Source organism: Streptococcus pluranimalium, assembly GCF_002953735.1.
GTDB classification, from domain to species: Bacteria; Bacillota; Bacilli; order Lactobacillales; family Streptococcaceae; genus Streptococcus; species Streptococcus pluranimalium.
Window position 1 is genome coordinate 130,001 of record NZ_CP025536.1, and the last position, 115,343, is coordinate 245,343.

The window sequence follows — 115,343 nt, forward strand, 5'->3', positions numbered from 1 at the left end:
CCGTAGGTATGTGGGAGAGTCGCCATAAGCGTATAGGTGGTCTTTCAGGCGGTCAAAAACAACGTGTAGTTATTGCGAGAATGTTTGCTTCTGATCCAGATATCTTTGTTTTGGATGAGCCAACTACAGGGATGGATGCTAGCACACTGAATAATTTTTATAGACTAATGCATCACAGTGCTAAGAAACATGGAAAAGCGGTTTTAATGATAACCCATGATCCTGAAGAAGTCGCTGAATATGCTGATAGGAATATTCACTTAGTGAGAGATCAATCTTCTCCGTGGCGCTGTTTTAATATTCATGAGGAGGAATAAAAATGACTGTTATTTCAGAAATGCTTTCTTATGAATTTATGCAACGTGCTGTTCTAGCTATTGTTGCAATGAGTTTATTTGCTCCTCTTTTGGGTCTGTTTTTGATGTTGCGGCGTCAAAGTTTAATGAGTGATACGCTGAGCCATGTTTCCTTAGCGGGTGTTGCATTTGGTATCTTGTTGGGGGTTTCAACCACATGGATGACGATTGTTGTAGTAATTTTTGCTTCGATGCTTTTAGAATATTTAAGAGTAGTTTATAAGCATTATATGGAGATTTCTACAGCGATACTTATGTCCCTAGGTTTGGCTATCTCGTTATTGATTACGAGTAAATCGGACAATAGTTCTGGGGTTAATCTAGAACAATACTTGTTCGGATCAATTATTACGATTAATCAAGAACAGGTCATTGCTCTGTTTTTCATTGCTAGTCTTGTGTTAGTCTTATCTGCCTTTTTTATTCGCCCCATGTATATGTTGACTTTTGATGAAGACACTGCTTTGGTTGATGGCTTACCTGTTAGGTTAATGTCATTAGTGTTCAATATCATTACAGGTGTTGCTATTGCTTTAATGATCCCGGCTGCGGGGGCGTTATTGGTTTCCACTATTATGGTTTTACCAGCAAGTATTGGTATACGAGTTGGTAAATCCTTTAAGGCAGTTATTATCAGTTCGATTATCATTGGATTTATCGGTATGCTTTTAGGAGTTATATTATCTTATATCTGGGAGACACCAGCGAGTGCGACGATTACAGTTATTTTTATTGCTATTTTTCTGAGCGTTAGTTTGTTGACAGCTTTGACTCGAAAAATAGCTTCATGAGTATGAAACGCTGGCTATGAAATATTACTCTATGTCATATTATTTGATCATTCTAGAGTATTTAAACGCTAGGTATCAAGACAGTGTTTTGTGATTAATGAAGCGATTAAGTATAAAATCCCCTTCTCCAATTTGGAGAAGGGGATTGATTGTTTTTAGTAGGTAAGTACGAAATATTTCTTTTTACCACGACGGATGACAGTTAATTCTTGATCAATTTTATCATTATCAGATAAAGTGTATGTTAAATCCTGCATACGATCACCATTGATGTAAATAGCTCCGTTTTGAACATCTTCACGTGCTTGACGTTTTGATGGTGAGATTCCTGACTTCACAAGGATTTCAACAATATTTAGGTCGTCTTCAGCATCAACCGAATAGTTAGGAACATTGCTTAGTCCTTGTTTTAATTCTGATGCAGATAGGTTTTTGATATTTCCTGCGAAGAGTTGTTCAGTGATATTGAGCGCTTGGCGGTAAGCTTCTTCACCGTGGACGAGGGTAACAACTTCTTTGGCTAATATTTTTTGGGCCAGTCGTTCATGACGTGCGGCATCAAATTGTTTTTCAATAGCAGCAATCTCATCTAGTGATAGGAAGGTGAAAATTTTTAAGAATCGAACAGCATCGTCATCCATAACATTAAGCCAGAATTGATACATTTCGTATGGTGAAGTTTTATCAGCGTCAAGCCACACAGCATTGCCTTCTGATTTACCAAATTTTTTACCTGTAGCGTCTGTAATAAGGGGCACTGTGAGAACATGTCCAGTTTTATCGGCTTTACGGCGGAGCAACTCAGTTCCAGCTGTCATATTACCCCATTGGTCTGAACCACCGATTTGAAGTGTGACGTTGTGTTTTTGGTTTAACTCATAAAAGTCGTAACCTTGCATGATTTGATAAGCGAATTCTGTATAAGAGATACCAGTTTCAATCCGTTTTTTAACAGATTCTTTGCTCATCATATAGTTAACGGTAAAGTATTTTCCAACATCTCGAAGGAAATCAATGAAACTAACAGAGCCGAACCAGTCATAGTTATTAACCATCTCAGCTTTATTATTTCCGCTTTCAAAATCAAGGAAGTGAGAAAGTTGTCCTTGGATTTTGTCAACCCAACCATCAACAGTATCTTTGGTTTGTAAGCTACGTTCAGCATCTTTGAAAGATGGGTCTCCGATGAGTCCTGTAGCACCACCAACAAGGGCGTACGGTTTGTGTCCAGCTAATTGGAGGCGTCTTGATGTAAGGATAGCAACCAAGTGACCAAGATGCAATGAATCAGCTGTTGGATCATAACCAGTGTAGTAAGAAACTGGTCCTTCTGTGAGGGATTTGACAAGAGCTTCTTCATCAGTCGTTTGGAAGACTAAGCCTCTTTCTTTTAACTCTTCAAAAATGTTCATGTAAGCCTCCAAAATAAGTTTTATACTATCCTTAATTATATCAGAAATACTTTGCCCCATGCAAGCTATATAGAAGTTTGGTATAATGTTTGATGAGGTATTTTATGTCTAATTTTAAGAAAAAATCACGTTCTTGGTTACAAAAGGGAAAGCAGAGTCTTTCCTTAAGGGGACCGAGACATAAAACAAATCGTTCTACTAAGAAAACGTCAGATCGTGGCTGGTTTATGACAGATGGTTTGTCTATTTTGTTACGTATTACGAAACTATTATCTAATTTTATTTATATTATCGTTTTGCTTTTTGTCATGTTAGGTATTGGTCTTGGTTTTGGGTATTTAGCAAGTCAAATTGATGGTGTTAAAGTACCCAATAAATCGGAGCTTATCAAAAAAGTTGAGACGGGTTCACTGATTTCTCGGTTATCCTATTCTGACGGTTCTTTAATTTCAGATGTTGATACGGACCTTTTACGTACACCCGTGCCTAGTGAGTCTATTTCTGAAAATTTAAAAAATGCTATTGTTTCAACTGAAGACGAGAATTTTAAGACGCATAATGGTGTTGTTCCCAAGGCTGTTTTTAGAGCTCTAATGTCGTCTCTTTTAGGTATTGGTGAGTCTAGTGGGGGTTCTACCTTGACGCAACAACTTCTGAAGCAGCAAATTTTAGGAGATGATCCGACATTTAAGCGTAAAGCTAAAGAAATTATCTATGCTCTTTCTTTAGAAAAAGATATGGATAAAGATGCTATTTTAACATCTTATTTGAATGTATCACCATTTGGACGAAATAATAAGGGACAAAATATCGCTGGCGTCGAAGAAGCAGCTCAAGGGATTTTTGGTAAATCTGCTGCAGAGTTAACTGTTCCACAGGCTGCTTTTATAGCGGGCTTGCCACAAAGTCCAATTGTGTATTCTCCTTATAATGGAGATGGCCGTTTGAAGTCAGATGAAGATTTATCATTTGGATTAACGCGGGCGAGCAATGTTCTTTATAACATGTACCGTGAAGGTTATCTAACTGAAGCGGAGTATAAGTCTTATAAATCTTATGATTTGAAACAAGATTTTATAGCTTCTGATACAGTAGAAGCTTCGAAGCATGATTATCTTTATTACTCGGTGATGCAGGAAGCTAAGGGAATCATGTACGATTATTTAGTAAAAAAAGATGGTGTATCTACTCAAGATTTGAAAAATGATGTGACTAAGGCGGCTTATGAAGAACGTGCTTTGGAGGAACTTCAAACAGGGGGATATCAAGTCACCACTACTATTAATAAACCTATTTATGATGCCATGCAAAATGCTGTTAACCAGTATGGATCTATTTTAGATGATGGTACTGGTCGTACTGAAGTTGGGAATGTTTTGATTGATAATAGGACAGGAGGTGTTCTTGGTTTTATAGGTGGTAGGGATTATAAAACTAATCAAAATAACCATGCTTTTGATACATTGAGATCACCAGGTTCTGCGATTAAACCTTTACTTGCCTATGGTCCTGCTATTGATCAAGGTTTAATGGGGAGTGCAAGTATATTATCTAATTACCCAACGACTTATTCTAGTGGTCAAAAAATTATGCACGTGGATGATGAAGGGACAGCTATGGTGACGCTTCAAGAAGCGCTCAATACTTCTTGGAATATTCCTGCCTTTTGGACTTATAAATTATTACAAAATAAAGGGGTAGACGTTGAAGCTTACATGACCAAGATGGGTATCTCAATTGATAACTATGATATCGAGAGCTTGCCACTCGGAGGTGGCATTGGCATGTCGGTGGAACAGATGGCAAATGGCTATCAAATGATTGCTAATAATGGAGCTTATATTCGTGCCCATTTAGTTGATAAAATTGTAAATCATGAAGGTGAGGTTGTTTATCAGCATAAAGCAGAGCCTGTTCAGGTCTTCTCTAAAGCAACGGCAACAATTTTACAAGAATTACTTCGAGGACCAATTGATTCAGGGATAACGACTCAGTTTAAGAATCGCTTGCAGTCCTTGAATGGGGGTCTAGCTAATGCAGACTGGATTGGTAAAACCGGAACCACTAATGACTATTCAGATGTTTGGTTGGCACTTGCGACACCTAAAGTATCTCTAGCTTCATGGGCTGGACATGATAATAATGATTCTTTAGCTAAAATGACTGGTTATGATAATCATTCAAATTACTTAGCTAATTTGGTTAATGCGATTAATCAAGCGGATCCAAGTGTTTTTGGTAATGGTCAAAAGTTCTCGTTGGATCCAAGTGTTATCAAATCTACTGTCAATAAACAAACAGGTTTGAAACCTGGAACAGCTTCGGAAAATGATCGTCGTTATACGATTAGTGGTAATACGACAACTAGCTACTGGGCTAAAAATGGTGCTGGCAACATGACTTATCGCTTTGGTATTGGTGGTACGGATAGTGATTACCAAAAAGCTTGGAATAGTATTATTGGTGGTGGTAGTCAGTCAACGATCATAAGAAGAAATAACCGTCGATAGACTTGATTTTTAAGAGAAATAGTGTTATAATATGAATATCTATTTGACGTTTAATCACGGTTGAAATATTGTCCAACCGTGGCATAAAGCAGTTAAATCATACTTTAAGGAGTCCGATTTAGCTGCTCTTTTTGTGCCTATTTTCGGTATTTTTATGATATGTAACAAACATTTAAAGATTCTGAAAATTGATTGACATCAAGAATGTTAAAGAAGTTATTTTACATAATCATGTTAAATTAACTTCCTCATTAAACTCGAACGATTTTCGTTCATAACTCATTTAATAAAGGAGTAAGACTTGGCAGGACATGACGTTCAATACGGGAAACATCGTACCCGTCGTAGTTTTTCAAGAATCAAAGAAGTTCTTGATTTACCTAACTTAATTGAAATTCAAACAGATTCATTCCAAGATTTCTTGGATAACAGCTTGCGTGAAGTATTTGAGGATGTACTTCCAATTTCAAACTTCACAGATACTATGGAGTTGGAATTTGTTGGCTATGAATTAAAAGAACCTAAGTACACACTTGAAGAAGCGCGTGCACATGATGCTCACTATTCTGTCCCTTTGTTTGTGACTTTCCGTTTGATCAACAAAGAGACTGGTGAAATTAAAACCCAAGAAGTCTTCTTTGGAGACCTTCCTTACATGACAGAAATGGGTACTTTCATCATCAATGGTGCTGAACGTATCATCGTTTCTCAATTGGTTCGCTCACCAGGTGTTTATTTCAATGACAAGGTTGATAAAAACGGTAAAGTTGGTTACGGTTCAACTGTAATCCCTAACCGTGGTGCATGGCTTGAGCTTGAGACAGATGCTAAAGATATCGCTCATACCCGTATCGACCGTACCCGTAAGATTCCATTCACAACTCTTGTTCGTGCTCTCGGTTTCTCTGGTGATGATGAAATCATTGATATTTTTGGTGATGGCGAATTAGTTCGTAACACTATCGAAAAAGATATCCATAAAAATCCAAATGATTCACGTACTGACGAAGCTCTTAAAGAAATCTATGAGCGTCTTCGTCCGGGTGAGCCTAAGACTGCTGATTCATCACGTAGCTTGTTGACAGCACGTTTCTTCGACCCACGTCGTTATGACTTGGCTGCTGTTGGTCGTTACAAAATCAACAAAAAACTTAACGTGAAGACACGTCTTCTTGGACAAACCATTGCTGAAAACTTGATTGACAGTGAAACAGGTGAAATCCTTGTTGAAGCTGGTACAGTTATGACTCGTGAAATCATTGACTCCATTGCTGAGCATTTGGACGGTGATTTGAACAAGTTTGTTTACACACCAAATGATTATGCGGTTGTCACAGAGCCAGTTGTGCTTCAAAAATTCAAAGTGGTTGCACCTACTGATCCAGATCGTACAGTTACAATCGTTGGTAATGCTAACCCAGATGACAAGGTTCGTGCTTTGACACCGGCAGATATCTTGGCTGAAATGTCATACTTCCTTAATCTTGCAGAAGGTCTTGGAAAAGTGGATGATATTGACCACTTGGGTAACCGTCGTATTCGTGCGGTTGGTGAGCTTCTTGCTAACCAATTCCGTATTGGTCTTGCACGTATGGAACGTAATGTTCGTGAGCGTATGTCCGTACAAGACAACGATGTGTTAACGCCACAACAAATCATCAATATTCGTCCAGTAACAGCTGCGATTAAAGAATTCTTTGGTTCATCACAGTTGTCACAGTTCATGGACCAACATAATCCACTTTCTGAGCTATCTCACAAACGCCGTTTGTCAGCCCTTGGACCTGGTGGTTTGACACGTGACCGTGCTGGCTATGAAGTACGTGACGTGCACTATACTCACTACGGTCGTATGTGCCCCATTGAGACACCTGAAGGACCAAATATCGGTTTGATCAATAACTTGTCTTCATACGGACACCTGAATAAGTATGGCTTTATTCAAACGCCTTACCGTAAGGTTGATCGTACGACTGGTCAAGTCACAAATGAAATCGTTTGGTTGACTGCGGATGAAGAAGATGAGTACACAGTAGCTCAGGCTAACTCAAAACTTAATGAAGACGGTACTTTTGCGGAAGAAATCGTCATGGGTCGTCATCAAGGTGTCAACCAAGAATACCCAGCTCATCTAGCTGATTTCATGGATGTTTCACCTAAGCAAGTAGTTGCCGTTGCGACAGCATGTATTCCATTCTTGGAAAACGATGACTCCAACCGTGCTCTCATGGGTGCCAACATGCAACGTCAGGCTGTGCCATTGATTGATCCTAAAGCACCTTATGTTGGTACTGGTATGGAATATCAAGCAGCCCACGACTCAGGAGCAGCGATTATTGCTCAACATGATGGTAAAGTTGTCTTCTCAGATGCTGAAAAAGTGGAAGTTCGTCGTGAAGATGGTTCGCTTGATGTTTATCATGTGACAAAATTCCGTCGTTCAAACTCAGGAACTGCTTACAACCAACGCACACTTGTTAAAGTTGGTGACATGGTTGAAAAAGGTGATTTCATCGCAGATGGTCCATCTATGGAAAATGGTGAAATGGCCCTTGGTCAAAACCCAGTTGTTGCTTACATGACATGGGAAGGTTACAACTTTGAGGATGCCGTTATCATGTCTGAACGTCTTGTGAAAGAGGATGTTTACACATCTGTTCACTTAGAAGAATTCGAATCAGAAACACGTGATACCAAGTTAGGTCCTGAAGAAATCACACGCGAAATTCCAAACGTTGGTGAAGAGGCGCTCAAAGACCTCGACGAAATGGGTATTATCCGTATTGGTGCTGAGGTTAAAGAAGGTGATATTCTTGTTGGTAAAGTAACACCTAAGGGTGAAAAAGATCTTTCTGCAGAAGAACGTCTCTTGCACGCTATCTTTGGAGATAAATCACGTGAAGTTCGTGATACATCTCTTCGTGTTCCTCATGGTGGTGACGGTATCGTTCGTGATGTGAAAATCTTTACACGTGCTAACGGTGATGAATTGCAATCAGGTGTAAACATGCTTGTTCGTGTTTATATCGCACAAAAACGTAAGATTAAAGTTGGAGATAAAATGGCCGGTCGTCACGGTAACAAGGGTGTCGTTTCACGTATTGTACCAGTAGAAGACATGCCGTATCTTCCAGATGGAACACCTGTTGATATCATGCTTAACCCTCTTGGGGTGCCATCTCGTATGAATATCGGTCAGGTTATGGAACTTCACTTAGGTATGGCTGCTCGTAACTTGGGTATCCACATCGCAACGCCAGTGTTTGATGGAGCTACTTCAGAAGATCTCTGGGCTACTGTTGAAGAAGCTGGTATGGATAGCGATGCTAAGACTGTCCTTTATGATGGTCGTACTGGTGAACCATTTGATAACCGTGTGTCAGTTGGTGTCATGTATATGATCAAACTTCACCACATGGTTGATGATAAACTTCATGCACGTTCAGTTGGACCTTACTCACTTGTTACCCAACAACCGCTGGGTGGTAAAGCACAATTCGGTGGACAACGTTTCGGTGAGATGGAGGTTTGGGCCCTTGAAGCTTACGGTGCGTCAAATGTCCTTCAAGAAATCTTGACTTATAAGTCAGATGATGTGACTGGTCGTTTGAAAGCTTATGAAGCTATCACCAAAGGTAAACCAATTCCAAAACCAGGTGTGCCAGAATCATTCCGAGTTCTTGTTAAAGAATTGCAATCTCTTGGTCTTGACATGCGTGTCCTTGATGATGAAGATAGAGAAGTTGAACTTCGTGATCTTGATGAAGGTGAAGATGATGACGTGATGCACGTTGATGATCTTGAAAAAGCACGTGAAAAACAAGCTAAGGAATCAGCAGAATTAGCACAAGCTGCGGCTGAAGATAAATAATAAAAGATGACATAAAAGTTAGTTTTGTATGGTAAAACTAACAAGCTGTTACAAGGTCAGGTAGTGGATTTCCATTACCTTTGACTGCGTAATATTGATAATGAAGAAAGGTACTATTAGTGGTTGACGTAAATCGTTTTAAAAGTATGCAAATCACATTAGCCTCACCTAGTAAGGTCCGTTCATGGTCTTACGGTGAAGTTAAAAAACCTGAAACAATCAACTATCGTACATTAAAACCAGAACGTGAAGGACTGTTTGATGAAGTTATCTTTGGTCCAACAAAAGACTGGGAATGTGCGTGTGGTAAATACAAGCGTATCCGTTATAAAGGTATCGTCTGTGACCGTTGTGGTGTTGAAGTAACGCGTGCTAAAGTTCGTCGTGAACGTATGGGTCATATCGAATTGAAAGCTCCTGTATCACATATCTGGTACTTTAAAGGAATCCCATCTCGTATGGGTCTTGCCCTTGATATGAGTCCTCGAGCTCTTGAAGAAGTTATTTACTTCGCAGCCTACGTGGTTATTGACCCTATGGATACACCACTTGAAGCAAAATCTCTCTTGACAGAGCGCGAATACCGCGAAAAACTTCAAGAGTACGGTTATGGTTCATTTGTGGCAAAAATGGGTGCGGAAGCAATCCAAGATCTTCTTAAACGTGTGGACTTGGAAGCTGAAATCGCAGAACTTAAAGAAGAGCTCAAAACAGCTTCTGGTCAAAAACGTGTGAAAGCTGTACGTCGTTTGGACGTTCTTGATGCCTTCTACAAGTCTGGGAATAAACCTGAATGGATGGTTCTTAACATCCTTCCAGTTATTCCACCAGATCTCCGTCCGATGGTTCAATTGGATGGTGGTCGTTTTGCGGCATCTGATCTTAATGATCTTTACCGTCGTGTTATCAACCGTAACAACCGTTTAGCACGTCTTTTGGAACTCAACGCTCCAGGGATCATTGTTCAAAATGAAAAACGTATGCTCCAAGAAGCCGTTGATGCTTTGATTGACAACGGTCGTCGTGGCCGTCCAATCACAGGTCCTGGTGGGCGTCCATTGAAATCTTTGAGCCACATGCTTAAAGGTAAACAAGGTCGTTTCCGTCAAAACTTGCTTGGTAAACGTGTAGACTTCTCTGGTCGTTCCGTTATCGCTGTTGGTCCTACGCTAAAAATGTACCAATGTGGTGTGCCACGTGAAATGGCTATTGAGCTCTTTAAACCTTTCGTGATGCGTGAAATTGTTGCTCGCGAATACGCTGGTAACGTTAAAGCTGCTAAACGTATGGTTGAACGTGGAGATGAACGTATTTGGGATATTCTTGAAGAAGTGATCAAGGAACATCCAGTTCTTCTTAACCGCGCACCTACCCTTCACCGTTTGGGTATCCAAGCCTTTGAACCAGTGCTTATCGATGGTAAGGCACTTCGTCTTCACCCACTTGTGTGTGAAGCCTACAATGCCGACTTTGATGGTGACCAAATGGCCATCCACGTGCCTCTTTCTGAGGAAGCACAAGCAGAAGCACGTCTTCTCATGCTTGCGGCTGAGCACATCCTTAACCCTAAAGATGGTAAACCTGTTGTTACGCCATCTCAGGATATGGTTTTGGGTAACTACTATCTGACCATGGAAGATGCTGGTCGCGAGGGTGAAGGTATGATTTTCAAAGATCGTGATGAAGCTGTTATGGCTTATCAAAATGGCTATGTTCATTTGCATTCACGTGTAGGTATCGCTGTTGACAGCATGCCAAATAAACCTTGGAAAGAAAATCAACTTCACAAGATTATGGTAACTACTGTTGGTAAAATTCTCTTTAACGATGTGATTCCAACTGAAATTCCATATCTCCAAGAACCAAACAATGCTAACTTGACGGATGGAACACCAGATAAATACTTCTTAGAGCCTGGTCAAGACATTCAACCAGTCATTGATTCACTTGAAATCAATGCGCCATTCAAGAAGAAAAATCTTGGTAACATCATCGCAGAAACTTTCAAACGCCTTCGTACGACTGAAACATCAGCCTTCCTTGACCGTTTGAAAGACCTTGGTTACTACCATTCAACACTTGCTGGTTTGACTGTTGGTATTGCGGATATTCCTGTTATTGATAACAAAGCTGAAATCATTGATGCTGCTCACCAACGTGTTGAGGATATTAACAAGGCCTTCCGTCGTGGTCTCATGACTGAGGATGATCGTTATGTTGCTGTTACAACAACATGGCGTGAAGCTAAAGAAGCCCTTGAAAAACGCTTGATCGAAACACAAGATCCTAAGAACCCTATCGTTATGATGATGGACTCAGGAGCTCGTGGTAACATCTCTAACTTCTCTCAACTTGCCGGTATGCGTGGTTTGATGGCTGCTCCTAATGGACGCATCATGGAACTTCCGATCTTGTCTAACTTCCGTGAAGGTTTGACCGTTTTGGAAATGTTCTTCTCAACTCACGGTGCGCGTAAAGGTATGACCGATACGGCCCTTAAGACAGCCGACTCAGGTTACCTTACTCGTCGTTTGGTTGACGTTGCCCAAGATGTTATCATCCGTGAAGATGACTGTGGAACAGACCGTGGTTTGACGATTACAGCTATCACAGATGGTAAAGAAGTTACTGAAACACTTGAAGAGCGTCTTCAAGGTCGTTACACGAAGAAATCAGTTAAAAACCCAATTACAGGTGAAACAATCATCGGTCCTAACAAGCTTATCACTGAAGATAAAGCAGCTGAAATTGTGAACGCTGGTGTCGAAGAAGTAACAATCCGTTCCGTATTTACATGTAATACGCGTCATGGTGTTTGTCGTCACTGTTACGGTATCAACTTGGCAACTGGTGATGCGGTTGAAGTTGGTGAAGCGGTTGGTACAATCGCTGCGCAATCTATCGGGGAACCTGGTACTCAGCTTACCATGCGTACCTTCCACACCGGTGGTGTAGCCTCAAATACCGATATCACTCAAGGTCTTCCTCGTATCCAAGAGATCTTTGAAGCACGTAACCCTAAAGGGGAAGCTGTAATTACAGAGGTTAAAGGTACCGTTATTGAAATCGAAGAAGATGCTTCGACACGTACTAAAAAAGTTTACGTTCAAGGTAAGACTGGTATGGGCGAGTATGTGGTACCATTTACAGCTCGTATGAAAGTTGAAGTGGGCGACGAAATTGCTCGTGGTGCGGCACTTACTGAAGGGTCAATCCAACCTAAACGCCTCCTTGAAGTTCGTGATACACTTTCTGTAGAAACTTACCTTCTTGCGGAAGTTCAAAAAGTTTACCGTAGCCAAGGGGTAGAAATCGGAGACAAACACGTTGAGGTAATGGTTCGTCAAATGCTTCGTAAAGTTCGTGTCATGGATCCAGGTGATACAGATCTTCTTCCAGGAACATTGATGGATATTGCTGATTTCACAGATGCAAACAAGGATATTGTTATCTCTGGTGGTATTCCTGCGACATCTCGTCCAGTTCTTATGGGGATCACAAAAGCCTCTCTTGAAACGAACTCATTCTTGTCTGCGGCTTCCTTCCAGGAAACAACTCGTGTCCTTACAGATGCGGCTATCCGTGGTAAGAAAGACCATCTTCTTGGACTTAAAGAAAATGTTATTATCGGTAAGATCATTCCAGCTGGTACTGGTATGGCCCGCTACCGTAACATTGAGCCACAATCAGTTAATGAAGTGGAAGTTATCGAAGAAGTCCCAGTTTCAGAAGAAGCAATTATTACAGAATAATCTATCAAAATCGAAAGTTTCGGCTTTCGATTTTTTTGTTATAAAAGCGAAAAGAATCTGATATCGTTGATAGTTAACCAGATAAGGTTCGTATTTGTGTAGTATTATTCAAGCAAATTATTATCACATTAAGCTATAATCATATATAATAGACCACACCAAGAGATTTTGGAGAATCGTTTGGAATCTTTATATTTGATGGTATAATCAAACTGTAATAGAAAGGAAAAGGGTAACGTTATTATCGGGAATGTTCTCTTATAGTCGTTTGAAAAAGAAATAAGATGTTGTTTCAAATTGTTATAGAGCTATCTTAGTTTTTATTCAAGCGAAGGATAAGATAATTTTCATAAAGAACTGAAGACCCAGTACATGCTATGACTTATCAAGTGATCAAAATGTATGGCGACTTTGAACCTTGGTGGTTCTTAGAGGATTGGAAAAACGATATCACTGCTATTAGAGAGTTCCAATCTTATGAGGATGGCTTAGCTTATTACCAAGAAGAATGGCAATCGTTACAGGAACAATTTCCAAAGGTTAATAGTAAGTCGAACCTTATGTCTGCCTTTTGGCGTACAGATGATAAGCGCTGGTGTGAAGAGTGTGACGAGGATTTACAGCAATATCACTCCTTACTCATGTTAGGGAATTGGCAAGAGCTTCCTGAAGACTTACAGGATTTGAACTTTGACCATCGCAATGCAGAAGGGGTCCATCCCACTTGTTCAATCAAACAACATAACACTTTATCTTAAGATAAGGTGTTTTTTGTTGCTATTTTGAGAAATGATTACGAATAAATAGGTGAGGAGGTTTTATGGTTCAAGATTTAGCAAAGGAACTGATTGTTCAGGCAGTCGAATATGAAGCTCAAGATATTTATATTATTCCTAGAAAGAATGATTACGATGTTTTTATGCGTATTAATGATGAGAGGAGATTTATTGAAACTCATGGCTTTGATCGGATGGCTAGTCTTATTAGTCACTTTAAATTTGTGGCAGGAATGACTGTCGGGGAAAAGCGCCGAAGTCAACTAGGATCTTGTGATTATGATATTGGTAGTGCTAAGCTAGTTTCTTTACGCCTCTCAACTGTTGGAGATTACCGAGGGCATGAGAGTTTGGTGATTCGCTTGCTGCATGATGGGCGTCAGGACTTACGCTATTGGTTCAATGGTATACGTAATATCATGGCAGAATTTAGTTCCAGAGGTCTATATCTTTTTTCGGGACCGACTGGGAGCGGCAAAACGACTCTCATGTATCAATTGTTAAAGGAAACATGTAAAGATAAACAGATTATTTCTATTGAAGATCCGGTTGAAATTAAGGATGATAGCATTTTACAATTACAGCTTAATGAAGATATTGGTATGACTTACGATAGTCTGATTAAGTTGTCGTTGAGACATCGTCCAGATGTATTGGTTATTGGTGAAATTCGGGATACGCAAACAGCGCAAGCGGCTATTCGAGCTAGTTTGACTGGTGCTACAGTCTTTGCAACCATTCATGCTAAGAGTATTCCAGGGGTTTATTACCGCATGATAGAATTGGGTGTTTCTAAAGATGATCTAAAAAATAGTCTGGCAGGAGTTTGTTATCAACGTTTGATAGGAGGAGGTGGATTGATAGATGTGGCAAAAGATAAGTTCCAGGATCACTCACCAAGCCAGTGGAACCAATACTTGGTTGAGCTTTTTGAAGCAGGATATATCACTGAGGAGCAGGTTAAAACCGAGAGTATTAGCTATTCAGAAGCAGGTTAAAATCATAAAACTCTTTAATACTCTTTTGTCCTCGGGCTTTAATCTACCTGAAACGGTTGATTTCCTGAAGCGTAGTCAACTGATACCAGATAAACAGGTTCAAATCATGTATGAAACCTTGTTAGCTGGTTTTGGGTTACCGGTTTTGATGAAAAATTTGGGTTTTTCAGATACAGTTGTCACGCAGCTATCTTTGGCAGAAACACATGGTAACAGTCAAAAGACTTTGTCTAAAATTGAAAATTATTTAAGACAGGTTAGTTCGGTTAAGAAAAAGCTGGTTGAAGTGGGATCTTACCCTATTGTGTTATTAGTTTTTTTGGTTTTAATCATGCTGGGGCTAAAACATTATCTCTTACCTCAGCTAGCTGAAGGTAACACAGCGACAGCCATTTTAGAATATTTTCCTCAGTTCTTTTTAGGTGGGCTGTTCTTAAGTGCAATCCTTATCTTTTTAGCTGTTAGGATGGCACCAAAGGTGGAAGCACTGAGGCTTTATCGGTTTTTGAGTAGTCTTCCTTTTTTGGGCAGTCTTATCCAAGTTTATTTGACGGCTTATTATGCACGTGAATGGGGAAATCTTTTGGGACAGGGGGTTGAGATGACAAGGGTTGTGTCGCTCATGCAGGAACAGGAATCGCGACTGTTTGTAAGTATTGGTCGAGATATGCAGGCGGCACTTTTAGCTGGTCAATCCTTTCATGCTAAGGTTTTAGAGTATCCATTCTTCTTGAAAGAGTTAAGTCTGATTATTGAGTATGGTAATGCCAAAGGGCATCTTGGTCAAGAGTTAGAAGTTTTCTCTGAAGAGCTTTGGGAACAGTTTTTTTATCGTGTGAATAGGGCTATGCAGTTAGTTCAGCCCCTTATTTTTGTCATGGTTGCCTTGATGATTGTTATGATCTACGCAGCTATGCTTCTACCAATGTATCAATCTATGGAGGTTATGTAAGTGACATATTATTGGAAACAAATTAAACGAAAAAGTGTAAAAGGGTTCACTCTTCTAGAAATGCTCTTCGTGCTTCTTATCATCAGTGTGCTTATGCTTTTGTTTGTGCCTAATTTGAGCAAGCAAAAGGCGGCTGTTGATGAAAAAGGAAAGGCAGCAGTGGTGAAGGTTGTCGAGAGTCAGATGGAGTTGTATGAAATGAAAGAAGATGCCAAACCATCTATTCAACAATTAGTGGATGGTGGTTATATTACGCAAAAGCAAGCTGATACTTATGCAGAAGCTAAGAAGTAAGCATGTTGAGGGTTTTACGTTAATCGAAGCTCTCTTAACTTTATCTGTAATGACTTTTTTGACCTTAGCGACTAGCGGTTCTATCAAAACTATTTTTAATCAGGTGCAAAATCAGCTTTTTTTCGTTACCTTTGAGCAGGTTTATCGAGAAACGCAGCGTTTAAGTGCTAGCAGGGAAAAGGAAACTGTGCTGCGAATTACAGATCGTTATCTGGAGAATCCTTTGGGGCGCTATCCGGTACCAGATACGGTGGTCTTAGAAAAAGAACAGCAACTGGTTTTTAATCAATCTGGTGGTAATTCTTCTTTGGCTAAAATCGTTTTTAAAGCATCTGGGGAGCGTATAACTTATCAACTATATTTAGGGAGTGGTCAATATCAAAAGAAAAAGGATTAGAGCTTATATCTTATGGGAGAGTCTCTTAGCGACAGCAATTTTAGCCAGTTTAACGAGCCTTCTGTTGGGACAGCTAACCCATCATCAAAGGCAATTAAGGGAGTTGAATGAGCAAGCGCATATCCTAACACTAGCGGTTATGGCAGTGCAAACGCAGCAAAGCCATTTAAAGAAGAATGGTTATGAGGTCAGTATTAATCAATCGGGAGCTGAAACCACTATTAAATCTAATGAGAAGGAGATTTTTCGTGTTAAAGCATTATCACCTTAAGGCATTCACCTTGATGGAGTGTTTGCTGGCATTACTGGTTCTATCGGGCTCCATACAGGTATACCAAGCCATGACTAAGGTGACTTCAACTCATGTTCGAGAACTCAGCCAACCTAAAGATCAGGACTGGTTGCTCTTTTGCCAGCAATTTCGCTCAGAATTAGCAGGTTCTCAGTTGGTTAAAGTTTCTGATGATAGATTAGTCATCTTAAAAAATACCCAAACCTTGGCTTTTGGTAAATCGAAAAAAGAGGATTTTCGTAAAACGAGCGGCGATGGTCGCGGCTTTCAACCTATGATTTATAGTATAGAGTCAGCTCATTTTAGGCGGTTTAATCAGACCATCAGTGTTCAACTCATTTTTAAAGATGGAAGGGTGCGTGAGTTTCTCTATGCTTTTGAAAAAGAGACTTAAAGCAGGTGTGCTCTTATACGCACTCTTGATGGCAGCAGTCCTATCCTTGCTTTTGAATGTCTATACCCAACGTCTAAAGGCAGCTTATCGTATTCAAGAAGCGCAATTGGTATCTAGCCAGGCATACCTTTTGGCAGAGTTAGCCAAGCCTTTAGCTAAAGAAGTTTCTGGGGAAATCCTCTTTGATAAGGGGAGGGTAGTTTACCAGTTTCGTGGGGATACTTTAGAGATGATTGTGACTACTAATCAGCAAGAATTCACCTATCAATTTCTCAAAGAAGCTCCGCCATTGCCAAAAGACAAAGCAGAAAAGATAGGGGCTAAAAAGGAAGAAAAAATATCTCAAACAAGTTCTGATACGGGCTCTGAGCCTTTATAATGTCACCGAAATTTGGTATCATAGTCAAGTATCGGAGGACCTATGAATTTTGAAAAAATCGAATCAGCCTATCAGTTGATTTTAGAAAATACCCAGCTTATTGAAAATGACATTAAGACCAATATTTACGATGCTTTGATTGAGCAAAATGCCTTTTATTTGGGTGCTGAAAATGCTCCTACAAAAGTGGCTGAAAATAATCAAGCCTTGAAAGATTTGCAACTGAGTAAAGAAGAATGGCGTCGTGCCTATCAGTTCGTTTTTATCAAGGCTAGTCAGACGGAGAAACTTCAAGCCAATCATCAGTTTACACCAGATACGATTGGCTTCTTGGTACTTTATCTTTTGGAAAATTTGACCAGTCAAGAGCATTTGGATGTGATTGAAATCGGTAGTGGTACTGGTAATTTGGCGCAAACCCTTCTCAATAATAGTAATCGTGATTTAGACTATCTCGGTTTGGAGTTGGATGATTTATTGATTGATTTATCAGCTTCGATCGCTGAAGTGATGGGAGCAAATGTTAGCTTCGTTCAAGAAGATGCAGTGCGTCCACAGATTTTGAAAGAGAGTGACGTCATCATCAGTGATTTACCAGTTGGTTATTATCCGAATGACGCTATCGCTAAACGTTATCAAGTAGCTGCTACTGATGAGCATACTTATGCGCATCATCTCTTGATGGAGCAATCCTTGAAGTATTTGAAAAAAGATGGTCTAGCGATTCTTTTGGCACCGACTAATCTCTTAACTAGTGGGCAAAGTGATCTCTTGAAAAAATGGTTGGCAGGTTATGCAGATATCTTGGCAGTGATTACCTTACCAGAAACTTTATTTGGTAATCCGGCTAATGCTAAATCTCTGTTTGTCTTGCAAAAGCAGGCTAAAACTAAGCCGGAGACTTTTGTTTATCATTTGTCAGATATTCAAAATCCGGAAATTTTACAGGATTTTATGGAAAATTTGAAAATCTGGAAAGATGATAATGCCATTTAGGAAAAATTTTTGCTATAATGGTTAGTGTATTACAGTAAACGATTTCAGAAGAGGTGACTTATGTCTAAAACAATTGCAATTAACGCTGGTAGCTCAAGTCTTAAATGGCAGCTTTATAAGATGCCTGAAGAAGAAGTTCTTGCTGCTGGTATTATTGAACGTATTGGTTTGAAAGATTCTATTTCTACCGTTAAGTTTGATGGTAAAAAAGAAGAAGAAGTGCGTGACATCGTAGATCATGTTGAAGCAGTTAAAATCCTTCTTAGCAATTTGACTAGTTTTGGTATTATCGAATCATTTGATGAGATTACCGGTGTTGGACACCGTGTTGTAGCTGGTGGTGAAATCTTCAAAGAGTCAACACTTATTGATGATAAGGTTTTGGCTCAAATCGAAGAATTATCAGCTCTAGCACCCCTTCACAATCCAGCTAATGTAGCTGGTATCCGTGCTTTCAAAGAAATTTTGCCAGATATCACATCTGTAGCAGTCTTTGATACAGCTTTCCACTCAACCATGCAAGAGCCTACTTACTTGTACCCAATTCCACGTAAGTATTATACTGATTTACAAGTACGTAAATATGGAGCACACGGGACAAGTCACCAATACGTAGCTCAAGAAGCTGCTAAACAAGTTGGTCGTCCACTTGATGAGTTGAAAATCATCACTGCTCATATCGGTAATGGTGTTTCGATCACAGCTAACTATCATGGTCAATCAGTTGATACCTCAATGGGCTTCACCCCACTTGCTGGTCCAATGATGGGAACACGCTCAGGAGATATTGACCCAGCAATCATTCCATATTTAGTTGAACATGCGGATGATTTGGAAGATGCTGCAGCTGTTGTTAATATGCTTAATAAACAGTCTGGTCTTGCTGGTGTATCAGATATTTCAAGTGATATGCGTGATATTGAAACTGGACTTCAAAACCAAGATAAAGGGGCCATTCTTGCCTATAATATGTTCATCGACCGTATTAAAAAATTCATCGGTCAGTACATGGCTGTCTTAAATGGGGTTGATGTTATCGTCTTCACAGCTGGTATGGGTGAAAATGCTAACCTCATGCGTCAAGATGTACTTGCTGGTTTGACGTGGTTTGGTATCGAAGTTGATCCAGAGAAAAATGTCTTTGGTTACTTTGGTGATATCACAACACCAGAATCAAAAGTTAAAGTCTTGGTTATCCCAACAGATGAAGAATTGATGATTGCGCGCGATGTTGAACGCTTGAAAAAATAAGTCTTCATAACAACATCATAACTCAGTGATTTCGGTCACTGAGTTTTTTTGATAATTTTGTATAGTTCACTTGACATAAAATGTAAAGTGAACTATACTATAAATGTAAAGCAAACTATACAAAAAGTCATCTTAATAAAGAAAAGTATGAGAATATTCTCAATGAAGTAAAGAACCGATATAGTTATGAAAAACTAGCCTTTGAGAATCTATTATCTGCCTAATCTTGACTACTGATAACCTTAACAAGTGAATTTGTTAAGGATAGTAGGGTTTTACTAGCTATATCTTTGTTAGTGAGTATGACTTACTTGTTAAAAGTTTCTTGTCTATTTTGCAGCTTGACATATGGATGATAATGACTATTCATTGAGAAAGGATTGGGATGAAAACGAGGATTCAGGAATTACGAAAGGAACGACGGTTGAGGCAGGCGGACCTGGCTGATGCTATGGATGTAACACGTCAGACCATTATTTCATTAGAAAAAGGTCGTTATAATGCATCACTAGAACTAGCTCACAAATTAGCCAAGTATTTCGGCTTAAGTATTGAAGACGTTTTTATTTTTGAAGAAGAGTAGTAGGAGACATTTATGTTGTTGAAAATGATAAAAAATACGAAAAAAAAGAAGACAAAGGATGCCTATGCTAAGTTGCTAAGAAAACAGATGGTGATCGGTTGTATTGGCGGTATTGCCTTATTGGTGTTATTACCTATCCTTGAGATGTCAGCATATCAGCAGGGAATGTTGGTTGGAATAGTTTTTGCCTTGTTTATCTTCGCTGGATCAAGTTACATGACTCAAAAAGATCCAAAGAAGTTACATCAAGCTTATGTAGTGGCTTATGATGAACGAAATCAGTTAATTAATAACTTGACGACGACTTGGACTTTAGTCTTTTTGATGATTTTAATGAGTGTTTTATTGCTTTTAGACGGTTTCTTTGGCATTGTTCTACCAAATCGTTTCTTATTAATAGCATTTATGTATTTCTGTCTAATCAGTCTTGTTGGAATGAAGGCCCTATTGAATCGTTTTTTATGATAAAATAGTTCTAGTTTACAATTAGGAGTTATCATGAAACAATTTTTTAAAACCTTATGTTTGATGGTGGTCATTGTAGCGCCTATTACGGAAGAAATCATCTTTAGAGGATTTGCAACTAAGTACCTCTTTCCCCAAAAAGAGTGGTTAGGGTTGATTGTAGGATCCTTACTTTTTGCCTTAGCTCATCAACCAACTAATTTTGGTAGTGCTATTGCTTATGGTCTTATGTCTGGTGCCCTTGCTTATGTTTATTGGCGAACTAAGGAAATCAAATACAATATTGCCTTTCATGCCTTTAATAATTTAATCGTATTTATGGCTATGCTTTTTATCCCAATGTAAAAGACGCTGAGATGAGTTCTCAACGTCTTTTTCTGTACGGATTGCTACAGCTTCTTAGCTCTATCGATGGTAGTGTCAATGGCTGATACAACACTGTGGGTGAGGCCAGTTTTTTCCAAATCCATAAGACCGGCAATGGTTGTGCCACCTGGACTACAAATCTTGTCAATCAAGTCATGAGGGCTATCCTCTGATGCCAGAAGATTTTGAGCACTAGATATGACGGTTTGCGTCACGATATCAAGGGCCTGTGTCTTGGTCAGACCATTTTTGACACCAGCTTTAGCCATGGCTTCAATAAAGAGATATGTATAGGCAGGGCTGGAACCAGCAAGGGCTGTGAAGGTATCGAAATCCTTCTCAGCTAGCTCAAAAGTCGTACCAAAACTATCTGTTATCTCATGTGCTAGGACTTTTAAATCATCGCTAACGTCTTGATTAAAACAAATACCCGTAGTGCTTTGGAGAATCTGGGCATTCATGTTAGGCATGATACGGATGAGAGGAAGTCCAGAGTCAGTGAGTTCTTCTAGCTTGTCTAAGCTGACGCCAGCTGCCATAGACATAACAGGCTTGGTAAACGTTAATTCTGCTAAGACATCGTCAAATAACTGAGGCTTGATGCCTAAGATGACCAAATCAACCTCATTGATTAAATCCTGGTGAGATGAAGCGGCCGTCAATCCTAGATTGTTAGCAATTTCTTTTGAACGAGCGAGGGATGAGCCTGAGACGAGAATTTCATGCTCGGTTTGCTTAAGTCCGGTGATAATAGCAGTTGCCATTTTACCAACGCCGATAAAACCAATTTTCATCCTTTATGTTACTGAGCTTTAACTTCAGCTCAGTCCTTTCTAGTATTTCTTAATCAAGTCAACGGTTGAACGGTCGAGACGCTTCACAATAGCTTGTAGGAAGTTTTGCGCTTCGATAAAGTCATCCATAGCGTAGAGTGTTTGATGCGAGTGAATGTAACGGGCACAAACACCAATAGTTGTTGAAGGAATGCCCTCGTTTTTGAGGTGAGCAGCGCCAGCATCGGTACCACCTGCGGATGGGTAATATTGGTATTTGATACCAGCTTCTTCAGCGGTAGTCAATAGGAAATCACGCATGTTTGGTAACATGATATGACCTGGGTCATAGAAACGAATTAAGGTACCATCCCCAAGTTTTCCAGGATTGCCATAAATATCACCTGCAGGCGAACAGTCGACAGCGAAGAAGAGTTCTGGGTCGAATTTGGTGGTAGAGACGTGCGCACCGCGAAGACCAACTTCTTCTTGAACGTTTGCACCAGCGATTAAGGTATGTCCTAGTGTCTCGTCTTTCACAGCTTGGAGCATTTCAGGCACCATGAGAATACTGTAACGGTTATCCCAGGCTTTACTGATAACATGTTTTTGATTAGCTGTTAGAACCGCTTCAGACTCAGGGATGATAACAGAACCTGGGAAGACACCAAAGCTTTCAGCTTCTGACTTGCTGGTAAAACCTGCGTCAAAGACAATATCTTCTGTTTTGGGAAGGGAGGAGCCATTACTGCCCCGTAGGAAGTGAGGAGGGACTGAGCCTGAAATAACGGGGTAGATACGACCATCTGGCGTGTGTAAACTAAAGCGTTGTGAGCTGACAACGAGAGGATTCCAGCCGCCAAGTTCAACCACACGGAGAGTACCATCTTCCTTGATTTCTTTAACCATGAAGCCAACTTCATCCATGTGACCTGCCACCATAATACGTGGGGCATTGCTATCCTCATGATGGCGAATGCCAAAAATACCACCCAGTCCGTCGGTTTGAACGTCATCAACGAGTGGTGTGATTTTTTCACGAAGATAGTCGCGAACAGGTTGTTCAAAACCTGACGTTCCTTTGAGTTCGGTTACTTCTTTGATTTTATTAAATAAATCCGTCATATTAGTCTCCTCGTCTATATAAGTCTTATTAGCATTTTACCACTTTTAATCCGAAATGAAAAAGGAAGGAAGAGATAAGTTGTCTGTGCTTATTTTGGCACAAAAAAAGTCTGAGACACATGATCTCAGACTTTTGTCGTTTAATTAAAGTTTAACGATGTTGGTTGCTTGAGGGCCACGTTGACCTTCTTCAACATCAAATGCAACTTTTTGTCCATCTTCAAGTGATTTAAAACCATCGGCTTGAATTTGTGAAAAGTGTGCGAAAACGTCTTGACCTTCTTCAGTTGAGATAAAACCAAAACCTTTTTCAGCGTTAAACCATTTTACAGTACCTTGTGCCATAATGAGTTACTTCCTTCCTTTTATGATGCGTAAATAAAAGGAGATGAAAATGTGAAACATGATAACTCTGACATTTAATTACTTACCCATCATAACCTTTATCAGTAGGAAAGTCAATGCTAAACATCATTATTCTAAAAATAATGCTAAAAACTGCCTTGGTGCCGTTTTCTTATGGTAAAATAGTGCTTATGAAGAATAAAAAATTAAGCCTTTTGGGTGGTGCCTTGCTTGGTTTAGGGCTCACTGCATTTGCCGCTAAGCTGGCTTATCAAATCGGTGAAGCACAGAAAGAACGTCGTATGGCAGATATTCGTGCTTATTTTAGCCAGTTTGGTGACATTCAAGTTGTTTATATTAATGATTTTGAAGACGAGCATGGTAGCAGTGGTGGCGTTGTTTTGACGGATGGTCGTCAATTTGACTTCACTTATGATAAGGGTGACATCATTGTTCAGGAGGTTGTAGTATGATTAAGGCATCTTCTTATGAGAACATTGCTGAACAGATTGATTCTGGTGAAAAGACTGTTTTTCTCTTTACAGCTGATTGGTGTGGGGACTGTCAATATCTCTATCCCTTGTTAGAAGCGATTGAAGCGGAAAATAATGAGTTTAGGTTTATGCAGGTTGACCGTGATGATTTTATGGATTTAGCGCTAAAATGGGATATTTTTGGGATTCCAAGTTTAGTTGTGCTTGAAAATGGTCAGGAAATCGGTCGATTTGTGGATAAGAATCGTAAAACCAAAGAAGAGATTAATGCATTTTTGAAAGGATTATAAGATAGAATGATTTATTCGTATAACAAAGAACATGTCGGTGATGTGCTCATGGTTATTGTTAAGGAAGATAAGGGACAAAAGGTTGCTGTTGAGCGTCGTGGCAAGGTTGCGCGTGTTTTCCTTGAGGAATCTGGTGACACTGTTGCTTGGAATATTTTTGAAGCGTCTAGCTTGGTTACCCTTGACGGACGCGGTCAGGTCTTTTTGACTGAGGAGCAGGTAGCTGTTTTGAACGCTGAGTTGGCTAAGGAAGGATTTTCAGAGGAACTTGTCGCAGACAATGCGCCTAAGTTTGTGGTTGGGCAAATCCTTGAGATGGTCGCTCATCCTGATAGTGACCACTTAAATATCTGTCAGGTTCAAGTTGGCGATGATAAGACGGTGCAAATCGTGGCTGGTGCACCAAATGCGGCGGTTGGTCTCAAAACGATTGTGGCTCTTCCGGGTGCTATGATGCCGAGTGGTACTCTTATTTTCCCTGGTAAATTGCGTGGCGAAGATAGCTTTGGCATGATGTGTAGCCCACGTGAGTTGGCTCTGCCAAATGCTCCTCAAGTCCGTGGTATCATTGAACTAGATGACAGTGCTGTGGTCGGTGAAGCGCTCGATATTGAGAAGCATTGGAAAAGATAGAAAACACTAGTTAATTTAGATACTAAATAATATAGTAAACTTGTTCTATTGTATAGGCAAGTTTATTTTTTTTGCAAAAAATGATAATTCGTGAAGAAAAATAAAAAAATATGAAAAAATATATTTACAAACCCTTTTATAAATGGTAATATTTGATTATAAGTTAAAACAAATGAAAATAGGTGGAAAAATATGAAGTTAGCAACAAGAATAAATTCGTATCTACGAATTCCAAATTATGATTTGGAAAAAACATTTCGAAATTTTGAAGTGGCTGGATTGAACTACGTAGATTTAAATTATCCTGAACATACTGATAAAATGTCAGTTTCTGAGATGGCAACTCTTTTAAACAAATATCATCTAAAACTAAATGGTGTAGCTCTAAGATTTAGACAAGAATTTATTAATGGTGAATTAGGGAACAGCAATCCTGAGATAGCTAACAAAGCATTACAATTATGTAAAGATGCTGCAGATTATTGTAGAGAGATTGGAGGGAAAGTTGTAACGATTTGGTTAGGTTTTGATGGTTTTGATTATAGTTTTCAAATTAATTATCGAAAGGTATGGGATCAGTTAGTTTTAGCGTATCAAACGATATGCGATTATGCTCCCGATTTACTCATTAGTATAGAATATAAACCTTACGAAGAACGCTCGTATGCTTTTGTAGATAGTATGGGGGTTACCGGTATGTTATTATCTGAAGTTAATCGGAAAAATCTTGGTGTGACTTTGGACTATTGTCATATGTTAATGAAACATGAAAATCCTTCTTTTGCAGCGGATATATTCGGAAGTCGAGGTCAGTTATATGGTATTCATGCTAATGATGGCTATGGTGTTGCAGATGATGGACTAATGATAGGATCGGCTTCTCCGTTTAAAACGTTAGAATTGCTTTATTACCTGAAAAAAAATAAATATGATGGTGTGATATACTTTGATACCTTTCCTGTGATTGAACCTGCGGTTGCAGAAGCTAAGCATAATGTCCAAATGATTACCTATTTGGATAAGCTGATTGATAATTTAGGCTTAGATTATATTCAATCTATTATTGATAGTAATGATGCTATAAAAGCTAATAATTTAATGTTGGAATTTTTGAAAGGGAAAAATGAAGGTGAATAATTATGGCAGATCACAAATTAACCGCTAAAGGTATTTTAGATAATGTAGGTGGACCTGAAAATATTACTAATATGACACATTGTGCCACTCGTTTGCGTTTGAATTTGAAAGATATCTCAAAAGCAAAAGATGAGAATGTAAAGGCAGTGCCAGGGGTTGTTAATGTTATTAATAAAGCTGGTCAATATCAAGTGTTGATTGGAACAGAGGTTCCACATGTATATGATGAATTTGAAACGTTAGTAAAAGGTAGTGGTAAAGATAATTTGGAGACAAAAAGCTCTCCCAATGGAAATCTTATTAGCAATATTTTTTCTGCAATTTCTGCGATTTTTGCACCTTTATTACCTGCTTTAGCTGGTTCTGGAGTTTTGAGAGGACTTCTAATTTTAGCTGTTCAATTAGGTATAATCACTGAAGGAAGTGGTACCTATAGTATTCTGATGGCAGCTTCGATGGCAGTATTTTATTTCTTACCTGTGTTATTGGCTTTTTCTTCGGCTCGAAGATTTGGGGCTAGCCCTTATATATCTGCTTTGATTGGAGCTGCTCTTTTACATCCTGATTTCCTTGGACTTTTAGGGGATACGGGAAATGGTGCAATGACTTCTTTTTTTGGAATTCCTGTAGTTCTCATGAATTATAATTCAACTGTGGTTCCTATAATTTTGTCTATTTGGGCTTATTCATTCTTATATAAATGGTTAGATAAACATATCCCCGAAACATTGAAGTTAGTAATTTTACCGCTTATTTCTTTAATTATTATGGTACCCTTAACAGTTATTGTAATCGGTCCTATTGGTGTTTACAGCGGTGAAGCAATTGCTAATGTTGTAAACTGGTTGATTGAGCGTAGTGGAGCACTAACAGGGATTCTTATCGGAGGTGGTTGGAGTGTTCTTGTTAGCTTTGGTATTCATTGGGCAGTTAATCCAATTATGATTAATAATATTTCTCAAAATGGCTTTGACTATATTGTTCCTTTGACCTTTGCATGTAATTTTGCAGTTATTGGAGTAGCTTTTGGAGTTTGGCTAAAAGCTAAAAATAAAACGTTGAAAAATTTTGCGATGGCAGGTGTTGTTACAATTGCACTATCAGCTATTATTGAACCAACTTTGTTTGGATTGTTGGTGAAAAATAAGAAATTGTTCTTGTCACAAATCATTGCTGGAGCAGTTGGAGGGGCTTACCTTGGATTTACAAAAGTTGTCACTAATGCTTTTGTATTCGGTAGTGTTACGACATTTCCTGCTTTCATTGTTGACAATGCTAATGTTATAAATGGAGTTATTGGCTTAGGTATTTCTGCATTAGTTGGTGGAATTTTAGGATTTATCTTTACAGAAAAGGATGATGAGTTAGCATAAATAGAACATAATTGAAGGGAATAGATTTTTTTAGTATTATGGTATCAAAAGAAAAATAGATGAAGGTGTAGCATGATACCATATGAAAGACAACAAAAAATATTAGGACTATTAAAAGATACGGAATTAATCAAATTTGAAGAGATTGAGGAAGTTTTTCCTAGTGTGTCTGCATCTACATTACGTCGAGATCTTAAAGAACTTCAAAAGAATAATAAAATTGAGTATTTATCCGGAGGAGCAGTAAAGTTAGTTTCTGCAGTAGGAGAAATTCCTATTGCTACGCGAAATCATTTATACAGTGCCCAAAAAGAAAAAATTGCAAATATAGCTGTTAATTACATCCAAGATGGAGATATTATTTATTTGGATTCGGGATCAACTTGCTCAGCACTTTTTAAAAAAATTGTTGATAAAAGGATTACAATATATACTACAAATACAGATATTTTTGGTATTACTGGTGATATTTCTGCTGAAATTATTACTCTTGGTGGGCAATATAATCCTATTAATTCATCTGTTAGCGGCCCTTTAACAGAGATTAATTTGAAAAATATTTATTTTAATAAAGCCTTTCTTGGTGTTAATGGTATAGATGAAAAGTACGGGGTAACAACTCCGACACTCGCTGAAGCAAATAAAAAGAGTATAGTGCGAGAGCATTCAGACAATACTTATCTTCTTTGCGATAGTACAAAATTTCATAACCTTTCAAATGTAAAAGTTTTTAATTTAAAAGATGTTGTGGTTATTTCAGATAAAAATGATGAGACATTAGGGAAAATAGTAACTTTGATTTCAAAAGAGTAATTCAGACTAAAGGATTTAAGTAGTTCTAGTTAAACTAGGACTACTTATTTTAATTTGGAGGAAATATGAAGAAAATTTTAGCGCCAAGTATGATGTGTGCAAATTTTGGGAATTTAGAAAAAGAAATAAAAAAATTAGATTCTGCAGGAGTTGATATGTATCATTGTGATATTATGGATGGTTCTTTTGTACCTAACATGACAATGGGAATTAATGATATAAAGATTGTACGGAAATATACAGATAAACTAGTTGATTGCCATCTAATGATTGAAAACCCTGCTGAAAAAGTTGATTGGTTTATTGATGCTGGAGCAGATCTTATTTATATCCATCCGGAAAGTGAGCGTTATATTGTAAAAACGTTAGGTCATATAAAAGAAAGAGGGAAACTAACCGGGCTAGCGATTAATCCTGATACAAGTATTGAAACGATCCATGAGATGTTGGAATTAGTTGACTATGTGTTAGTAATGACTGTCAATCCCGGATTCGCTGGTCAACAATTTATTGATTTTACAAAAAAGAAAATTATAAAACTTGTAGAGCTCAAAAGACATTTTGGATATAAAATAATGATAGATGGGTCTTGTAGTCCATCAATAATTGAAGAACTTAGCAGACTTGGTGCGGATGGATTTATTTTGGGCACAAGTGCGCTTTTCGATAAGGATAAGTCGTATGATACTATAATAGAGGAGTTAAGAGCATTATGAAAATAGGTATTGGAAATGACCACGTTGCTGTGGACTATAAAAAAGAAATTAAACTCTATATTGAAGAAAAATATGGATATGAAGTAATCAATTTTGGAACTAATAGTTTCGAACGTTTCAATTATCCAGAATCTGGTAAGGCAGTCGCTGAGGCAGTGGTAAGTGGAAAAGTGGATAAAGGAATACTAATTTGCGGAACTGGAGTGGGAATTGGTATATCTGCTAATAAGGTTCCTGGAGTTCGTTGCGTCATCTGTAGTGAGCCTTATTCGGCGAGGTTATCAAGAGAGCATAACAATACCAACGTGCTTTCATTTGGTTCTCGTGTAATAGGGATAGAACTTGCTAAAATGATAGTAGACGAATGGTTAAGTTCTGAGTACGAAGGAGGTCGACACCAAGTTCGATTAGATATGATTGATGAAATAGAAGAGCAGAATAAACTTGTCGATTAATAGAAATGCTTTCAATTATATGGGTAGAATTTTTAGTTTTACAAAAGTGAAAAAACTGAGTCTTTCTCCTAACTTTTTCGAATAAATAGTTAGGAGGAAATCTTATGTATAATAAAACGATTTTAATTGGCCGCTTGGTGGCTACGCCTGAGATGGTGAAGACGCCTAATGATAAGTCTGTGGCACGTGTGACGGTTGCTGTCAATCGCCGCTTTAAGTCTAAGGATGGCGAGCGTGAAGCAGATTTTGTCAATGTAGTCTTTTGGGGACGTTTGGCAGAAACGCTAGCCTCTTACGGAACCAAGGGTAGTTTGATTTCATTGGATGGAGAGTTGCGAACGCGCTCATATGAAAAAGACGGGCAAAAACACTATATGACAGAAGTCTTAGGACAATCCTTCCAATTGCTAGAAAGTCGTGCCCAACGTGCCATGCGTGAGAATAACGTAGCAGCAGACTTAGCGGATCTAGTGCTGGAAGAAGATCTGCCTTTCTAATGTCTTAGTGGCTTCCATAACCTTATTTCTTAACTCGGAAGCAATGATCGCATGTTCATGCGGTCTTTTTTTTATGACAATAAATCCCACTTTTTATGAATGAGTTGAGGATAATATTAAATGATAAATGTCACAAGTTTTTGTGACATTTGCAAATTGATTTTAAATAGCAACTTGATAAACTCATATATGTAAGCGCGCACAAAAGATAAAAGAAACTTAGCTTCGTGATATATTACATAAACAACAAGGAGAAAGATAATGGCGATCAAGGAAGAAACAACATGCAAGAATTGGTTTATGAAGAAAAGTGGAAAAAATTGGATTTATGGTTGCACGACCCTAGTTGCAACAACTCTTGTGTTAGCGGCTCCTTCTGTTTTAGCGGAGGAAACTATTGATGACGCGACGCAGATGACTGAGCAGACAAATACAGAATCAGATATAAATTCAGCTGAACCAAATCCTCTAGTAGCTGAGGTGAGTCCTACTTCACTTATAAACAGTAGCGATGGAGAAGCAGTTGCACTAGATGAGACACCAGCATCGTCTACTCCATCGGTTTCAGGAGATACGCCAGACCTAGTAATAGATAGTCCTAGTGAGTTACAGACTAATCCAACTAAGACTTCCATCGCAAATAATAATAGCGAATATTCAACTGCATCAGATGACTCTATTACTGAGACACCAGCATCGTCTTCATTTGATGTTCCGAAGTTGGATCAAGAAACGAGTCTTGACAATTCGGAGTCGTGGATAACTGTATCAAATATAGAAACACCTCTCGAAATAAGCACTCGTTCTGTATCAAATCCTCTAGAAACAGGTTATCAAACCAACCTGGAAAATCTAACACCTGTTAGTGGTATATGGGAAGAAAGATCAGATGGCTTATATAGTAATGCTGTTGGGAAGGGTGATAATTTCTTACAGACGACCTCATTTGGGAAAAATTTTACATTTGAGACTGATGTAACTTTTTTGCAAAATGTAGGGGCAGCTTCTCTAATTTTCCGATCTAATAATGATATGGAACATTTGAGCAACTATACAGTCAACCTAGATGCGAATAGTCATAAAGCTGAACTATGGCGGTGGGGCGAAACGAATTTAACAGATGAGAAGGAAGTACCGTCAGCACCGGATAATAAATATCATCTAAAAGTTACAGCAGTGAATGGTTGGTTGTCATACTATGTTAATGGTGTTTTGGTTGCTAATTTAGGTGATCACATTTTACAATATGATGATAGAGGACAAAATACCTATATTCCTTCTGGTTATTTTGGGTTGCTCAATTGGAACGGTGAAATGATTTTTCAAAACACCTATTACACTGAGTTAGATGATACAGATGTTCCTCTAATTTTAGATATAGCGGTGACCTCGGAAAGTGGGGAGGTGGAGAAAAAAGGTCAGTTTTTCCCGGAAGAGCCTACTCATATTCAATATGCTAGCAATGAAGCTGATACTATCAACTTAAACTTCACTCTTAAAAATAATAATCAGATCAAAATTATTGATGCTATGGGCAAAGTTTATAGCCCTCAAGATGCTATACCAATTGAGGTAGGTAGAAATGACTTGATAATTGAAAGTACCGTTATTGGCGCATCTGGCGAACCAGTTACCTTAATCTATAGATTGAACGTTCACCGTAGACAGGTTGATGGGATCTATTATAATGAACCATACCGCGATCAATACCATTATTCAATCAAGGATGGTTGGGGCAATGATTTGAATGGTTTGGTTTACTATAAAGGTACCTACCATATGTTCCACCAATTTTATGATGATAATAATTGGGGACCAATGCACTGGGCCCATATGACAAGTAAGGATTTAATCACTTGGGAAGAGCAGCCGATTGCCTTATACCCAGATGCCAATGGGACAATGTTCTCGGGCTGTATTGTTGTAGATGATAAAAACACCTCTGGTTTGTTTGATAGTCCAGAAGGAGGTCTTGTCGCAATAATCACTGTAAATGGCGAGGGACAGCGTATCAAATTAGCTTATAGTAATGATGAAGGTAAAACTTGGAATAAAGTAGATAAGATAGCGGTTGATTGGTCTGAGGATCCTTTAGATAACAGAGATTTCCGTGATCCAAAAGTCTTTCGATGGGAAGATAAATGGTTTATGGTTATTGCTGGTGGACCATTACGTATTTACTCATCTGATAATTTAAGAGATTGGACTGTGGAAAGCACTTATACTGATCTTCACACTGAGTGTCCAGATCTTTATCCTTTGCAAGCTGACGATGGTAGTTTGAAGTGGGTTTTATCACGTGGTGGACGATACTACAAGGTAGGTAACTTCACTCCAGTAGATGGGAAATGGACTTTTGTTCCTGATGTTGAGTATCAAGACCGCGATGAGGTTATGAACTTCGGTAAGGACTCCTATGCTGCGATGACCTATTATATCCAAAGTTTTGGAACCTCTGACAATCCTACTATTCCAGAGCTAATCGAAGGCAACTGGATGAATACTTGGGATTATTGTCGTATTGTTGGAACAACTTTAGACCAAGAATTTAACGGCACCTATAACCTCAATTTGAAACTAGGTTTAGTCAAAGATGGAGATGTATATCGTTTGACGCAAACTCCAATTGATGCTTATACTTCTCTTCGTAACATAGATCAGGCTTTGCATTTCGAAAATGTTGAAGTTAGTGAAACTAACACTTTGCTTGATGGTTTTGAAAGTGACAGTTATGAAATTGTCTCAACTTTTAGTCCGAAAGAAGGAACGAAAAAAGTTGGATTTGATGTTCGTGTTGGTGATGGTGAATTAACTAGAATTGTCTATGATCTTGAAACGGAAATATTATCGATTGATCGTAGTCAATCTGGGGTTATTTTAAATAGTAGCTTTGCAGAAGTTAATCAGCAAGCTGTTAGGAAAAATGCCGATGGTAGTATTGATCTTCATCTCTTTGTTGACCGAGCAAGTGTAGAAGTTTTTGCTAAAGGTAATACCGTTGCTGGAGCTAATCAAATTTTCCCCGCTCCGGATAGTCTAGCGGCTAAAGTATTTGTTGAAGGTGAGAGTACTAATGCAGATATTGCTATTTACCCACTGAAAACCATTTGGAAAGATAAAGTCACTCCTACAGAACCTGTGGCTATAAGTTCTACAACTCCAGAATATAATCGCATAAATGTAGGCGATCAACTTGATTTATCAGCATATTTAGTTCCGTTTACTAAGGGAGGAGAATTGGTATGGAAGCTAGATAATGCAGATATTGCGTCCTTAGATGTAAATGGTAACAGGGCTCAGTTGACAAGTCTTGCTAAAGGAAAAGTTACAATTACCGTTAGCTCCAAAGAAAATCCTGACTTGGTTAAAAAAATAGTAGTTGATAATCTTGAAAACAACTTCAATACAAATTTTAAAGACTTGAGAGCTTTGTCTGGAGATTGGTTGGTTGACGATGAAACATTATTTGTTGAAAATCGAGGCTCCAACGATATCTATATGTCAGGAGAAAAAGTCACTAGTCCTACCTATGCTTTGTCAGCAGATATTAAGTTTGAACGTGGATTAGTTAATCTTTTCTTTGCTTCAGAGAAGGTTGATCCAGCTCAAGCTTACTCTATCCAGCTTGGAAGCGATAATAAAATTAGACTTTTCCGATTCTATGGAGATACTATAGCAGAGAGTTCTATTCCAGTAATTCTTAATGATAATACCTATCATCGTGTAACAGTGATGAAAGGTGAGGCCAGTGTAGAAGTTATTATAGATGGTGTGTCTTATCTAAACTATCAATTTGATGATGTAGAGCCATACTTTACAGATGCTTATGTTGGAATAGGCATTTGGGATGGTGCAATGGAAGTACAGAATTTATGGCTTACGCTCCCAGAAAAAAGTTCGCCAGAGATTGTTACACCAGATAAGGTAGAAGTAGACATTCCAGAAGGAGAGAACACTGATGAAGAAGAATCAAGGATAATCTCTGTAGTTGATAGTAATCGAGCAAATTCAGCGTCATCATCTAATTTGACAATAGGAAAATTGAAAATTAGAAACCTCAGCACAGCAAAGGAGAATAATCTATTAGCTTCGGAAAGAAGTTTGCCAAAATCGACTCACGAAACTAAGTTACCTGAGACATCGTCTAAAAATAATAATTTATTGATAGCTCTAGGACTTTCTTTACTTGGTCTTGTAGGATTTGATATTCGTAAAAAGAAAAATCTCTAAGACATGCGTTATATGATATGGCACATAGTGGGAGTACAAGTCTCACAGTGTCTTATCTTTTTAATGATGAAAGCGATTGCTTTGTTTATGTTATAATAGGCTCAGTGATTAGAAATTGAGGAGGTTCTGCATGGTTAGTGTTATTTTTAGTGATGTTGATGGCACCTTAATTAACGATGACTTAGAGGTGACGCCTCGGACGCGAAAGGTTTTGTCGGTAGCGGTAGATGAGGGAATTCTATTTGTGCCTGTTTCGGCTAGAATGCCTGAGGCGATTAAACCGATTATTGCGGATTTTTTGCCCAAAACACCAATTATTTCTTACAATGGAGCTTTTATTCAAGATGAAAATGGTCATAAAATCAACTCCTCGCCGATGCCTGTGGCAGTTGGAGTAGCGATTTGCCGTTATTTAGAAAACAAGCATCCAAAGGTTGCATGGAATGTATACAGTGGTGAGGAGTGGCTATCTCAAAATCGGGAAAATAAATGGATCAAACGTGAGGAAGAAGTGGTAGCTATCGCTTCACAAGAGGCTGATATCACAAAGATCTCAGAACTGTCTGAGATTCATAAGTTACTATTGATGGGTGATCCTGAGGAGATTTTAACTGTGGAAGCAATTTTAAAAGAAGCTTATCCAGAACTATCTATTGCCAAGTCTTACCCCTATTATTTAGAAATCATGGCTTCAGGAATCCAAAAGGGGAGTGCGATTCTGCGGTTGCTTGATTATTATGGAATTGATGTGACAGAGACCCTTGCTTTTGGTGATAACTACAATGATCTGGACATGCTAGAAACTGTTGGCCAAGGCTATGTGATGGCTAATGGCCCTGAAGCAGTTCGCCAAAAAATAGGCAAGGTAACCTCGGATAATAATAGCGATGGGATTGCAGAGGTCCTAGAGGAGTTACTGTTTTCACAAAAATAGGCTTTTGACGGAGTGATAAAAATGATATAATCGTCACAAATGCTATCGTAGGACAATGATCGGAGAAGTATGCACTCAATTAAAACGATTTTAGGGTTTTTGTTAACCTTGATGGTTCTGGTTTTAACCACGGTTGTTTATGTGAATCAAAAAATAGATAAGGTCATGGATAGTCGTTTGAAAGTGGGGACAACTTATATGACCATGAATAATCCCTTTTATCAGATTATCAATGCTGAAATTGAAAAAGTGATTACTGAAAAAGGGGGAACCGTCTATACGCGAGATCCTGCTTTGAATAGTCAAAAGCAAGTAGAACAAATCCAATACTTCATCGATCATAGTATGGATGTGATCATCTTAAATCCAGTTAAAAGCGATGATCCAGCGACACATCGGATGGTGAAAAAGGCAGAGAAATCTGGGATAAAGGTCATTGTCGTAGACAGTCAACTTTCTAGTAGTGTTAAGACAACGTCAACCATTGTTTCGGATAATTACCAAGCTGGTGTGCTCCTTGCAGAGAATCTTCTGTCCAAGCGTGACAATGCTAAGATCCTTTTATTGGAGCATCGTGATGCCGTTTCAGGAAATCAGCGCATTCAAGGTTTTGTTGATAGGATTTCTAAGGATGCTCATTACCATATTGTTGGACGAGAAGAGAGTCTTGGTCAAACAGAGGTAGCTATGCCAGCTGTGGAGAGTTTTTTGAACGACTCTCAGTCCTTTGACGTGGTCATGGCTCTCAATGATCTGGCAGCGATTGGAGCTGTAGCGGCTTTGGATAAACATGATGTTAAAGAGTCGGTTTTAGTCTATGGTGTTGATGGGTCTCCTGATATGAAAAGTCTGTTAGATACCACTGATTCGGTGGCAGCAACGGTGGCTCAGTCTCCGATCACTATGGGTCATCAAGCAGCTCGCCTATCTCTTAGAGCTGCTAAAGGAAAAGCTGTCCCTTCTAAGGTGGTGGTACCGGTGGAGTTGATTACCAAAAATAACATAGATCGTTATGATCTCAAGGGGTGGCAATAGTGAAACGATTGAAATTAGTACAGTTTAGTAAATATCTGCTTATGGGGATTAATTTTTTAGCTGTTATTTTCTATGCCTCTGTTTACCTTTTTTCGACACAGTTAATCAGCAACAGCGGTGATAGTCATGCACTTCTCGAGAAGTTGACGGCGGTACCCTACAAGCCGAGTTTCATTTTTATCAGCTCTGTGAGCTTCTTTTTTACCTTAATGGGAGTGATTTGCTATCGTGATTATTTGAAATCTCAAAAATTGAGTGAATTTTGGGACAAGTGGGTTGTTTTTGAGTTACTGACTGCCATTGGATTATTAATCAGTTTACACTTTTCTTATAATGGTTTTCTCCTGTTGGTTTTTGCGGATGTCTTCTATCATTCCAAAGACCTCTATACCTTGCTTGATAAACGCTATTGGCTGGTCTTTCTTTTTCTTAGTTTTGGTCTGCTTTTGCTGACGGATGTCAATGTCATTTCATCAATTATGCCTTTGCCAGCGGTTGATACTTACCTTAGTTTTTTGCCTTTTTACTGGCGTATTTCGCTGATTGTTATCAAAAACTTACTGAATTCTCTGAATTTGATTGTTTTTATTGTGTCATTGATTTCTTATATCATGTATGCCATCACGGAAAAACACCACCTCGAAGAAGAGGTACGCATGGTGTCTCAAGTCAATGCAGAATTAAATAGCTATATTGCTTTGACGGAGAAAATTACAGAAGATAGAGAACGAAAGCGTATCTCGAGGGAAATCCATGATACTTTAGGTCATGCCTTAACGGGGATTTCTGCTGGGATAGATGCTGTCCGTGTCTTAGTTGATATTAATCCTCAAAAGGCTAAGGAGCAACTAGGGAGTGTTTCTGAAGTTGTGCGAGCAGGCATTGTTGATGTTAGACGGTCCTTGAACAAGCTCCGACCGGATGCTCTAGAAGGCAGAACCTTGAAAGATGCTCTTTGCAAAATTATCAAGGAATACCAAGAGATTTCGCAGATTACGATTCATTTTTCCTATGAATGGGAGACCATTGATCTCAGTGTTGCAGCTGAGGATGTGATTTTCCGGATCGTACAAGAGTCCATAACGAATTCGGTCCGTCATGGTCATGCTAGTCAGGTAGATATTCACTTGTATGAAGCAGGTGACTACATGATGACCATACAAGATAACGGTGTCGGTGCAGAAGAGATCACTTTTGGTTATGGCCTTATGCAAATGCGAGAACGTCTAGCCATTATTGGTGGTTCAGCAAACTTTAATGGTGAACATGGATTTACTACCCAAATTCATCTCCCCAAAGGATAAAACAAGGAGCAGTTAGATGATAAATGTAATGATAGCAGATGATCAAGAATTGATTCGAGAGTCCCTGACCATCGTTTTGTCAGCACATGATGATATTAATGTTTTAGCCTCTGTCGAAGATGGTTTTTCAGTTTTATCGGCTCTGGAAAAGGCTGTTCCGGACGTGATGTTGATGGATATTCGGATGCCTAAAATGGATGGTGTGGTCTGTACCAAAGAGATTAAGCAACGTTACCCTCAGGTCAAGATCATCATATTAACGACATTTGATGATGATGAGTTTATTTTTTCGGCATTGAAATATGGTGCCTCGGGCTATCTTTTGAAAGGTGTTTCGATGGACGAACTCTACCATGCCATTCAGACAGTTTATAATGGCGGTGCTATGATTAATCCGGATATTGCTACCAAAGTCTTTAAAGCTTTCTCGCAAATTCCTCAACAAGAAACTACCATTACAGTTGACGAGACAGAGATTTCTCATTTGTCCAAAGCAGAGTGGCGAATCATCCAACAGGTGGGTTTTGGTTTGTCTAATAAGGAAATTTCCCAAAAGTTATTTTTATCTGAAGGAACGGTGAGAAATTACCTGTCTAATGTCTTGTCAAAATTAAATCTAAGAGATCGCACACAGCTTGCGATTTGGTCAGTTCAGACGGGCGTGACGACAAAAGATTTTGGTAGAGATGATGGTTAAGAAAAAATCTTTTAAGCTTGTTTTGTTTGTCGTTTTGGTCACTCTTTTTTCTGCAGTGCTTTTTTGGCTCAATCGTCCCAAAGAGATCAAACTTTATTTAGGTATTCACGAGGGGTCTAGTTGGGGTGTCCCACAGGGACAAGACAATCGTGTCTTGGATGACATTATTGACCGTTTTGAGAAAAAACATCCTGGGGTTGATGTTGTCTATGAGAGCGGCATTCGTCAGTCTGATTATTCGGATTGGTTAGCTGAAAAGATGGCCAAAGGAGAGGAGCCAGATCTTTTTATGGTTCCAGATAAGGATTTTAACTTACTGGCTTCTCTTGGCTCCTTAAAAAACTTGGAGCCATTTGTTAGCAAGGGCTTTGACGACGATCGGTTTTATAAGGTGTCCTATCAAGCGGGTAATTATCATGGTGATCAGTATGCTCTTCCTTTTGAGAGCAACCCCATCATGATGTGTATTAATAAGGATCTGTTAGAAAAGTCGGGGTTTAGTATTCCAGAGTCCGATTGGAGTGTAACGGATTTCTACAAGATGGCCAAGGCAGTAACCAAAGATGTCGATGGTGATGGGCAATTAGATCAGTTTGGTCTTGTCGACTATGAGTGGCAAAATGCTATGGCTGCCTATGGGGATCCGATTTTTAATGCTAATGGAGATCAGGTACATCTCAATACCACTGCTACTAAGAACGCCATGACTCTGATGATGAATTTGACTTCCTTATCTGGCAATTATGAGGTATCAGCTCAGGATTTTGACCAAGGAAAGGTTGTCTTTAGACCCATGACCTTAGCGGAATATCGGACCTATAAACCTTATCCTTACCATATCGCCAAATACACAACCTTCGAGTGGACTTGTGTCCCAATGCCAAGTGGAAGAGCAGAATCAAAGGCGACGCAAGTTGAGACATCACTATTTGCCATATCGGCTCGTACTAAAAAAACGGCATTGGCCTGGGAATTGTTGCGATTATTGACTTATGATAATGACTCTCAGCAAGCATTGGTCAAACAGTCTCAAGGAGCTTCTGTTTTAAAAACAGTTATGATTTCACAAGAAACGCAACAATTACTACAGGAAGATACTTTTGGAAGTGATTCTTTAACGGCTCCGATGCTGGATCACACCTTACGAGATGGCTTTAATTTGCCCAAATTTAAACAGTTTAATGCCGTTTATGAGGAAACCGACTACTTAATTAACCAATCTCTTAAAAATGGCACGATCGAAACAGATCTTGCAATGATTGAAAAGAAACTAGCACAGAGTCTGCGATGAAATAGCAGATCTTCCTAATGCTTGAGACCATATGGTTTCAAGCATTTTTTGTCTCTAGCCAGATCTTGTATCTTAGGACATATGGTAAGGATTGTCATGATATTAAGAGACAGGATAGTAAGCCTTTGTTGTGATTTTTGACAGCAGTCTCTTGCGATATGACAAATGTCATTTTTTCTGATGACATCTTTCCATATATAAATATGACATCTAGCAATTAAAAAACGCTTCCAAAATAACTAGAATAAAGGTAACAAAAGGAGAAAAAATATGAAGTATTTAGTGCTTGTCAGTCATGGTGGCTTTGCAGAAGGGTTAAAAAGTTCCTTAGCCATGTTTGCTGAAGATAAGATGGATCAGGTCATTGCAGTAGGACTCAGAAATGGTTCTTCAGTTGATGAGTTTGCCCTCGAGGTACGATCGGCTCTTGAGTCTCTTACCCTCGAAGATAGTGTTGTAGTCCTAGCAGATATCGTAGGTGGTAGCCCATTAACAACGATTTTGGGTATCTTAGATGAAAAAGGTTTGTTACTAACAGCGACTGTTTTGGGAGGGATGAACCTTCCTATGGCGGTGACATCGGTTGTTATGAAAGATGCCCTTGAAGGAGATGCTTTTGTAGCAGCAGTACTGCCGGAAGCATCTGCAGCCTTACAAGAGTTCAAAGTTGCTACAACTACCGATAACGACGAGGATGATGATATTTAATTGTTGCTCCCTTATGAGTTAATGCTAAAAAATACTAAGTTATCTCAGACTTATCAGGTCTATTTTTGGAAATAAAAGAAAAAGAGGAAAATATTATGTCAGTTTCATTTGTGCGTATTGATGACCGTATGATTCACGGGCAAACGGTGACCCGTTGGGCGAAAGAGTATCCATGCGATGGATTGATTGCCGTTAATGATGCCGCAGCAGCAAACAAAGTTCTTACCCAAGCTTATAAAGGAGCTTCTGATAAGAAAACTTTTGTATGGACTGTTGATGCTTTTGGACAAAAATCGCAAAAAGTTTTGGATTCAGATACCCGCTATTTTGTGATTACCAAAAATCCTTTGGACATGAAAAAAATCTTGGTTGACCAAGGCTTTGTTCCAGGAGATGTTAAAGAAATTATCGTTGGTCCAGCCAATGATCGCCCAGGAGCTATTAAACTCGGCAATAACCAGTCTATTACACCTGAAGAAGCTGCGGCTATTGAAGAAATTGAAAAAGCTGGTTATCGTGTTAAATTCCAACTTTTACCAGATGTATCGATTGGCTACTGGTCAGATTTTAGAAGTAAATTCGGTTATTAATCATTTTTAAAAAGGAGATAAATGATGACAATATCATGGTTTCAAGCTGCCTTACTTGGTCTATTTGCTAGTTTAGCATCTATGCCAGGGATGGGTGGTTCAAGTATTGGTAACTATACTCTTGGTCGTCCCTTGGTCGGAGGACTTGTCTGTGGTCTCATTTTAGGAGACATAAAATTAGGGATTGTCTGTGGGGTTGCCATGCAATTGGTTTATATCGCTTTGGTAACACCTGGTGGGACAGTATCTGCTGACGTTCGTGCGGTGTCTTACATTGGTATCCCGCTTGCCATGGTTGCCATTACGGCGCAAGGAATTTCTGCTAGTTCAGGTGAAGCTGCTGACCTTGCCAAATCAATGGGAACTCTTGTAGGTACAATTGGTACCGTACTTTTCTATGGTACAGCAACGATGAACTTGGCTTGGCAACACATTGGTTGGAAGGCCGTTGAAGAGGGAAACTTCAAAAAACTTTACATGGTTGACTGGGGTCTTCCTTGGATTTCACACTTCCTTTTCTCATTCTTGCCAACACTTATCATGTGTAAATTAGGGGCGTCAGCTGTAACAGCTCTCCAAACAGCCCTCCCTATGGATGGTATTGCAATGAAAACCCTCTTTACAGTTGGTGCTCTCCTGCCATGTGTGGGGATTGCTATCTTATTGAAACAATTGGTTGAAAAAGTCACTGACTTTATTCCATTCTTTGTTGGATTTACTTTGGCTGCATCATTAGGTTTGAACTTGGTAGCCAGTGCGGTTATTTCCCTTATCTTTGCCCTCTTGTTCTATGAAATTGATATGGCAAAATTGAAGGCAAACTCTCGTCTCGTTGCAGCCGTAGCAGAGCTGGAAGATGATGAAGAAGAGGAGGATATTTAAGATGGCAGATATGAAGAAAATTTCCCAAAAGACTTTGACTAAGTCCTTCCATCATTGGTATTATGGACATTTAACTTGCTTTTCTCAAGAGCACATGCAAACCTTTGGTTACCTAACATCAATGCTTCCAATTATTGAAGAACTCTATGATGATAAGGAATCTCAAAAGAATGCCATGCAAACCTACACAGCTTTCTTTAATACAGAACCACAACTTGGTACGGTTGTTGTCGGTGTGACTGCTGGTCTGGAAGAAGCACGTGCCAATGGAGAACCTGTTGACGATGAAGCTATCAACGGGATGCGTGCCGGTCTTATGGGACCAGTTGCAGGTATCGGGGATTCATTGATTGTCGGAACCTTGATTCCAGTTCTATTAGGAATTGCGCTTGGTCTTTCAACAGGTGGCTCTCCAGCAGGTGCGATTTTCTATATCGTTGTTTGGAATTTACTAGCTTACTTTGGTATGCGTTTTGCCTACTTCAAAGGTTATGAGCTTGGGGATAAGGCTGTAGAATTCCTAGTAGGTCCTCAAGGGATTGCCATTCGTAAAGCTATCGGAATTGTCGGTGGTATGGTTATCGGAGCGGTTGCCGCAACATGGGTATCTGTCAAAACATCTTTCAGCTTAGGAAGTGCTAAGAAACCTTATTTAGTCTTGCAAGATCAGTTGGATGCTGTGTATCCAGGATTATTGACAGCTATCTTTATCGTTTTCTGCTGGTGGTTAATGGCTAAGAAAAATATGTCACCTATCAAGGTTATGCTTCTCCTAGTGGTTATTGCTTTTGTCGGTGTACTTGTTGGATTCTTTGATCCAGGTCTTTCTTACTAGTTATAAGGAGTAGTGCTTTAATGATGACTCAAAACATGATTAAAGGTTATGAGACAGAAATTGCCTACCAAAAACATATGATTGAAAATTTAGGACGATGGTTCTCCCTATTCTTTATTGTATCAAGTGTTGGAGTGGTTTTATTTGACATCTTTCATCAGGTTAATCTTTGGCTGACAATATTTGGTCTTGTTTTACTTATTATCGGTAGCTTAGGTATGATACTATTTGGTTATGGTATTTATCGAGGTAAGAAAAATGTCTCGAAAGTTATTGAAGATTTTGAATGCAAACTAGGACAATCACGCTAGTTTATCAAACGCTAAAAACATTTTTGTTTTTAGCGTTTTTTACTTTGATGATTGCTGACCAAGTGTTATAATAAATATTGTGATTAGCACTCGGTGATAAAGAGTGCTAAAAAGATTTTTATCAATAGTATGGAGGCGTATTTATGTTAAAACCTTTAGGTGATCGCGTGGTCGTAACCTTTGAAGAAGTAGAAGAAAAATCAGTAGGTGGATTCGTTTTAGCTGGTGCTTCTCATGAAGCGACACAAACAGCTACTGTGGTATCTGTCGGACAAGGTATCCGTACCATTACTGGTGATTTAGTAACGCCAAGTGTTGCTGTTGGCGATAAGGTCTTGGTTGAAAATGGTTCAGGAATTGACGTCAAAGATGGAGACCAAAAAGTGTCTATTATCCGTGAATCAGATATTGTAGCGATTGTAGAATAAAGGAATAGAAAGGAGATAGGGCTAGCTCGTGCTAAGTTTAACTGAATACGGGCTACGGACGGCTGCAAAAAGATGAACCTTGTTTAGACGCTCGCGTCGTCAACAGGTTCCCTATTTTGCTATTGTCCGCTTAACGCCCTTTATATCTTAATTATGGCAAAAGACATTAAATTTTCATCAGATGCTCGCGAGAGTATGGTTCGCGGTGTTGATATTTTAGCAGATACAGTCAAGGTAACGCTTGGTCCTAAAGGACGTAATGTTGTCCTTGAAAAAGCTTTTGGGTCACCACTTATTACTAATGATGGTGTGACCATTGCAAAAGAAATTGAATTAGAAGACCATTTTGAAAACATGGGTGCTAAATTGGTTTCTGAAGTCGCTTCAAAAACCAATGATATTGCCGGAGATGGTACAACTACAGCGACTGTTTTGACACAGGCAATTGTCCGTGAAGGGCTTAAAAATGTCACAGCTGGTGCCAACCCAATTGGTATTCGTCGTGGGATTGAATCAGCAGTCGCCGCTGCAGTTGCGGATCTTAAAGACATTTCACAGCCTGTTTCAGGAAAAGAAGCTATCGCTCAAGTTGCTGCGGTGTCATCACGTTCTGAAAAAGTTGGAGAGTACATCTCTGAAGCTATGGAGCGCGTAGGTAACGATGGTGTTATCACTATTGAAGAGTCTCGTGGTATGGAAACAGAACTCGAAGTCGTTGAAGGGATGCAGTTTGATCGTGGTTACTTGTCACAATACATGGTAACTGACAACGAGAAAATGGTAGCTGACCTTGAAAATCCATTTGTCTTGATTACAGATAAGAAGATTTCAAACATCCAAGACATCCTACCACTCCTTGAAGAAGTTCTCAAAACAACACGTCCACTACTCATCATTGCTGATGATGTTGATGGCGAAGCCCTCCCAACGCTTGTGCTTAACAAGATTCGTGGTACCTTCAATGTTGTCGCTGTCAAAGCACCTGGTTTTGGTGACCGTCGTAAAGCCATGTTAGAAGACATCGCTGTCTTGACTGGTGGTACGGTGATTACAGAAGACCTTGGTCTTGAATTGAAGGATGCAACAATGGCTGCGCTTGGACAAGCGGCTAAAATCACTGTTGATAAAGACAGCACTGTTATCGTTGAAGGTGCTGGCGAAGCTCAAGCTATTGCTAATCGTGTTAACCTGATTAAGTCACAATTGGAGACAACAACATCAGACTTTGACCGTGAAAAATTGCAAGAACGCCTTGCTAAATTAGCTGGTGGTGTCGCTGTGATTAAAGTTGGTGCAGCTACTGAAACAGAGCTCAAAGAAATGAAACTTCGCATTGAAGATGCCCTCAATGCGACACGTGCAGCCGTTGAAGAAGGTATTGTTGCCGGTGGTGGAACAGCTCTTGTTAATGTCATTGAAAAAGTAGCCGCTCTTGAACTCGAAGGTGATGCTGCAACGGGCCGTAACATCGTCCTTCGTGCGCTTGAAGAACCCGTTCGTCAAATTGCTTATAACGCTGGTTACGAAGGTTCTGTTATCATTGATAAATTGAAAAACAGCCCAGTCGGAACAGGCTTTAATGCAGCGACTGGTGAATGGGTAGATATGATTGAAACAGGTATTATCGACCCTGTGAAAGTAACCCGTTCAGCCCTTCAAAATGCAGCTTCCGTAGCAAGCCTCATATTGACAACAGAAGCCGTTGTGGCTAACAAACCAGAACCAGAAACACCAGCTATGCCAGCAGGCATGGACCCAATGGGTGGGATGATGTAATCTAAAAATGACCTTGAATGATTTGATTCAAGGTCATTTTTGTCATCAAGTATTACTTGTTATCTAACTGGTTTGTCATCTATGAAAATAGGGGTTAGATACTTTTTGAATAAGATTTCAAATCAGAACTGTGGTACAATTCTAATCGAAAGGAGTTTTATATGAAGAAAAAGGTTTGGTTTGGGATTGTTTTTTTATCTGCCCTCAGCTTAGCAGCTTGCTCATCAGGGCAGGAGTCTTCGAAAGAGAAGGATGCGCCAAAAGCTTCGTCGTCTAAGACGGTTAAAAAAGCTAAGTCATCATCTTCATCGAAGAGTTCAAGTACATCCAGCAAGGAGAAAACAGAATCTACAGTTTCTGAAACAGAGAGTTCCTCAACAGATATGACGCCTCTAGAAGATGTCTTGACGGAAAAAGGGCAGTTGTCAGGGGTTTCCGAATGGGAAGGGTTTAAAGCTATTGTGTTAGATAATGCTTTGCATGTTTCGGTGACAGGCGAAGATGGCACTACTAAAGAAGTTAAAACAGGCAAAGAGAACGAAAACCCAACACCTTATGCACAGATAGTTGAAAAATTGGGAGAGCCTACGGCTGATGTGGGAAATGGAATGGTGGTTTGGCAGACAGAAAATGCAGGGATTATGCTGATGCTAAGTGGCGATTTTGCTCGCTCTAAGACATTTGAGTTCAAAAAAGGGGAGACTATTTCAGAAACGGCTGTTAATGCTGTTCGTGAGGGTAGTACACCTAAGGAAGTGATTGACAGATTAGGAATGCCTTCAACGATTTCTTACCAGATGAACTCAACGGGTCTTACTTGGAAGGATGATAAGGGGCAATCCAATATCGTTCAGTTTGCGGACAATAAGGTCGTTTCAGTCATGGACGGCAAAAGCAGTGCCAATTTATCAAAAGCCATTACTGGCAACTAGGCAAGAAAGCACTAAAGGGACTAGGGTGGAAGCTTTAGTCTCTTTTTGTTTTCTTTTTGGACCATCCTTCTCAACTGCGATCATCAGACTTGAAGTCGCTTTCTTATTTCCCAAACTTGTGCTATAATCATGAAAAGCTTTAGGAGGGTCAAATTATGTCAGTATTAAAACCAGGCAGTCATCTACGTATTCTTAGTCCGTCAGCTTCCATTGAGCACATTGGTGGCTTTGAAGCCAACTTAGCTGCTAAGGAGACTTTAGAAGCATTAGGCTTTTTCTTATCATTTTCAGAGCATTACTTGGAGCATGATATGCTTGATTCGGCTTCCATTGAGAGTCGCGTAGCCGATTTACATGCCGCTTTTGCAGATGACTCGGTCGATGGGATTCTAGCCACGATTGGTGGTTTTAATTCGAATGAACTCTTGCCTTATTTAGACTATGATTTAATCGCTAAAAATCCCAAGCCTATCTGTGGTTATTCAGATACCACGGCTATTTTAAATGCTATTTATGCCAAAACAGGCCTTCAAACCTACATGGGACCGTCTTATTCTAGTTTTAAAATGGTTGAAGGGCAAGTTTATCAAAGTGAGTCTTGGTTAAAGGCTCTTGGACATACAGCTTATGATTTGGAACCTAGTTCTGAGTGGTCTAGTGACCCTTGGTATGACCCTAGTCAACCTCGTCATTTCATGCCAACAGAGTGGAAATCATATAACTCAGGTAAAGCTAGTGGAACGTTAATCGGTGGTAATTTGTCAACCTTTGGGCTCTTAAGAGGCACTCCCTATGCACCGAAACCGGAGTCTTATGTCCTCTTTTTAGAAGAAGCCGAAGAAGATGATTATTTCGAATTTGATCGCAACCTAGCAGCTATTTTGCAGGCTTATCCTCATCCGAAAGCTCTTGTTTTAGGCCGTTTTCCTAAAGAGTGTCAGATGACACCAGAGCTCTTGCTTTACATTTTAGATAAGCACCCAATTTTAAAAGACATCCCTGTGATTTACGATACTGATTTTGCTCATACCCAACCCTTATTTACCATCACCATCGGTGCTCAAGTGACGGTTGACGTGGATACATTATCAATCCATATTCAAGAATAAAAAACAAAGTTTAGAAAAAATCATCTGAACTCAAAAAGCATCGTATTAAGTGTTTGAACTACTTGATACGATGCTTTTTTGTACAAATATTTAAAGGATTTTTCTTCAAATAATGTCGTTCCTAGTCTAACGGTGAAGATACGAGTTGAAAAGATTTGGTAAACGATTTTAATCGAGAGATGCAGGTTATGAAGCAAATGTTAAGTCTTTTGATGAATAAAGCAAAATGTGTTGTTGAAGTTGTTAGCATCGTTAATACTCATTGAAAATCATAATCTAACGTTGTTCAAGTTTGCTGTTATGAACTTCAAGTTCTATCTGTGGCTCCTTTCCTAGCCAGATTTTGATTTTCTTCGAGTATAGATTTTCTAGTTATAAAAAAAGCTAGACCTGCCAATGCAAGTCTAGCTAGGAGATTATGAAAAAGTTTTAGGAGATAAATAGAGTATACAAATCTTTCCTAAACTAAACCTTAACAGACGGAAGTTTTTTTTAGAATAATTGATTAATAGTCTTCTCTCATCAGCTAAGTTGATGTGTTCGTTTCATAAAATCTTGTTGATCTGACGTTTGACCAACCCTTCTTTTCCTTTGTTTGAGGTGAAAGCAAAGAGATGAAAAAGCTCATCTATTTAGCCTCGTACCAGGTCTGTCCGTAAGATTCTTCTGCCAGAAGTGGTACCGTCATCTCAACGGCAGCTTCCATAACCTCTTTGACGAGTTTTTGGATAGCAGGTATCTCATCTTCTGGCACCTCTAGGACGATTTCATCGTGCACTTGAAGGAGCATTTTGGTTTTGAAGTTTCCGTCTATCAAAGCTTTATCAAGGTTAATCATGGCAATTTTGAGAATGTCCGCAGCACTTCCTTGGATAGGTGAGTTGATAGCGGTACGCTCTGCGAAATGACGCACGTTGAAGTTGCGAGAATTGATATCTGGCAATTCGCGGCGGCGTTTGAAGAGCGTCTCTACATAGCCTTTATCCTTGGCTTCACGAACGACCGTTTCCATGTAATTTTTGATACCTGGATAGCGTTCAAAATAAGTCTCAATGTATTCTTTAGCTAGTTTGCGTGGAATGCCCAAGTTGTTAGAAAGACCGAAGTCAGAGATACCATAAACGATACCGAAGTTAACTGCCTTGGCATTGCGACGGTCATTGCTGGTCACATCTTCTGGCTTCTCAATGCCAAAGACACGCATAGCCGTTGAGGTATGGATATCCGCACCGTGTTTAAAGGCGTCAATCAAGTGTTCATCACCTGAGATGTGGGCGAGAACGCGGAGCTCGATTTGAGAGTAGTCAGAGCTTAGGAGAACAGCTTTGTCAGTTGATGGTGTGAAGGCCTTGCGGATTAGACGACCTTGCTCCAGACGGATTGGGATATTTTGAAGGTTAGGGTCTGTTGATGAGAGGCGCCCAGTTTGCGTCAAGTCTTGGACATAGCGCGTGTGGATTTTACCATCGTCACGGATGTATTCTTGTAAGCCAATCAAATAAGTGGATTGGAGTTTAGTGATTTGGCGGTATTCTAAAATCTTAGACACAATTGGTGAAATAGGAGCTAGACGCTCCAACACGTCAACGGCTGTTGAATAGCCAGTTTTGGTTTTCTTGGTGTATTCCAAAGGTAATCCCATGGTTTCAAAAAGAAGAACACCTAATTGTTTTGGTGAGTTGATGTTAAACTCTTGCCCAGCAATCTCATAGATTTCCTGGGTGAGTTTATCAATAGACACCTGATTTTCCAGTGCCATTTCTGCTAGGGTACCACCATTGACTTTGATACCGGCAATTTCCATTTTTGCCAAAACATTTGCCAGCGGTTGCTCCATATCAAAGAGAAGGTCGATTTGGTCATTTTCTTCGAGTTTGGCAAGCATTGGTTCCTTACTTTCGATGAGAACTTGAACTTTTTTAGCTAAATGCCCTAGAAGCACCTCTTTTTCAGGGACAGCGCGTTTGGCCCCTTTACCATAAACAACCTCATCATTTTCCAAAGGCAGGGCTGTGTACAATCGAGCGATGGTTGAGAGTTGGTTGTCCTCAACGGTTGATAGGAGGTACTTGGCTAAGCGACTGTCGAAACGAGGCGCTGGGATATCAATGCCGTGATGAGATAGTAAGACCTTGACGCGTTTAAAGTCAAAGGTTTGCATAGGTTTAGCTAGCGCTTCTTGAAAAGCTGGTTCTTGTAGCAAGTCAAGATTTGTGGAAGCGTAGATGGTTTCCTTGGTTCCCCAAGCAAAACCGATAATCTCTTCAACATGATAGTTGTCATTGAGCATTTCAAAGTAGAAGAAGTCTTGGTCGCTGAAGTGTTTGTCAGTTACGGTGCTAACTTCTTCAAATGGAGTATCAAAGGTAGGCGTTTCAGCTTGGCCAACTAAAGCGTTTTTGAACTGGGTGAAGCCCATCTCATCGTAAAATTTAGCTAGCTCTTCAACCTTTGGCCCCATATAAACAGTATCTGACAAGTCGATAGTGATAGGTGCCTTGGTGTTGATCGTAGCCAGCGTTTTAGAAAGGAAAGCTAGCTCTTTGTCCTTAATGAGATTTTCCTTCATCTTAGACTGCTTCATGCCATCGATATTGTTGTAAATCCCTTCGAGACTGCCATGCTCCAAAAGCAGTTTGAGTCCAGTTTTCTCACCAATTTTCGTGACTCCGGGGATGTTATCAGATTTATCTCCCATGAGAGCTTTGAGATCGATAAATTGTTCAGGTGTGATCCCCATTTTTTCCATGAGGTAGGCTGGGGTAAATTCTTCGAACTCAGCGACCCCTTTTTTTGAAATTTCAACAACCGTATTTTGGTCGGTCAGTTGAATCAAGTCCTTATCGCCAGAAACAATGGTAACGTCGAAGTCATCCAGTTCAGCCATTTTATCGAGTGTTCCGATGATGTCGTCGGCTTCATAATTGTCCAAATCATAGAAAGGGACACCTCTAGCTGCTAGCATGTCGCGGATGTATGGAAATTGCTCACGGAACTCATCAGGAGTCTTGGCACGACCGGCCTTGTAGTCGGCGTACATCTCCGTACGGAAAGTAGTTTTGCCCGCATCAAAAGCTACTAAAATGTGAGTCGGTTGAACACGCTCCATCAGGTGGTCTAGCATGAGGTGGAAGCCGTAAATCGCATTAGTGTGGAGACCACTAGCATTTTTAAAGCGGTCAATCTGGTTATAGAGGGCGAAGAAAGCCCTAAAAGCAACGGAAGAACCGTCGATTAAAAGAAGTTTATTTTTCGCATTTGTCATGCTTCTATTATAGCAGAAAAGAACTGATAGAAATGAAAAAAGCACCTAAGTGGTGCTCCTTTACCTATTCGGAAGGAGATCATTGGGAGTGTACAAGCTCCCAGAGTATCGGTAAGAGTTTTAAAAGTCCCAATTGGCTTGTAGGAGTTGGCAAAGAAATTAAAGTCAACTTTAAGTAGTTAATGTAAAAAGCAATTTTTGCCCACCAACTTGTCAGTATTTATCCGAATTTAACCGAACGGAAAATCAAAAAAGCCCGTTAAATCGGGCTTTTCATTCGGTTAATTCCTGTCAAATCAGGTATTGAAAGGCGGTAGACGGATTTGAACCGACGATCAAGCTTTTGCAGAGCCGTGCCTTACCACTTGGCTATACCGCCATAACAGATTATATTCTACCTTAAAACTCTTTTTGAGTCAAGCATAGAATTAGTTGCATTTTCATATGAATTTTGCTATCATATACTAGTTGCTTAGGCAATAAATACTCATTCTGGCTCCATTGTGAGGCTGTTGCCCTCGTGGTGGTCTTGCAAGTTGACGGCTGGAAGAGGAAAAAACATAAAGGAGAAACTACTCATGGCAGTAATTTCAATGAAACAACTTCTTGAGGCTGGTGTTCACTTTGGTCACCAAACTCGTCGCTGGAACCCTAAAATGGCTAAGTATATCTTTACTGAGCGTAACGGTATCCACGTTATCGACCTTCAACAAACTGTAAAATTGGCTGACCAAGCTTACGACTTTATTCGTGACGCAGCAGCAAACGATGCAGTTATCTTGTTTGTTGGTACTAAAAAGCAAGCAGCTGAAGCAGTAGCAGAAGAAGCTACTCGTGCTGGTCAATACTACATCAACCACCGTTGGTTGGGTGGAACTCTTACAAACTGGGATACTATCCAAAAACGTATCGCACGTTTGAAAGAAATCAAAGCTATGGAAGAAAATGGGACTTTTGAAGTTCTTCCTAAGAAAGAAGTTGCATTGTTGAACAAACAACGTGCACGTCTTGAAAAATTCTTGGGTGGTATCGAAGACATGCCTCGTATTCCAGATGTTATGTACATCGTTGACCCACATAAAGAACAAATCGCTGTTAAAGAAGCTAAAAAACTTGGTATTCCAGTTGTAGCTATGGTTGATACAAACGCTGATCCAGATGAGATCGATGTTATCATCCCAGCAAATGACGATGCTATTCGCGCCGTTAAATTGATTACTTCTAAATTGGCTGATGCGGTTATCGAAGGTAACCAAGGCGAAGATGCTGGTGCTGACTTCCAAGAAGAAGCAAGTGCAGAATCAATCGAAGAAATCGTTGAAGTTGTAGAAGGTAAATAAGTTACTAAGAGCATTAAAAGGTGATAGAAGTTTAGGAGATTGGCAACAAATCTTGATTTGTTAGGAAGATCATCTAAATTCCCAAGTCTTTAGCTCGTGTACAATTAGTCCGTGTACCATTCAGCTCTACAGTTGAATAAAAGTACAAATCTAAAACTTGAACCAACCCAAGAGGGCAGAGCGTTCCTGCTCTGTCCTCTTGTTTTATAAAATAAAAGAGGAGATTTACTCATGGCAGAAATTACTGCAAAACTCGTTAAAGAATTGCGTGAAAAATCTGGTGCTGGTGTTATGGACGCTAAAAAAGCACTTGTTGAAACTGATGGCGATATCGACAAAGCGATTGAATTGCTTCGTGAAAAAGGTATGGCTAAAGCAGCTAAAAAAGCTGACCGTGTAGCTGCTGAAGGTTTGACTGGTGTTTATGTTGACGGTAACGTTGCAGCTGTTGTTGAAGTTAACGCTGAAACTGACTTTGTTGCTAAAAACGCTCAATTCGTTGAGTTGGTTAACGAAACTGCAAAAGCACTTGCAGCAGCTAAACCAGCTAACAACGAAGAAGCTGTTAAAGTTAAATTGGCTTCAGGTGAAACACTTGAAGAAGCATACGTTAACGCAACTGCTACAATCGGAGAGAAAATCTCATTCCGTCGTTTCGCAGTTATCGAAAAATCTGATGACCAAGCATTCGGAGCATACCAACACAACGGTGGACGTATCGGTGTTATCTCAGTTATCGAAGGTGGCGACGAAGCACTTGCTAAACAAGTTTCAATGCACATCGCTGCAATGAACCCATCAGTTCTTTCATACACTGAGCTTGATGAGCAATTTGTCAAAGATGAATTGGCACAATTGAACCACGTTATCGATCAAGACAACGAATCACGTGCTATGGTTAACAAACCAGCTCTCCCACACCTTGCGTATGGATCAAAATCTCAGTTGACTGATGAAGTGATTGCAAAAGCTGAGGAAGAAATCAAAGCTGAACTTGCAGCTGAAGGTAAACCAGAAAAAATCTGGGACAAAATCATCCCAGGTAAAATGGACCGCTTCATGCTTGACAACACTAAAGTTGACCAACAGTACACACTTCTTGCACAAGTTTACATCATGGACGACAGCAAAACTGTTGAGCAATACCTAGAATCAGTAAATGCTAAAGTTGTTGCATTTGCTCGTTTCGAAGTTGGTGAAGGTATCGAAAAAGCTTCAAACGACTTTGAAAATGAAGTTGCAGCTACAATGGCAGCGGCTCTTGGTAAATAATTGATTAGTTGTTAATCTCAGACACCTCTGTTTCTCTTTTAGGGAAACGGAGGTGTTTTTATGTTAGTTGAAAACGATAGAACGTCACTCATTTTTGTGTTTTAGTAAAAAGCGTAAAGGTTTCAGTTTAAAATAACGCTAAATTTTGCTATAATGATAGTCAGTTATAGTCAAAGTGAGAAAGGGAGTCTTTAATGCCATCAAAAAATACTTCGGACCAGATTGAAGAGTATATCAAACAGTTACTGGGGCAGTCAGGTATGACCGAAATCAAGCGATCCCATCTTGCTGAGTCTTTTCAAGTTGTGCCCAGTCAAATTAATTATGTCATAAAGACACGCTTTACTGAGAGTAGAGGTTACTTGGTTGAGAGTAAACGTGGCGGAGGTGGCTATATCCGCATTGCAAAGGTTAAGTTCTCGGATAATCATCAGCTACTTGGCTCTCTAATGGCAACGATTGGTGAGCGGGTGAGTCAGCAGGTGTTTGATGATCTGATTCAGCTTTTATTTGAAGAGCATGTTATTACAGAGCGAGAAGGTAATATACTTTTATCGATGACGTCTGATGCTGTGTTAGGACAAGAAGCTCCTTTTATCAGAACTCGCATGTTAAAAAAACTCCTCCATCGTTTAGATAGGAAAAAGGAATCATAATGGTTAAGTATTCACAAAAAATGCAGGATGTTTTTGGCCTGTCTCAAATTATTGCTACACGATTTTCTTGTCAGCTCTTAGAAAGTTGGCATCTTTTACTTGGATTGATTTCTAGTGATGAAACAATTGCAGGGCTGACTTTCCGAGAATTCGATAGCGAAACTGGTGAGAATGATTATTTTGCAGCAGCTATTTTAGCGTCAGAAAAGACTTTTGATGATAGTATCAATCACTTTGATTTTCATGAACAATCAGTTGCAACGGCTGATATGTTGGCTTTTGCGGAGCAAATTAGTCTTATTACTGGAGATGATGAAGTCGGTACGGAGCATGTTCTCATGGCTATGCTTTTAAGTCCTGACAGGATGCCTATCCGTGTCCTTGAGTTAGCTGGTTTCAAACTAAAAAATGATGGCGAAGGCGCTTCAATTTTTAGTATTCGCCAAGGTTTAGAGAAGCATGCTGGTTTTACGAAAGACCAAGTCAAGGCCATTCATGAATTGAAAAAACCAAAACGTCCTAAAGCGAATAATTTTACAGATATGATGAAACCACCGTCAACTGCAGGTGAGTTATCGGATTTTACTCGCGATTTGACAGCCATGGCGGAAGCTGGAGCACTCGAAGCAGTTGTTGGTCGTGACAAAGAAGTCTCTCGCATGGTACAGGTGCTTAGCCGTAAAACCAAGAATAACCCAGTCTTAGTTGGTGATGCTGGTGTTGGTAAAACTGCCCTAGCTTATGGATTAGCACAACGTATTGCGAGCGGTGAGATTCCTTATGAGTTACGCGACATGCGCGTTCTTGAATTGGACATGATGAGTGTAGTTGCGGGAACGCGTTTCCGTGGTGACTTTGAAGAGCGTATGAACCAAATTATTGATGATATCGAAGCCGATGGTCATATCATTCTTTTTGTGGATGAGATGCATACTATTATGGGTTCTGGTAGTGGTATTGATAGCACACTTGATGCGGCTAATATCCTAAAGCCTGCTCTTTCTCGTGGAACCCTCCACATGGTTGGGGCTACAACACAAGAAGAGTACCAAAAACATATTGAAAAAGATGCTGCTCTATCGCGTCGTTTTGCTAAAATTGTTATTGAAGAGCCATCAGTTGCAGATGCTTTTGAGATTTTGAAAGGATTACGTCCGAGTTATGAAGCCTATCATCATGTGTCACTATCAGATGAAGCTTTGATGACAGCGGTTAAGTCTGCTCACCGTTATATGACTAGTAAAAACCTGCCTGATTCTGCCATTGATTTGATGGATGAAGCCAGTGCCACGGTTCAGACCATGGTTAAAAAAGAAGCGCAAGTAGAGTTATCTCCTATTGATGAAGCCCTTTTAGATGGTGATTTTAAAGCTGTCTCTCGTTTGCTCAAGAAGGAAGAGAAGGTTGCTCTTCCAAAAGTTATCAAGGTAACCGAAGAGCACATCATGTCTACCCTCAGTCGTCTAACAGGAATTCCTGTGGAAAAAATGACACAGGCTGACAATCAGAAGTATCTCAATTTGGAAAAAGAGTTGCATAAGCGTGTGATTGGGCAAGATACGGCGATTTCGGCGATTAGTCGGGCCATTCGTCGTAACCAGTCGGGTATTAGGACTGGTAAACGTCCTATCGGATCTTTCATGTTCTTGGGGCCAACTGGAGTTGGTAAGACGGAGTTGGCTAAGGCTTTGGCGGAAGTCCTTTTTGATGATGAATCAGCCCTCATTCGTTTTGACATGTCTGAGTATATGGAAAAATTTGCCGCCTCACGTCTTAACGGTGCTCCTCCGGGTTATGTCGGCTACGATGAAGGGGGAGAATTAACAGAGAAAGTTCGTCAGAAACCTTATTCTGTCCTCTTATTTGATGAGGTTGAAAAGGCACATCCAGATATTTTCAATGTTCTTTTGCAAGTGCTGGATGATGGAATGTTGACGGATAGTCGTGGACGCAAAGTGGATTTTTCAAATACGATTATCATCATGACGTCAAATCTTGGTGCTACAGCTCTTCGTGATGATAAGACTGTTGGCTTTGGCGTTCAGGATCTCTCACATGACCATGATGCTATGGAAAAACGTATTTTGGAAGAGCTTAAAAAAGCTTATCGTCCTGAATTTATCAACCGTATTGATGAGAAGGTTGTCTTCCACAGCTTGACACAAGACCATATGAGAGAAGTCGTTAAGATTATGGTTCAACCGTTAATCAAGCAGCTAGCTGAGAAAGGTATTGTCTTAAAATTCCAACCATCAGCCCTTAAACACTTGGCTGAAGATGGTTACGATATCGAAATGGGAGCTCGCCCACTTCGTCGCACCATTCAAACCCAAGTCGAAGACCACCTAGCAGAATTAGTTCTTTCAGGACAATTAGCCACAGGCAATACCCTCAAGATAGGTGTCAAACAAGGTAAGCTTAAGTTTGATGTGGTTTGATGCTGAATTTTGACTTTTCATCAACTGTAATGGGTGTTATAACACCTAGGAGTTCTTATGAGATTGACTAGCTATTGAGCTAGCTTTCATAAGAACTTTTTATTTGCTTTATTCGCCAAGTAACTGGGTGTCTGTTTTTTATCTCCTTTTTAAAAACAAGCCTCGTTTGCTGACTGATTTTTGCTATAATGAGGAAAAGAGGTGACGAGAAAGGACAAAGTAAATGGCATATATTTTGGTTGTCGAGGATGATAGAATAATCAATCAAATTGTGACAGAGTTTTTGAAGGAACAAGGGCATCAGGTTAATGCTCAATTTGATGGGCAAAAAGCTCTTGATGTTTTTGAAGAGGAGAAAGGAATAGACCTCATCATTTTGGATATCATGATCCCTTCGGTCAATGGGTTGGACGTATTGAAAACAATTCGTCAACACTCGGATGTTCCTATTATGATGTTAACAGCTATGGACGATGAATATACTCAGTTGGTCAGTTTTAATCATCTTATTAATGATTACGTTGTAAAACCCTTTTCGCCGCTAATTCTCACAAAACGGGTGGAGAATATTTTACGTCAAAGCAAAGGAAGTAAAGAAGTTAAAACATCTACACAACTTGAAGTGGGAGAGCTTACTATAGATCTTGATAATGCCACTGCTTATTTTGAGGAGAAGGAGATTCCGTTAACAAAGACCGAGTATGACATTTTAGAAATTTTGGTAAAACGTTGCGGTAAGCTTGTGACACGTGACTATTTAATGGATACTATTTGGGGCTATAGTGAGTTGGACAGCCGTGTATTGGATAATCATATTAAAAATCTTAGAAAGAAAATACCAAGTTTAGCATTATTAACAGTTATTGGTAGGGGGTATAAAATTGAGAGGAAGTGAGATGGGACTCACACGGAAACATTTCCTTAGTTTTATGGCTACAATCAGCATAGTAGTTATTTTTTTCTTGATGATTTCCTACTTTACGTTGCCAATTTATTATAATCAATCTAGAAAAGAAGTTTTAAGACAAGAGTTCAATGCGGTATTAAAACAGTTAGATGGTATGCCTGAAAAAAAGATGGTGACGGCTCTTAGAAAATACGAAGCGCAACATCAGGGGTTATTCTTTTCCTTGAGTAATAAGAAGGGAAGACTCATTTATCCTGAACAGGATCGATTGGATGATTATGATATTGAATCGGAAAGCTTCTCAGATTCGAAGCATGCAGAAGCAGGATATTGGACGGAGACTGTTAAAACTGATGTTAAAGACTATTTAATAGTAACAGGTCAATATATCTTCCCTTCCCTGACGAGTATTAGTCAGACCTTGTTAACGCTCTATCCTTTTATTATTTTATTGTTTATGTTTCTTGTATTTGGGGCGGCTTTCTTATATAGTCGCTGGTCGACCAGAAGAATCAGGCAATTGTCACAAGAAACGCGAGCCCTACGTCAGTTAGATCAAAATCTGACTTGTACTGTGACTGGTCAAGATGAGATTTCTCTATTAGCACAAGACATCAATGCCTTATATGAAAGTTTATTGATTAGTATCAAGGACTTGAAACGAGAGAATGAATTGGCACTAGAGCGTGAAAAAGAGAAGATGAACTTTTTGAGAATGACGTCTCATGAATTAAAAACACCTATCACGAGCATGATAGGTATTGTAGATGGTATGATTTATCAAGTAGGTGACTTTAAGAACCGCGATAAGTATCTGCTAGAATGTCGTACTATTTTGCAAGAACAATCTCATCTTGTTCACTCTATTTTGGAAGCTTCAAAATTGGATTTATTGTTAAATCCCAATCAAGATGAATTTTCTGTTCGAGAAATGCTTGATAGTTTGATGGCGAGTTATGAGACAAGCATGGCACTAGAAGATAGGGAACTAGTTTATGATGTAGAGGATTTCATGATTCAAGCACATCGCTTTTATTTAGAAAGAGCGATTAGAAATATTATAGATAATGCTTTACATTATACAAAGCCAAAGGGAATCATTTCCATTTGCACTCAAAATAATCAGATTAAAATTAGTAATCAAGTGGATCAGCTTATAGATGAGGAGCAATTAGACCATCTTTTTGAGCCATTCTATCGTCCGGATTTCAGTCGAAGTCGCCATGACGGTGGAACAGGACTTGGTTTATATATTGTTGATCACATTCTATCAAAGCATAACATCAACTACTCCCTAAAACCTCGTGGAGATTATATGGTTTTTACATTGAATTTTAATCAATGTGATTAGGAAATTATTTGCATAAGAAGCTGCTTTTACTCTATTTTTGGAGAAAAAGTAGCTTTTTTGATAGGAAATAAATACAAGGCTAAAAATAGTTAAAAAACAGATAGTCAATAGAAGACACATAACTAGATATTTTATAATAAGGGTAAATACTGTTATTAAGAAAAGAGGTTTTTATGACACAGAAATTAAAATGCTTAAAATGGTGGGATATTGTCATCCTAACCCTTATCTTCTTTGGACAAGCTATCTATTCTTCGACAGTCATGTTTTTCCAAAATAATGGACAAGTGATTCCTGAGTTAACGGAAACAACTGGTAGCCAAAATGTATATATGATGATAGTGCAAGGTCTTACTTTAGTTGTAGCTGCGGCTTACTTGATTTGGCGTAAGTTTGATTTTAAGCAATGGCAATTTAAATTTTCGCCTAAGGCAACATTGACAGGAATCGGGATGTTTTTCTTACTGGCTATTATGGTGGATATCTTTGTTATCTTTTTTGATCCACATAGTGTAGGGAAGATTTTTGGATCTTCATGGCAATTTTTAGATGGGATTAAGTTCTTTCTTTCACAGTTTACCAATCTTCCTTTGGTGGCTTACGCCCTTTTAAATGGCTTTTACGAAGAAATATACTTTATTGGTTTATGTACTGCAGTTGAGGCGAAGCACCGTACCTGGATTTTCCTCTTCTCTATACTGATTCGTATATCATTCCATACCTACCAAGGCTTAGTAAGTGCCTTATCTATTGGTATCGTACTAGGTATATTCTACTATATCTGGTATCGCAAAAAGAGCCGCAATCTTTATCCAATTATGTTATCTCACTCAATCGCTGATGTTGTTGGTTTAACTATCTTACAGTATATTGTTGTAACAGGTATCTAGAACGAGAAGGAGTATTGTAATGAAGCGTTATTTCTTATTATTAACTCTTTGTTTACTAAGTTTATGGAGAGTAGTGAAAGAGCTATTAATTTTATTGACCTTATCGCAAGAAAGTCAACAATGGCTATCATTTGTTTTGGCGATTATCATTTTGTTGATAGTCTATGTGATACCTATCAGTATGTTGGTTATATGGTTCTTCGGTGAAAAAGGTCAGACATGGAAAGAGTATTGTTGTGCACTTGTCTTTGGGGCTCTTATTATTGGTCAACCTGCGGGATGGTTGAATACAAAGCTTTCAGATATGTCATTAGCTGCCTTTTCTCGTGTATCTGGACTAGAAGAATGGCTCCCTAGCATGATTCCACCACTTGTTGAGGAATCTTTAAAAATGCTACTAGCAATATTATTGCTATATCTTTTACGTATTAAGACAATCAGGCAAGCTCTCTCTGTTGGAGCAGGTGTTGGACTCGGATTTCAATTATCTGAAGATTATACCTATATTTTGGGAGCGTTGGTGGAAAATCAAGTAAGCCCTATTCAAGAAGCCTTGGGTCGTTTAAGTAGCTCATTTGCTAGTCACTGGCTACTTACGACCTTAATGATAGGAGCCTGGTTTTTACTTGTTAAGATAGGTGTGACACAGTTCACTGTAAAATGCTATTTAATATTGCCGTTTTTACTTCATGTGATTTGGAATACTTCGGTAGTTGATGGTAGTTTGCTACTTAAGGGACTTCTTACGATTATTAGTCTGGGATTACTATTTTACTTCTACCAAACCATTGAGCGTATAGAAAAACATCAATCATTGGCAATGCTAGATTGAGAAGCGCAGTTGAGAGATCTTGATTTTAGGATGGATGACATACCATCGGAGCCAATATCGATTTTAGGTTGGGATGAAAGTCCCAATCTTTTTGACCTTATTCCAGATCAGCAAGTAAGATATAATAGTTGGGAGTTTTCCTCTCTTTTGTTTTGATGTTCTTAGTCTTCTTTAATGACTTTATAGGTACTGCAAGTCTATCTTAGTTTATGAAGATTGGCTTTTTTGTTTCTATGAAGTGAAATTGTAGAGTCTCTATAGCCTTCTAAAATGACTAGTTTAGGTTATAATAGTTTTATCTTTTGAAAGGTTTTTGGGTCTTATGCACAAAAAAGTTTCCATTCCCGAGTTATTTTTTGACTTGGTTTATGTTTATGCGATTGGACGATCGATGACTTTGATCCATCATCTACAAGACGGTTTTATCCCTCTGGGTGATTTTATTATTTTCACCTTGTCATTTTTATTTTTAATCAATATCTGGGTTTATCAGACAGTCTTTCTCAATCGCTACGGTACTGAAAGTATTAAAAATCATGCGTTTTTGTTTCTTGATATGGGGCTCTTGTTGCTTCTATCCAATAGTTTTAGTTTAGAATGGCAGGGTCAATTTACTCCTTTTGTTATTTTAGTACTCTTACTGACAGCCAGTTTATTTAGCCAATATTTTCTAGCATTAAAAGAGCATAAAAGTCCAGAACATCAAGAGCTGATCAAAAATTATTTGCTGATTTTAGGTGTTCGTTTTGCTCTTGTTTTGCTCAGTTTATTCATGTCCTTAACGTTTGGTATCTATTTTTACTTGGCTGGTTTTTTGGCGGGGTTGATGTTGCCTCTTTTTTTCCAAAAGGATACAAGTAGAGTTCCCATTAGTTTTGCCCATTTGGTCGAGAGATTGACGCTTTTAGTGATCATTACTTTTGGTGAAATGATTATGGGTGGTATTGCTAAATATTTTACGCTTGTGACTTTTTCTTTTCAATCTATTCTTTTTTTCATCATTGTTTTATCACTCTTTTGGTTTTATTATGAAGAGTTTTATGTGGATATTAATCATGACAATCCTCATACGACAGGAATGCGTATGATTTACCTCCACTATGTTATTTTTCTCAGTTTGACAATGGTGACAGCAGCACTGAGTTTCTTGACAGAACCAGATGTTAATAATCTGTTTGTAGTGATTTTCTTATTTGTTGCTCTTGGGATGTATTATTTTAGTATCGTCCTACATAATACTTATAACAAGGCTAGCCGTCATCTAAGTGATCGTTTTTTAAAGCGTATCCTATTAATTTATTTGCTGTCATTGGCTGGTTCGTTAATCTTCTCGGGACAACATTTGTTGGTAACCTTTATCGTAACTGGTTTAACAGCTAGTTTAGCTTATTTATTTCATCAGATGGGCAACTAAAAAACCTTCTTTATCTTAGCGATTGAAGCTAGGACAAAGAAGGTTTTTTGTTAACGAATGGTATTGAATAGGTCTTGGACTTCTTGGAAGGTTTCGGCGCGTGATACAGCGCTACGAACCTTCGCAGCACCAGCTGTTCCTCGTAGGTAGTGAGGAGCAAGACCACGGAATTCACGAACAGCAATCATTTCACCTTTAAGGTTCACTAAGCGTTTGAGATGTTCTTCGGCAATGTCTAATTTCTTAGCGAATGGTAGTTCCGGTAGTTCTTCTCCAGTTTCAAAGAAGTGATTGATTTGAGTGAAGATGTGTGGGTTGCTCATAGCAGCACGACCTACCATAACGGCATCAACGCCAATTTCTTCAATCATGAATTTGGCATCGTGAACGGTTTTGACATCACCATTTCCGATAAATGGAATTTTAGTGATGGCTTTTGAAACACGTGCCAAGGTTTCATGGTCACAGTGGCCGCGGTACATTTGTTCACGAGTACGACCGTGCATGGCAAGAGCAGAAACACCAGCTGATTCAGCAGCAAGGGCATTTTCCACAGCTAATGAGCTATCAGCCCAACCAGTACGCATTTTGACAGTCAAAGGAATATCTAAAACAGAGGTCACTTCACTAACGATGTGGTAAATCTTATCTGGGTCTTTGAGCCATTTGGCACCGGCTTCGTTTTTGACAACCTTGTTAACAGGACATCCCATGTTAATGTCAACGATATCAGCTTTGGTATTGGTTTGGATGAAGTCAGCCGCCCGTTTGAGGCCTTCAGCATCACCACCAAAGAGCTGGATAGACATTGGGTGTTCATTTTCGTCAATGTGGAGCATGTGGAGTGTTTTTTCGTTGTTGTAGAGTAATCCTTTTTCAGAAATCATCTCCATGACAACAAGCCCTGCACCGAATTCTTTAGCGATAGTACGAAAGGCTGAGTTAGTTACCCCTGCCATAGGTGCTAGGACAGTGCGGTGTGGGATTTCGACATTCCCAATCATGAATGATGAATTAAGCTTTGTCACGGATAATAGCCTCCAAATCGTTTTGATTAAATTGGTATTTTGTGCCGCAGAATTGACAAACGATTTCGGCACCTTGGTCTTTGTCTTTCATGTCCTCTAAATCAGCCATTGGTAATGTGGCGAGGGCTGATTCGAAACGATGGCGTGAGCAGTCGCAGTTGAAACCGATGGTTTCTTCTGATAGACGTTTATAAGGCTCATCGCCATAAATAGCTGATAGCAGAGCATCAATGTGGTCTTCTGACTCTAAGAGCGTTGAGATGGCTGGCATGTTTTGGATACGCTTCTCGTAGCGGCTGATTTCTTCCTCAGACGCACCTGGAAGGACCTGTAGCATGAAACCTCCAGCTACTTTAACCTGGTCGTTCTCATCTAGGAGGACATTGAGACCAACAGCAGAAGGTGTTTGCTCGCTTTCTGTTAGGTAGAAGGCGAGGTCTTCACCGATTTCTCCCGAAACGATAGGGGTTGTTGACGTGTAGGGATTGCCAGTACCATAATCAACGATGACAACAAATTGCCCAGCGCCCATGAAAGGTCCAACGAGGACTTCTCCAGTTGCTGTTTTCTTGATGTCAACGCCGGTATTTTGGATGTAGCCTTTGACGTTTCCTTTGGTATCTGCAACGGAAATAATGTGACCAAAAGAGCTGTTACCAATGACTTTGACAGTGACTTTGCTGTCTCCTTTTTGGTTGGCAGCGAGGATTTGGTTGGCAATGAGGGTACGGCCGAGGGCAACGGTTGATGATGATAGGGTGTCGTGATTGACTTGTGCTTGTTTAACAGTCTCAGTGCTGTCGAGGACATAAGCCCTGAAGGCACCTGACTCTGAAATTGATTTGATTAATTTATCCATAAACCCTATTTTACCATATTTATCAGTGATTTAGGGCAAGAGAAAACTCCTCGTTTGAGGAGTTGGATTATTAGATTAAGTGGCTTTCTATTAATCTTTTTGACTTGTTTCTTCAGCTTCCACGTCTTTTTGGACTTCCTTGCCTTCGTTTAGGAGGGCTTGAACAATTTTTTGGTCACGGAGTTTGACGGAATCGTTGATGGTTTCAGCTGATTTGACGATGGCTGTTTCTAGTTGAGCACGTTGTTTACGTCCGTTGTCGATAGCAACGATGATGCCGTTATTTTGTTCAACAAGACTTTCAGCGAGTGCCGTAACAGATTCGATAGACATGGTTGGGCTTTGGGCAGAGCGCTCAAGAGCTGGAATAGCTTCTTTACTTGTTTGTGCTAACATTTCAAGAGCGGCGTTGTTAGCATTAACGATAGCATCTGCTGTTGCACCGGATTTGACAGACTGTTGCAGCATTCCTAATTGAGCGATTGATAGCTTCATGGTTGGGATTGTGTTGCGACGGAGCATGCCGAGTTTTTGGCGCATATCTGATGACACTTTGACGAGATTACGCATCTGTGGCGTGGTCGTCCAAGCCACGTAGAGGCGGCTCATGTACTCGGTATGTTGTTGTTCCAAGGTGTTGATGACTTCGGTCATGCGGGCTAATTCTTCGGATTTAGCGTGGAATTCTGGGTCAGCATTATCCAAGAGTGCCACTTGTTTTTGTAGTTCTCCGGCGCGTTTTGCCCCTTCATTTTGTGTGGCTTCGAGGAAGGCAATGACACCGACCAAGTTTTCGATGGATTCGGTGTTGTCTTCAATCAGCATTTCTGCGGATACGATATTTCGCGCCAAGGTTTCTTCGTGTTTGACGACGGTAGCAGCCATACTATCCATTTTTTGTTCGATATTTTTAGAGTCGAAGTAGAATTCTTGTAAGCTGGATTTGCTTTTGTTGAAGATTTTTTCGATAAAGTTTGGCTTTTTCTCCAACTCTGCTGGTTTGACATCCTTGTACTTAGAAATGAAGCCGTTTAGTTCACGGTTGGTTGCAGCTAGTAGATCATCGACTTGTGGAATTTCTAGTTTTTTCTGTTCGGAGAGGATGTGATTAACAGTTTTGTTAACTTCCTCAACAGCTGAAGTACCAAAATCCAAGAGATAATTCTGGTCATCGACAAAGGCATCAACAAGGGCAGGAGCTTTGGCTTCGATAGCTGATTTTTGCTCTGGCGATAATTTCTCTAAAAAGGCAATTTGCCCAGTTGAACTTTCAGGTTCAGAAGCGATGATTTCAGTGGTTTTGTCTGTTTTAGCGACAGCACTATTTGCAATTTTATCAATATCAAAATTAAATTCAGCCATGTAAGTATCCTTTTCTTTCTAATTTATATTTTGTCACGCATCATGCGCAGACTGACGTCAAAATCTTTGAGCCCCGATTCGTTGAGTTGACGAAGGGTTTCATCAAGTTCTAAGTCAAATTGCTCAAGAGCTATCTTAGCTTCAGACAATCGTTCTTCCGCATTGTAATACTCTTTTGGAGCTTCTTTGATTTTAAGATAGCCAGTGAGAATATCCTCGAAACGCCTCATATTGTTTTCGTGAAGGGCAGTCAGTTCAGCCTGATTATCAGCTTCCTTGATTTTTTCCGTAATAGCTCGATGATCACGCTGGATGTTATGGTAGATAGTAGTCAATTCTGGTGCTCGTTTAAGCAGTCTGGTTTCTTCCTCACTAGCGGGTTCTAAGTCAGTAGCGATATGAAGACGTTCCAACTGTAGGTTGACATCTGCCTTAACATCATTAGCTTTTTTAGTGACGCGACGATAGATTTTGAGGTCCATATCGTCTTTTAAAGCCTCTGATTCGGTCGTGATTTGGTCCAATTTCGGTAATAACTGGCGGGCTACAATGCTGTACTGTGTGTAATCTTGGTCGGCCAAGTAATTGTCCAAGAGCTTTACCTGACGGTCAGCCTGTTGGATAGTATCCTTTAAATCTTGTAATCGTAGGGTTGTATTTCGTCTTTGAAGAGCCGTTGGACGATTGGTTGCATAGTAAGTACCTAGTCCAGAGATGGCAATTAAGACGATGAGGATGACAATAAATTCCATGCACTACCAATCGCTTTCTAATCTTTTGAATGTAATAATATTGTACTCTAAAGGGGAATTGAAAACAATTTTTTAGCGATAAGTTATTAAGATTTATGCCAAAATAGGTTGTTTTCCTAATGAGATGATGCTACGAGTGATAAAAGGTAGCACACAATTGCTAGAAGAAAAAAATAGCGTTTAACTGTTGCTTAAGTCTAGCATAGAAGAATTAACTTCGTTAAATTGGGGAAAGTTGTCTTTACATCATCTTCTTAAAGTAATAATAAGAGATCAGTCTTTATCTTTTAACAAAGAAGTTTTCTTGTCACTGCAGAGTTACGTTTGAGACAGTAAGGGTATTATCTCACTTTTTGTTGTAAACGATATGGGCAAAGAATAAATTATCCTGACATTACTGTTGCCAAAGGTTGTTAATTTATCATAAGCGTGAATGGATTTTGGCTAAAAACATTCGGAATTTGAATTAATTTGAATAGCGAATGGTGAAGAGGTTATAGAAATCACCCGATTTTTATTGTTTTCTGGAAAAAGTTTTCGGTTTTTGCTATAATAAAGTGTAAGATAAACTTGCAGGTGAGATTCCTGCCAATAGTTTTTCAGAAAAGGAGCAGGGTTTCGCTCAGCTATTGGGCGCAGCCCGAATCAAAAATATGACATCTGTAGTTGTTGTTGGTACCCAATGGGGTGACGAAGGTAAAGGTAAAATCACGGATTTCTTGTCAGCTGATGCGGAAGTCATCGCTCGCTATCAAGGCGGTGACAATGCTGGTCACACAATCGTGATTGATGGTAAGAAGTTCAAACTTCACTTGATTCCATCAGGGATTTTCTTCAAAGAAAAAATCTCAGTAATCGGTAATGGTGTGGTGGTCAATCCAAAATCTTTGGTTAAAGAATTGAACTATCTCCATGAAGAAGGTGTAACGACTGATAACCTTCGGATCTCAGACCGTGCCCACGTTATCCTCCCATACCACATCAAGCTTGATCAGCTTCAAGAAGATGCTAAAGGAGACAACAAAATCGGGACAACGATTAAAGGGATTGGTCCAGCTTACATGGATAAGGCTGCGCGTGTTGGTATTCGTATTGCGGACCTTTTGGACAAAGAAATCTTTGCAGAGCGCCTTAAAACCAACTTGGCTGAGAAAAACCGCCTCTTTGAAAAAATGTATGAATCAGACCCATTGGCTTTTGATAATATTTTCGAAGAATACTACCAGTATGGTCAAGAAATTAAACAATATGTGACCGATACATCTGTTATCCTCAACGATGCTTTGGATGGTGGTAAACGTGTTCTTTTTGAAGGTGCACAAGGGGTTATGCTTGATATCGATCAAGGAACTTACCCATTTGTAACCTCATCAAACCCAGTTGCTGGTGGTGTGACTATCGGTTCAGGGGTTGGACCATCAAAAATCAATAAAGTCGTTGGTGTATGTAAAGCCTACACTAGTCGTGTTGGTGATGGACCATTCCCAACAGAATTATTCGATGAAGTTGGCGATCGTATCCGTGAAGTTGGTAAAGAATATGGAACAACAACTGGTCGCCCACGTCGTGTGGGATGGTTTGACTCTGTTGTCATGCGCCACAGCCGTCGTGTATCAGGCATTACCAACCTTTCCCTTAACTCAATCGACGTGCTTTCAGGTCTTGATACCGTCAAAATCTGTGTAGCCTATGACCTTGATGGCGAACGTATTGATTACTACCCAGCAAGTCTTGAGCAACTCAAACGTTGTAAACCAATCTATGAAGAACTTCCAGGTTGGTCTGAAGACATCACAGGTGTTCGTAGCCTAGAAGACCTTCCAGAAAATGCTCGTAACTATGTTCGCCGTATCGGTGAGTTGGTGGGTGTTCGTATTTCTACTTTCTCAGTAGGACCAGGACGCGAACAGACTAACATCTTGGAATCTGTTTGGGCGAATATTTAGGCTTTAGTCGCTTTGATTCTTCGTCGTCTACGGCTTACCTAACTTAAGTTATGCTTTCGCCTTGTCTCCTCACCTGAAAGCTCCTAAAGAATTAAATAATATTAGGGCTTTGGTTAATCTAAAACCTCCGTAGTCACACCCCCGTCAGGGCGACTAGAACGGTGAGTATCAGCGTTCAGACGACCAGAATAAATATAAGAACCTAATCAAAATAAGCTAATGAAATGTCATCAAACATTAAGGCTGGTTTTCTAGTCTTATCAAAAAAGTAAGTTTCCCTTTGTGGGGCTAGTGCGGTTTCTTAGGGGACTTGCTTTTTTGTGTTGTTTGATAAAAAATAAGGAATAGACAATTGAAAAAGGAAAAAATAATGAAAAAATCACTAATGACCGTAGGTGCGCTTTTGAGCGCGACTCTTCTGCTGGCTGCTTGTGGCAATCGTTCAGAGCGTTCTGAAAAAGATGTTAAAAATGACTTGAAAGTTGCAATGGTAACTAATGTAACTGGTATTGATGATAAATCATTCAACCAGTCAGCTTGGGAAGGTCTAACAGCCTGGGGTAAAGACAATGGACTTAAAAAAGGAAAAGGCTATGATTACTTCCAATCAGCTAGTGAGTCAGAATTTGCTACAAACTTTGACACAGCTGTAAGTAACGGTTATGGTTTGATTTTCGGAATTGGCTTCCCACTGCATGATTCCCTTGAAAAGGCAGCGTCAAGTAACCCAGATACCAACTTTGTCATCGTTGATGATGTCATCAAAGACCAAAAAAATGTTGCAAGTATCACCTTTGCGGATGATCAAGCAGCTTACTTAGCAGGAGTTGCTGCAGCTAAAACGACAAAGTCTAAAACAGTAGGATTTGTTGGAGGTATGGAAGGAGAAGTGGTTTCGCGTTTTGAAAATGGCTTCAAAGCAGGCGTAAAATCAATTGATGATAGCATCAAGGTGAAAGTTGATTACGCAGGGTCATTTGCCGATGCAGCTAAAGGAAAAACGATTGCTGCTGCCCAATACGCAGGTGGGGCAGATGTGATTTATCATGCGGCTGGTGCAACTGGTGCAGGTGTCTTCAGTGAAGCTAAAGACTTTAACGAACGCCAAAATGAAGCCGATAAAGTTTGGGTTATCGGTGTTGATAGCGACCAAAGCGCTGAAGGAAAATACACTTCTAAAGATGGCAAATCATCGAATTTTGTGTTGGCCTCAAGCATCAAAGAAGTTGGTAAAGGTCTTCAAATGGTAACAAAGGAAACACAAGATGGGAAATTCCCGGGTGGTAAAGTTAGAACCTTCGGCTTGAAAGAAGACGGTGTCTCACTAGTAACAGACAACCTCTCTGACGATGCTAAAAAAGCTGTCGAAGCTGCTAAAAAAGCCATTGTGGATGGTACAGTAACGGTTACTAAATAGGATGGAGTGCCGCAATAGACTATCAATTATTTTCTAATGTATAGAGAAGTTTAGGAATATAAAATCAAGATCATATCAACAAGTTTTAACCAAGACTTGTGGGTATGATCTTTTTAGTTAATTACAGCTTACGGCATTAAGGAAAAGTATAAAAGATGCGGACTTTTCTGGGTATATAGTGGACTTCATTGTCGTTTTGAATGAATTGTGATAGGACTTGCTACTAGATCCAGAAGAGTTTTGTCTTACGATGCTTTGTGAAATAGGTCTGACTGAGTATGACTGCTAGTGTAGTCTCATAAGCATTTTCCTTATTTAAGAGGAGCTTTCGGTTAAGCTGGCATTCGCTTTGTTTAAGCGTTATACTCAATGAAAATCTAAATCTGAAACCACTTAAGTACAAGGTGTAAATCTGGACGATTTACTAGGATAAGGAGACTCGAACCATGATTCTATATTCAGATTTTGCATTAAAATCAGTAGTAATTCACTTGAATCATCAGTCGATAATATATTTGGTATTATCTTTTTACTTGACAGATATTATTTATATATTATATACTATAAGTGGTTATAACAAGTTGAAATAGAAAGATGTTAAAAATTGATGTCAAATAAAAAACCTCTTTATCTAAAAATGGTGGATACTTTAGAGTTGACGATTCGTGATTCAATGGTCGCACATGAACGTTTACCCTCTGAAAGGGAATTGAGTGAGGATTTTGGTGTCAGTCGTATAACGGTTAGGCAAGCCCTAAAAGAACTAGAAGCTAGAGGCTTGATTTATAAGCTTCAAGGTAAAGGAACGTTTGTGTCAAGTATTGAACAAGTGAAAACGGATCTTGCTTCAACCTATAGTTTTACTGAGCAGATGAAGAAATTAGGTAAAACACCAAAGACACGGATTCTTTCTTTTGAAAAAGTCACTGTGACACCTTACTTAGCTTCTTATTTGAATATGGAAGTAGGAAGTGATGTATTTGAGTTAGAACGCTTACGTCTAGCTGATGGTTTTCCAATGATGTTTGAAAGAACTTATATCCCAGTTTCACCTTTTGAGAATTTGGAAAAAGATTTACTTGCAAAGAAACCATTATATGATATCTTCACCCAAGATTTTGAACAAAAAATTCGTATTGCGGAAGAAGAGTTTGCAGCAAGTATTGCATTGGATTATGAGGCTGACCTTTTAAACATTAAAAAAGGCTCTGCTGTCTTACATGTGACACGGCACACTTATAATGACAAAAATGTATTAATCGAATTTACGTTTAGTATTGCCCGTGCAGACCAATTTCGTTATCGCATTACACATTACCCATCTTAAACGATGATGTACTAGTAACTTTATTATAGGAGGAGGTTGTATATGTTTCAATTATCAACTGAAGAACTTACCAAGCTTGGTGCAGAAATTACAACACGTGAAATCAAGCAACAGCCAAAACTTTGGCTAGAGGCTTTGTCAACTTATCAATCACAGAAAGATAAGATTGATTGTTTTCTTGCTGATATCATAGCCTCGGCTAATGGTAAAGCTGTAAAAGTAATGTTTACAGGTGCAGGTACTTCTGAATATGTAGGCAATAGCATTGCAAGTTATCTACAAACAAATGGTGATAGGGAACATTTCTTATTTTCGAGTGTTGCAACTACTGATATTGTAGCTGCGCCGCATTATTATTTTTATCCGGAAGATACGGTCTTGTTGGTTTCATTTGCAAGAAGTGGTAATAGTCCTGAAAGTTTGGCTGCGGTTGAGTTGGCGAATCAATTGATTGATAATATCTACCACCTAACCATTACTTGTGCGCCAGAAGGAGAATTGGCCAAAGCAGCTCATTCTCAGGATAATAATTTTTTATTACTGCAACCACAAGGATCGAATGATGCTGGTTTTGCTATGACAGGAAGCTTCTCATGCATGATGCTTTCAGCCTTATTAGTATTTGATAGAAGTATTGATGAGAATCAGAAAAAAAACTATGTTGATACGGCAGCATCTCTAGCTGAGAGTGTTATCAATCGTGAACAAGAGCTACAAGAATTGGTTGATTTAGACTTTGATCGTCTTGTTTATATTGGGTCAGGAAGCTTATCAGGTTTGACTAGAGAGGCTCAATTAAAAATTTTAGAATTAACTGCAGGTAAAATTGTAACCGTTTTCGACTCATCGATGGGATTCAGACACGGGCCCAAATCCTTTGTAAATGATAAGACGATTGTGATTGGTTTCGTTAATAACCATACTTATGTACGCCAGTATGATTTAGATATTTTGGAAGAAGTAGAAGCGGATAAAATTGCCATCAAAACCTTGGCTTTAGCTCAGGATGGTGCTACAGCTTTTTCTGGACAAACATTTGGCTTTGCTTCTGATGTATTGTTACCGGATGCCTATTTAGCTTTGCCGTATATTTTTGTGGCTCAAACGATTGCTTTATTATCCTCAATTAAGGTAAATAATCTTCCTGATACACCGTCTGCAAGTGGAACAGTTAACCGTGTTGTTAAAGGTGTAACCATTCACGATTACAAAGCTTAGGAGAAGTTATGCTAATGTTAACCAAAAACAAACGTCGCTACATGACACAACTAAGCCAAAATGGTGTGATTTCAGCCCTAGCCTTTGACCAACGCGGGGCGCTCAAACGCATGATGGCGCAACATCAGACAGAAGAACCAACGGTTGAGCAAATCGAAGAACTCAAAAGCCTTGTTTCAGAAGAGCTCACCAAGTACGCATCATCTATCTTGCTTGACCCTGAATACGGTCTACCAGCGACCAAGGTTCGCCATGAAGAGGCAGGCTTGCTGCTAGCCTATGAAAAAACAGGTTATGATGCGACCACTACTAGCCGCTTGCCAGACTGTCTTGATGTTTGGTCAGCTAAGCGTATCAAAGAATCAGGTGCAGATGCCGTGAAGTTCCTTCTTTACTACGATGTCGATGGCGATGAAGCTGTCAATGACCAAAAGAAAGCTTACATTGAGCGCATTGGTTCAGAATGTCGAGCAGAAGATATTCCCTTTTACCTTGAAATTTTGACTTATGATGAAAGCATTTCAGATAATAACAGCCCAGAGTTTGCGAAAGTGAAAGCTCACAAGGTCAATGAAGCCATGAAGGTCTTTTCAGATGAACGCTTTGGTGTGGATGTGCTTAAGGTAGAAGTTCCTGTCAATATGAACTTTGTGGAAGGCTTTACAGATGGCGACGTTCTCTTTACCAAGGAAGAAGCTGCGCAAGCCTTTAAAGATCAAGAAGCCTCAAGTGACTTACCATACATTTATTTGAGTGCAGGTGTTTCAGCGAAACTTTTCCAAGAGACCTTGCAGTTTGCAGCAGCATCAGGCGCTAAGTTTAACGGAGTGCTTTGTGGCCGTGCGACGTGGGCGGGCGCAGTACCTGTTTATATCAAAGAGGGCGCAGATGCAGCACGCGAATGGTTGCGTACAGAAGGTTTTAAGAATATTGATGACCTAAACAAGGTGCTTGCGGATACCGCGAGCTCTTGGGAAGAAAAGGTGAAATAATCTTTCTAATTAGGAAAACAAAAAGAGTCTGGGACAAAAAGATTTCTCAGCTATAAAAATAGAGATTCACTTTTGGTGAGTCTCTATTTTTTAGTTTCATGCAACTTTCTTATTAAACTTGAGGAGGTTATTGGCCATGAGGACCAATCCCATATCAATTTTGACTTTCCGTTTTCCTCTCAGGTTACAACGTTTATAACCCAAACAAGCCTTTATCTGACCAAAAACAGGTTCCACATCAATCTTGCGTTTCGCAAAGATGTGACTGCCTTCATCAGATAAAAGCGATTGTCTTTCTTTTTCTTTTAACTCCAGGTACCTCTTGTTGATATAGAGACATTTTTGAGGAGCTAGCTCTGGTTCTTCTGCTTGATAAATGGTTATTTCTTGTTTAAAACCTGTCTCCGTCTTTCGAACTTGTTTCTTCGTGAAATGATAAATCCAGTCGTCAGGATGTATATAAGTATCCGTTTTGGCATCATAAGACCAATTCTTCAGATTTTTATCAGAGTGGTGATAACTTCTTTTTTGTTCCTTATCAAAGAGGCCGTATTTAATCAGGTGATCAACTCCCATCTCATCTAAGCTCAGAAGATTCTCTTCACTTCCATATCCTGCATCAGCGACAATCCTTTTCAGCTCATGAGGGTAGGAATCTAAAAAAGGGAGTAAGGTTCTCGTATCTGTTGGATTTGGAAAAACATCGTAGTGAAGAACAAATTGATTTTCGGTAGCGATTTGGAGGTTGTAACCGGGTTTGAGTTGACCTTTTTTCATGTGGTCCTCTTTCATTCTCATGAAAGTGGCATCGGTATCTGTTTTTGAAAAGCTGTTTCGCCCTTCAAATGTCATCTGATAGTTCTCATATTTCTCTGTCCGTACCGCAAAATCATTTTTCACTTTCTTTAGGACTTTCTTAAGTTGACGTCGCTTAGTTTTACGGTTGTCTGGTCCTTTGACTGGGCTTTCCTCAATATTCTGACTCAAATGAGAAAGTTCTTCTTCTAGTACTTGAGCGAAATTCATTAACTGTTCTGAAGTAATATCTTCCTGTTCATCTCGCTCAATGGCTTGATGAATAAGAGGCCATATTTCTTCTTGAAAATAGACTTGCATCTTTTCTTGGAGAGTGACAGAAAATTTATCAACAGCTTTCTTCCAAACGAAGCTATACTTGTTGGCATTGGCTTCAATCTTAGTACCATCAATATAAAGGCAATCTAATGTCACCAATTTTTCCAATTTTAATTGGACACTAAGATCAATAAAGAGTTGCCTTATGAGTTCTTCTATCCCATCAGAGACACGAAAGCGATTAATGGTACGGTAACTGACAACTAGCTGCCCTGTCAAATAGTGCATACCTAGATTTTCTACCATCAATTTTTCAATCTTTCGACCAGAGAAGACCCCTTGAGTGTAGGCAAAAAGAAGGGCAGATAGAAGTAACTTGGGATGATAAGAAGGTCGACCAAAGTCATGATAAAAGGTTTGAAAGTGATATTCTTCTAGTGAGTTAACCACTTTTTCAATAGTAAAGACAATATGATCTGGTGGTAAGACACAAGCAATTTCTAATGGTAAAGTTGTTTGATTTGTGTTATAGTGAATATGCATGAGATAGCCTTTCTAAAGTGTTTTTTTGTCAATTCTATTTTATCAAGACTATCGCAAGCATGCAAAAAGCAACGACAAAAATCGTTGCTTTTTTTATGGAGTCAACTGACTTTTGTCCCAGACTCTAGTCATTTGAGGATATTTTGAATTTGAAATACTCCCAATGCTTATAAGTTTCTATGTACTCTAAAATACGGTTACTTTCACGATTTTTAGTAGTTCTAAGCTGCAGTACACTAGGTTCAAAGTCATTTAGTTGTAAGGCTTTTTTAATTTTAGTAGGAATATTCAAACAAATTTCGTTGGTTTCTTCAAAAGCTTGATCTGTCATAATGATATGAAAATCTTCTTCAAAACGATTGTAAATAGATTGAAATTCTTGTAAATCAGCATTGGGATTTTTGATAAAATCATGTGGTAAATAAGTTTGGTGGTAAATAAAGGGCTTCTCTTCTGCAGTTCTTAATCTTGTAATTTGATAGTAATACTCAGTTTTATGAAGATTTAACTTTTCGAGATAATAAGGGTTATTGCCCTTAGTGATGGACAAAACTTGAACGTTTTCTTGATTTGGGCAGAATAGCTCTATGTCAGAAAATTTAACAAGAACTTCGCGTCTTGAGCGTGCAACAAAGGTTCCAATCCCTTGCTTGCGCTCTACTAAACCCTCCTTTTTTAGTTCATCCAGAGCTCGGATAGCAGTGATCGAGCTAACCTGAAAAGAATTTGCAATTTCAGATTGGGTATGAAATCTATCGCCTTCAGAGAAATCTCCTGATAGAATTTGCTTTTTTAAAATTTCTTTTAGCTGTAGGTATTTCGGTTCTTTTTGTTTTTTCATGATTCTCCGCTTTCTTTTTAATGTTATTATAGCAAAAAAAAATTAAAAAATATTGGCACGAACTACTTGATATAACAAGATATAAATGTTAATATAATGATATAAAGTAAGCGTTTACAAATAAATAAAAGGAGAATTTATGAAACGATTTGTTGTCAAAGATGACTTCTATTTAGACAATAATCCTTTTAAAATTTTATCAGGTGCCATTCATTATTTCCGTATTCCCCCTGATAACTGGTATCACTCCTTATATAATCTTAAAGCACTTGGGTTTAATACTGTAGAGACCTATGTTCCTTGGAATATGCACGAATCAAAAGAAGGTGAGTTTGACTTTACAGGAATTCTAGATTTAGAAAAATTTCTGGCGATAGCTCAGGATTTAGACTTGTATGCTATTGTTAGACCTAGTCCATATATTTGTGCAGAATGGGAGTTTGGAGGTTTACCTGCGTGGTTATTAGCAAAAGACGTGAGAGTTCGCTCCAGTGACCCCAAATTTTTAAATTATGTGGAACGTTATTATAAGGTTCTTCTTCCAAAATTGGCAAAACATCAATTGGATCAAGGTGGTAATATTCTCATGTTTCAGATTGAGAATGAATATGGTTCTTATGGAGAAGATAAGACCTATCTAAGATGTTTGAAAAAGTTAATGGAAGATCAAGGCCTAACGGCTCCTTTCTTTACCTCAGATGGAGCATGGCAAGCGACATTAAAGGCGGGAAGCTTGATTGACGATGGGGTTCTCGTAACAGGTAATTTTGGCTCAAAGGGTAAGATTAATTTTGCTAATATGAAAGCCTTCTTTAAACAGCATAATAAAGAGTGGCCCCTCATGTGTATGGAGTTTTGGGATGGTTGGTTTAATCGTTGGAAAGAGCCGATTATACGTAGAGAACCGGAAGAATTAGCTGATTCAGTAATGGAAGTTCTCAAAGAGGGAAGTATTAATCTCTACATGTTTCACGGGGGAACCAATTTTGGTTTTATGAACGGAACCTCAGCTCGTCGCAACAAAGACCTGCCGCAAGTAACTTCTTATGACTATGATGCGATTTTAGACGAGGCAGGTAACCCCAGTCCGAAGTTCTATGCGCTACAAAGAAGACTTAAAGAGGCCTACCCCGATTTAGATTATAGGGAACCACTTATAAAAGAGACTATGGCAATAGACCAGATTCCATTGGTAGCTAAGGTAGCATTAAAAGATACCATTCATAACTTATCAAGAGCTTCACGTGATTTTTACCCAAAAAGTATGGAGGCCTTAAGTCAGCCAACAGGTTATATCCTATATCGAACACAGTTGCCAAAAGATAAGGAAGAAGAAAGGCTGCGAGTCATTGATGCTAGGGATCGTATTCAAGTTTTTGTGGATGATGAAAAAGTGGCTACTCAATATCAAGAAGAAATTGGTGGCGATATCATGGTTAAGCAAAAAACAAATCTTAGTCAGGTGGATATCTTGGTTGAGAATATGGGACGTGTGACTTACGGGCACAAACTGGAAGCACCGACGCAAAGCAAGGGATTGGGTCGTGGATTGATGGCTGATCTTCACTTTGTAGGAGAGTGGGAGCAGTATCCTTTGCCACTAGATAATATCTCAGATATTGTCTACGCTTCAGAGTTTGAATGGCAAGAAGGATTACCAGCCTTTTATAGATTTGAATATGATTGCCCAAATCCTAAAGATACTTATTTAAACTTGTCTCATTTTGGTAAGGGAGTAGCCTTTATCAATGGCTATCATCTAGGTCGTTTTTGGCAGGTGGGACCCACCCTCTCTCTCTATCTGCCAGCTAGTTTCATGAAAAAAGGAAGGAATGTAATTACGATTTTTGAAACAGAAGGTATTTATCAAACACAGTTAGCACTCACTCATAAACCATTATATAAGGAAATAGAAGGAGAAAAATTATGACAATTGTTGCAGCACGTATTGACGGACGCCTCATTCATGGGCAAGTAGCTAATCTTTGGACGACTAAACTCAATATCAGTCGTATCATGGTTGTTGATAATGACATTGTGAATAATGATTTAGAAAAAACAGGATTAAAGTTAGCAACACCAGCTGGTGTTAAACTCTCTATCTTGACTGAAGAAAAAGCAGCTACTAACATTTTGGCAGGTCGTTATGATTCACAAAGACTTTTGATTGTTGCACGCAGACCGGATCGTTTCTTATCTCTGATTGAGAAAGGCGTGACGATACCAGAATTGAATGTAGGGAATATGTCGCAAAGTTCTGAAACACGCTCTGTGACACGTTCTGTTAACGTTGTGGATGAGGATATTGTAGCATTTGATGCTATTCAAGGGCATGGCACTAAAATCATCCATCAAATGGTGCCGAATGATAGTGCTCAAGATTTTATGAGTTTGTTAAACAAAGTTCGTTAGTTTCTAAAAAAATGTAACCGCTAACACCTCTTTTGGTTTTAGCAAATATTGCATGCTGTAGAGAGTCGTGAGAGAATGATTTCTCTGACTTTCTTTCTTATTTATATTTTATTAGGAGGTTTCATCATGATTGAATGGTGGCAAATTCTACTACTTACTCTCTATTCAGCTTATCAAATTCTTGATGAGTTGACGATTAACTCATCGGCAGGCTCACCTGTATTTGCTGGCTTTATGTCAGGTTTAATTATGGGAGACTTAGCAACTGGACTTTTGATAGGTGGTAGTCTTCAATTAATGGTACTCGGTGTTGGAACGTTTGGTGGTGCATCACGTATTGATGCGACATCAGGTGCAGTACTTGCGACAGCTTTTTCAGTTGGTCAAGGTATTAAACCGGAATTGGCTGTTTCAACAATCGCCGTACCGGTAGCAGCACTCTTAGTTTACACTGATATTCTAGGACGCTTCTCAACCACTTACTTTGCACATCGCATCGATAAGCATGTTGAGAACTTTAACTACAAAGCTATTGAACGTAATTATCTTTTAGGGGCAGTACCGTGGGCTCTTTCTCGTGCACTTCCTGTCTTTCTAGCTCTTGTCCTTGGTGGTGGTGCTGTTGAAGCAATGGTAAATACAATTGCGGATTATCAATGGATCGCTGACGGTTTGACCCTTGCTGGTAAAATGCTTCCAGGTCTAGGATTTGCTATTTTACTACATTACTTACCAGTTAAGAAAAACTTGCACTATTTAGCTCTTGGTTTCGGTTTGACAGCAATGCTGACTACTCTATATGGAAACTTACAAACAGTTTCAACGACTTTGGGTGGTATTATCGGTGAATCAGGACTAAAGGAAACCGTTTTTGACGCAGCACCATTTAAAGGTCTTCCAATGATTGGTATTGCTATTATTGGTGCAGCTCTTGCGACGCTACATTATAAGAATGGGCAGAATGTGACAGTAGTGGAACAGACAACAGTGTTATCAGAAAGTGGGGAAATTGAAGATGACGAAATCTAATTATAAATTAACCAAAGCAGATTTTAATCAAATTAATAAGCGTAGTCTCTTTACTTTCCAATGGGGTTGGAATTATGAACGTATGCAAGGTTCAGGCTATCTTTACCTCATTTTGCCTCAGCTTCGAAAAATTTATGGAGATGGAACGCCAGAATTGAAAGAAATGATGAAAACTCATGTTCAATTCTTTAATACATCAAACTTTTTCCATACGATTATTACAGGTATTGATTTAGCTTTAGAAGAGAACGAAGGTGTCGCTTCTAAAGATGCTGTCAATGGGGTGAAAACGGGTTTGATGGGGCCATTTGCTCCTATTGGTGACTCACTGTTTGCTTCACTCGTGCCATCAATCATGGGATCCATTGCAGCATCACTAGCAACAAATGCTAACGCTATTGGTGTCTTCCTATGGGTAGCTGTGAATATTGCAATCATGATTTTCCGTTGGAAACAATTGGAGTTTGCTTATAAAGAAGGTACCAAATTGGTAACAACGATGCGCGATAAACTAGGTGCACTAGTGGATGCGGCTTCTGTTATGGGGGTTTTCATGGTTGGTGCCTTGATTGCAACAATGATTAATTTTAAATTCATTGCTGAACCACATATCGGAGATAAGGTCATCAATATTCAAGATCTGTTTGATCAAATCTTCCCTCGTTTGGTACCAGCACTGTTTACAGGTTTGGTTTTCTGGCTACTAGGTCGCAAAGGGATGAGTTCTACAAAAGCTATTTTGATTATCATCATTTTTGCACTTTTGATGTCATATTTCAAAATTTTAGGCGTTTAATGTTAGTAGGAGGAAAAATTGGTAAAATCATTAATACTACTAAGTCATGGTCATTTCAGCGAAGAATTGAAAAAAAGTACAGAAATGATTATGGGACCACAAGATACCATTCATACCGTCGGTTTGCTACCTGAAGAAGGGGCACAAGATTTTGAAGAAAAATTAAGGGATACCATCAAAGATTTAGATGATTATGTGGTATTAGCCGACTTGATGGGTGGAACACCTTGTAATGTCGCTGGTAAGCTGCTGATGCAAGATTATCAGTTTGACTTGTATGCTGGTATGAATATGCCTATGATTATTGGCTTTATCAATAGCAGTCTAACAGATGAACCTATTGATTTAAAACAGTTTGGAGCGGAGAATATTCATAAAGTGAATGACCTTTTAAATAGTTTTGATGACGAAGACGAGTAAAATAGAAGTATTTTCTTTCACCCCTCTCAACTAGTCTTTCTAATCATTGCAAAAGGCCTAAAAATATCAGAAAAGCCCATCACGCAAAATGAAAATCAGGTGATGGGTTTTTCCTTTTTTTATCATTCGGAGTTCATAAGTGATATCGTTTCAACTGTTTTTCAAAGCTATCGGATGTCGCTTTGACGGTGATTTTTTCCAAGGTTAGGGGATGAGTGAAGCTAAGTTGGTGGGCATGAAGCATGAGGCGTCCTTGAGGTTTGGAATGGTAGAGAGGATCGCCTTGAATAGGGTGACCGTTATAACTGAGGTGGACACGGATTTGATGGGTTCGTCCTGTATCGAGTTGACAGTTAATAAGGCTTGTTTTGCTGAAAGCCTTTAGGGCCTGAATGTGTGTGATTGCTTTCTGGCCGTTTCGTGGATCGACCACACGTTTACGACGATCATGTCGATGGCGTCCGATAGGTTGACGGTAGGTCAGTTTTTTATCTGAAAAATGCCCATCAACCAAGGCCCAGTATTGGCGCTTGATGTCTTTGTTCTCCAAGAGTCGATTGAGAATAGGCAGGATAAAAGGATTCTTAGCGAAAAGCACAGCGCCACTAGTTTCCATATCGAGACGGTGAACGACATAGCAAGTCTGCCCCACAAAGGCGGAGACATGATTTAAAAGAGCAATCTCAGTGGGTTCGTTACCGTGCGTCTTCATACCCTCGGGCTTGTCGACAATGATGATGTGTTCATCCTGATAGAGGCAGTCCACAAACTCGGCTCGTCCCCAAGGGATCTCTTTTTTGGGGTAATCCTCCTCATCGAAAGTGAGTTCAACAGTGTCTCCCAAGGCCACTTTACTTTGCCAGTTAATCAGCTCCTTGTTGACACGAACGTGCTTTTTGGTCCGCAGGAAGTGCCTTATCTTACGCGGGATTAAAAAATGGTCTTCTAAAAGTTCCTTAACCGTGGTTTCGGTATAAGGGTTTTGAATGGTTACCGTAAAAGTCATAGGATTATTATAACATCTTGTCTGCTAATCCTTAACTGAAACTTACTTGTAAGCTTGGTAACAGTTTTTTTAGGAAAATCTCTATGGAAAATTGATATAATAGGCTTATGACAATATTTGAAAAATGGAAAACGAGCCTAAAAAGTCTTCTGTCAACGGATAAAGAGGTTGATGAGCATGATTCAGATGTTTATGATTTGGATGATCTTGGAAATTATTCAGATAGTCGAAATGTTGATGAGACGCAGATTTATCAAGGTTTTGCAGAGAATGGCTCTAAGGAAAATAAAGAAAAATCACGACGATTTGATCGGTCAAGTCGTCATAAGGAAAGGAGTCACCATGGGCAGGGGCATAAGTTAAGCCTCTTGGATCGACTAGTCAAAAAGTACCCCAAGTTAGCTATTTTGCGCAAGATTATCCCAGCGAGGGATTCTTGGATTAGACGTTTTTGGCGCCGATACCACATTGGTAAAATTCTCCTCCTGATAGGGGCGATTTTTAGTTTAGTTATTGGTTCTTACCTTTTTTACTTGGCTAAGACAGCAGATGTGGAAGATTTACAGTCAGCTTTGAAGGCAACAACACTGATCTATGATAAGAATGAAGAGCAGGTTGGTAGTCTATCTGGACAAAAGGGGACATATGTAGAGTTAGATGCTATCAGTGATAACCTTAAAAAAGCTGTTATTGCTACAGAAGATAGAAGCTTCTATAAAAATAATGGTATCAACTTTTCTCGTTTCGCCTTAGCCCTGGTAACGATGGGGAAATTCGGGGGTGGCTCAACCATTACTCAGCAGTTGGCTAAGAATGCTTATTTATCGCAAGAGCAGACAATTACTCGTAAGGCTAAGGAGTTCTTCTTAGCGCTAGAATTAACCAAACAATATAGCAAGGACGAGATTCTCACCATGTATCTTAACAATGCTTATTTTGGCAATAGTGTTTGGGGAATTGAAGACGCTAGTCGTAAATACTTTGGCGTTAGTGCCGCAGAGTTGACCTTGGAGCAATCAGCTACTTTAGCAGGGATGCTCAAGGGACCTGAAATATATAATCCAATTTATTCCCTTGAAAATGCGACGAACCGCCGCAATACAATTCTGAGTGTCATGGTGAATGCCAAGGCGATTAGTCAAGCTGAAGCTGATCAAGCAGCTAGTGTCGATATTTCCAGTGAACTTGTAGATAATTATAATGGCACTTCAGATACTTATCAGTACCCTTCTTATTTTGATGCCGTCATTCAGGAAGCCATTCAAAAATATGGTCTCACCGAAGATGATATTGTTAATAAAGGTTATAAGATTTACACGGAATTAGACCAAAACTATCAAGTAGGGATGCAATACGTTTATGACGAGCCCTCTTATTTCCCTGTTGCTGAGGATGGCGAATCATCTCAGAGTGCAAGCGTAGCCATGGATCCTAAGACGGGAGCGGTCAGAGGTTTGGTCGGTCGTGTGTCTAGTACGAGTCAATCTTTTAGAAGTTTTAACTACGCGACGCAATCTAAGCGTAGTCCAGGATCTGCTATAAAACCGCTTGTCGTCTATGCTCCAGCAGTTGCTAATGGTTATTCGATTAATAAATCTTTACCAAATACACCGATTGATTATGATGGCTATAGACCAGAAAATTTTGGTGGATATGAATCTGAAGATGTGCCGATGTACCAAGCCTTGGCTAATTCTTATAACGTCCCAGCTGTTTATCTCTTAGATAAAATGGGGGTTTCAAAGGCATTTAGCTACGGTAAGAAATTCGGTCTCAATATGTCAGGAGCTAATCGTGAGTTGGGTGTTGCTCTTGGTGGTAGTGTCACCTCGAATCCTCTTGAAATGGCTCAAGCTTATTCGACTTTTGCTAACGACGGTGTCATGCCTAAGGCTCACTTGATTACCCGAATTGAAACAGCCAGTGGTAAAATCATTAAGCAGTTTAAAGAATCCAATCAGCGTGTTCTTAGTCAGAGCGTCAGCAAAAAAATGACCAGCATGATGTTAGGAACTTTCTCTAATGGTTCAGCGGTTAATGCTAATGCTTACGGCTACACGATGGCTGGTAAGACTGGAACGACAGAGACAGAGTTTAACCCGGATTTAACTAGTGACCAGTGGGTAATTGGCTATACGCCTGATGTTGTGTTAAGTCAATGGATAGGGTTTGACAAAACTGATGAGAATCATTATCTTAGCGACGCGAGTTCGGGTACGGCATCGACTATTTTTAGTGCAGTGGCTAGTAATGTTTTACCTTATACGGAAGGGTCGGTATTTGATGTCGAAAACGCTTATGTTTCAGATGGCTTAGTGCCAACCTATACAGCCAATCCTGAAGAAGCTAAAGAAAGCTCAGCCCCGAGTGTTTCAAATATTTTCGATAATCTCAAAAGAGGTGCTGAATCTGCTAAAAATACCTTTGATAAAGCTGTCAAAGATGCTAATCTTGAAGATAAGGCTCGACAAGCATGGAATACTATTGAAGGTTGGTTAAACTAACTTGCCACAATTCTTAAAATATGGTAAAGTAAAGGTTACGGAGGCGTTATGGCACAGAAAAAAGCAAGCCTAGCGTGTGGAGAGTGTGGAAGTCGTAACTACTCTATTGGAGTTTCTAGTAATCCTAAACCTACACGACTAGAAGTTAATAAATTTTGTAAACATTGTCAAAAGTATGCAATACATAAAGAAACAAGATAGGAGTTGAAACAGTGAAATTTATCCCGGGTCTTTTTAGAGTTTTGAAAGATACAACATGGCCAGATCGTAAACAACGTTGGAAAGATTTTCTCGCTGTTATAGAATACACTGTCTTCTTTACAATCATTATCTTCTTATTTGATAAGTTGGTTTCAACAGGTATTGTATCAGTGTTGGACATCTTTTAAGAAAAATAAGTTGGGAAACCAGCTTATTTTTTTGTTTTCCTAGTCAAATAATGAGCAAGTATGATATAATGAAGACATCAATTTAGCCCATATAGGCTTTTTATTATGCCATTTTAGGGCACAAGGCTTGAAGGCTCGGCTATAAGACTTCTTGTACAAGTTGGTAACTGTCTAGAGTCTCTTATTTGAAGATAAGCAATCATCATCTATCAAATAATTAAAAAAGGAGAAATTCATGTTAGATTCATTTGATAAGGGCTGGTTTGTACTACAAACTTACTCAGGTTATGAAAACAAGGTTAAAGAAAACCTTTTACAACGTGCACAAACTTACAACATGCTTGACAACATTCTACGTGTCGAAATCCCAACACAAACGGTTAATGTTGAAAAAAATGGTAAGACCAAAGAAATCGAAGAAAACCGTTTCCCTGGTTATGTCTTGGTGGAAATGGTTATGACTGACGAAGCATGGTTCGTCGTACGTAATACACCAAACGTTACTGGTTTCGTTGGATCACACGGTAACCGTTCAAAACCAACTCCACTTTTAGAGGAAGAAATCCGCGCTATCCTCGTTTCTATGGGACAAACCGTTGACGTCTTTGATACCAACATCAAGGCTGGCGATGTGGTTCAAATCATCGACGGTGCTTTCATGGGTCAAGAAGGCCGTGTTATTGAAATTGATGGTAACAAGGTTAAACTCATGATTAACATGTTCGGTACTGAAACTCAGGCTGACCTTGAACTTTACCAAATTGCGGAGTTGGCATAAATAAGAAAGTCATAAGACCAAGGACTCTGCAGATTTGCGGAGTCTTTTTGCTTAGTAAAGGAGATATAATGGATCATTTTAAAGCGATGTACTTAGAAGAAACTAAGGGGCAACTGGAGTTTGCTGCCAAAATGATTACCTTAGCTGACCTTAGTAAAGGCGATGTTGTTATCAAGGTAGCTTACACTTCCCTCAACTATAAGGATATGTTAGCGGTTCAACCTAAAGGCGGCGTGATTCGTAACTATCCCATGGTTCCAGGGATTGACTTAGCTGGGACGGTGGTTTCCTCAGAAAGTAATGACTTTGTCAAAGGTCAAGAGGTCCTTGTAACAGGTTACGAGATGGGCATGTCTCACACCGGTGGTTTTTCTCAGTATGCTCGTGTGCCTAAAGACTGGGTGGTCCCATTACCGGAAGGCCTATCCCTCAAGGATGTGATGATATACGGGACAGCTGGATTAACGGCTATGTTATCAATTTTGGCTTTGGAAAATGCTGGTCTCTCTGAGAGAAAAGAAGCGCGTGTTTTGGTCACAGGAGCTAGTGGCGGTGTGGGATCAGTTGCCCTAGCGCTCTTAAAAGAGCGCGGCTACCGCAATGTGACAGCCTTGATTCGCAAAGACTACCAAGAGGCTGTTGTCAAAGACTTGGGAGCAGATCAAGTTATTCGACCAGAAGCCATTTTTATCAAAGAAAACCCACTCCTTTTGAAAGAGCAGTACGATTATGTCTTAGATACGGTTGGTGGTGATGTGGCTAGTCACCTCATCCCACAAGTCGCTTATGATGGGGTAATCTCCCTTTGTGGCAACGCAGCAGGAATTGGCTTAAGCACAAATGTGCTACCATTTATTCTCAGAGGTGTTAACCTTTTAGGGATTGATTCTGTCCAAATCAGCCAAGACAAACGATTAGAAGCTTGGACAGCCTTAGCTGATGCAAAAGCTATTCTAGCAAAACTCAAAACCAATACCATCAGCCTAGGAGATATTCCAGAAACTCTCCAAGCCCTCAAAGAAGGTCGCCATGTGGGGAGGACAGTGGTAGAGGTTGATTATCCATAATTCATTTTCTTGTTATATCCTTTCCCTATACGCTCCTTTCAAAAATAACTATATTACCAATCTTTGTAATCATGTTACTATAGTTAGAACAACTATTTTTGTGTTTTCATGAAAATTGAAAACTAAATGTAAGGAGATCTTATGAAGAATCATCGTTTTGAACACGAAGGGCAGTACAAGCGAGAGATGACTAGTCGTCACTTGCAGATGCTTTCAATCGGAGGTGTGATTGGAACAGGACTCTTTTTGAGTTCGGGTTACACGATTGCACAAGCAGGACCATTTGGAGCCATTTTTTCCTACCTTTTTGGTGGCATTATGGTCTACTTAGTCATGTTTTCTTTAGGAGAATTATCCGTAGCCATGCCAGTCACTGGGTCATTTCATACCTATGCAACTAGATTTATTAGCCCTGGAACAGGCTTTATGGTAGCTTGGATGTATTGGCTGTGCTGGGTTGTTGCCCTAGCCTCGCAGTTTGTAGGTGCAGCTTTGTTAACTCAGCGTTGGTTTCCTGATGTGCCAGTCTGGATCTTTGCAACTATTTTTGCAGTTCTTGTCTTTGGTTTAAATATGTTAAGTGTCGGCTGGTTTGCTAAGGCAGAGACTTATTTTTCGAGTATCAAAGCTTATGCTATTTTAATTTTTATCATTCTAGGTTTGCTAGCTGTTTTTGGGATTTTACCATTTGAAGGGGCGACCTCAGCACCACTCTTTGCCAATATCAGCAAAGATGGCTATCTACCAAATGGTGTTGTTGGCTTGATTTCAGTTATGTTGTCAGTTAACTATGCTTTTTCTGGGGTTGAAATGATTGGTATCGCTGCTGGTGAAACCGATAATCCTAAAGAAGCTGTTCCTCGAGCCATCAAATCAACGATTGGGATGCTAGTTGCCTTCTTTGTCTTGACCATGATTGTCTTGGCTTCTTTATTGCCCATGTCTGAAGCAGGTGTGACAGAAGCGCCATTTGTGTTAGTTTTGGACAAGATTGGCATTCCTTATGCAGCTGATATCATGAATGTTATTATCCTGTCAGCCATTTTATCGGCATCAACGTCAGGTCTCTATGCTTCAAGTCGCATGCTGTGGTCTTTGGCTAATGAAGGCATGATTAATAAAAATGTAGTGCGTATCAATAAGCATGGTGTGCCTATGAGAGCCATGTGGTTGTCCATGATTGGTGTTATTATCGCTCTGGTCGCTAGTATTTATGCGGCAGATACCATTTTCCTAGCACTTGTATCGATTGCTGGTTTTGCTGTTGTCATCACTTGGTTATCGATTCCATTAGCACAAATCAATTTCCGCAAAGGCTTCTTGAAAGAGCACGATCTTTCAGAATTGACCTATAAGACACCTTATTCACCGCTTTTGCCTTGGATTACAATTGTCCTTTTGCTCGTGTCAGTCGTTGGTATTGCTTGGGATCCGTCACAGCGAGCTGGTCTATACTTTGGTGTTCCCTTTATGATTCTTTGTTACGGGTATCACCGTTGGAAATTTAAGAAATGGTAGGAAAACTTATGGGAAAATTTAAACAATTGTTAGAGCAAGAAAGACCAGCCATTTTACACGGTGCTCTTGGAACAGAATTAGAAGCTAGAGGTTATGATATTAGTGGTAACTTGTGGTCTGCAAAATTCTTATTAGATGGTTCAGAAGTTATTCAAACCATACATAGGGACTATGTCTTAGCAGGGGCAGATATTGTGACCACGTCAACGTATCAAGCCAGTATTGCCAGTTTAGTTGATGTTGGTTTATCGGTTGATGAGGCAAAAGAGCTCATTATAAAAAGTGTGTCTTTAGCAAAAGATGCTAGAGAAGAAGCTTGGATAGAACTTTCACAAAGTGAGAAGCAAGGGCGTCACTATCCGCTTATTTCAGGTGACGTTGGTCCTTACGCAGCTTATCTAGCAGATGGCTCGGAGTATACCGGTGAGTATGGGGAAGTTACCAAAGAGGCTTTAAAGGATTTTCATCGTCCGCGAATCGCACTCTTTGTCGCAGAAGAAGTGGACCTCTTGGCACTGGAAACCATGCCTAATAAACTGGAAATCAAAGCCTTAGCAGAATTATTAAGTGAAGAGTTTCCACAGGTAGAGGCTTACTTGAGTATAACCTCGCAGGATGGGAAGTTTTTGTCTGATGGAACACCATTAGAAGAAGTAGTGGAAATACTTGCAATTTGTCCGCAAATTTTAGCTGTTGGTGTGAATTGTAGCTCTCCAAGTGTATCTGAAAAAATTTTAGAGAGCTTGTCAGACCTGACAGAACTACCGCTTCTGGCTTATCCTAATTCTGGAGAAATTTATGATGGAAAAACCCAAACATGGCATCATGGTGAAGACGGAGTATTATCTGTTCCAGACTGTCAAGCTAAATGGAAAAACCAATTCCCACAATTGAAACTGGTCGGAGGTTGCTGCCGAACTAGACCAATGGATATCGCTCGTATCAAAAAACAGATTGGAAAAATATAATCTTTGAAGAGGCTAGACATTTCTAGCCTCTTTGATATTTCTTGTTTAGGTTCGAGACGATGTAGGCTATGAATGTTGTAAGGATAGCACTTTTATAGCCTATTTATCTGGGATTTAAAGGATCAAACTCAGACAAGAAAGATGGCAGAAATGATGTTCTACAAGGCCTCAATTAGCCTTTTTTTTTGGTGTGTGATTTATCATTATGAAGAAAATAGTTTCAAAAAAGAACTGACAATTTAATGTTTTGGTTTATTTTTGAAACTATTTTCTATTTTCGAGAAACTATTGAAATAAAACAATGTAAGCGCTATACTGAAATCATAGGAGCTCATATGACAGATTTAACTAAAAAAATAGGACCACTTATTGAATCGTACTTAGACTCAATGACAAGTACGGAAAAAGATATTGCTCATTTTTTTATGGATGAGCCTCAAGAGATAGACTTATCAGCGGTAGCGATTTGTCAAAAACTACACGTTTCAAAGGCTAGTTTGACTAGATTTGCTAAAAAATGTGGTTTTGCAGGTTATCGAGAATTTAGTTATTTTTACCAAAAATCTCTGGCTGAAGAGGACGAGCAGAAGCAGTATTTGCTCAGAAAAGAAGTTACCAAACGTGTTATGGCTGATTATGATCAGTTACTACAGAAGACTTATTCGATTTTGGATGAAAATCAATTGACTAGAGTGACGAGTTTGATTGATCAGGCCAAACGGATTTATCTTTATGGTAAAGGTAGTTCTGCTCAAGCTATCAGAGAGATAAAGATGCGTTTCATGAGGTTGGGTCTTGTTTGTGATATTGTGACAGATAATGATGAGATGATATGGTCAAGCCTTTTGACAGATGAGAACTGTCTTGTGATAGGAGCATCCATTTCTGGAAAAACAAAATCTGTTATCAAAGCTTTGGATAAGGCTAGAGAGCGTGGTGCTAAAACGATTTTGATGACGACTCAAAAAGCCGTTGAAGCAGATATCCCATGGGATGAACTGGTTCTTCTAGCTTCAACGGCTAATTTATCTTATGGAAATCGTATTTCACCACAGTTTCCATTGTTGCTTGTGTTTGATTGTCTCTTTGCTTACTACTTGGCTATTGATCATCAAGAGAAACAAGAGCGTTATCAGCAAACGATTATTGATAAGGAGGAATCTTAATGTCTAGAGAAGACATACTGGAAAAACTAAGAGGTGGTGTGATCATCTCTTGTCAAGCGCTACCAGGAGAACCTATGTATTCTGAAAAAGGAGGTGTCATGCCTCTCTTTGCTAAAGCGGCTAAAGAAGCTGGCGCTGTAGGGATTCGTGCTAATAGTGTGCGTGATATTGTAGAGATACAAGAAGTTGTCGATTTACCTATTATCGGAATTATCAAGCAAGATTATGAAGAAGCAGATGCTTTTATCACACCGACCATGGCAGAAGTGGATGCTTTGGTTGAAACCGGTGTTGACATTATTGCTCTAGATGCGACTGTTTCCAGCCGTCCTAAGGGTGAGTCTTTGGAAGCATTCGTTAAAACGATAAAAAAAAGCTACCCTCAGCAATTACTTATGGCTGACTGTTCAACTTTAGAAGAAATGCTTACAGCAGAAAAGTTAGGATTTGACTTTATTGGGACGACTCTGGTTGGCTATACTGAGCAAAGTAAGCATTTAGTGATTGCCTCTAACGATTTTGAAATTATCAGACAAGCTAGAGAGAAGCTGAGAACCCCTATTATTGCGGAAGGAAATATTAGTACTCCTGAAAAGGTGAAGAGAGTCTTTGAATTAGGTGTTGATAGCGTTGTTGTTGGTTCAGCTATTACCAGACCTTTAGTTATAGCAAAACCATTTATTGAAGCGGCAAAAAGAAAGTAAACATAAAGAAAGAAGGAATTAACTATGACAAATTTAGATAAATACAAGGGTATTATTCCAGCATTTTATGCTTGTTATGACGCTGATGGAGAGGTTAGTGCAGAGCGTGTAAAAGAACTTGTTCAATATCATATAGATAAAGGTGTAAAAGGGATTTATGTCAATGGTTCTTCAGGTGAATGTATTTACCAGAGCGTAGAAGATCGTAAACTTATTATTGAAGCTGTTATGTCGGTGGCGAAAGGGAAGTTGACTGTTATTAATCATGTTGCTTGTAATAATACAAAAGACAGCATGGAACTAGCTAAACATTCAGAAGTTTTGGGAGTAGATGCAATTGCAGCCATCCCACCAATTTACTTTAAGCTTCCAGACTATTCGATTGCTCGCTATTGGAATGATATTAGCCAAGCAGCACCAAATACTGACTTTATTATTTATAATATTCCTCAGTTAGCAGGAGTTGCTTTAACAAGCATTTTGTATGCGGAAATGCGTCAAAATCCACGCGTTATTGGTGTTAAAAATTCATCAATGCCAGTTCAGGATATTCAATTATTTGCAGCTGAAGCTGGTTCTGACTATATTGTTTTCAATGGTCCAGATGAGCAGTTTCTGGGTGGTCGCCTCATGGGAGCTGAGGGAGGTATTGGTGGAACTTATGGAGTCATGCCAGATCTCTTTTTGAAATTAGATGATTTGATTGCCTCAAAAGATTTGGAAACAGCTAAGAAGTTACAGTATGCTATCAATGATGTTATCTATAAGATGGTCTCAGGAAAAGCAAACTTATACGCTGTCATTAAAGAAGTTTTACGCCTTAATGAAAATCTTGATTTAGGATCAGTAAGACGCCCCTTGGAGCCACTTGCAGAAGGTGATATAGAGATTGCCAAAGAAGCAGCGCAACTGATTACAGAAGCACGTTCGACATTTATTAATTAGGAGCAGGAGAGCTATGGATAAAGTATCATTTGGAGCCTTAAACTGGTTCATGATTATTTTCTATTTAGGCATTATGTTGTTAGTGGGGGCTTATTTCACCAAGAAATCTAGTCAGAGTACCGATGCTTTTTTCAAGGCGAATGGTAAAGTCCCTTCTTGGGCAGCAGGTTTAAGTGTTTATGCAACGACTTTAAGTTCTATTACTTTTATGGCTGTGCCAGAACGTTCTTTCTTAACGGATTGGTCTTATGCTGTAGGGACCTTAACTATCTTTTTGATCATTCCTTTAATGGCTAAATACTTCATTCCGTTTTTTAGAAGGCTACATGTTACGACGGCTTATGAATATTTAGAAGCGCGTTTTAGCACAACCTTACGTGCCATGAGTAGCTTTTTATTTGTGATTTATCATTTGGGTCGTATGGCAGTTGTTATCTATTTGCCAGTTCTTGCGATTACCTCTGTGACGGATATTAACCCTTTTCTTATTGCAGCTATTGTCGGTCTATTATGTGTGATTTATACCTTCTTAGGTGGTATTGAAGGGGTTATCTGGAGTGATGCGATTCAGGCAATTATTTTATTAGCAGGTGCTTTTCTTGTTATTGTTGTTGGTTTGATGAAAGTTGATGGAGGGTTAGTAACCTTATTGACAGATACTGTTGAACACCAGAAATTTATTTCTTTAAACAATAATTTTAATATGGCTAATTTGGCAAGCTTTATTCCTCTTATTTTTATTGGTCAATTTGCTAATACCTTATATCAATATGCAGGAAGTCAAGATGTAGTCCAGCGCTTTTTGACTACTAAATCAACAAAAGAAGCGGTACAGTCATTGTGGACCTCTGGCTGGTTATCTCTATCTGCTATCCCACTCTTTTTTGGAATGGGTACTGTTCTCTATAGTTTTTACACTCATACAGGTCAACTGCCCGAAGATTTTAACACCAGTGCTATCGTGCCATACTTTATTGTGACACAAATACCGGCAGGTCTTGCAGGCTTGGTTATTGCTGCTATCTTTGCTGCAGCTCAATCAACGATTTCATCTAGTCTTAATGCAATTTCGTCATGTTTTGTTGTTGATTTTAAACAGCGTTTTTTCAACAACCATTTGAAATCACTATCAGATGTGTGGTTAGCACGTTGGGTGATTATTGTTGCTGGAACAATTAGTACACTGATTACTCTTTACTTTATTGCAGGGAATTCTTCATCAACATGGGATATTTTCCTAGCGGTTTCAGGAATGTTTGGCGTACCAGTTGTTGGTCTCTTCGTCCTCGGTATATTTACGATAAAGGCTAATGCGACAGGGGCACTTCTTGGTTTTGTAAGCAGTGTTTTGATTAGTTTCATAGCTAATAATGCTAAGGTATCAGCACTTCTTGTGGCAGTCTTAGCACTTGTAGCAACAGTTGTTTTCGGCTACTTGTTTAGTTTACTCTTTAAAGGGAACAAGCAGCTTACCAATTTGACGATTCATACTTTATCAGATGATTTAACAGAGGACTAAAAGAAGGTGACCTATGAAAGATACAATGACTTTAGAAGCGATGCAGACTTACAGGGGGAGGCAAGAGCTACCAGAAGACTTCGATTCGTTTTGGGAAAAGAATATTGCGTCATTACCAGAAACGATTTTTCACGTCGTGGAAGAAAAGGATTTTAATACTCCAAATATTCGATGCATTGACTTATATTTCAATGGAACGAACAAGGGTAATGTTTACGCACGTTGTGTTTTTCCAAAAGTAGACCAAAAAGTTCCTGTGATTTTTCATTTTCACGGTTACATGGGACAAAGTCCAGACTGGTCGGTTTTGTTCTCATATGCAGCCCTAGGATATGGTGTTGTCGCTATGGATGTTCGTGGACAATCAGGTCGGTCTTTAGACAACGCTACCTTCAATGGGAATACTGTCAAAGGCCAAATCATAAGAGGAATGGTAGATGGTCCAGATCATCTCTTTTATAAGGATGTCTATCTAGACGTCTATAGTTTAATTGAGATTGTTTCACAATTTGAAGAAGTAGATGAGAACCGTCTGTTCAGTTATGGAGGATCACAAGGAGGAGCTTTAGCTTTAGTAGCCGCTGCCTTAAATCCAAAGATACAGAAGTGTGTCACCGTGTATCCGTTTTTAGGTGATTTTAAAAGGGTGATTGAGCTAGGCAATCATAGCGAAGCTTATGATGAGTTGTTCCGCTATTTTAAGTTTCATGATCCATTTCATCAAACAGAAGAATATATTTTGAATACCTTATCTTATATTGATATTAAGAATTTTAGTCATTTAATTAGCTGTCCTGTAAAATTTGTGACCTGTTTAGATGACAACGTCTGTTTCCCATCTACTCAGTATGCCATTTATAATCGATTGACAACTGAAAAAGAGCATTTATTATTACCAGAGTATGGCCATGATGCGGTTAATGTTCAGTTGAATGATACAATCTTTAATTGGTTGACAGGTTCAGAAATAACCTTTGAGTTCTAAAAGAGGAGAAAAATATGGAATTTTACCCATCCATTGATCATGCGAATAAACATGTGTTATTAGATTTAATAAAACCAATCTTAGCGGATTTAGACCTTCTAAACCTTGAAACCGGTATGCATCCTGTCAATGATGACCTTTATTTTAATGTGATTCAGTATGAGTCAACTATCGAGGATCAGCGTGTCTGGGAGAGTCATCGTCGAGAGTATGATGTGCATTATATTATTTCTGGAGAAGAGCGCATTTATCATAATTTCCTAAATCAGATGAGTTTGGGCAACTATGATACAGAAAGTGATTGGCAGGAGATGACAGGACAAAAGGCTAGTGAGCTGGTTTTGTTACCTGGGAATGTGCTCATTTTTGATAAAGAAGATGCTCATAAAACAGGATTGAAGGTCACTGATTCTGTAATGATAAAGAAAATCGTGTTTAAAATTGCCATGTAAAGTTCTTAAATTGATGAAAGGAGAAAGGCATGCGATTACTAGGCATTGATATTGGTGGTACTAGTATCAAAAGTGATGTCTATGACGAAAAGGGCTCTTCGCAACAGGAATTTAGAGAAATTCCGACTCCTGTTGATCTTCAAAAAGGTACCAATCAAATCTTTGATAGTCTTTTGCGATTAATTACTGGTTATCTTGATTCAGGTCGTACCCTAGACGGAATTGGGATATCAAGTGCTGGAGTTATTGATTCAGTAGAGGGAGAAGTGGTTTACGCAGGACCAACGATTCCTGATTATAAAGGTACTGCTTTAAAACAACTGGTAGAAGAGACATTTAACCTGCCTTGTGCGGTTGATAACGATGTTAATTGTGCTGCCTTAGGAGAAGCTTGGTTGGGTGCAGGTCAATCTACTTCTAGTTTTATTTGCCTAACTGTTGGTACAGGGATTGGTGGAGCAATTGTTTTAAATGACTCAGTTTGGAGAGGTTTTACCCACTCAGCTGGTGAGGTAGGTTATCTACCTATTGATCAGGATGTCTGGCAAAATAAAGCCTCCACAACAGCTATGGTTAAGGAATATTGCCAGAGGAAAAATCTGACAAGAGCTACAGGAAAAGCTATTTTTGAAGCTTATGAGCAAGATGATGAAGACGCTAAGGCTGTGATTACCCAATTTGTGGATTATTTTGTAGAAGGACTGTTACCAATTTTATATGTTATTAATCCTGAAAAAGTGTTAATTGGAGGCGGTATTTTAGCTAGATCAGATATTTTAATCCCTCAGCTCCAAGAGCGATTAGAAAATAGATTACAAGCATCTCAGTTTCTACCCAGATCCCTTGAGAGTACTCAATTGGGAAATGAAGCAGGACGACTAGGAGCAGTCTATCATTTGTTAAAGACGTGTTTTTAAACTAAGTAAGTATAGTAGGTTGATAGGTGTTGGTCATACAATCTTGGATAGATATGAAAATCTAAAAGTGATAAGGCATGAAATCACCGATTTCTGCCTTTTTTCTTGTGCCATTCCGTGCTATAATAAGACTACTATACTATTTTGATGGAGAAACAAAGATGGCTTTCTACAATCACAAGGAAATTGAACCCAAATGGCAAGGTTTTTGGGCTGAAAATCACACTTTTAAAACAGGAACGGATGCGTCAAAACCTAAATTTTATGCGCTTGATATGTTCCCTTACCCGTCAGGTGCTGGTCTGCACGTAGGACATCCTGAAGGCTACACAGCGACAGATATTCTCAGTCGTTTTAAACGTGCACAAGGCTACAATGTCCTTCACCCAATGGGTTGGGATGCTTTTGGTTTGCCTGCGGAGCAGTACGCTATGGATACTGGTAATGACCCTGCAGAATTTACTGCGGAAAACATCGCCAATTTCAAACGTCAAATCAATGCGCTAGGATTCTCCTACGACTGGGATTGTGAAATCAACACAACTGATCCTAACTACTACAAATGGACGCAGTGGATTTTTACGAAATTGTATGAAAAAGGCTTGGCTTATGAAGCAGAAGTGCCTGTAAACTGGGTTGAGGAATTAGGAACAGCCATCGCCAACGAAGAAGTCCTTCCTGACGGAACATCTGAACGTGGGGGCTACCCTGTTATCCGCAAACCAATGCGCCAATGGATGCTTAAAATCACAGCCTACGCAGAGCGCCTCTTGGAAGATTTGGAAGAAGTGGATTGGCCAGAGTCCATCAAGGACATGCAACGCAACTGGATTGGTAAATCAACAGGTGCTCATGTGACTTTCAAAATCAAAGATACGGATAAAGACTTTACAGTCTTCACTACTCGTCCGGACACGCTTTTTGGGGCTACTTATGCGGTTATGGCGCCTGAGCATGACTTGGTAGATAGCATCACATCACCAGAACAAGCAGAAGCTATCGCAGCATACAAACGTGCTGCCAGCCTCAAGTCTGACTTGGCACGTACGGATTTAGCCAAAGAAAAAACAGGTGTCTTCACAGGTGCCTATGCTATCAACCCTGTCAATGGTAAAGAAATGCCAATCTGGATTTCGGATTATGTTCTTGCTAGCTACGGAACAGGTGCTATTATGGCGGTGCCTGCCCATGACGAACGTGACTGGGAATTTGCCAAACAATTTGGTTTAGATATTATTCCTGTCTTGGAAGGTGGTAATGTTGAAGAAGCTGCCTACACTGAAGATGGACTTCACATCAATTCAGGCTTTGTCGATGGTCTTAATAAAGAAGAAGCAATTGACAAGATGGTTGATTTCCTAGAAGAAAATGGCTTCGGTAAAAAACAAGTCAACTACCGTCTTCGTGACTGGCTTTTCAGTCGTCAGCGTTATTGGGGTGAGCCAATTCCAATCATCCATTGGGAAGATGGCACTTCAACAGCTGTTCCAGAAAGTGAATTGCCACTGGTGCTTCCTGTAACCAAGGATATTCGTCCTTCAGGGACTGGAGAATCACCACTTGCTAACATCACAGACTGGCTTGAGGTGACGCGTGAAGATGGTGTTAAAGGTCGTCGTGAGACTAATACCATGCCGCAGTGGGCTGGTTCAAGCTGGTATTACCTTCGCTATATTGATCCACATAATGATGAGAAATTAGCTGATGAAGACCTCCTCAAACAATGGCTGCCAGTTGACATCTACATCGGTGGTGCTGAACATGCCGTTCTTCACTTACTTTATGCTCGTTTCTGGCATAAGGTCCTTTATGATTTAGGTGTTGTTCCTACCAAAGAACCATTCCAAAAACTCTTTAACCAAGGGATGATTTTGGGGACAAGCTACCGCGACCATCGTGGAGCTCTCGTTGCAACAGATAAGGTCGAAAAACGTGATGGTTCATTCTTCAACATTGAAACTGGTGAAGAACTTGAACAAGCACCTGCTAAAATGTCTAAATCCCTCAAAAACGTTGTCAACCCTGACGATGTAGTGGAGCAGTACGGTGCCGATACCCTCCGTGTTTACGAGATGTTCATGGGACCACTTGATGCTTCCATTGCCTGGTCTGAAGAAGGTCTTGAAGGGGCTCGTAAGTTCCTTGACCGTGTTTATCGCCTCATTACAACCAAAGAGATTTCTTCGGAAAATAGCGGAGCATTGGACAAAGTCTACCATGAAACTGTCAAAGCCGTGACAGAACAAATCGAAGAGCTCAAATTCAATACAGCTATTGCGCAGCTCATGATCTTTGTCAACGCAGCCAATAAAGAAGATAAACTCTTTGTTGATTATGCCAAAGGATTCGTCCAGTTGATTGCCCCATTCGCACCACACTTGGGTGAAGAATTGTGGCAAGTCTTGACCGCATCAGGGGAGTCTATCTCATATGTGGCATGGCCAACATGGGATGACAGCAAACTTGTGGAAAATGAAATCGAAATTGTTGTCCAAATCAAAGGTAAAGTCCGTGCGAAATTAATCGTTCCAAAAGATGCTAGCCGTGAAGAATTAGAAGCTCTTGCCATGGCAGACGAGAAAGTCAAAGCTGAAATTGCAGGCAAAGAGATTATTAAGGTGATAGCTGTTCCTAACAAGCTCGTTAACATTGTAACCAAGTAGTTTCCTCACTTGTTTGTTGAATTCCAATTTCTAGGAGTATCATTCTCGATTCTTAGATTCTAACGGATTGGATAATATCATTATAGAAAAAAGACTGGCTTTTCCTTAGACTGAAGGTAAAGGAGTAGGGGAAGTTTTAAAAACAGAAAATAGCTTAGAATGACGTTGCTGTAAAACGTTGATTCTAAGCTATTTTGTCTTGTTTTTAGGATAGTGTTGTAGTAATTAAATCTCGCTTGTTTATGATATTAAGAATCATGCTGCTTTATTTTCAATAGAAAGTTCAACATTAAAGACTTTCCAGCTCTTCTAAATTTAGAGGGCTGCCATTGTTATCCTAGTAATAGTGGGTAAAGGTAGAGGAGGATGGTAAAACTGAGGAGGCTGAAGAAGATTCCCCAGCGAATGGCTTGGAAGGCTTTGTAGAAGCGGGCAATAGTAAGGAGACACCAGATCATGAGCACGATAACAAACCAAGCTGACAACAGACGAAGTGGTGTTGCTCCATACAAGTAGATATAGATACCAAAGAGTTTCCAACTAGCTAGAGCAGCAAACAGACTAGCAAATACGAATAAAATGGTTAAAGCGATACGTGTTCCTTTTTTATTCCAAGGCATTTCTTTAGAAAAAATATAGAAGGCTATTAGCACCCCAAAGTTAAGAAGAGAAACACGAACTAATTGCCAGAAGCCAGAAACTGCTACGGTAGATGCATCTTGTGGAGAGACTTTGATAGACGTATCCAACAAGTTAGTTAATTCATTCAGACCGATTCCAAAAAAGAGAGCATAGGTCAAGCTGAGACTAATAAGAATGATGTAGATAGCTGACGAAGGGAATTGTCTTGTTTGAGTCAGTTCTTCTTGGAAACGACTGTAATCAAATGTTTTTTGGTTTCTTTTCTTGAGAATGGAAGCTGCTATTAAACCATATAGCCATAACATAATTGGTAGGCACATCAAGATTCGGAAAAGACTAACAGCAGGATTGAAAAAATCAAGAGAGAAATGTGTGAAAATGCTTGTCAATGAACGAGTGAACTGAGCAAAGCTTTCTGAAACTTGACTGAGCTGCGACCAGACAAAAATAACGAGTACTAGTGACAACAGGACACTAATTAGGATAAAAGTGAATTGAGTTCGAAAATGTTTTTGTTGGTCTATATCCTTCTTTCTCTGAAACGGCTGGGCAAGCACACGGAAGGCAAGGAAAAATTGACCAAAGGGATGTAAAACACTACCACGCCACAAGTCAAGCCAAGACAGAACCCCTAGATGACCTTGGCTGAGCCAATTTGTTCGGCTAAGGGTATAGAGGATGAATGACCCATGTAAGGCCAGAAACTGAGGAATTTCTAATTGACCAAGAAAGCCAAAATAACTCAGTGCCACTGCTTGAAAAACGGTCATCGAGAGAAAAAAAGAAGTCTCAAGTTGTTGGTGGGTATTGCTCTTAAAAGTTTGTAAGTTGTGTTTTCCGAGGTACTCTATCAAGAAAATGATACCAATGGTAAATGGAAAGATGTAATCAATGTAGCCTTCAAATATCCCCATCCAGTAAATGTATGACAATATAAATAGCAAGAGAGTCCCGATCTTAAAGCGACGTAAGGCTGAATCAGAAATACTGTTAAATAGATTTGGTTTTGGCTTCGGTTTTGGTTGTATGATAGAGGATGTAAAATTGGTTTGTAGTGGTTTAGCGGGAGGTATAGACATACTTAGTTTTCCTCACTTTCATCAGGTATATATTCGAGAATGTCTCCTGGTTGGCAGCCTAGTTCTCGGCAAAGAGCATTGAGTGTTGAGAAGCGAATAGCCTTGGCTTTATTATTTTTTAGAATAGATAGATTGGCCGGTGTTAGGTCGATAAGTTCTGCTAATTTACCAGCACTAATATGTTTTTTAGCCATGACAACATCTAAATTAATCTGAATCATACTTACCTCCTTAAATCGTGAAATCGACTTCTTCTTGTAAAGCTACTGCCTTACCGAAGGCAGTACGAATGACACGTATAATCAAAGTGAGAAGACTACAAGAAACAGCAACGAGTAGCATAGGTAGATAGGCTGTTAAGCCCATAAAGAGCGAAATCAATGCAACAGCTCCTACAATCCATCCTAGATAGCGTAAGTTTTGAACGTTTTCAGAGACGAAAACATGGTTGTTGCCAATACGGGTGATGAGTTGATAGAGGGTTATAATACAGCTGATAGCGAGAGCACCAAGAACATAACCTAACAGTAAGAGTACCCAAAAACGGATAGAATCTTGAAATAAGGGAGAGCGGTGCTCTATCACGAGCCTTGTAATCCATGGACCGATAAAAAGCATAATAAAAGAAGCTAGTCCTAGGCTAATAAGAGCCAATTTAGTTAGTAAGATACTGATATTTTCCTTAGTTGGTGTGTATTTAAACATTATTTTTCTCCTTTGATTTTAAACTATAGCACAAAATATATCGATAATCAATAAAAATATAGTGAAAAACAATAATTTTTTTGAGGAAAGAAGCTTCTTAGCTAATTTTAGTGAACAGGTTATTAAGCTAGTTGAAATCATTATTATATTCATATGACGTTAGAAACTATTGCAAGGTAGTAGATTTATGAGGGTTTTTTAATAACCTCTCATAAGGGATTACGTGTGTCTGTAGATTATTAATCGTTTTAATAAGATAATGATAAGCAACTATGATGAAGGTGATCGAGATGTAAATAAACCTTGCCATAGCTTGTAACTATATGCTACTCTAGTAATTGCCAAATAGCTAAATGACATCAGTCGTGTTAAAATAGAAAAATATTTGAATAGACTTATTTTGAAATCAATAAATAGCTTTTTTCAGTGTCTTCCTTAAGTAATGTGAGCTTTGAAAATCAGAGAACGACTAGCGCAAAATACCTATCATTTTATATTGTAGGCGCTAGAGCAGGTGAGGTCTAACAGAGGAGACCAGCGCTCACAATGGAAAAATTACTGTAAACAGCTAACTTTTTGCGAGGGAGTTTCCGCTTCTCATTTGAAGGTAATAGACTCTCTAACCTGTAGTGCTTGGTTCTATAATAGTTTTCTGTTATGGTATGCTAGCCACATAAGGGGCGCTAGAAAGAGTAGTCGTTTCTGAACAAGTCCAATATAAAATCAGTGGCTTAATGAAGTCACTTGAAAGGGAAATTATGTCGAATAAACTCTTGGTTTTACAGTCAGATTTTGGTTTGGTGGATGGCGCTGTGTCAGCTATGATTGGGGTTGCTCTTCAAGAAGATCCAAGTCTCGGTGTTCATCATTTAACTCATGATATCACACCTTATCATACTTTTGAGGCTAGCTATCGGCTCTTTCAGACGATTGAATATTGGCCAGAAGGTACAACTTTTGTCTCTGTTGTTGACCCAGGTGTTGGCTCATCGCGCAAGAGCGTGGTAGCTCTAACTGAGCAAAATCAGTATATTGTCACGCCTGATAATGGGACCTTGTCGCATATCAAACGCCATATTGGTATTAAGGCAGTTCGTGAAATTTCTGAGGTGGAAAATCGCCGTCAAAACACGGAGCATTCTTATACCTTCCATGGTCGTGATGTTTATGCCTATACCGGTGCCAAGTTGGCTTCGGGTCATATTTCTTTTGAAGAAGTTGGACCTGAACTCTCAGTTGATCAGATTTTAGAAGTGGCAGAAGTGGAAACGCAGGTAGCAGAGTCACAGATTTCAGGGGCTATTGACATTCTTGATGTTCGTTTTGGTTCCTTGTGGACGTCGATTAGCCGTGAGGAGTTTCAACATTTGTCGCCAAGTTTTGGTGATCGATTTGAAGTGACGATTTCCCACCATGACCTTTTGATTTATCAAAATCAGGTCACCTATGGCAAATCCTTTGCTGATGTGGGACTAGGTCAGCCGATTTTATACATCAATTCACTCTATCGTGTCGGACTAGCCATTAACCAAGGATCCTTCGCTAAAGCTTATAATGTCGGCGTTGGATCAAGTTGGCGCATTAGCATTAAAAAAATTAAGTAAAAGGATTTAAAAGATTATGAAAAACAATTCTATTAAAACGGTCGTTGCTACAGGTATCGGCGCAGCTCTATTTGTGATTATTGGGATTTTGGTCAATATTCCAACAGCCATTCCTAATACCAGTATCCAGTTACAGTATGCTGTTCTAGCTTTGTTTGCTGTGATTTATGGTCCAACAGTTGGTTTCTTCTCAGGTTTTATCGGTCACGCGCTTAAGGATGCTCTTCAATACGGATCTCCTTGGTGGACTTGGGTCTTGGTGTCAGGTCTTGTTGGTCTTGTTATTGGTTTAATTAGCCGTAAAATTGACATCAATAAGGGTTATGTAACTGCCAAAGACTATGTTATTTTTAATGCAACACAAGTAGTTATCAATGTTTTAGGTTGGGGCTTGATTGCACCTTATGCAGATGTTATTATTTATAGTGAACCATCCAATAAAGTATATGCTCAAGGCTTTTTATCAGCCTTGGTTAACATTTTGACAGTTGGGATTGGTGGCAGCTTGCTTCTGGCTTTGTACGCTAAAACGCGTACAAAAAAAGGAAGTTTGACTAAAGATTAGGAGTCAATAGGGTATAAGTGGAGTGCTGTCCAAGCTTGGAGGAGTTTGGTCCACTCCCTTATTTGCTTTAATGAGTGACGAAAAATGACAAAGTATATTTGTTTTGAAGACTTTTCGTTTACCTATGATGCTCAGACTACTCCCACTTTAAAGGGGATTAATCTAACGATTGAGCAGGGTGAGAAAGTCTTAATTTTAGGACCATCAGGCAGTGGTAAATCCACTTTAGGCCAATGTTTAAATGGGATCATTCCTGGAACCTACTCCGGGACAATGTCTGGAAAGTTAACCATTGCTGGTCAAGAGGCTGAAAAACTGTCTATCTATGACCGGTCTTTTTTGGTGTCTACTGTTTTACAAGACCCAGATGGTCAGTTCATCGGACTTAGTGTGGCAGAAGATGTTGCTTTTGCCTTGGAAAATGATCAGGTGGCTCATGCTGAAATGGCAGAGCGCGTTGCCGAGTGGACAGCCAGACTAGACTTGGAACAATTGCTTCACCATCGTCCCCAGGACTTATCGGGAGGTCAAAAGCAGAGGGTTAGTTTGGCAGGTGTCTTGATTGATGAGAGTCCTATCTTACTATTTGATGAGCCTTTGGCTAATTTAGATCCAAAGGCTGGTCAGGAAACCATGCACTTGATTGACCGTATGCACCAAGAAGTCGGTGCGACAACTCTTATCATCGAGCATCGTTTGGAAGACGTTTTAGAAATTGATATTGACCGAATTGTTTTGATGGCTGATGGGGAAATTCTTTATAACGGAAAAGCAAATGACTTGTTGTCTAGTGATTTATTAGTTGACAATGGCATCAGAGAACCGCTTTACCTGACGGTTTTAAAGGCTTTAGGGCATGATTTGAAGGATAAAAATCATTTAGCTGATTTAGCAAAACTATCCTTACCAGCCTTAACAGTACCATCAGTGGAACAAGCATTAAAGACAGAATCTAGTAAGCCTTTACTTGAAGTCAACCATTTGACGGCTGGTTACTCCCCTGAAAATCCTATTTTGAAGTGTCTGTCATTTACCGTTTCAAAAGGTGAACTTGTTGCCGTAGTTGGTAAGAATGGTACAGGAAAGTCAACACTAGCCAAGGCACTTTGTGCTTATTTGCCTATGAAAGGCGACCTGCTCTATAAGGGGCATTGCATTGTTAATGATTCCATAAAAGAAAGGGCGGAGCGGATTGGCTACGTCTTGCAGAATCCTAATCAGATGATTAGTCAAACTATGATTTGGGATGAAGTAGCCCTTGGGCTAAGACTTCGTGGTATCGAAGAATCTGAAATTACTGAGCGCGTGGAAGACGTTTTGCGAGTTTGTGGACTTTATCCTTATCGTAAATGGCCGATTTCTGCCCTGTCTTTTGGGCAGAAGAAGCGCGTGACGATTGCTTCTATTCTAGTTTTGAATCCACAAATCTTGATTTTAGATGAGCCAACGGCGGGACAAGACCAGAGAACTTATCAGGAAATCATGTCCTTTCTCAAAGAGCTCAGCGCAGCAGGACATACGATTGTGATGATTACCCATGATATGCAGTTGATGTTGGATTATGCCGACCGCTGTCTTGTTGTGGCGGATCGTACCATTATCGCGGATGATAAGCCACAGACAGTTTTATCTAATCCAGAACTAGTCAAAAAAGCTCATCTCAAACCAACATCACTTTATGACTTGGCTCAAAAAATAGGGCAAGCTCCTGAAGTGGTCACGGCCTATTACCAATCCTTAAAGGGAGGTGTCTAATATGGCGAATCGCTTATTGGGCTATCAGCCTGGGCAAGGTTTTTTGTACCAGCTGTCAGGCACAAGTAAACTCCTCTTTTTCATTTTAGTTTCGGTAGCAGTCATGACCAGCTATGATACACGTTTTCTTATCATCGTTAGTTTGGCCTCGCTTTTATTATTTAAAAAGGCTGGTATTAAATGGAAGGATGTCTCCTTCGTTTTTGCCTTTGTTGGCGTTTTCGCCCTACTGAATATCTTGATGATTTACTTATTTGCTCCTCATTATGGAGTGGATTTGTATGACTCTAAGACCCTCTTGCTCGATGGTCCTGGACCCTATGACATCACTCTAGAAGAGCTCTTTTACCTCTTTAATGTGGCGGTTAAATACTTATCAACCCTACCTTTGGCTGTGATTTTTCTATTGACCACACACCCGAGTCAGTTCGCTTCAAGCCTCAACCAGCTAGGACTTCCCTATCGTTTTGCTTATGCGGTTAGCCTAACTCTTCGCTATATTCCCGATTTGCAGGAAGATTTTGGAACCATCCGAAAAGCTCAAGAAGCACGAGGCTTGGAGTTGTCCAAGAAAGCCTCATTACTATCCAGGATTAAAGGTAATATCCAAATCATCACACCGCTGATTTTTTCATCGCTTGAGCGTATTGAAACCATATCAACCGCTATGGAATTGCGCCGCTTCGGCCGCTACAAAAAAAGAAGCTGGTATCAAGCTAAAGCATGGACCAAGAAAGACAGTCTTCTCATCCTCCTTAGCATTATCATCGTCGCTATCACCATCAGCCTCTTTTATGTCAATGGCGGCAGATTTTACAATCCGTTTTGAGATAGTGGATTTTATTATATTTAAATTGCAATATTTAATAAAGAATATAAAAATTTTTCATAAATGATATTGTTTCTGTCAGAATTGTATGATAATATCAATTGATAGAAAAAGAAAATATAGGAAATCCGGATGGAACAAAGAAATCAAAAACTGCGTATCGTGAGTGGAGTCCTTTTCAGCTCCGCTCTTTTTATGTCCTCTCAAGTACAGGCTCAAGCCGATACAACAGCTAGTCCAGTATCATCAACGGTTGCTAGTCCGGCAACTCCTCCTGAATCCACGAGTAGTAATATTGGTTCTAGTCAACCAATTGCGACTAGTGGTGATGCTAGCTTGAATAGTCGTTTAGCAAGAGCACAAACGGAAGGTGTCCTTGTTGTTGAAGCACCGACAGAAATAGTAGCGAGTGCCAGTGATCAGGCTCAGGATTACCAAGCGCAAGTGGCTACCGTCGATGCCGTTACGAAACAATACCAAACTGAAAAAGCTCAGTATCTGAAAAACGACCAAAATTATAAGGATTACCTGGCTAAACAGTCTCAGTATCAGAAAGAGCTAGCAACTTACCAAGCTTATCAAAAAGAAAAAGCCATTTATGACCAACAGATGAAAGCCTACAACCTTGAAAAGGCTAGTTATGATATGGCTTATGCAGAAGCACAAGGTCATACGACAGAGACAGGTTACTTACCAGAAGTGTTAGCACAAAATCTTATTTTTAGATTGGAACCAGATGCCGTCCAAACAATCACTGGTAAGGTGCTTTCTGATGAGCAATTAAGTAAGGCGATTAAGAATCACGTCGGTTGGATTGACCCAGGGACAATTTTAGGAAGTCCGAAATTAGTCACGGTGACTAGCCGTCATAAAAACAACAGTGTTTTAATGGCAGTTGGAGATACTGTCGTCGTCGATTATTCTGATTTGCAGCACTCAAGCTTTTCAGGTCATACGATTAAAACAGTCAGATATACGTATCGCTTGGTATCAACCTCTCATTATTCCGGACAAGTTATTTTTCAAGCTCTGAGTGATCCAACAGTCACTTCTTTTACCCATGTCTATCATAAAGATGCTAAAACCTCATCTGCTTTTGATATGGAAATGACGGTACAATTCTTTGATGCTAATGGTAAAGAATTGCTTCCAACTCCAGAAAACTATGCCTTGACGAGTTTTGCTAGTTTAAATTCCTTAAATGGCGAAGGGGAGTATGTTGGTGATTATAATGGGCAATTCCTCCCTATTAATGGTTCAACGATAAGCGTGCAAAATGGTAGGGCAGCTAATTTCACAAACACTAAGCAAATTGATGTTGTTGGAGAATGGGATGATAAGGACAATCCTAATGCCTATATTGGAGCTATTGTAGGAAAATCAACAGAACGTATTCGCTTTCATTTTGGCAATTCAAAAGGTTCAGCTATCTGGTTTGCCTTTAACTCGGATGTCAAAGTTAGTGGTGGATTGTTAACCCCACCAAAGGCTCCTGTTGCTCCCAAAGTCGTGATGAAACCACTAGCTCCCAAAGTTGTTGCCAAGCCGGTAGCACCATTAAGACCGATTGTTTTTTACCATCAAGTTAAAGTTATTATTCCCAAACTATCACAAGTAGTAAGACCGTCAAAACCAACTAAACGAGCAACCTCTAGTCCAAATAGGGCTAAGGTAAGCCCTAAACCGTCAGTAGCGACAGTTAAAGTCAATAAGGTAACTTACAAACCTAAACCGATACCGGTATACTATACATCGAACACAGTGTTTTCAACACCAGCTACGTTAAACTATCTTAAGAGTTTTTCTTCTAACATAGTTTCTCTACCACCCAAACTTAATCCTGTTAACAAGAAGACATCTATTAAGAAAACAAATAGCTATTATATTGACCAGCTGAGTTCGGAGCAGATTGATTGGTTTAGAAGAAATATTGGGGTATATGATAAGAAACTTAAAGATTATAATATTTCTAGAGATGAAGTTAGAGCTTTAGTTTCGTACCTTAAAGATGTTCAAAAAATGGCTATTAAAAAGTACGGAAAAAATAATCATGATAAGATTAATCATGCCGTGGCTAATGCTATTGCTGGAATAAATTATGATCAATCAAAGGATCAGAAACTCGTTAATGATTTTAATCTTATTGATTATAAAAAAAGTAAATATTATGATAAAGCCTCCAGAGTAGTAAACAGTAGTCACAAAAATTATTATAAGGTGGATTTATCGCATATGATGATGCCTATTGCAACCTCTTATAAAAGTGTATGGTGGAAGGAATTGATAAAAACAGCAATGTCCGATACTAGTTTTGGACGACAAGTTCCGGAATCATTTTTTTGGTTGAATTCATTAGTAGGTGATTTTTATACCAATATAGATCAAATTGACAGAAATGCGGATAATGATGCTTATATTTTGAAAAAAAGAACCAATAGTCAATCGCCTGATTTGGTTACTAATTTTATCAATTTATATGGAAAGAAGTATAATAGAGCATATACCTATCAAAAACAATTTGATTCTAATAAGAAAAAGGAAAAACAGGCCCAAATAGCTGCTCGTTTTAGTCTTGGATTGGGGGCTATAGTGGCTGTATCTTTGCTAAAAAAATTTGGTTCAAAGGTTGTAGCTTTTGTTAAATCTATTCCAAGTAAGGCTAAACAAATAAAAAATACTAAGGTGAAACAAATAACACATCGTTTGAAACCAGCTGTTAAGGTGGTAAAACGTTATATGAAACCAGCTCCTAAACCGATAAAACGTCATTTGAAACCGGCTGTTAAGATTAAGGCGATAAAACGTTATGTGAAACCAGTTCTTAAGCCGATAACATATCGTTTGAAACCAGCTATTAAGACGGTGAAGCGTTATGTCAAGCCAGCCATTAGAGCAGTAAAACCTTATATTAGACCAGTTATTAGAGCAGTAAAACCTTATATTAGACCAGTTATTAGAGCAGTAAAACCTTATATTAGACCAGTTATTAGGGCAGTAAAACCTTATACTCGTCCCATCACTAGGTTTGTTAAAAAAGTATTTAAGGGTAGAAAAAGGAAGCGTTAATTTGGAGGTTGAAGATGAAAAAAAGACGTATTTTATTGATTAGTTTATTCGTTTTGCTTGGGATGATTATCTTTAATTTTTGGATTAATTCAGCTTATTATGCGGTTCATTCTAAATATACTAGCCAAGATGAGGTTCCTGGTGTTATTATAGACCATTTGGATGATGTTATGATTGGTGTTAGAAATGAGCGCTTTGGCGATTATTTTTTACAAGTTGATGGTTCTAGCTCTATTGACTATAAGTTTTCAGAGGAAGGTGAGAAATCTTTAGATAATATTGGAGGGTATAAGGGGAGTTATTTTTATACTAAAAATAAAAATGGTGTAACTTATATTTATAATTTAGATAAAAAAATGAAAATACTTAGCATCAGTACAATGGATAATGAAATTCATAAAGTGACTCCAAAAGATCAAGATGAAGTCAAAAAAGATCTTCATGAACTAGTTAAACCATTGTTGAAACGGGTTACTAAACCGTTTATCAATCTTCAATGGTTATATGACTTTATTTTTCGTAAGCATTAATTATTGTAAGTATTATTATGAAGTCCTTTATCATAGATTAAAGGTAGAAACAAAAAGAGGTTGGGACAAAAGTCCTAACCTCTCAATTCATTTTAGATTGTCAAGCAAGACGCAGTGGTTGAATAGGCTCTAATTCACTGATTTTATCAGCTTTTACAGCCTTAACGAATGAGATAAGCCTTGGCTCCTTTAATTTCTAACCTCAAACAGTCACTTCCTGACTGTTTGAGCTGTGAAGAGGTGGGAGTAAGATAGTCCAGTGAACTGTTTCAGCTCGTCCCCTGAAAAATAGGGAGGTGAGGGGGAGTCGCATTCTGACGGATGACCGATTTTTCTCCCACTCTCTTTTTAGTCTGTTTGACTTACATAACTCCTACTTTATAAATCGTTTGATAAGTAGTTGGTGTATTAGCTTTTAGCACAGGAGATGGGAAGTGTGGTGTGTTGATAGCATTTGGGAAAAATTGTGTTTCCAGACAAAAACCATGACGTTTTCCGTACAAAGCTCGCTCTTTTCCAGGATGGTTATTGAGGAAATTCCCAGAGTAGAATTGGACGCCAGGTAGATCGGTGAATGCTTCTAAGATGATACCTGTCTTATCTCCAATAACTGTGGCGAAAGGATATTGTAAACTTGGATGGTCTAAAATAAAGTTATGGTCGTATCCTCCAGCTAATTCTAATTGATCAAATGATTGACTGATATCTTGACCAATGGTTTTAGGGTTTTTAAAATCAAATGGTGTTCCCTCAACATCAGCAATATCCCCAATCGGAATAGACTTGCTATCTCTGATTGGTGTATAGGTGCTGGCATTTAGTTTGAGGAGGTGGTTTTCAATGCTACCAGAAGCATGGCCATTTAAGTTGAAGTAAGAGTGATTCGTTGGGCTAAATGGCGTATCTTTATCAGCTAAAGCTTGATAAGTGATTTTGAGGTGATTATCTTTAGTCAGTTGATAGGAAATGTGTAAAGTCAAATTGCCAGGATACCCTTGATCGCCGTCTGGACTTTCTAGTTTGAACGTTACCTGATTGTTCACTTCATCTAAACAGTCGACTTCCCAAATACGTGTTTGATAACCATTGGGACCGCTGTGAAGATTGTTGTTGCCGTCGTTTTCAGCTATTTGGAACGTCTCCCCATTAAGGGAAAAACTAGCATTTTCAGTTCTATTGGCAATACGGCCAACACTCGCCCCGAAGTAGGTATCTGTGTTATTGAAGTAGTCGTCTATGGCGTCAAAACCAAGAACAATATCTTGTAACCTTCCTTTCTTATCTTGTGTTTTGAAACTAAGAAGTGTGGCGCCCAAACTAGAAATGATAAGAGAAGTTTGATTGTGATTTGAAAGAGTGATATTTGTGACACTGCCTTGGGCAGTGCTTATTTTTTGTGTTTGTAACATTTGTGATTCCTTTCTATCTAATTACTTACATTAATAGTATAATGGATTAAAATAAATATGAAAACGCTTAACTAAACAAACTGAATAAAATTTAAAATTTGATTTTTGACTTCTATGCTATAATCATACTAATGATTATTGATGAAGGGAGTTGTATGGTGTTTAGTGGCTTATTTCCTCGTGCAGTTGTTTCAAGTGATGCGACTGCTAGTAAGGATACTTTTGTCTTTCCCTATGAGCAGGGGTTTCTTCATCTTCCGAAAACTGACTTGACAGAGAGGGAGTTGGCTTTGATTCACCTCTTAGCTAAGAGTGATGAAGAAGCCGTTACGACCAATCCTTGGTTGTCTTTTCTTCAAGGGGATACTGCATTACCGATAGCTAAAAAGGCTTTGCAATTAGTCTATTTGCATCATTCGACAGCTCTTCCTGAAGACTTAAGAGAGCTTTTAGAGGCCATTTTTCCGAATAGCTTGCTTGTGACCAAGTTATCGAATCAGCAGTCGCTTCTGGTTTTAGATGCTAGTGATACTCAGGATACATCGGTTGTCATTAAAGATATTCTGCCAACTGTTGAAAGTGATTTTGGGATATCCTTAAAAGTTTTCATTGGCAATGCTTGGATAGGTTTTTCTGAGCAGGACTTGCAGGTAACGCTTATTAAAGAATATGCTCTTTTTCAAGAATACTATGATGCTAAAGCCCAACAATCTGCCACAACATTTGCACAGACCTTACTTTGGGGACTGGCTAAGGACAAGGAGGTTGAGCAGCTCAGTCAAAAACTACTTACCCTATTGGATAAGTTAAAAGATGGTCGTGAGTTGGTGACTGCCATGTGGCAGGAACATGGCAATTTAGTACAGACTGCCCAACGCCTCTTTATTCATCGAAATTCTTTGCAATATCGTTTGGATAAATGCTATCAGGCGACAGGGCTTAATCTAAAGGATTTAGATGATTTAGCTCTGGCTTATTTATTGATCTTAAAGGACTAGATACATGTCTGGTTCTTTTTTTGGTCATCCTGCACAAGAGTTTTTGGGTGATGTGACTATGTTTTGTAAACGCTATCTTTGTTATACTAGAGACATCAATAAAAGTCCTTAAATCAAGGTTTAGGATGCTACTGAAGGAGAAACGATGGTTGAACTTAATTTAAATCATATTCATAAAAAATACCCAAATACAGAACACTACGCGGTTGAAGACTTCAATCTAGACATTAAAGACAAAGAATTTATCGTTTTTGTTGGGCCTTCTGGCTGTGGGAAATCAACGACACTTCGTATGATTGCAGGGCTTGAAGATATCTCAGAAGGTGAACTTCTTATCGACGGTGAAGTGGTTAATGACAAGTCTCCTAAAGACCGTGATATCGCCATGGTTTTCCAAAACTATGCCCTTTACCCACACATGAGTGTTTACGACAACATGGCTTTCGGACTTAAATTGCGTAAATACAAAAAAGCTGATATTGACACACGTGTCAAAGAAGCAGCGCAAATCCTTGGATTGACAGAATTTTTAGATCGTAAACCAGCGGACCTTTCTGGTGGGCAACGTCAACGTGTTGCTATGGGTCGTGCCATCGTTCGTGATGCGAAAGTTTTCTTGATGGATGAACCTTTGTCAAATTTGGATGCTAAATTGCGTGTATCCATGCGTGCTGAGATTGCCAAAATCCATCAACGTATCGGTTCTACAACGATTTACGTTACCCATGACCAAACAGAAGCGATGACGCTTGCGGATCGTATCGTCATCATGAGTGCTACGAAAAATCCTCAAGGAAATGGAACCATCGGAAAAATCGAGCAAGTTGGAACCCCTCAAGAGCTCTATAACACACCAGCTAACAAGTTTGTGGCAGGGTTTATTGGTAGTCCAGCTATGAACTTCTTTGAAGTTGTGGTTAAAGATGGCTTTATTGTTAGTGATGATGGTCTCAACATCGCTATTCCAGAAGGACAAGAAAAACTCCTTGAAGCCAAGGGTTACAAAGGTAAAAAAGTTATTTTCGGTATTCGTCCAGAAGACATTTCAGGAAATCTTTTAGTCAAAGATACTTATCCAAGTGCGCAAGTCAATGCGGAAGTCTTGGTATCAGAGCTTCTAGGTGCTGAAACCATGCTTTATGTGAAGCTAGGACAGACAGAATTTGCTTCACGGGTGGATGCGCGTGATTTCCACCACCCAGGTGAACAGGTTAACCTAACCTTTAATGTTGCCAAAGGGCATTTCTTTGACCTTGAAACAGAAGAAGCTATTCGATAATGAGTAACCCCTAAGAAAACAGAATCCTTGATGCCTTTCATTGAGGGTTTTGTTTTGAATAGAAAGGAAAGCGCATGCAGAAACACTGGTGGCACACAGCTACAATTTATCAAATTTACCCTAAATCTTTCATGGATGCTAATGGAGACGGTATCGGCGATCTTCAAGGTATCATTTCAAAACTCGATTATTTAGAAAAGCTAGGCATTACAGCCATCTGGTTGTCTCCTGTTTACCAGAGTCCTATGGATGATAATGGCTATGACATTTCGGACTATCAGGCTATCGCCGACATTTTTGGTGACATGTGCGATATGGAGGAGCTTCTCGCTCAAGCCAACCAACGTGGGATTAAGATTGTTATGGATTTGGTGGTCAATCATACGTCTGATGAGCACGCTTGGTTTATTGAAGCGCGCGAAAACGCAGCTAGTCCCGAGAGAGATTATTATATTTGGCGTGATCAGCCCAATGATTTGGTATCAACCTTTTCAGGTTCGGCTTGGGAATATGATGACAAATCAGGTCAATATTATTTGCACCTCTTTGGAAAAAAACAACCAGACCTTAATTGGGAAAATGAAGAACTGCGCCATAACATTTATGACATGATGAATTTCTGGATTGACAAGGGAATCGGTGGTTTTCGTATGGATGTGATTGACCTGCTAGGTAAAATCCCTGACCAGAACATTCGTGAAAATGGTCCAAAACTTCATGATTATCTAAAAGAAATGAATCAAGCCAGCTTTGGCAAGCACGATTTGTTAACAGTTGGGGAAACTTGGGGTGCGACACCAGAGATAGCTAAGCAGTATTCAAATCCAAAGCATCAGGAGCTGTCGATGGTTTTTCAATTTGAGCACATTGGTTTGCAGCACAAGCCTGACCGACCAAAATGGGATTACGCTGACGGCTTAGATGTCCCTGCTCTCAAGCGCATCTTTAATAAATGGCAGACCCAGCTAGAACTAGGGGAGGGCTGGAATTCTCTCTTTTGGAATAACCATGATTTGCCCCGTGTGCTCTCGATTTGGGGAGATACTGGCTCTTATCGTGAGAAATCAGCTAAAGCCTTAGCTATTTTACTTCATCTCATGCGTGGGACACCTTATATTTATCAGGGTGAAGAAATTGGCATGACTAATTATCCCTTTGAAGGGTTGGAGCAGCTTGATGATATTGAATCGCTCAATTATGCCAAAGAAGCCTTGGAGAATGGTGAAAACATGGCTGATATCATAGACAGCATTCGTGTGATTGGACGAGATAATGCCAGAACACCAATGCAGTGGTCAGCAGAACCTCAGGCATGCTTTTCAAGTTCTAGTGAAACTTGGTTACCAGTCAATCCAAACTATGAGAGCATCAATGTAGCAGCTGCCTTAGAAGATAAAAATTCTATTTTCTATACTTATCAGCAATTAGTCAAACTACGCAAGGAAGCAGAGTGGCTAGTCGATGCAGACTTTGAACTGATGGAGACAGACGAAAAGGTCTTTGCCTACAAGCGCTATACCGAGGACGAGACCTATCTGGTAGTGGTAAATCTATCCGACCAAGACCAAGCGATCAAGTTAACCTGCCCCATCAAAGAAATCATCATTGCCAACACAGACCTCCAAGAGGTTATCAACAGCCAAATCTTGAAGCCATGGGATGCCTTTTGTGTGAGGGTGAAATAGGTTGTGGAAGAGCAAAAATGATTAAGTATTTCAAGAGGTTGAGCAAAAAGTTTTAAAAATAACAAAAGGCTTAGAATAACGTTGTCAATAAAACGTTACTCTAAGCCTTTTATAGTGTTCAATTATTTGTAAAAAGCCTAATATTCATTGAAAATCAGGGCAGTCTGAGAGGTATTGAGACGAATGGGTAGTCAGAAATCTTTTAGCCATTTTGTTAGGAGTAGTTTATGTGTTGGTCTTTATATTTTTATGGTTAGCTTAAAGACTACTGTCTCTTAGCGTTAATTGTGTTCCTAATTTGGTTACTGTTGCAACAGGACGTGGATTGATGGCTTGGCGATTAAGGACATCAACGGCGGTTTGCCCCATTTCACTCGTAAATACCGTAACGCTGGATAGTCTTGGATAGACTTGTTTAGTGATAGGAGTATCGTTAAAAGAAATCAGTTGCACATCTTGAGGGACTTTGATATTGGCTTCTTGTAATGCTCGCAAAGCACCAATAGCTAAAGTATCATTAGCGATAAAGAAAGCTTTGGGTAAGTCTTGACCAAGTTCGTCAATAGCCTGTGACATTAAATGATAACCGGAATCAGCTGAAAAGGGACCAACAAAAATACATCTATTATCGTAAATACCTAGCTCATTAGTGTAATGTCGAAAGGTTCGAAAACGAGGATCAATTAAGAGTTCTAAACCATCACTTGTTCTTTCTTCACCGACAATCATGCCGATTTTAGCTAATCCTTGCTTCACAAAGTGATCAATGACAGCAACAACTGCATTATCAAAATCAGTTGTGACACAATGATATCCCTTTGTTAAGGTATCGCTATCGACAAAAACAAGATTAGGGTGACAACTGCTAAAGTGTTTGATTTGAACCTCACTGAATTTACCAATAGCGATAATGCCGATGGTTTCTTCGGGCAGTTGCTCCGGTTCTTGATTGAAAAATCGAATAATATCATACTGTAATGCTTGGGCACGTTCTTCAATACCTAACCGAATCGCATGATAATAGAGGTCGTTGAGCTCTTCTTGCTCGGTGTACCATTGAATGACAGCTATTTTGTGCCGTACTTTTGGAGCATTGAGTGTTTTCAAATGTTTTTGATAACCTAAATCTTCGGCGATGGTTAGAATGCGGTGTCTTGTTGCTTCCCCGACAGAAAGTGTAGGATCTTGGTTCAACACACGGGACACCGTTGCTTGAGATACCTTTGCCAGTTTAGCAATATCTTTTAAGGTCGCCATCTTTACCTCCTCGTGATCACTGTTACCCTTATTTTAGCAAAATAAAACCTAAAATTAGTAAAAATTTAGTAAAAATATTGTAAGGCTTGCTCTTGCCATTTACAATAACATTAAGACATCATAAAGGAGAACGTCATATGGAATCACAAGACTTAAAACAAGCTTTCACAAAGGTTTTTGATAGCCAAGCTGATGCCACCTTCTTTTCACCAGGTCGCATCAATCTCATTGGTGAACACACGGATTATAACGGAGGGCACGTTTTTCCAGCTGCCATTACCCTAGGAACATACGGAGCTGCTCGAAAACGCGAGGACAAGACCCTACGTTTTTACTCGGCTAACTTTGAGGATCTAGGAATTATTGAAGTTGACTTAGATAACTTAGTATTTGCTAAGGAAGACCATTGGACCAATTATCCAAAAGGAGTTATCAAATTCTTGCAAGAAGCTGGACATACCATTGATACAGGCTTTGATTTTTATGTCTATGGGAACATTCCAAACGGTGCTGGATTATCTTCCTCAGCATCTTTGGAGTTATTAACAGGTATTGTCTTGGAAGAGCTTTTTAACTTAAATCTTGAGCGCCTTGATTTGGTCAAAATTGGTAAACAAACTGAAAATGAGTTTATCGGGGTCAATTCAGGGATTATGGATCAATTTGCCATTGGTATGGGTGCAGATAAGCAAGCCATCTACCTTGATACCAATACCTTGGAGTATGAGTTGGTTCCGCTTGATCTAGGGGACTATGTCATTGTCATCATGAATACCAATAAACGTCGTGAATTGGCAGACTCTAAGTATAATGAACGACGTGCCGAATGTGAAAAAGCAGTTGAAGAATTAAATGAAGTACTAGCTGTTAAAACCTTGGGAGAGCTAGATGCCGATACTTTTGACCAATATGCCTACCTCATCAAAGATGCTAATCGAATCAAACGTGCCCATCATGCTGTTCTTGAGAATCAACGAACCTTTCGTGCCAAAGAAGCCTTAGTATCAGGTGATTTGGAGCAATTTGGTCGCCTCATCAATGCCTCACATGTCTCACTAGAACACGACTATGAAGTAACAGGACTTGAACTAGATACCTTAGCCCACACAGCTTGGGAACAAGAAGGAGTCCTAGGCGCTCGCATGACTGGCGCAGGCTTTGGTGGTTGCGGCATTGCTATTGTGGTTAAAGACAAGGTGGATGCCTTTAAAGACACCGTCGGAAAAACCTATACAGAAATTGTTGGCTTTGCCCCAGATTTCTATATTGCGGAAATTGCTGGCGGCTCACATGTCCTAGAAAGAAGCTAAATCATGACGCTTATTGATGCATTTGTCGCTAAAGTCATCGAACACAGCGACTATACCAAAGAAGATCATCATTACCTTTATAATCGTGTTTTAGCCCTTGTCGGTGAGGCTAATGGCAAT

103 protein-coding genes, 1 tRNA gene and 1 pseudogene (2 of these 105 running past the window's edge) are annotated in these 115,343 nt (G+C 39.4%); 87 read left to right on the forward strand and 18 right to left on the reverse strand.

Features of this window, described 5'->3' with window-relative positions; all coding sequences use genetic code 11:
- Both C0J00_RS00750 and C0J00_RS00755 read left to right on the forward strand, forming a co-directional pair.
- Window positions 1-317: the final stretch of a metal ABC transporter ATP-binding protein gene (locus C0J00_RS00750; RefSeq protein ID WP_104967100.1), read on the forward strand. The gene continues 370 nt to the left of window position 1, outside the view; 317 of the gene's 687 nt are visible here — the last part of the coding sequence; the start codon falls outside the window, past its left edge; it ends in the stop codon at window positions 315-317.
- A 2-nt stretch (window positions 318-319) separates the two neighbouring features.
- Entirely contained in the window at window positions 320-1,147 is an 828-nt protein-coding gene (locus C0J00_RS00755) for an iron chelate uptake ABC transporter family permease subunit (RefSeq protein ID WP_233995853.1), read from the forward strand.
- Between the two features lie 155 nt (window positions 1,148-1,302).
- Here the strand turns inward: C0J00_RS00755 and tyrS are convergent, their stop codons facing one another.
- On the reverse strand, window positions 1,303-2,559 hold the full coding sequence (gene tyrS / locus C0J00_RS00760) for a tyrosine--tRNA ligase (protein WP_104967101.1): 1,257 nt from the start codon (window positions 2,557-2,559) through the stop codon (window positions 1,303-1,305).
- Window positions 2,560-2,786: 227 nt separating this feature from the next.
- Between tyrS and pbp1b the strand changes: the two genes are divergently transcribed.
- From pbp1b to C0J00_RS00840, 16 genes are all read left to right on the forward strand, one after another.
- On the forward strand, window positions 2,787-5,069 hold the full coding sequence (pbp1b, locus tag C0J00_RS00765; protein WP_233995877.1) for a penicillin-binding protein PBP1B: 2,283 nt from the start codon (window positions 2,787-2,789) through the stop codon (window positions 5,067-5,069).
- Between the two features lie 301 nt (window positions 5,070-5,370).
- Window positions 5,371-8,940 carry a DNA-directed RNA polymerase subunit beta gene (gene rpoB, locus C0J00_RS00770; protein ID WP_104967103.1) on the forward strand — a complete coding sequence of 1,190 codons (3,570 nt, stop codon included), beginning with the start codon at window positions 5,371-5,373 and terminating at the stop codon, window positions 8,938-8,940.
- Window positions 8,941-9,059: 119 nt separating this feature from the next.
- A complete protein-coding gene (rpoC, locus tag C0J00_RS00775) occupies window positions 9,060-12,692 on the forward strand; it encodes a DNA-directed RNA polymerase subunit beta' (RefSeq protein WP_104967104.1) in 3,633 nt (1,210 codons plus the stop codon).
- Window positions 12,693-13,069: 377 nt separating this feature from the next.
- Entirely contained in the window at window positions 13,070-13,450 is a 381-nt protein-coding gene (locus tag C0J00_RS00780; protein WP_205407082.1) for a DUF1033 family protein, read from the forward strand.
- 62 nt (window positions 13,451-13,512) lie between these two features.
- Window positions 13,513-14,466 (forward strand): competence type IV pilus ATPase ComGA, encoded by a 954-nt coding sequence (comGA, locus tag C0J00_RS00785; protein WP_104967105.1) that lies wholly within the window; start codon window positions 13,513-13,515, stop codon window positions 14,464-14,466.
- The gene (comGB, locus tag C0J00_RS00790) at window positions 14,390-15,418 is read left to right on the forward strand and encodes a competence type IV pilus assembly protein ComGB (protein WP_199773983.1); all 1,029 of its coding nucleotides are present in this window, start codon (window positions 14,390-14,392) and stop codon (window positions 15,416-15,418) included. Before comGA ends, comGB begins: the two co-directional genes overlap by 77 nt.
- Window positions 15,419-15,712 (forward strand): competence type IV pilus major pilin ComGC, encoded by a 294-nt coding sequence (gene comGC / locus C0J00_RS00795; protein ID WP_104967106.1) that lies wholly within the window; start codon window positions 15,419-15,421, stop codon window positions 15,710-15,712.
- A complete protein-coding gene (gene comGD / locus C0J00_RS00800) occupies window positions 15,693-16,109 on the forward strand; it encodes a competence type IV pilus minor pilin ComGD (RefSeq protein WP_104967107.1) in 417 nt (138 codons plus the stop codon). Before comGC ends, comGD begins: the two co-directional genes overlap by 20 nt.
- Window positions 16,081-16,380 (forward strand): competence type IV pilus minor pilin ComGE, encoded by a 300-nt coding sequence (gene comGE / locus C0J00_RS00805; protein ID WP_104967108.1) that lies wholly within the window; start codon window positions 16,081-16,083, stop codon window positions 16,378-16,380. The genes comGD and comGE overlap by 29 nt, the downstream gene beginning before the upstream one ends.
- Window positions 16,340-16,795 (forward strand): competence type IV pilus minor pilin ComGF, encoded by a 456-nt coding sequence (comGF, locus tag C0J00_RS00810; protein WP_407697186.1) that lies wholly within the window; start codon window positions 16,340-16,342, stop codon window positions 16,793-16,795. The genes comGE and comGF overlap by 41 nt, the downstream gene beginning before the upstream one ends.
- Window positions 16,779-17,174: a competence type IV pilus minor pilin ComGG gene (gene comGG / locus C0J00_RS00815; protein ID WP_199773973.1), complete on the forward strand. Its 396-nt coding sequence runs from the start codon at window positions 16,779-16,781 to the stop codon at window positions 17,172-17,174. Before comGF ends, comGG begins: the two co-directional genes overlap by 17 nt.
- A gap of 42 nt (window positions 17,175-17,216) precedes the next feature.
- A complete protein-coding gene (locus C0J00_RS00820; RefSeq protein WP_104967110.1) occupies window positions 17,217-18,170 on the forward strand; it encodes a class I SAM-dependent methyltransferase in 954 nt (317 codons plus the stop codon).
- Between the two features lie 60 nt (window positions 18,171-18,230).
- Entirely contained in the window at window positions 18,231-19,421 is a 1,191-nt protein-coding gene (locus C0J00_RS00825; RefSeq protein ID WP_104967111.1) for an acetate kinase, read from the forward strand.
- A gap of 385 nt (window positions 19,422-19,806) precedes the next feature.
- Window positions 19,807-20,004 (forward strand): helix-turn-helix transcriptional regulator, encoded by a 198-nt coding sequence (locus tag C0J00_RS00830; protein WP_104967112.1) that lies wholly within the window; start codon window positions 19,807-19,809, stop codon window positions 20,002-20,004.
- Between the two features lie 12 nt (window positions 20,005-20,016).
- The gene (locus C0J00_RS00835; RefSeq protein ID WP_104967113.1) at window positions 20,017-20,469 is read left to right on the forward strand and encodes a hypothetical protein; all 453 of its coding nucleotides are present in this window, start codon (window positions 20,017-20,019) and stop codon (window positions 20,467-20,469) included.
- Between the two features lie 33 nt (window positions 20,470-20,502).
- Window positions 20,503-20,814, forward strand: a complete 312-nt coding sequence (locus C0J00_RS00840) for a CPBP family intramembrane glutamic endopeptidase (protein WP_104967114.1) — start codon at window positions 20,503-20,505, stop codon at window positions 20,812-20,814.
- Window positions 20,815-20,858: 44 nt separating this feature from the next.
- Here C0J00_RS00840 and proC read toward each other — a convergent pair whose 3' ends face one another.
- From proC to C0J00_RS00855, 3 genes are all read right to left on the reverse strand, one after another.
- The gene (gene proC, locus C0J00_RS00845; protein WP_104967115.1) at window positions 20,859-21,629 is read right to left on the reverse strand and encodes a pyrroline-5-carboxylate reductase; all 771 of its coding nucleotides are present in this window, start codon (window positions 21,627-21,629) and stop codon (window positions 20,859-20,861) included.
- 39 nt (window positions 21,630-21,668) lie between these two features.
- Window positions 21,669-22,733, reverse strand: coding sequence for a glutamyl aminopeptidase (pepA, locus tag C0J00_RS00850; protein ID WP_104967116.1), 1,065 nt, complete (start codon window positions 22,731-22,733; stop codon window positions 21,669-21,671).
- A gap of 144 nt (window positions 22,734-22,877) precedes the next feature.
- A complete protein-coding gene (locus C0J00_RS00855) occupies window positions 22,878-23,078 on the reverse strand; it encodes a cold-shock protein (protein WP_104967117.1) in 201 nt (66 codons plus the stop codon).
- Window positions 23,079-23,194: 116 nt separating this feature from the next.
- Between C0J00_RS00855 and C0J00_RS00860 the strand changes: the two genes are divergently transcribed.
- The 24 genes from C0J00_RS00860 (at window position 23,195) to C0J00_RS00975 (ending at window position 46,548) form a co-directional block, all read left to right on the forward strand.
- Window positions 23,195-23,551 (forward strand): DUF4651 domain-containing protein, encoded by a 357-nt coding sequence (locus C0J00_RS00860; RefSeq protein ID WP_407697187.1) that lies wholly within the window; start codon window positions 23,195-23,197, stop codon window positions 23,549-23,551.
- The gene (locus C0J00_RS00865; RefSeq protein WP_104967118.1) at window positions 23,548-23,862 is read left to right on the forward strand and encodes a thioredoxin family protein; all 315 of its coding nucleotides are present in this window, start codon (window positions 23,548-23,550) and stop codon (window positions 23,860-23,862) included. Before C0J00_RS00860 ends, C0J00_RS00865 begins: the two co-directional genes overlap by 4 nt.
- Before the next feature lie 6 nt (window positions 23,863-23,868).
- Window positions 23,869-24,495 (forward strand): YtpR family tRNA-binding protein, encoded by a 627-nt coding sequence (gene ytpR / locus C0J00_RS00870; RefSeq protein WP_104967119.1) that lies wholly within the window; start codon window positions 23,869-23,871, stop codon window positions 24,493-24,495.
- A 192-nt stretch (window positions 24,496-24,687) separates the two neighbouring features.
- A complete protein-coding gene (locus C0J00_RS00875; RefSeq protein ID WP_104967120.1) occupies window positions 24,688-25,632 on the forward strand; it encodes a sugar phosphate isomerase/epimerase family protein in 945 nt (314 codons plus the stop codon).
- A 2-nt stretch (window positions 25,633-25,634) separates the two neighbouring features.
- Window positions 25,635-27,005, forward strand: a complete 1,371-nt coding sequence (locus tag C0J00_RS00880) for a PTS transporter subunit EIIC (RefSeq protein ID WP_104967121.1) — start codon at window positions 25,635-25,637, stop codon at window positions 27,003-27,005.
- Between the two features lie 72 nt (window positions 27,006-27,077).
- Window positions 27,078-27,818 carry a DeoR/GlpR family DNA-binding transcription regulator gene (locus C0J00_RS00885; RefSeq protein ID WP_104967122.1) on the forward strand — a complete coding sequence of 247 codons (741 nt, stop codon included), beginning with the start codon at window positions 27,078-27,080 and terminating at the stop codon, window positions 27,816-27,818.
- Between the two features lie 65 nt (window positions 27,819-27,883).
- A complete protein-coding gene (gene rpe / locus C0J00_RS00890; protein ID WP_104967123.1) occupies window positions 27,884-28,534 on the forward strand; it encodes a ribulose-phosphate 3-epimerase in 651 nt (216 codons plus the stop codon).
- On the forward strand, window positions 28,531-28,989 hold the full coding sequence (gene rpiB, locus C0J00_RS00895) for a ribose 5-phosphate isomerase B (RefSeq protein WP_104967124.1): 459 nt from the start codon (window positions 28,531-28,533) through the stop codon (window positions 28,987-28,989). Before rpe ends, rpiB begins: the two co-directional genes overlap by 4 nt.
- Before the next feature lie 104 nt (window positions 28,990-29,093).
- Window positions 29,094-29,486 (forward strand): single-stranded DNA-binding protein, encoded by a 393-nt coding sequence (locus C0J00_RS00900; protein ID WP_104967125.1) that lies wholly within the window; start codon window positions 29,094-29,096, stop codon window positions 29,484-29,486.
- Between the two features lie 300 nt (window positions 29,487-29,786).
- Window positions 29,787-33,716: a GH32 C-terminal domain-containing protein gene (locus C0J00_RS00905; protein WP_233995855.1), complete on the forward strand. Its 3,930-nt coding sequence runs from the start codon at window positions 29,787-29,789 to the stop codon at window positions 33,714-33,716.
- A gap of 130 nt (window positions 33,717-33,846) precedes the next feature.
- The gene (locus C0J00_RS00910) at window positions 33,847-34,650 is read left to right on the forward strand and encodes a Cof-type HAD-IIB family hydrolase (protein ID WP_104967127.1); all 804 of its coding nucleotides are present in this window, start codon (window positions 33,847-33,849) and stop codon (window positions 34,648-34,650) included.
- A gap of 69 nt (window positions 34,651-34,719) precedes the next feature.
- The gene (locus tag C0J00_RS00915) at window positions 34,720-35,685 is read left to right on the forward strand and encodes a substrate-binding domain-containing protein (protein WP_104967128.1); all 966 of its coding nucleotides are present in this window, start codon (window positions 34,720-34,722) and stop codon (window positions 35,683-35,685) included.
- Window positions 35,685-36,989, forward strand: coding sequence for a sensor histidine kinase (locus C0J00_RS00920; protein WP_104967129.1), 1,305 nt, complete (start codon window positions 35,685-35,687; stop codon window positions 36,987-36,989). The genes C0J00_RS00915 and C0J00_RS00920 overlap by 1 nt, the downstream gene beginning before the upstream one ends.
- 16 nt (window positions 36,990-37,005) lie before the next feature.
- Window positions 37,006-37,686 carry a response regulator transcription factor gene (locus tag C0J00_RS00925; protein ID WP_104967130.1) on the forward strand — a complete coding sequence of 227 codons (681 nt, stop codon included), beginning with the start codon at window positions 37,006-37,008 and terminating at the stop codon, window positions 37,684-37,686.
- Window positions 37,679-38,977 (forward strand): ABC transporter substrate-binding protein, encoded by a 1,299-nt coding sequence (locus C0J00_RS00930; protein WP_104968793.1) that lies wholly within the window; start codon window positions 37,679-37,681, stop codon window positions 38,975-38,977. The genes C0J00_RS00925 and C0J00_RS00930 overlap by 8 nt, the downstream gene beginning before the upstream one ends.
- Window positions 38,978-39,247: 270 nt before the next feature.
- Entirely contained in the window at window positions 39,248-39,685 is a 438-nt protein-coding gene (locus C0J00_RS00935) for a PTS sugar transporter subunit IIA (protein ID WP_104967131.1), read from the forward strand.
- A gap of 95 nt (window positions 39,686-39,780) precedes the next feature.
- A complete protein-coding gene (locus C0J00_RS00940; protein ID WP_104967132.1) occupies window positions 39,781-40,275 on the forward strand; it encodes a PTS system mannose/fructose/N-acetylgalactosamine-transporter subunit IIB in 495 nt (164 codons plus the stop codon).
- Window positions 40,276-40,299: 24 nt separating this feature from the next.
- Window positions 40,300-41,157, forward strand: a complete 858-nt coding sequence (locus tag C0J00_RS00945; protein WP_104967133.1) for a PTS mannose/fructose/sorbose/N-acetylgalactosamine transporter subunit IIC — start codon at window positions 40,300-40,302, stop codon at window positions 41,155-41,157.
- A gap of 1 nt (window position 41,158) precedes the next feature.
- Window positions 41,159-41,992 (forward strand): PTS system mannose/fructose/sorbose family transporter subunit IID, encoded by an 834-nt coding sequence (locus C0J00_RS00950; protein WP_104967134.1) that lies wholly within the window; start codon window positions 41,159-41,161, stop codon window positions 41,990-41,992.
- Window positions 41,993-42,012: 20 nt separating this feature from the next.
- Complete coding sequence (locus C0J00_RS00955; RefSeq protein WP_104967135.1) at window positions 42,013-42,303, forward strand: PTS fructose transporter subunit IA; 291 nt, start codon at window positions 42,013-42,015, stop codon at window positions 42,301-42,303.
- Window positions 42,304-42,446: 143 nt separating this feature from the next.
- The gene (gene groES, locus C0J00_RS00960) at window positions 42,447-42,731 is read left to right on the forward strand and encodes a co-chaperone GroES (protein ID WP_104967136.1); all 285 of its coding nucleotides are present in this window, start codon (window positions 42,447-42,449) and stop codon (window positions 42,729-42,731) included.
- 153 nt (window positions 42,732-42,884) lie between these two features.
- A complete protein-coding gene (gene groL / locus C0J00_RS00965; RefSeq protein WP_104967137.1) occupies window positions 42,885-44,507 on the forward strand; it encodes a chaperonin GroEL in 1,623 nt (540 codons plus the stop codon).
- Between the two features lie 161 nt (window positions 44,508-44,668).
- Window positions 44,669-45,439 (forward strand): hypothetical protein, encoded by a 771-nt coding sequence (locus tag C0J00_RS00970; RefSeq protein ID WP_104967138.1) that lies wholly within the window; start codon window positions 44,669-44,671, stop codon window positions 45,437-45,439.
- Between the two features lie 155 nt (window positions 45,440-45,594).
- Complete coding sequence (locus C0J00_RS00975) at window positions 45,595-46,548, forward strand: S66 family peptidase (protein ID WP_104967139.1); 954 nt, start codon at window positions 45,595-45,597, stop codon at window positions 46,546-46,548.
- Between the two features lie 628 nt (window positions 46,549-47,176).
- Here the strand turns inward: C0J00_RS00975 and polA are convergent.
- A complete protein-coding gene (polA, locus tag C0J00_RS00980; RefSeq protein WP_104968794.1) occupies window positions 47,177-49,813 on the reverse strand; it encodes a DNA polymerase I in 2,637 nt (878 codons plus the stop codon).
- Window positions 49,814-50,121: 308 nt separating this feature from the next.
- Window positions 50,122-50,192, reverse strand: a tRNA-Cys gene (locus C0J00_RS00985).
- 199 nt (window positions 50,193-50,391) lie between these two features.
- On the opposite strand from C0J00_RS00985, the gene rpsB reads away from it, so the two are divergent.
- The 9 genes from rpsB to C0J00_RS01030 all read left to right on the forward strand — a co-directional run bounded on the left by rpsB (window position 50,392) and on the right by C0J00_RS01030 (window position 60,913).
- Window positions 50,392-51,153 carry a 30S ribosomal protein S2 gene (rpsB, locus tag C0J00_RS00990; RefSeq protein ID WP_104967140.1) on the forward strand — a complete coding sequence of 254 codons (762 nt, stop codon included), beginning with the start codon at window positions 50,392-50,394 and terminating at the stop codon, window positions 51,151-51,153.
- Window positions 51,154-51,384: 231 nt separating this feature from the next.
- Window positions 51,385-52,425, forward strand: a complete 1,041-nt coding sequence (tsf, locus tag C0J00_RS00995; RefSeq protein ID WP_104967141.1) for a translation elongation factor Ts — start codon at window positions 51,385-51,387, stop codon at window positions 52,423-52,425.
- Between the two features lie 194 nt (window positions 52,426-52,619).
- Window positions 52,620-53,081: a CtsR family transcriptional regulator gene (locus C0J00_RS01000; protein ID WP_104967142.1), complete on the forward strand. Its 462-nt coding sequence runs from the start codon at window positions 52,620-52,622 to the stop codon at window positions 53,079-53,081.
- Window positions 53,081-55,519, forward strand: coding sequence for an ATP-dependent Clp protease ATP-binding subunit (locus C0J00_RS01005; RefSeq protein WP_104967143.1), 2,439 nt, complete (start codon window positions 53,081-53,083; stop codon window positions 55,517-55,519). Before C0J00_RS01000 ends, C0J00_RS01005 begins: the two co-directional genes overlap by 1 nt.
- A gap of 223 nt (window positions 55,520-55,742) precedes the next feature.
- The gene (locus tag C0J00_RS01010) at window positions 55,743-56,414 is read left to right on the forward strand and encodes a response regulator transcription factor (RefSeq protein ID WP_104967144.1); all 672 of its coding nucleotides are present in this window, start codon (window positions 55,743-55,745) and stop codon (window positions 56,412-56,414) included.
- Between the two features lies 1 nt (window position 56,415).
- Window positions 56,416-57,777 carry a sensor histidine kinase gene (locus C0J00_RS01015; RefSeq protein ID WP_104967145.1) on the forward strand — a complete coding sequence of 454 codons (1,362 nt, stop codon included), beginning with the start codon at window positions 56,416-56,418 and terminating at the stop codon, window positions 57,775-57,777.
- A gap of 173 nt (window positions 57,778-57,950) precedes the next feature.
- The gene (locus C0J00_RS01020; RefSeq protein WP_104967146.1) at window positions 57,951-58,667 is read left to right on the forward strand and encodes a CPBP family glutamic-type intramembrane protease; all 717 of its coding nucleotides are present in this window, start codon (window positions 57,951-57,953) and stop codon (window positions 58,665-58,667) included.
- 73 nt (window positions 58,668-58,740) lie between these two features.
- Window positions 58,741-59,499 (forward strand): PrsW family glutamic-type intramembrane protease, encoded by a 759-nt coding sequence (locus C0J00_RS01025; protein WP_158667295.1) that lies wholly within the window; start codon window positions 58,741-58,743, stop codon window positions 59,497-59,499.
- 322 nt (window positions 59,500-59,821) lie between these two features.
- Window positions 59,822-60,913, forward strand: coding sequence for a low temperature requirement protein A (locus C0J00_RS01030; protein WP_104967148.1), 1,092 nt, complete (start codon window positions 59,822-59,824; stop codon window positions 60,911-60,913).
- A 50-nt stretch (window positions 60,914-60,963) separates the two neighbouring features.
- Here C0J00_RS01030 and dusB read toward each other — a convergent pair whose 3' ends face one another.
- From dusB to C0J00_RS10730, 4 genes and pseudogenes are all read right to left on the reverse strand, one after another.
- Window positions 60,964-61,941 carry a tRNA dihydrouridine synthase DusB gene (gene dusB, locus C0J00_RS01035; RefSeq protein WP_104967149.1) on the reverse strand — a complete coding sequence of 326 codons (978 nt, stop codon included), beginning with the start codon at window positions 61,939-61,941 and terminating at the stop codon, window positions 60,964-60,966.
- On the reverse strand, window positions 61,928-62,800 hold the full coding sequence (hslO, locus tag C0J00_RS01040; RefSeq protein WP_104967150.1) for an Hsp33 family molecular chaperone HslO: 873 nt from the start codon (window positions 62,798-62,800) through the stop codon (window positions 61,928-61,930). Before hslO ends, dusB begins: the two co-directional genes overlap by 14 nt.
- 90 nt (window positions 62,801-62,890) lie before the next feature.
- The gene (locus tag C0J00_RS01045; protein WP_104967151.1) at window positions 62,891-64,162 is read right to left on the reverse strand and encodes a toxic anion resistance protein; all 1,272 of its coding nucleotides are present in this window, start codon (window positions 64,160-64,162) and stop codon (window positions 62,891-62,893) included.
- Between the two features lie 23 nt (window positions 64,163-64,185).
- Window positions 64,186-64,368 (reverse strand): annotated as a pseudogene (locus tag C0J00_RS10730) (hypothetical protein); the annotation flags it as partial.
- 1,199 nt (window positions 64,369-65,567) lie between these two features.
- On the opposite strand from C0J00_RS10730, the gene C0J00_RS01055 reads away from it, so the two are divergent.
- The 5 genes from C0J00_RS01055 to lacD all read left to right on the forward strand — a co-directional run bounded on the left by C0J00_RS01055 (window position 65,568) and on the right by lacD (window position 71,814).
- Window positions 65,568-66,860, forward strand: coding sequence for an adenylosuccinate synthase (locus tag C0J00_RS01055; RefSeq protein WP_104968795.1), 1,293 nt, complete (start codon window positions 65,568-65,570; stop codon window positions 66,858-66,860).
- Between the two features lie 370 nt (window positions 66,861-67,230).
- Window positions 67,231-68,277 carry a BMP family lipoprotein gene (locus C0J00_RS01060; protein ID WP_104967153.1) on the forward strand — a complete coding sequence of 349 codons (1,047 nt, stop codon included), beginning with the start codon at window positions 67,231-67,233 and terminating at the stop codon, window positions 68,275-68,277.
- A 607-nt stretch (window positions 68,278-68,884) separates the two neighbouring features.
- Complete coding sequence (locus C0J00_RS01065) at window positions 68,885-69,604, forward strand: GntR family transcriptional regulator (protein ID WP_104967154.1); 720 nt, start codon at window positions 68,885-68,887, stop codon at window positions 69,602-69,604.
- A 42-nt stretch (window positions 69,605-69,646) separates the two neighbouring features.
- Entirely contained in the window at window positions 69,647-70,822 is a 1,176-nt protein-coding gene (locus C0J00_RS01070) for an SIS domain-containing protein (protein ID WP_104967155.1), read from the forward strand.
- 8 nt (window positions 70,823-70,830) lie between these two features.
- Window positions 70,831-71,814 (forward strand): tagatose-bisphosphate aldolase, encoded by a 984-nt coding sequence (gene lacD / locus C0J00_RS01075; RefSeq protein ID WP_104967156.1) that lies wholly within the window; start codon window positions 70,831-70,833, stop codon window positions 71,812-71,814.
- Between the two features lie 96 nt (window positions 71,815-71,910).
- Here the strand turns inward: lacD and C0J00_RS01080 are convergent, their stop codons facing one another.
- Window positions 71,911-73,425, reverse strand: a complete 1,515-nt coding sequence (locus C0J00_RS01080) for an IS1182 family transposase (protein WP_233995879.1) — start codon at window positions 73,423-73,425, stop codon at window positions 71,911-71,913.
- A 130-nt stretch (window positions 73,426-73,555) separates the two neighbouring features.
- Complete coding sequence (locus C0J00_RS01085; RefSeq protein ID WP_104967158.1) at window positions 73,556-74,272, reverse strand: GntR family transcriptional regulator; 717 nt, start codon at window positions 74,270-74,272, stop codon at window positions 73,556-73,558.
- Window positions 74,273-74,411: 139 nt separating this feature from the next.
- On the opposite strand from C0J00_RS01085, the gene C0J00_RS01090 reads away from it, so the two are divergent.
- The 5 genes from C0J00_RS01090 to C0J00_RS01110 all read left to right on the forward strand — a co-directional run bounded on the left by C0J00_RS01090 (window position 74,412) and on the right by C0J00_RS01110 (window position 78,929).
- A complete protein-coding gene (locus tag C0J00_RS01090) occupies window positions 74,412-76,202 on the forward strand; it encodes a glycoside hydrolase family 35 protein (protein ID WP_104967159.1) in 1,791 nt (596 codons plus the stop codon).
- On the forward strand, window positions 76,199-76,684 hold the full coding sequence (locus tag C0J00_RS01095; RefSeq protein WP_104967160.1) for a PTS system mannose/fructose/N-acetylgalactosamine-transporter subunit IIB: 486 nt from the start codon (window positions 76,199-76,201) through the stop codon (window positions 76,682-76,684). Before C0J00_RS01090 ends, C0J00_RS01095 begins: the two co-directional genes overlap by 4 nt.
- Window positions 76,685-76,810: 126 nt before the next feature.
- The gene (locus C0J00_RS01100) at window positions 76,811-77,713 is read left to right on the forward strand and encodes a PTS mannose/fructose/sorbose/N-acetylgalactosamine transporter subunit IIC (RefSeq protein WP_104967161.1); all 903 of its coding nucleotides are present in this window, start codon (window positions 76,811-76,813) and stop codon (window positions 77,711-77,713) included.
- A complete protein-coding gene (locus tag C0J00_RS01105; RefSeq protein ID WP_104967162.1) occupies window positions 77,700-78,509 on the forward strand; it encodes a PTS system mannose/fructose/sorbose family transporter subunit IID in 810 nt (269 codons plus the stop codon). The genes C0J00_RS01100 and C0J00_RS01105 overlap by 14 nt, the downstream gene beginning before the upstream one ends.
- An 18-nt stretch (window positions 78,510-78,527) precedes the next feature.
- Entirely contained in the window at window positions 78,528-78,929 is a 402-nt protein-coding gene (locus tag C0J00_RS01110; protein WP_104967163.1) for a PTS sugar transporter subunit IIA, read from the forward strand.
- 133 nt (window positions 78,930-79,062) lie between these two features.
- On the opposite strand, the gene C0J00_RS01115 is transcribed toward C0J00_RS01110, so the two are convergent.
- Window positions 79,063-79,935: an RluA family pseudouridine synthase gene (locus C0J00_RS01115; protein WP_104967164.1), complete on the reverse strand. Its 873-nt coding sequence runs from the start codon at window positions 79,933-79,935 to the stop codon at window positions 79,063-79,065.
- Window positions 79,936-80,183: 248 nt separating this feature from the next.
- Between C0J00_RS01115 and pbp2a the strand changes: the two genes are divergently transcribed.
- From pbp2a to leuS, 15 genes are all read left to right on the forward strand, one after another.
- Window positions 80,184-82,439: a penicillin-binding protein PBP2A gene (gene pbp2a / locus C0J00_RS01120; RefSeq protein ID WP_407697196.1), complete on the forward strand. Its 2,256-nt coding sequence runs from the start codon at window positions 80,184-80,186 to the stop codon at window positions 82,437-82,439.
- 48 nt (window positions 82,440-82,487) lie between these two features.
- A complete protein-coding gene (gene rpmG / locus C0J00_RS01125; RefSeq protein WP_104967166.1) occupies window positions 82,488-82,640 on the forward strand; it encodes a 50S ribosomal protein L33 in 153 nt (50 codons plus the stop codon).
- An 11-nt stretch (window positions 82,641-82,651) separates the two neighbouring features.
- The gene (gene secE / locus C0J00_RS01130; protein ID WP_104967167.1) at window positions 82,652-82,828 is read left to right on the forward strand and encodes a preprotein translocase subunit SecE; all 177 of its coding nucleotides are present in this window, start codon (window positions 82,652-82,654) and stop codon (window positions 82,826-82,828) included.
- 235 nt (window positions 82,829-83,063) lie between these two features.
- Window positions 83,064-83,606 (forward strand): transcription termination/antitermination protein NusG, encoded by a 543-nt coding sequence (gene nusG, locus C0J00_RS01135; RefSeq protein ID WP_104967168.1) that lies wholly within the window; start codon window positions 83,064-83,066, stop codon window positions 83,604-83,606.
- Between the two features lie 68 nt (window positions 83,607-83,674).
- Window positions 83,675-84,673: a YhdH/YhfP family quinone oxidoreductase gene (locus C0J00_RS01140; protein ID WP_104967169.1), complete on the forward strand. Its 999-nt coding sequence runs from the start codon at window positions 83,675-83,677 to the stop codon at window positions 84,671-84,673.
- 141 nt (window positions 84,674-84,814) lie between these two features.
- Entirely contained in the window at window positions 84,815-86,191 is a 1,377-nt protein-coding gene (locus C0J00_RS01145; RefSeq protein WP_104967170.1) for an amino acid permease, read from the forward strand.
- 8 nt (window positions 86,192-86,199) lie between these two features.
- Window positions 86,200-87,159: a homocysteine S-methyltransferase gene (mmuM, locus tag C0J00_RS01150; RefSeq protein ID WP_104967171.1), complete on the forward strand. Its 960-nt coding sequence runs from the start codon at window positions 86,200-86,202 to the stop codon at window positions 87,157-87,159.
- Between the two features lie 335 nt (window positions 87,160-87,494).
- Entirely contained in the window at window positions 87,495-88,325 is an 831-nt protein-coding gene (locus tag C0J00_RS01155) for a MurR/RpiR family transcriptional regulator (RefSeq protein ID WP_104968796.1), read from the forward strand.
- Entirely contained in the window at window positions 88,325-89,029 is a 705-nt protein-coding gene (locus C0J00_RS01160) for an N-acetylmannosamine-6-phosphate 2-epimerase (RefSeq protein ID WP_104967172.1), read from the forward strand. Before C0J00_RS01155 ends, C0J00_RS01160 begins: the two co-directional genes overlap by 1 nt.
- Before the next feature lie 24 nt (window positions 89,030-89,053).
- A complete protein-coding gene (locus tag C0J00_RS01165) occupies window positions 89,054-89,974 on the forward strand; it encodes a dihydrodipicolinate synthase family protein (protein WP_104967173.1) in 921 nt (306 codons plus the stop codon).
- Between the two features lie 13 nt (window positions 89,975-89,987).
- The gene (locus C0J00_RS01170; protein WP_104967174.1) at window positions 89,988-91,493 is read left to right on the forward strand and encodes a sodium:solute symporter; all 1,506 of its coding nucleotides are present in this window, start codon (window positions 89,988-89,990) and stop codon (window positions 91,491-91,493) included.
- Between the two features lie 13 nt (window positions 91,494-91,506).
- Window positions 91,507-92,478 (forward strand): acetylxylan esterase, encoded by a 972-nt coding sequence (locus C0J00_RS01175; protein ID WP_104967175.1) that lies wholly within the window; start codon window positions 91,507-91,509, stop codon window positions 92,476-92,478.
- 14 nt (window positions 92,479-92,492) lie between these two features.
- A complete protein-coding gene (locus C0J00_RS01180; RefSeq protein ID WP_104967176.1) occupies window positions 92,493-92,930 on the forward strand; it encodes a YhcH/YjgK/YiaL family protein in 438 nt (145 codons plus the stop codon).
- Window positions 92,931-92,959: 29 nt separating this feature from the next.
- Window positions 92,960-93,847, forward strand: a complete 888-nt coding sequence (locus C0J00_RS01185) for an ROK family protein (RefSeq protein ID WP_104967177.1) — start codon at window positions 92,960-92,962, stop codon at window positions 93,845-93,847.
- Window positions 93,848-94,008: 161 nt separating this feature from the next.
- A complete protein-coding gene (leuS, locus tag C0J00_RS01190) occupies window positions 94,009-96,510 on the forward strand; it encodes a leucine--tRNA ligase (protein ID WP_104967178.1) in 2,502 nt (833 codons plus the stop codon).
- Window positions 96,511-96,842: 332 nt separating this feature from the next.
- On the opposite strand, the gene C0J00_RS01195 is transcribed toward leuS, so the two are convergent.
- The 3 genes from C0J00_RS01195 to C0J00_RS01205 are packed head-to-tail and all read right to left on the reverse strand — an operon-like array spanning window position 96,843 to window position 98,939.
- A complete protein-coding gene (locus C0J00_RS01195) occupies window positions 96,843-98,231 on the reverse strand; it encodes a DUF4153 domain-containing protein (RefSeq protein WP_104967179.1) in 1,389 nt (462 codons plus the stop codon).
- Window positions 98,232-98,233: 2 nt separating this feature from the next.
- On the reverse strand, window positions 98,234-98,452 hold the full coding sequence (locus C0J00_RS01200) for a helix-turn-helix domain-containing protein (protein WP_029691926.1): 219 nt from the start codon (window positions 98,450-98,452) through the stop codon (window positions 98,234-98,236).
- Between the two features lie 10 nt (window positions 98,453-98,462).
- Window positions 98,463-98,939, reverse strand: coding sequence for a DUF2975 domain-containing protein (locus C0J00_RS01205; RefSeq protein ID WP_407697197.1), 477 nt, complete (start codon window positions 98,937-98,939; stop codon window positions 98,463-98,465).
- A gap of 755 nt (window positions 98,940-99,694) precedes the next feature.
- Here C0J00_RS01205 and C0J00_RS01210 point away from each other — a divergent pair.
- The 6 genes from C0J00_RS01210 to C0J00_RS01235 all read left to right on the forward strand — a co-directional run bounded on the left by C0J00_RS01210 (window position 99,695) and on the right by C0J00_RS01235 (window position 107,285).
- Window positions 99,695-100,540 (forward strand): SAM hydrolase/SAM-dependent halogenase family protein, encoded by an 846-nt coding sequence (locus C0J00_RS01210; protein WP_104967181.1) that lies wholly within the window; start codon window positions 99,695-99,697, stop codon window positions 100,538-100,540.
- Between the two features lie 16 nt (window positions 100,541-100,556).
- Complete coding sequence (locus tag C0J00_RS01215; protein ID WP_104967182.1) at window positions 100,557-101,105, forward strand: ECF-type riboflavin transporter substrate-binding protein; 549 nt, start codon at window positions 100,557-100,559, stop codon at window positions 101,103-101,105.
- An 84-nt stretch (window positions 101,106-101,189) separates the two neighbouring features.
- Entirely contained in the window at window positions 101,190-102,860 is a 1,671-nt protein-coding gene (locus C0J00_RS01220) for an ABC transporter ATP-binding protein (RefSeq protein WP_104967183.1), read from the forward strand.
- Between the two features lies 1 nt (window position 102,861).
- Window positions 102,862-103,689: an energy-coupling factor transporter transmembrane component T family protein gene (locus tag C0J00_RS01225; RefSeq protein ID WP_104967184.1), complete on the forward strand. Its 828-nt coding sequence runs from the start codon at window positions 102,862-102,864 to the stop codon at window positions 103,687-103,689.
- A gap of 195 nt (window positions 103,690-103,884) precedes the next feature.
- The gene (locus C0J00_RS01230) at window positions 103,885-106,755 is read left to right on the forward strand and encodes a GbpC/Spa domain-containing protein (RefSeq protein WP_158667296.1); all 2,871 of its coding nucleotides are present in this window, start codon (window positions 103,885-103,887) and stop codon (window positions 106,753-106,755) included.
- A 14-nt stretch (window positions 106,756-106,769) separates the two neighbouring features.
- The gene (locus tag C0J00_RS01235; protein WP_104967186.1) at window positions 106,770-107,285 is read left to right on the forward strand and encodes a hypothetical protein; all 516 of its coding nucleotides are present in this window, start codon (window positions 106,770-106,772) and stop codon (window positions 107,283-107,285) included.
- Window positions 107,286-107,647: 362 nt separating this feature from the next.
- Here the strand turns inward: C0J00_RS01235 and C0J00_RS01240 are convergent, their stop codons facing one another.
- Window positions 107,648-108,694, reverse strand: coding sequence for an aldose epimerase family protein (locus C0J00_RS01240; protein WP_104967187.1), 1,047 nt, complete (start codon window positions 108,692-108,694; stop codon window positions 107,648-107,650).
- 131 nt (window positions 108,695-108,825) lie between these two features.
- On the opposite strand from C0J00_RS01240, the gene C0J00_RS01245 reads away from it, so the two are divergent.
- The 3 genes from C0J00_RS01245 to dexB all read left to right on the forward strand — a co-directional run bounded on the left by C0J00_RS01245 (window position 108,826) and on the right by dexB (window position 112,656).
- Complete coding sequence (locus C0J00_RS01245) at window positions 108,826-109,692, forward strand: helix-turn-helix domain-containing protein (protein WP_104967188.1); 867 nt, start codon at window positions 108,826-108,828, stop codon at window positions 109,690-109,692.
- Window positions 109,693-109,837: 145 nt separating this feature from the next.
- The gene (locus C0J00_RS01250; protein ID WP_104967189.1) at window positions 109,838-110,971 is read left to right on the forward strand and encodes an ABC transporter ATP-binding protein; all 1,134 of its coding nucleotides are present in this window, start codon (window positions 109,838-109,840) and stop codon (window positions 110,969-110,971) included.
- Window positions 110,972-111,045: 74 nt separating this feature from the next.
- Window positions 111,046-112,656 carry a glucan 1,6-alpha-glucosidase DexB gene (dexB, locus tag C0J00_RS01255; RefSeq protein WP_104967190.1) on the forward strand — a complete coding sequence of 537 codons (1,611 nt, stop codon included), beginning with the start codon at window positions 111,046-111,048 and terminating at the stop codon, window positions 112,654-112,656.
- A 258-nt stretch (window positions 112,657-112,914) separates the two neighbouring features.
- Here the strand turns inward: dexB and C0J00_RS01260 are convergent, their stop codons facing one another.
- Window positions 112,915-113,913, reverse strand: coding sequence for a LacI family DNA-binding transcriptional regulator (locus C0J00_RS01260; RefSeq protein ID WP_104967191.1), 999 nt, complete (start codon window positions 113,911-113,913; stop codon window positions 112,915-112,917).
- A 137-nt stretch (window positions 113,914-114,050) separates the two neighbouring features.
- Between C0J00_RS01260 and C0J00_RS01265 the strand changes: the two genes are divergently transcribed.
- Complete coding sequence (locus tag C0J00_RS01265; RefSeq protein WP_104967192.1) at window positions 114,051-115,223, forward strand: galactokinase; 1,173 nt, start codon at window positions 114,051-114,053, stop codon at window positions 115,221-115,223.
- On the forward strand, window positions 115,224-115,343 hold the beginning of the coding sequence (gene galT, locus C0J00_RS01270; protein WP_199773984.1) for a UDP-glucose--hexose-1-phosphate uridylyltransferase. It continues 1,350 nt past the right edge of the window; only the first 120 of its 1,470 coding nucleotides appear in the window; the start codon lies at window positions 115,224-115,226; its stop codon lies beyond the right edge, outside the window.

Bases quoted from the DNA above. Each gene is read 5' to 3' on its own strand.
- C0J00_RS00880 (WP_104967121.1), top strand. From the start codon at position 25,635: ATGGCAGATCACAAATTAACCGCTAAAGGTATTTTAGATAATGTAGGT.
- rpmG (WP_104967166.1), top strand. From the start codon at position 82,488: ATGGCACAGAAAAAAGCAAGCCTAGCGTGTGGAGAGTGTGGAAGTCGT.
- C0J00_RS00820 (WP_104967110.1), top strand. From the start codon at position 17,217: ATGAATTTTGAAAAAATCGAATCAGCCTATCAGTTGATTTTAGAAAAT.
- tyrS (WP_104967101.1), bottom strand. From the start codon at position 2,559: ATGAACATTTTTGAAGAGTTAAAAGAAAGAGGCTTAGTCTTCCAAACG.
- C0J00_RS01010 (WP_104967144.1), top strand. From the start codon at position 55,743: ATGGCATATATTTTGGTTGTCGAGGATGATAGAATAATCAATCAAATT.
- C0J00_RS01140 (WP_104967169.1), top strand. From the start codon at position 83,675: ATGGATCATTTTAAAGCGATGTACTTAGAAGAAACTAAGGGGCAACTG.
- C0J00_RS00975 (WP_104967139.1), top strand. From the start codon at position 45,595: ATGTCAGTATTAAAACCAGGCAGTCATCTACGTATTCTTAGTCCGTCA.
- tsf (WP_104967141.1), top strand. From the start codon at position 51,385: ATGGCAGAAATTACTGCAAAACTCGTTAAAGAATTGCGTGAAAAATCT.
- C0J00_RS00925 (WP_104967130.1), top strand. From the start codon at position 37,006: ATGATAAATGTAATGATAGCAGATGATCAAGAATTGATTCGAGAGTCC.
- nusG (WP_104967168.1), top strand. From the start codon at position 83,064: ATGTTAGATTCATTTGATAAGGGCTGGTTTGTACTACAAACTTACTCA.
- C0J00_RS00835 (WP_104967113.1), top strand. From the start codon at position 20,017: ATGTTGTTGAAAATGATAAAAAATACGAAAAAAAAGAAGACAAAGGAT.
- C0J00_RS01060 (WP_104967153.1), top strand. From the start codon at position 67,231: ATGAAAAAATCACTAATGACCGTAGGTGCGCTTTTGAGCGCGACTCTT.
- polA (WP_104968794.1), bottom strand. From the start codon at position 49,813: ATGACAAATGCGAAAAATAAACTTCTTTTAATCGACGGTTCTTCCGTT.
- C0J00_RS00935 (WP_104967131.1), top strand. From the start codon at position 39,248: ATGAAGTATTTAGTGCTTGTCAGTCATGGTGGCTTTGCAGAAGGGTTA.
- C0J00_RS01045 (WP_104967151.1), bottom strand. From the start codon at position 64,162: ATGGCTGAATTTAATTTTGATATTGATAAAATTGCAAATAGTGCTGTC.
- proC (WP_104967115.1), bottom strand. From the start codon at position 21,629: ATGAAAATTGGTTTTATCGGCGTTGGTAAAATGGCAACTGCTATTATC.
- C0J00_RS00830 (WP_104967112.1), top strand. From the start codon at position 19,807: ATGAAAACGAGGATTCAGGAATTACGAAAGGAACGACGGTTGAGGCAG.
- C0J00_RS01185 (WP_104967177.1), top strand. From the start codon at position 92,960: ATGCGATTACTAGGCATTGATATTGGTGGTACTAGTATCAAAAGTGAT.
- C0J00_RS01265 (WP_104967192.1), top strand. From the start codon at position 114,051: ATGGAATCACAAGACTTAAAACAAGCTTTCACAAAGGTTTTTGATAGC.
- C0J00_RS00855 (WP_104967117.1), bottom strand. From the start codon at position 23,078: ATGGCACAAGGTACTGTAAAATGGTTTAACGCTGAAAAAGGTTTTGGT.
- C0J00_RS00945 (WP_104967133.1), top strand. From the start codon at position 40,300: ATGACAATATCATGGTTTCAAGCTGCCTTACTTGGTCTATTTGCTAGT.
- C0J00_RS01020 (WP_104967146.1), top strand. From the start codon at position 57,951: ATGACACAGAAATTAAAATGCTTAAAATGGTGGGATATTGTCATCCTA.
- hslO (WP_104967150.1), bottom strand. From the start codon at position 62,800: ATGGATAAATTAATCAAATCAATTTCAGAGTCAGGTGCCTTCAGGGCT.
- C0J00_RS01065 (WP_104967154.1), top strand. From the start codon at position 68,885: ATGTCAAATAAAAAACCTCTTTATCTAAAAATGGTGGATACTTTAGAG.
- C0J00_RS01215 (WP_104967182.1), top strand. From the start codon at position 100,557: ATGAAAAACAATTCTATTAAAACGGTCGTTGCTACAGGTATCGGCGCA.
- C0J00_RS01115 (WP_104967164.1), bottom strand. From the start codon at position 79,935: ATGACTTTTACGGTAACCATTCAAAACCCTTATACCGAAACCACGGTT.
- C0J00_RS01155 (WP_104968796.1), top strand. From the start codon at position 87,495: ATGACAGATTTAACTAAAAAAATAGGACCACTTATTGAATCGTACTTA.
- groES (WP_104967136.1), top strand. From the start codon at position 42,447: ATGTTAAAACCTTTAGGTGATCGCGTGGTCGTAACCTTTGAAGAAGTA.
- C0J00_RS01225 (WP_104967184.1), top strand. From the start codon at position 102,862: ATGGCGAATCGCTTATTGGGCTATCAGCCTGGGCAAGGTTTTTTGTAC.
- C0J00_RS01195 (WP_104967179.1), bottom strand. From the start codon at position 98,231: ATGTCTATACCTCCCGCTAAACCACTACAAACCAATTTTACATCCTCT.
- C0J00_RS01240 (WP_104967187.1), bottom strand. From the start codon at position 108,694: ATGTTACAAACACAAAAAATAAGCACTGCCCAAGGCAGTGTCACAAAT.
- C0J00_RS00910 (WP_104967127.1), top strand. From the start codon at position 33,847: ATGGTTAGTGTTATTTTTAGTGATGTTGATGGCACCTTAATTAACGAT.
- C0J00_RS01105 (WP_104967162.1), top strand. From the start codon at position 77,700: ATGACGAAATCTAATTATAAATTAACCAAAGCAGATTTTAATCAAATT.
- ytpR (WP_104967119.1), top strand. From the start codon at position 23,869: ATGATTTATTCGTATAACAAAGAACATGTCGGTGATGTGCTCATGGTT.
- C0J00_RS00840 (WP_104967114.1), top strand. From the start codon at position 20,503: ATGAAACAATTTTTTAAAACCTTATGTTTGATGGTGGTCATTGTAGCG.
- C0J00_RS01000 (WP_104967142.1), top strand. From the start codon at position 52,620: ATGCCATCAAAAAATACTTCGGACCAGATTGAAGAGTATATCAAACAG.
- C0J00_RS00930 (WP_104968793.1), top strand. From the start codon at position 37,679: ATGGTTAAGAAAAAATCTTTTAAGCTTGTTTTGTTTGTCGTTTTGGTC.
- C0J00_RS01160 (WP_104967172.1), top strand. From the start codon at position 88,325: ATGTCTAGAGAAGACATACTGGAAAAACTAAGAGGTGGTGTGATCATC.
- C0J00_RS01245 (WP_104967188.1), top strand. From the start codon at position 108,826: ATGATTATTGATGAAGGGAGTTGTATGGTGTTTAGTGGCTTATTTCCT.
- C0J00_RS01055 (WP_104968795.1), top strand. From the start codon at position 65,568: ATGACATCTGTAGTTGTTGTTGGTACCCAATGGGGTGACGAAGGTAAA.
- C0J00_RS00825 (WP_104967111.1), top strand. From the start codon at position 18,231: ATGTCTAAAACAATTGCAATTAACGCTGGTAGCTCAAGTCTTAAATGG.
- C0J00_RS01100 (WP_104967161.1), top strand. From the start codon at position 76,811: ATGATTGAATGGTGGCAAATTCTACTACTTACTCTCTATTCAGCTTAT.
- C0J00_RS01170 (WP_104967174.1), top strand. From the start codon at position 89,988: ATGGATAAAGTATCATTTGGAGCCTTAAACTGGTTCATGATTATTTTC.
- C0J00_RS00860 (WP_407697187.1), top strand. From the start codon at position 23,195: ATGCTAAACATCATTATTCTAAAAATAATGCTAAAAACTGCCTTGGTG.
- pepA (WP_104967116.1), bottom strand. From the start codon at position 22,733: ATGACGGATTTATTTAATAAAATCAAAGAAGTAACCGAACTCAAAGGA.
- rpe (WP_104967123.1), top strand. From the start codon at position 27,884: ATGAAGAAAATTTTAGCGCCAAGTATGATGTGTGCAAATTTTGGGAAT.
- C0J00_RS00755 (WP_233995853.1), top strand. From the start codon at position 320: ATGACTGTTATTTCAGAAATGCTTTCTTATGAATTTATGCAACGTGCT.
- lacD (WP_104967156.1), top strand. From the start codon at position 70,831: ATGCTAATGTTAACCAAAAACAAACGTCGCTACATGACACAACTAAGC.
- C0J00_RS00970 (WP_104967138.1), top strand. From the start codon at position 44,669: ATGAAGAAAAAGGTTTGGTTTGGGATTGTTTTTTTATCTGCCCTCAGC.
- C0J00_RS01070 (WP_104967155.1), top strand. From the start codon at position 69,647: ATGTTTCAATTATCAACTGAAGAACTTACCAAGCTTGGTGCAGAAATT.
- C0J00_RS01180 (WP_104967176.1), top strand. From the start codon at position 92,493: ATGGAATTTTACCCATCCATTGATCATGCGAATAAACATGTGTTATTA.
- C0J00_RS00905 (WP_233995855.1), top strand. From the start codon at position 29,787: ATGAAGAAAAGTGGAAAAAATTGGATTTATGGTTGCACGACCCTAGTT.
- C0J00_RS00915 (WP_104967128.1), top strand. From the start codon at position 34,720: ATGCACTCAATTAAAACGATTTTAGGGTTTTTGTTAACCTTGATGGTT.
- C0J00_RS01220 (WP_104967183.1), top strand. From the start codon at position 101,190: ATGACAAAGTATATTTGTTTTGAAGACTTTTCGTTTACCTATGATGCT.
- C0J00_RS01235 (WP_104967186.1), top strand. From the start codon at position 106,770: ATGAAAAAAAGACGTATTTTATTGATTAGTTTATTCGTTTTGCTTGGG.
- C0J00_RS01260 (WP_104967191.1), bottom strand. From the start codon at position 113,913: ATGGCGACCTTAAAAGATATTGCTAAACTGGCAAAGGTATCTCAAGCA.
- comGA (WP_104967105.1), top strand. From the start codon at position 13,513: ATGGTTCAAGATTTAGCAAAGGAACTGATTGTTCAGGCAGTCGAATAT.
- C0J00_RS01090 (WP_104967159.1), top strand. From the start codon at position 74,412: ATGAAACGATTTGTTGTCAAAGATGACTTCTATTTAGACAATAATCCT.
- C0J00_RS01005 (WP_104967143.1), top strand. From the start codon at position 53,081: ATGGTTAAGTATTCACAAAAAATGCAGGATGTTTTTGGCCTGTCTCAA.
- pbp1b (WP_233995877.1), top strand. From the start codon at position 2,787: ATGACAGATGGTTTGTCTATTTTGTTACGTATTACGAAACTATTATCT.
- comGF (WP_407697186.1), top strand. From the start codon at position 16,340: ATGAGAAGGAGATTTTTCGTGTTAAAGCATTATCACCTTAAGGCATTC.
- C0J00_RS00865 (WP_104967118.1), top strand. From the start codon at position 23,548: ATGATTAAGGCATCTTCTTATGAGAACATTGCTGAACAGATTGATTCT.
- C0J00_RS00940 (WP_104967132.1), top strand. From the start codon at position 39,781: ATGTCAGTTTCATTTGTGCGTATTGATGACCGTATGATTCACGGGCAA.
- dexB (WP_104967190.1), top strand. From the start codon at position 111,046: ATGCAGAAACACTGGTGGCACACAGCTACAATTTATCAAATTTACCCT.
- C0J00_RS01015 (WP_104967145.1), top strand. From the start codon at position 56,416: ATGGGACTCACACGGAAACATTTCCTTAGTTTTATGGCTACAATCAGC.
- C0J00_RS00875 (WP_104967120.1), top strand. From the start codon at position 24,688: ATGAAGTTAGCAACAAGAATAAATTCGTATCTACGAATTCCAAATTAT.
- C0J00_RS01030 (WP_104967148.1), top strand. From the start codon at position 59,822: ATGCACAAAAAAGTTTCCATTCCCGAGTTATTTTTTGACTTGGTTTAT.
- mmuM (WP_104967171.1), top strand. From the start codon at position 86,200: ATGGGAAAATTTAAACAATTGTTAGAGCAAGAAAGACCAGCCATTTTA.
- C0J00_RS01250 (WP_104967189.1), top strand. From the start codon at position 109,838: ATGGTTGAACTTAATTTAAATCATATTCATAAAAAATACCCAAATACA.
- C0J00_RS00885 (WP_104967122.1), top strand. From the start codon at position 27,078: ATGATACCATATGAAAGACAACAAAAAATATTAGGACTATTAAAAGAT.
- leuS (WP_104967178.1), top strand. From the start codon at position 94,009: ATGGCTTTCTACAATCACAAGGAAATTGAACCCAAATGGCAAGGTTTT.
- C0J00_RS01175 (WP_104967175.1), top strand. From the start codon at position 91,507: ATGAAAGATACAATGACTTTAGAAGCGATGCAGACTTACAGGGGGAGG.
- C0J00_RS01200 (WP_029691926.1), bottom strand. From the start codon at position 98,452: ATGATTCAGATTAATTTAGATGTTGTCATGGCTAAAAAACATATTAGT.
- rpsB (WP_104967140.1), top strand. From the start codon at position 50,392: ATGGCAGTAATTTCAATGAAACAACTTCTTGAGGCTGGTGTTCACTTT.
- C0J00_RS01210 (WP_104967181.1), top strand. From the start codon at position 99,695: ATGTCGAATAAACTCTTGGTTTTACAGTCAGATTTTGGTTTGGTGGAT.
- C0J00_RS01085 (WP_104967158.1), bottom strand. From the start codon at position 74,272: ATGAAAAAACAAAAAGAACCGAAATACCTACAGCTAAAAGAAATTTTA.
- C0J00_RS00900 (WP_104967125.1), top strand. From the start codon at position 29,094: ATGTATAATAAAACGATTTTAATTGGCCGCTTGGTGGCTACGCCTGAG.
- groL (WP_104967137.1), top strand. From the start codon at position 42,885: ATGGCAAAAGACATTAAATTTTCATCAGATGCTCGCGAGAGTATGGTT.
- comGD (WP_104967107.1), top strand. From the start codon at position 15,693: ATGCAGAAGCTAAGAAGTAAGCATGTTGAGGGTTTTACGTTAATCGAA.
- C0J00_RS00950 (WP_104967134.1), top strand. From the start codon at position 41,159: ATGGCAGATATGAAGAAAATTTCCCAAAAGACTTTGACTAAGTCCTTC.
- C0J00_RS00780 (WP_205407082.1), top strand. From the start codon at position 13,070: ATGACTTATCAAGTGATCAAAATGTATGGCGACTTTGAACCTTGGTGG.
- C0J00_RS00955 (WP_104967135.1), top strand. From the start codon at position 42,013: ATGATGACTCAAAACATGATTAAAGGTTATGAGACAGAAATTGCCTAC.
- C0J00_RS01145 (WP_104967170.1), top strand. From the start codon at position 84,815: ATGAAGAATCATCGTTTTGAACACGAAGGGCAGTACAAGCGAGAGATG.
- C0J00_RS01095 (WP_104967160.1), top strand. From the start codon at position 76,199: ATGACAATTGTTGCAGCACGTATTGACGGACGCCTCATTCATGGGCAA.
- C0J00_RS01165 (WP_104967173.1), top strand. From the start codon at position 89,054: ATGACAAATTTAGATAAATACAAGGGTATTATTCCAGCATTTTATGCT.
- rpiB (WP_104967124.1), top strand. From the start codon at position 28,531: ATGAAAATAGGTATTGGAAATGACCACGTTGCTGTGGACTATAAAAAA.
- C0J00_RS01230 (WP_158667296.1), top strand. From the start codon at position 103,885: ATGTCCTCTCAAGTACAGGCTCAAGCCGATACAACAGCTAGTCCAGTA.